Consider the following 110,508-nt stretch of genomic DNA (forward strand, 5'->3'; position numbering starts at 1 on the left):
GCGCTCGCGACGTCACCGGGGTCGGTCGCGCGGAGCGTCGCCGCGGGGACCGGCGGCGGCGCGTTCGTCGGCTACCTCCCCGGGGTCTCGGCCGGCGTCGCCGGCACGCTCGCGCTGGCCGCCCTCCCCAGAACCGACCCTGACGAATCGGCGCGGGCCTACGTCACCGCGACCAGCGCGGCCACGACGGCGACGACGGTGTTCGCGCTGTTCGCGCTCGCCGGGTTGGGGACGCCCAGAACGGGGGCGCTCGTCGCGCTCACCGAGGCGGAGCTCCCGACCGGACTCGGCCTCGCGGTGCCGGTGACGGTCGTCTCGGGGCTCTGTGGGGCGGCGTTGGTGCCGGTCGTCGGCGACCGGGCGCTCGGGGTCGTTGGGCGGCTCGACCAGCGCCGGCTCGTCACCGCCGTCTGCGCCCTCCTCGTCGTTCTCTCGTGGGCGTTCGCTGGCGTCGGCGGCGTCGCCGTCCTCGCGGTCGCCGGCGTCGTCGGTCACGTCCCCGTCCGATTCGGCTGTCGGCGCGTCCACCTGATGTGCGTTCTCATGGGGCCGCTGATACTCGGATGAGGCGTGTCCACGCGGGCCACGGATTTCCCCCGCGGGAACCCGGAAAGACAACGGTTAAAAGTCGCGCGCCGGTTTATGAGCGTATGAGCGAGTCCGAACAGCGACACGCGCACCAGTGTGTGTCCTGTGGCATCAACATCGCCGGCATGAGCGCGGCGACGTTCAAGTGCCCCGACTGTGGCCAGGAGATTTCGCGTTGTTCCAAGTGCCGCAAGCAGAGCAACCTCTACGAGTGCCCCGACTGCGGGTTCATGGGTCCATAATCATGGGAAAAGTAGCCGCCAAAATCAAGGTCATGCCGAACAGCCCCGAGCTGGACCTCGATAACCTCGAGGACGCGCTCGAAGACTCCCTGCCCGAGGGTGCGAAAATCAAGGGCTTCGAACGCGACGACGTCGCGTTCGGTCTCGTCGCCCTCCTGCCGACCGTCATCGTCCCCGACGACGCCGGTGGCACCGAGGCCGTCGAGGAAGCGTTCATCGAAGTCGAAGGCGTCGAGAGCGTCTCCGTCGAGAACGTCGGCCGTATCTGAACTGACGACCGACCTTTTTCGTAGGTTCGTCCCCGGAGCGGCCGCGCTCGCCCGCCGTCAGCGGCGCTCCATGAAGTAGACGCCGAGCACGACGCCGAACGTGAGCCCGAGCATCACGCCGATGGGCAGGGAGTTACCGATGACGCCCGCGATGCCGCCGAGCAGGAAGCCGATTGCCAGCCCGATTCCGAACTGCTCGGCGCTGTGGCTCGACCCCTCGTGGTCGTCGGAGTCGACCATCACGCGGTCGGTCGGTTCGGCGTAGCTCTGTCGCTGGGTGGACTCCGCGCTCAGGGAGAACGTCTCTTGGGACATACCTCATTATTCATCGTGCTGTTCAATAACCCTTACTCGCGTTCCCAGTTTCCGGCAACGACCGGTGTGTGAGGGCGCACGAGAGCGCATGAGGCCGAGCAGGCGCGGAGTTCGACGGCTCAGAACGCCGCGTCGAACGCCCGCTGGAGGTCGGCCTTCATGTCGTCGATGTGCTCGATGCCGACGGAGACGCGAATGAGGCCGTCGGTGAGTCCGGCTTCGAGCCGTTCCTCGCGGGGGATGGCCGCGTGGGTCATCGCCGCGGGCTGTTCGATGAGGCTCTCGACGCCGCCGAGACTCTCGGCGAGCGTGAACACCTCGGTCTCCTCGACGACGGTCGAGGCCTGTTCGAGCGAGCCGTCGAGTTCGAACGAGAGCATCCCGCCGAAGTCGTCCATCTGCTCGGCCGCGAGGTCGTGTTGCGGGTGGGAGTCGAGGCCGGGGTAGAACACCTCGGAAACCGCCTCGTGGTCGTCGAGCCACGCGGCGAGTTCGCGGGCGTTGTCGCAGTGGCGGTCCATCCGGACGGGGAGCGTCTTCGTCCCGCGGAGGACGAGAAAGCAGTCGAATGGCGAGGGCGTCGCGCCGACGGAGTTCTGGTAGAAGCCGATTTCCTCGTCTAACTCCGCGTCGTCGGTGACGAGTGCGCCGCCGACGACGTCGGAGTGGCCGCCGAGGTACTTCGTCAGCGAGTGCGAGACGATGTCCGCGCCGTGGTCGAGGGGGCGCTGGAGGTACGGCGTGGCGAAGGTGTTGTCGACGGCGCAGAGCGCGTCGACCTCGTGGGCGATGTCGGCGAGCGCGCCGATATCGTTGACGCGCATGAGGGGGTTCGTCGGCGTCTCGACCCACACGAGTTCGGTCTCCTCGCGGACGGCGTCGCGGACGGCGTCGTGGTCGGTGGTGTCGACGAAGTCGAACTCGAGGTCGTACTTCTCGTACACCTGCGTGAAGATGCGGTGGGTGCCGCCGTAGACGTCGTTGCCGGCGACGACGTGGTCGCCCGCTTCGAGGAGGTTGAGCACGGTGTTTATCGACCCCATCCCCGAGGCGAAGGCGCGGCCGTGCGAGCCGTGTTCGAGCGCCGCGAGGTTCGATTCGAGGTCGGTTCGCGTCGGGTTGCCCGTGCGGGAGTACTCGTAGCCGCGGTGGTCGCCCGGTCCGTCTTGGGCGTACGTCGAGTTCGCGTAGATGGGCGTCATGAGCGCGCCCGTCTCCTCGTCGGGCTCCTGTCCCGCGTGGATGGCGCGCGTCTCGATGCGCCGCTCGTCTTCGGACATACGAGAATCGCCGCGCCGACTCGGGTTAAGTCCGTCCCTCCCGCGCGACCACGCGGGAGACACACACGCGCGGTTCGTAACGTGCAATTTATAATGGCGACGCAAGTATTCGTTCTCACGACTATGCCGAGCTCCAACGGTCCGATGAAGGGGACGCGAGGAAAGCTCTCGAACAAGCCGCGCGAGCGCGGCACTTCGCCGCCGCAGCGCGCTATCGCGGAATTCGAGGAGGGCCAGAAGGTCCACCTCAACATCGACCCGAGCGTCCGCGAGGGTCGTTTCCACCCGCGCTTCAACGGTCTCACCGGTGAAGTCACCGGGAAGCAGGGCCGCGCGTTCAAGGTCCAGATTAACGACGGCGGCAAAGAGAAGACGGTCATCGTCCGTCCCGCTCACCTGCGCGCCCAGCAGTAAGCGATGACCATCTTCAAAGAAAAGCTCGACGAGGAGTATCTGACGACCTCCGAGGTCAAGGAACTGCTCGCCGAGGTTGAGGCGGAACGCGCCGCCGACGAAGAGCGCGAGATGCGCTACGAACTGGCCCGTGCGATAGAACACGTCAACCGGTTCGCCCACCTCGACCCCGAGGAGTCTCGCGAACTCGTCGAGGAGCTCGCCGAGCTCGAGAAGGTCGACGGTCCGACCGCCATCAAAATCGCGGACCTCCTCCCACAGTCGCGCGACGAACTCCGCGCGGTGTTCGCCCAACAGCGCTACGCGCTCTCGGGCGACGAACTCGACGAAATCCTCAACGTCGTCGCGAAGTACGTCTGACCGCGTGACAGCGCGGCCAACTATTTAAATATCGGCTCGCCGTAACTACTGGTATGACACGTACGGAGAGCGGTGACGCCGACGCCACGACCGAGTACGTCGTCGTACTCGACGTACTCCGCCACGGGCGTCAGGGAGACGACCGACGGCGCTTCGACGCGGCACCCATCGCGTACGCGCTCGGAGAGTCGGACTTCCGTCTCCTCGAGTTGACCCTCGTCGAAGACGCCGACGTGAGCATCGGCGACCGACTCGTCGTCTCGCCGGTCGCCGACCGCGAGCTGATTCAGTCCGTCGAAGAACTCTCGTACGGCGACCTCTCGAACACGGCGACGGCCGAAGTCGACTACGTCGTCGAGGACATCGTCGAGGCCGACGAACCGCGTTTCGTCGACTTCTACAACGACGCACAGCCCATCACTCTGCGGCTCCACCAGCTCAACTTGCTCCCCGGCATCGGCAAGAAGCTCCGCGACAAGATTCTCGAATCGCGGAAGCGACAGGGGCCGTTCGAGTCGTTCGAGGACCTCGAAGAACGCGTCTCCGGGCTCCACCGCCCGAGGGAGGTCATCGTCGAGCGCATCCTCGACGAACTCCGCGACAACGACGTGAAGTACAAGACGTTCGTCGGACGCGACGGGCAGTAGCGGAACGGGACTTTTACCCGCTCCCGCACGATACCTCTCCCAATGACGAGCGACGGTAGCGAACAGGTCCGCGGGACCGCCGCGCGCGACCCGGACGCACTCATCCGGCGGGCGGGCGCTCGCGGGAACCCGGACCACGACCAGCACTTCCTCGTCGACGACCGCGTCGTCGACCGAATCCCGACGTATCTCCCCGAGGAGGCCGACCGCTCGCACGTCCTCGAAATCGGCGGCGGGCCGGGCGTCCTCACGGACCGACTGCTCGGCGTCGCCGACCGCGTGACCGTCGTCGAACAGGACCGAACGTTCGCAGACCACCTGCGACGCGAGTTCGCCGACGAGGTCGAGTCGGGGCGGCTCACGGTCGTCGAGGGCGACGCGCTCGACGTCGACCTGCCCGAGTTCACGGCGTGCGTCTCGAACCTCCCGTACGGCATCTCCTCGGAGATTTCGTTCCGTCTGCTTCCCCGAGGCAAGCCGCTCGTGTTGATGTTCCAAAAGGAGTTCGGCGAGCGGATGGCCGCCGAGGCGGGCACCTCGGAGTACGGTCGCCTCTCGGTGAGCACCCAGCACTACGGCGACGTGGAGGTCTGCGAGCACGTCCCCCGCGAGGCGTTCGCCCCCAAGCCCGCGGTCCAGAGCGTCATCGTCCGCATCACGCCGCGCGAGCCGGACTACGAGGTCGACGACGAGGCGTTCTTCCTCGACTTCGTGAAGGCGCTTTTCACCCAGCGGCGCAAGACCATCAGAAACGGCATCCGCAACACGGCGCACATCTCCGGGCTGTCGGACCCCGAGGCCGTCGTCGAGGCCGCGGACGAAGACGTCCTCCGAAAGCGCGCCGGCAACATGGCTCCCGCGGAGTTCGCCGAACTCGCGCAACTCGCCGCGTCGGTCGGCCTGTAATCCATGACGCTCCCCGCATCCGCACTCGCCGCGGCGCTCCTCCGCCTCGCCTCGACGGAAACGCCCCTCCAGAGCGACGCCATCCTCGACATCGCGTCGCTGTTCCCGACGTTCGAACTCCGGGTCGTCGCGAGCGTCCTCGTGACCGTCGCCGTCGTCGCCGTCTGGCGACTCGGCGCGCGACTCCACGACAAGGAGGTCGAGGCCGTCTCGATGCCGGTGTGGCATCTCTCGGTGACGGTCCTCCGTCTCGTCGTCGTCGCCGGCGGCGGGGCGTTCGTCTTCGCGGTCTGGTCGCTGTCGGGCGACATCGGCACGATTTCGGCGCAGTACGACCTCAACAGACAGACGTTCGTCGGCATCGCGCTGTCGGCGGCGTTCGTCGTCGGCGCGTACGTCCTCACGAGCGTCCTCGGCCGGTTCATCGGCGAGATTGCGAGCACGCGCCCGGAGATTTCGGACCACCAGCGCGAGATCATCTACCGCATCGCGCAGGTGACGACCTACCTCGCGACGCTCGCGGTCATCCTCGGCATCTGGCGGGCCGACCTCGGCGGCTTCCTCGTCGGTGCTGGCTTCCTCGGCATCGTGGTCGGGATGGCCGCGAGACAGACGCTCGGCGCGCTCATCGCGGGCTTCGTCATCATGTTCTCCCGGCCGTTCGAAATCGGCGACTGGGTCGAGGTCGGCGACCACGAGGGCATCGTCACCGAGATCACGGTCGTGAACACGCGCATCCAGACGTTCGACGGCGAGTTCGTGATGATTCCGAACGACGTGGTGAGTTCGGAGAGCCTCGTCAACCGGAGCCGAAAGGGGCGGCTCCGCCTCGACATCGAGGTCGGCGTCGACTACGACACCGACGTCGACCGCGCCGCCGAGGTGGCACAGGCGGCCGTCGAAGACCTCGACGAGGTGCTTTCGGTGCCGAAGCCGCAGGTCGTCGCCAAGCGGTTCGGCGACTCGGCGGTCGTTCTCGGGGTGCGCCCGTGGATAGACCGCCCGAGCGCCCGCCGGTGGTGGCGCGCGCGGACGGCGACCATCTCGGCCGTCAGCGAGGCGTTCGACGAGGAGGGCATCACCATCCCGTTCCCCCAGCGCGCGCTGTCCGAGCGGAACCCCTCGGGGCCGATTCCGCTCACCGACCAGCCAGACGAGGTGAGTCCCGAAGCCGACGGCGGCGTCGAGAGCGGGGAGGGCGGCGATGGCGACGCCTCGTCCGGCTCCGGGGAGGCGGACCGATGACCGACCTCGCCGAGCGCCGCGGGATGAACACCTCGGTCTACCAGCCCGCGGAGGACTCGGGCCTGCTCGCGCAGGCCGCGGTGGGGCGCGTCTCGGGACGCGTCCTCGAAGTCGGCACCGGCTCGGGCTGGGTCGCAGAACAGCTCGCGACGAAGACCGACGCCGACGTGGTCGCCAGTGACCTCAATCCCCACGCCTGCCGGCAGGCCGCCGACCGCGCCGACGCCCTCCGGGCCGACGGCCACCGCGGCTTCGAGGTCGTCCGCGGGAGCCTCGTCGAACCGTTCCGCGACGACGCCTTCGACGCGGTGGCGTTCAACCCGCCGTACCTCCCCGAGGACCTCGAGGCCGCGCGCGACGACTGGATGGAAGTCGCCCTCACCGGCGGCGAGGACGGTCGCGAAATCATCGACCCCTTCCTCGACACCGTCGGGCGCGTCCTCAAACCCGGCGGCATCGTCTTCCTCCTCGTGAGTAGCTTCACCGGCTACGACGAGGTGCTCGCCCGCGCCGAGGCGAACGGCTTCGGCCACGAGGTCGTCGTGCAGGAGTCGTACCCCTACGAGACGCTCACGGTGCTCGCGTTGGGATAACCAATGCGCATATGTTGATACAGGAAATATTATACACCGTCATTTCTTAGCCAGGAGTGATGACTGAACTCGTCTCGACGACACCGGGACTGTATCCCCTCCCGGATTGGGCGAAACAGGAGCTTTCGGACCTCAAGGGCCACCAGAAACACGACCTCATCTCCGGTAACGAGGGCGCAGACATCGTGGGTGCGTACGACCGCGCCCGCGAGGAAGTCGTCTCCGAGCAGACCGACGCCGGCCTCGACCGCGTCGTCGAGGGGCAACTCCGCTGGGACGACATGCTCGCGCACCCGCTGACGGTCCACGAGAACGTCGAGACCGGCGGCATCGTCCGCTACTACGACAACAACAACTTCTACCGCGACCCGCAGGTCCGCGGCGAACTCACTTTCTCCGGCGACGTCGCGGCCGAGCTCGACGCCACCGCCGACCTCCTCGGCGACGAGTCGTTGCAGGCGGTCCTCCCCGGCCCGTACTCGCTTTCGGACCTCGCGACCGACGAGCACTACGGCGACGAGGCAGAGTTCCTCGACGCCGTCAGCGAGTTCCTCGCGGGCGAGGTCGACGCCTTCCCCGACCACGAGACGCTGTTCCTCCTCGAACCCTCGCTCGTGTTCTCGCCGCCGGGCGAGGACGTCGACGAGCGCGTCCCCGAGGCCATCTCGGCCGTCTCCGAGGCGACCGACGCCGACGTGGTCGTCCACACCTACTGGGGCGCGCTCGACGAGAAGGTCTACGCTCACCTCATGGACGCCGACGTCGACGCCATCGGCTTCGACTTCGTCGCCGGCGACCGCGACCAGACGCTCTACAACGTCAACGAGTACGGCACGAAAGACGACATCGCCCTGGGCCTCGTCGACGGCCAGAACACGCTGGTCGAAGACCCCGAGACGGTCCGCGAGCGCGTCGAGTGGACCCTCGACAACGTCCAGAGCCAGACGTTCGACACCGCCTACGTGACCTCCAACACCGAACTGTTCTACCTGCCGGAGAACCGCGCGACGGAGAAACTCGCCGCCCTCGCGGCCGCCACCGAGGACGAACTGGAGGTGGAAGCATGAGCCGCGACGCCGAGAACCGCGAGCAGTTCCGCCCCGAGAACCACGACAACGAGCACTTCCTGCTCACGACCGTCGTCGGTTCCTACCCGAAGCCCAAGTGGCTCAACCGCGCGAACGACCTCGCGGAGGACCCCGACTCCAAGTTCACTCAGGAGCACCTCCACGAGGCCCACGACGACGCCTGTCGCGTCATCACGAACGAACACGAGCGCTCCGGCCTCGACACCGTCGTCGACGGCGAGATGCGCCGCGAGGAGATGGTCGAGTACTTCGCCCACCGCATCCCCGGCTACGAGTTCAACGGCCCGGTGAAGGTGTGGGGCCACAACTACTTCGACAAGCCCTCCGTCGTCGGCGAGGTCGAGTACGACGAGCCGTGGCTGGTCGACGAGTTCGAGTTCACGAGCGACGTGGCTTCCAAGCCCGTCAAGGTGCCCATCACGGGCCCGTACACGCTTGCGAGCTGGTCGTTCAACGAGCACTACGACTCCGAGGCGGACCTCGCGTACGCGCTGGCCGACCTCGTCAACGAGGAGATCGAACAGCTCGTCGAGGCGGGCGCGACCTACATCCAGATCGACGAGCCCGCGCTGGCGACGACGCCGGACGACCACGCCATCGTCGGCGAGTGTCTCGAACGCATCGTCGCGGGCGTCCCCGACGAGGTCCGCATCGGCCTCCACGTCTGTTACGGCGACTACTCCCGCATCTACCCCGAACTCAACGACTACCCCATCGACGAGTTCGACGTGGAACTCTGCAACGGCGGCTACGAGCAGATAGACGTGTTCACCGACCCCGAGTTCGAGCCGGACCTCGCGCTCGGCGTCGTCGACGTTCACACCGCCGAAGTCGAGACCGTCGAGGAGATAAAGGAGAACATCAAGCAGGGCCTGAAGGTCGTTCCGCCGGAGAAGCTCACCGTCTCGCCCGACTGCGGCGTGAAGCTCCTCCCCCGCGAGGTCGCCTACCAGAAGATGGAGAACATGGTGCAGGCCGCCCGCGAGGTCGAAGCCGAACTCGACGCCGGCGAAATCGACCTCGACGCGCCCGTCCCGCAGGCCGACTGAGCGACTGACGCCGCGTTTCGTTCTTTTTCGTCCGTCTCGACCCGTGACCACAGAGCCGCGGGACCGCACCGCCTTCGGTCGCGTCTCGGTCGGTGGTGGTGACGCGACGACTTGAGGGCGTGACGACGTGACGACTCGCCGGCGCGACTCAGGCGCGCTCGGTCTCGAACGAGCGACCGAGTGCGGCATCGTCGTCGCCCCGGCGGTGGCCGGAGGCGTCGCCGCTTCCGACGCGCCAGCCGCCGTCAGAACTGCGCACCAGCGGAAGCTCCGCGCCGACGGCGTCCGAAATCTCCTCGGGGACCACGTCGCACGCCGCGGCGATGCGCTCGAACCGCGACCCGCCGGTCAGCGCCTCCGGAACCGGCACCCAGACCGCCGCGGTCCGGTCGTCGGGCGTCGCGAGCGCGAGGTCGAACCGCACGCCGTCCCGCCGGGAGAACCGAGCGAGGCCGCTCGCGCCGCGCCGCCGCTCGGGGACGACGTTCGTGACGACGCCGGAATCGACGTGGTCGAGCGCGCGCAGGCCGGCCACGCGGAGTTCCACGTCGCGGATGTCTGTTGGGCCGAGGACGACCGGCCGCACGAGCGTCGAGAGCGTCGCCGCCAGTCGCGCGGTCGTCCACGCCGCAATCGCGGTCGCGCCGAGCATCGCCGCCGCGCCGCCGACGAACACCACCGCGAGCGCGAGGACCACGAGTTCCACTTCGACCATGTGACACGATTCGCCGGGCGACAAGAAAACCGTTGTTCGCCGCGCGGTGGACGGTCAGGCCGCGGTGAGGGTCGTCGCCGAGCGTGGATGACCGATGGTAGAATCCCGCACACCGCCCCGACGAGAACGCCCTCTCGGCGGCTGGAGCGCGGACGAGAGGGGAGACGTGGCCGTCGCTCCTCTCGGAAGAAAGCGTGAGAACCGCGAGACGAGACTTACTCGTAGAGCCAGGTCTCGTCGACGCGCTCGTAGTCGACGAGTTCGTCCTCGTCGAAGAAGAGCGCGATTTCGCGCTCGTTCGCGCCCTCGTCCTCGTGGTCGGAGCCGTGGATGACGTTCCGGCCGAGGTCGAGACCGTAGTCGCCGCGGATGGTTCCGGGGGCGGACTCCGCGGGGTCCGTCTCGCCCATCATGCGGCGGACCTGTCGCGTCGCGTCCTGTCCTTCCCAGACCATCGCGAAGACGGGACCGGACGTGATGAACTCGACGAGACCCTCGAAGAAGGGCTTGCCCTCGTGCTCGCCGTAGTGGTCGTGGGCGAGCTCCTCGTCGATCTGCATGAACTTGCCGGCGACCATCTTGAGACCGCGGTCCTCGAAGCGGGAGACGATGTCTCCGATGAGGCCGCGCTGGACGCCGTCGGGCTTGACCATCACGAAGGTTCGCTCAGCGTCGGACATCAGTTGTCCTCCGACTTGCCGCTCGCGCGGCGGCCGGCCTCCGTCCACTCGAGGTCGCGGGCCTCGCGGCCGAGGAAGTAGTTCTTCTCGGCCTTCGAGTCCTTGAAGTGGAGGATGGTGCCGTCGGTCTTGACGTACATCGTGCCCGTGCCGGGCTCGATTTCGTCACCGCTGTAGTCGCACGTGCGCTTTTCGACCATTGTTACTGCCCTCCGATGGAGTCGGCGTCACGCTGGGTCTCGCGGAGCTGGAGGATGTCGCCCTCGCGGACGGGACCCAGCACGTTTCGCGTGATGATACGGCCCTGGTTGGAGCCTTCGCGGATGCGGCACTTGACCTGCATGGCCTCGCCGTGCATCCCAGTCTTTCCAACGACTTCGATGACTTCGGCAGGCGTCGAGTCGCTGGCTTGTTCGTCCGCGCTCATGGTCGGTTATCGAAGGTCCTCGACCTTAGTCGCGATGTCCTCGACATCGTCGGACGCGTCGCCGGCGTCGACGATGGCGGCCGCGGCACTGCCGACTTCGAGGCCGGCGGCGTGGCCGATGTCGTCCTGCGTCTCGACGAAGATGAACGGAATGCCCTTCTCGTCGGCGAGTTCGGGCAGATGCATGACGATCTCCTCGGGGGAGACGTCTTCCGCGATGAGGACGAGCTGGGCGTTGCCCCGCTCGATGGACTTGGTCGTTTCGTTGGTTCCTTTCTTCACGATACCAGTATCTCGGGCGACCTCGAGCGCCTCGACGGCGCTGTCAGCGAGGTCGGCCGGTACGTCGAAGTCTACGTAAACAGCCATTGTTGTTCACCTATATCCTGCTCGCGGGCTCGACTCCCTCGCCGGTATCACACCGGTCGGTCGGTCGCGACCGGTCAACGATTTCCCTACGGCGAGGAGGTTCATCAACCCCGGACAGGCTGTAACCATCCTTTGCTCCGGCCCCCATAAAAGCGCTTTCAAAATCGTAGCGCCGTGCGAAGCGTCCGCACGACCCGCGAATCGCCCGATTTCCCGCCGACCGAAGCGCCCCGAACCTCCGTGTCGGTTGCTCACACGACGCACCTCTGGCGGGGTGTGACGCCCCATCAAAACTGGCTCTGTACCGACCGGAGCACGGGGGGCGCTCGAACCCGACCGAAGGAAGTGAATAGCCGCGCCAGCGTATCGCCTCTATGACCGAACTCGGCGACGACCCCGACGTCGAGGCGCTCGCCGCCGCCCGCCGCGAGGAGGCGCTGGCGACGAACCAGCGACGCCTCATCGTCCTCGCCGGCGACCGGGACGCCGGCATCGACGCCGCCTTCGACGCGGTCCGCGGGGCCGACGTGCCCGACGACGAGGTGACGTTCGTCACCGCCCGCGAGGGCTTTCGCTTCCACCGCGTCGAACCGAAGCGCGCCTCGTCGCTCCTCGGGACGACCCGGTCGCTCGTCGTCCTCGACGCCCACGAGGACTTCTCGGCGAACGCGCTCGGCCGCGTCGCCGGCGCGGTCGACGGCGGCGGCCTGCTCGTTTTGCTCACCCCCGCTCTCGACGGCTGGCCGGCCCGCCGCGACTCGTTCGACGAGCGACTGGCCGTCCCGCCGTTTGCCGTCGGCGACGTGACGGGTCGCTTCCGCGGCCGACTCGTCTCGACGCTCCGGGACCACCCCGGCGTCGCCCTCGTGGACCTCGATTCGGGGACCGTCGAGCGCGACGGCGCGTACCGACAGGGAATCAGCTTCGACGCCGCCCCGCCGCGGGTGCCGAGAGAGGTGGACCGACGGTTCCCGCGGCGCGCCTACGAGGACTGCCTCACCGCCGACCAGTCCGAGGCGCTCGCCGCGCTCGAAGCCCTGACGGAACCGGGGACCGCCGTCGTCGTGGAGGCCGACCGCGGCCGCGGGAAATCGAGCGCGGCGGGCCTCGCCGCCGGGAGCCTCGCCGCCGAAGGTGCCGACGTGGTCGTGACCGCGCCCGGGAAGCGGAACGCCGCCGAGGTGTTCGCCCGCGCCGAGCGACTCCTCTCCGAACTCGGCGCGCTCCGAGGCGGCGGCGCAGACGACTTCGACATCGCGGCCGACCGCGGCGGGCGCGTCCGCTACGTCCCGCCGATAGAAGCCGGCGCGGCCGGGGCCGACGCCGACGCACTCGTCGTGGACGAGGCGGCCGCCCTGCCCGTCAGGCTCCTCGAATCGTTCCTCGCCGCGCCCGCGGTCGCCTTCTGTACGACCGTCCGCGGCTACGAGGGCGCGGGCCGCGGGTTCGCCGTCCGCTTCCGCGACCGCCTCGACGACGCGGCCCGCGAGGTGACCGACGCGCGCCTCGACGACCCGATTCGCTACGCCGCCGGCGACCCCGTCGAGTCGTGGACGTTCCGCGCGCTCCTCCTCGACGCCCGGCCGCCGGTCGACCAACTCGTCGCGGACGCGACGCCCGAGTCCGCCTCCTACCGGGCGCTTTCGCCCGACGACCTGCTGGCGGACGAGCACCTGCTCCGCGAGGCGTTCGGCCTGCTCGTCCTCGCGCACTACCGGACCGAGCCGGACGACCTCGCCCGCCTCCTCGACGCCCCGAACCTGACGCTCCGTGCGCTCACCCACGAGGGTCGGGTCGTCTCGGTCGCGCTCCTCGCCCGCGAGGGCGGCCTCGACGCCGACACCCGCCGGCACATGTACGACGGCGGGCGGGTCCGCGGGAACATGCTCCCCGACGTGTTCACGAGCCAACTCCGGGACGAGGCGGCGGGAATCCCCGTCGGTTACCGCGTGATGCGCATCGCCACCCACCACGCCGTCCGGTCGTCCGGCCTCGGCTCGCGGCTCCTCTCGGAGGTACGCGACGAGTTCGCTGACGAGGCGGACTACCTCGGCGTCGGCTTCGGCGCGACCCCCGACCTCCTCTCGTTTTGGCGCGACAACGGCTACGGCACGGTCCACCTCTCGACCACCAGAAACGACACCAGTGGCGAGTACTCCGCGCTCATGATGCGCCCGCTGTCGCCCGCCGGTCGCGACCTCCGCGACCGCCACGCGAGGTGGTTCCTCGGCCGCGTCGGCGACGTGCTCGGCGACGCCCTCTCGGACCTCGACGCCGACGTGGCGCGGGCCGCCCTCGCCGCCGTCGACACCGCCGCCGAACCGGACCTCTCCGAGTACGAGTGGCGCGTCGTCGTCGGCGCGTCGTACGGGCCGGGACTCTACACGACCGCCCCCGGCGCGTTCCGGCGACTCGGCCTCGCGCACCTCACGAATCCGGACCGGGCCTCGCTTGCGCCCCGGGAGGAGCGACTGCTGGTCCGGAAGGTCTTCCAGACGCACCCGTGGGACGCCGTCGCCGACGAACTCGACTTCCACTCGACCGCGGGGGCCATGCGCGCGCTCGGCGACGCCTACGAACCGCTCGTGGACGAGTACGGCACCGACGCGGCCCACGCCGAGCGCGAGCGGTTCCGGTGACGTCGCCCGTGGGAACGGCCGCGGCGATCGCCCGCTCGCCGACACACCGATAGTCGTCGGCGCCGACGCTCCCCGTATGGCCGAGTGTAGCGAACCCGACTGCGAGAACGTCGCGGCGGTCAGGCTCTACGTGCCGTGGGACGCCGACAGGAACGTCTGTACGGCCCACGCGAGGGCGCTCGTCCAGCGGGACGGCGTCGTCGCCGAGCCCCTCGACGGGGCCGCAGACGACTGGTCGTAAGCCGGTCGGGTGGTCGCGCGACCGGTCGCACGCGGGGCGGTCGCAGACCCACGCGTCGCTGGCGGGAGACGACGCGCAGAAAATCAGGGTCGGAGACGGAGCGAGTCCGCGCTCACCGGAGCGACACGGCCATCATCACTTCGTCGACGTAGTCGCCGTCTATCTTGTAGTGGCCGTCGCGGACGGCTTCGGTCTCCCAGCCGTGGCCTTCGAGGAACGCGATGGCCTCCTCGTTGGTCGCCGGGATGCTGTTGTAGAGCTTCTCGAAGCCGCGCTCGCGCGCCCAGTCGACGCCGCGGTCGAGGAGTCTACTCCCGACGCCGTTACCGCGGAACTCCGGTCGCGTGCCGACCGTCAGGACGGCGGTGTGGCTCAGCTTCTCCGCCTCGGGCAGGTCGAGGTGGACCCAGCCGGCGAGCTCGTCGCCGACGGTGGCGACGAACACCATCCGGGAGTTCACGTCGTTGTGCCGGAGGACGACCTCCTCGTGGTCGAGCAGGTCGGCGACCGTCTCGGCCTCGATGTACCGGCCCTCGTCCGCGACCTCGTGGATGGCGTCGACGAGGCTCTCCAAGTCGACGTTCTGGGCCATCCGAATCGTCACGTCGAGGTCGCCGAGTTCGACCGTCTCCGCCTCGCCGGGCGCGTACGCCACCTCGACGTGGTTGCCGACTTTTCGGATGTAGCCGTCGCGTCGCAGAACGGTCAGATGCGCCCCCAGCGCCGCCGGCTCGAAGTTGAGCGCCCGGCGTACCTCGTCCTCGCGGACGGTCCCGTTGCGCTCGATGTACTCGTAGATGTCTTTGCGGTCTTTGTGTCCGAAGTTGAGACTGTCAGTTACTTCCATGGTACACAATCACACTCATAATTTATAATTGTTGTTCGTGTTCGACTCGCCGACAGTCGGCTTCGCTGACGCCTGAAGCGGGACCGCGGGGCGCGGGCCGCCCTCAGCGCCGCTCGGGGACGCAGGTCAGGAGTTGGGCGGTGTCGACCACGTCGTGGGTCCGAAGCAGGACTTCGGCGGCCTCACGCACCGTGAAGTCCGCGTCGAGGTCGACGCCGTAGCACCGGGCGTACATGGCGAGCCAGTCGTTCATCGCCCGGTGGAGGAGTTCGAACTCCTCGCCGGTGAAGGAGACCAGTCGGTCGCCCGTCCGCGCGCTGACGTAGAGCGAGACCGCCGGGCCGACGCCGTCGCGGGCGCATTCGAGCGCGCGCCGGCCCGCGGCCGACGACGGCGGCGGGTCGAACGACTCCCGCGCTTCCCGCGCCTCGGCGGCGAGGGCTCTGGCGCGCTCACCGAACCGCACGTCTTCCGGGTGACGCTCCTCGGCCCCGCGGCCGTCGGCGACGGGGCGAGAGGCCGGGTCGGTCGCGTCGCCGCTCATCTTCGCACCCCCGTCACCCCCACTTGAACTCGACGCCCTTGTCGCCGCGCGGGTGGCTCCAGTCGGTGTCGGCGACGACGGCGCAGGTGCCGCACTCGACGCAGGGTTGGGTGTCGAGGCTGACGACGCGCTCCTCGGAGCCGTTGGTCCGGACGACCTCCTCGCGGTAACAGCCGCCGCCGAAGTCGACCGCCGAGACCGGACAGGCCGCCACCGCGGCCCCGCTCGCCTCGTAGGACTCGTCGCGGAGCGTGATGTGCGGGTTCCCGATGTCGGTGTCGTAGGTCAGCGCGCCGATACGGGCTTCGAGGTCCGGCGGCGTCACGGAGTTGGTCTCGCGCACCCGCGTCCCCAACTCCTCGGCGATGACCGTCGGGAGCGTCACGTAGGGCGTCCGCGTGTCCGGCATCAGCGCCGACAGCGTCGGGACGTTGTAGAGGCGCTCGAGCCGCCCGGAGAGCGCGCGGACGCCGGCGCGCCCGACCGCCGAGGTGAGCACCGAATCGACCACGCTGGTCACGCCGTCGTCCTCGGCGACGCCGCGGAGCAGTTCGTAGCCGCGTGGCCGGAGCTTCTTCATCACGCCCTCGCTCCGGAGTTTGCGGGCGTAGCGGGTCCCCGCCTTCTCCGGTTCGTTGCGCGATTTGGCCTGCGCGTACGACTCCGCGGCGAGCGCGCCGGCGGTGACGGCGTGGTTCATGCCCTTGATGATGGGACCCTGCGCCTGCATCTGGCCGGCCGCGTCGCCGACGAGGAGCAGGCGGCCGAAGTGCGGTTCGCGCAGTGCGACCTTCTTCGAGTCGGGCACGAGCTTCGCGCTGTACTCCAGTTCCGTGTAGTCGTCGCCGAGCCACTGCGCCAGAAGCGGGTGGGTCAAGAGCCCGTCCAGTAGCTCGTGTGGCTCCGCCTCCTCGGCGACGAGGCTGTCGAGGTGGAACACCGTCCCGAGCGACAGCGTGTCGCGGTTCGTGTAGAGGAAGCCGCCGCCGCGGACGCCCTCGAAGAGGTCGCCCGAGAACAGGTGGGCCGCGCCCTCGTCTTCCGCCACGTCGAACCGGTCGGCGATGGCGCCTTCCGGCATGTCGACGACGGCCTTGACGCCCTGGAACCACTCGTCTGGCTCGTCCCAGTCCATCAGGCCCGCGTCGCGGGCGAGTTCCGAGTTCACCCCGTCGGCGGCGACGATGATATCGGCCGTTATCGGGTCGAGTTCGTCGAGCGTGACGCCGACGATGCGGCCCTCCTCGCGGAGCAGGCCGTTGACGTGGACGCCCGTCAGGAGACCGCCGCCGGTCTCGCGGGTCCGCTCGTGGACGCGGTCTTCGAGCCACGAGTCCATCTTCCGCCGGAGGACCGAGTCGGACCACTCGGTGTCGTGTTCGTGGAGGTCCGTGAGGTCGAACGACTCCACCTTGTCGCCGGCGATGTTGTGGATGCGGTACTTCGTGATGGGCCGCTCGGCGGCCGCCTCGCGGAAGCCCGGAAAGAGGTCGTCGATGGTGTAGGGCGCGGACTCCTCGGCGTAGATGAGCCCGCCCGAGACGTTCTTCGACCCGGCCTCGACGCCGCGTTCGAGGACGAGCGTCTCGATGCCGTAGTTGGCGAACGTCGCGGCCGCCGCCGCGCCGCCGGGACCCGCCCCGACGACGAGCGCCTCGTAGTGCTCGTAGTCGCTCATCGCGACTCACCTCGGTCGTCCGCGGCCGCTCCAGCGCCATCGTCGGGTGCTCCGGCCGGCGGCGTCGATGCCGCGCGTCCCCCGTCGCTGGCGACCGCCGCCTCGAACCGGCCCTCCTTGAGCGCCGTCGTCAGCCTCGGCAACACCTCGAACAGGTCGCCCTCGATGAAGTAGTCCGAGAAGTCGCGGATGCGGGCGTCGGGGTCGGTGTTGACGGCGACGATGGTGTCCGACTCGTCCATGCCGACCTTGTGCTGGACCGCACCGGAGATGCCCGCCGCGACGTAGAGTTTCGGCGCGACGACCTGCCCCGTCTCGCCTATCTGTCTGTCCTCGTGGGTGTACTGCTCGACGTGGCCGTCGAAGTTGAACGACCCCGTGACGATGCCGCGGGTGACGCCGACCTCGGCGTCCTCGAACTGGTCGGCGAGGTCCAAGGCGAGTTCGATGCCCTTCGTCGGGTCGTCGCCGATGCCGCGGCCGACCGCGACGATGACCTCGTGGCCGGTCAGGTCGATGCCCTCGTCCAGTCGGTCGAAGTCGGTGACGGTGACGCGGAACCAGTCGTCGTCGAGCGGGGCGTCGTGTTCGACCACGAGCCCCTCGCGGTCTGGGTCCGGGTCGGGCACGTCGAAGCTCCCGGGGATGACCGACGCGCCCTGCGGGTGGAACTCCCGCGTCGGGTTGTCGATACAGAGAATCGTCGAGTACTCGAAGCCCGAGAAGTCCGGGCGCTTCATGTGCAGGACGCGCTGGAACTCCTTTTTCTCGCCGGCGACGCCGGTCTTGACCGGGTTCGAGATGACCTCTTCTGTGATGTACAGCCCCGAGCAGTCGCTGGCGAGGCCGGAGTCGAGTTCGGCCTGCACGAGCGCCGAGAGGTCCCGGCCGTTGTTCGTCGCCGGGAACAGCACGTACCGCGGCTTGTCGTAGTCGCGCCACGACTCGTCGCGGCCGTCCGTGACCTCGAAGTTCTGGTGGGTGGCCCCCACGCGGGCCATGTCGCAGAATATCTCGGTGTACGGCTTGTGCTGGAAGCGTTCGAGCCGGGCGTCCTCGCGGACGACGACCACGTCCGCGCCGTGGGCGATGACGTCCTCGACGTGTTTCGACACGTCGGAGCCGATGAGCACCGCGACGACCCGCTCGTCGGTCGTGTAGTCGTCGTTGTAGGTGTCCATCAGCTCGCGGGCCTTCCCGAGCATCTCCTTGGACACGTCCACGAGTTCGCCCGCCTGCGTCTCGCAGTAGACCCACATGTCGCGGTAGGTCCCCCCGTGGAGCGACCGGACGTGTCGCTTGTCGCGGGTCGGGTGGTCGAGGTCGGGGTGGCGCTCCTCTGGCGTCCGGTCGTCCACCTCGACTTCCGTGTCCTCCTCGTCACTTCCCTTCACCGAGTCGATGCGGTTGCTGATGAGTCGCTTCACCGGGTCGCGGTCCTCACCGGCCTCCTCGCGTTCGAGGAGCGCTTCGAGTTGCGAGACCTCCTCGACGCTCTGGAGGGTGTTCCCGATTTCTGCGGTACTCATCGACGCGAGGTCCAGTTCGCCCGCGTCCGCCGGCTCCTCGTCGTCCTCGGAGAACTTCTCGATGCGGCTCTCGATGAGCGCGACGGCCGGCGCGCGGTTCTGCCCGCGGTGTTCGGCCTGTAGAATCTCCTCTAGCTCGCCGAGGTCGTCGATGTCCTTGATGGCCGGGCCGAGCTCCGAAATCTCGTAGTCGCCGGGGTCGAAGTCGGTCACGCTCAGTCACCCCCAGCGGCCGCGGCGTCGCCGCCGTCGCCGTCGCCCACCGCCGACTGCATCGCGGTCAGCACGTCCTGCATGGCTCCCGTATCGTCCGGGTCGACCATCGTGGCCTCCCGCTCCGCCGGGGCCTTCGGAATCGGGTCGACCGACGAGACGATGGTCGGCGAGCCGTCGAGGCCGATGTAGTCCGGGTCGACGTTGATGTCGGCGTGGTCCCGCACCGTCAGGTGCTCCTCGTAGTTTTCGGCGCGTGCCTTCGTCTCCTCGCGTAAGTCCTTCAGCGTCAGGCGCTCGCCCGCCGTCCGATACGACGGCTCGAACTCGGGGTCCGCGACGACGAACGCCGGAAGCTCCGTCTCGACGGTCTCTATCTCCTCGATGTCGCCTTCGACCAGTCGCTTGGCGCGCAGGGTCCCCGCCTCCTCGTCGATGTCGAGGGAGACGACGTGGGTGACGAGCGGCATGTCGAGACACCAGTTCGTCTGCGGGCCGGTGTGGCCCGTCTCTCCGTCGGCGGTCTTGAACCCGGCGAACACCACGTCCGGCTCGCCGAGCGTCTCGATGCCCGCGCTGAGGGTGATGGCCGTCGCCCACGTGTCGGCGGCCGCCATCTCGCGGTCCGAGACGAGGTGGAGGTCGTCGGCGTACACCGTCTCCATCGCCTCCTGTAACACCTCCTTGTACCCCGGCGGCCCCATGCTCATCACGCTCACCCGTCCGCCGTGTCGAACCCGCGTCTGGAGCGCCGCCTCCAGCGCGAAGCGGTCGTTCGGATTCATCACCGTGGGCGTCTTCCCCCGTTCGAGGTGCCCGTCCTCGTCAAACGATACCTGGCCCTCCCGGAAGTCGGGAACGCCTTTGGTAAGTACCACCATGTGCATTGAGAACACTCTCCAGTTAATGCTAGCTCATATTCATAATAATCTTTTGTACTAGGTGGCCGGAACGTCTGCGCCGCTCGGCGGCGTCGCTGGCGGCGGCGTCACCCGCAAAAAATCGGGGTTTCTTCCCTCAGATGCGTCCCGCTCGCCCGGGGTCGACGTCGATGGCGTCGACCGGGCAGACGTCGACACAGAGCATGCAGTCGATACACTGGTCTTCGTGGGTCGGTTCGGCCTTGATGTCCGACTCGGGGTGGTCGGGCGTGTCGACCCACGTGAACACGTCCACGGGGCAGTCCTCCAGACACGCCCCGTCGGCGAGACAGATGTCGAAGTCCACCGCGACGTGCGTGCCGTGGATGCCGAGTTTCTCCGGCGGTTCGACCGGTCCCCAGACGGCCACGCCGTTTTCCTCTCCGACCTTCTCCCTGTTTGTCTCGAACTGCGGGTCGATAGCCATGACTCTTAGTGACATATTCCGGTAGAGGCAATAAACTATCCCCCGAACGGGCGCGAAACCGGGTCGCGCGGCGCGCGAATCGGTGGCCCGTTACACACACCGTTTCCCGCCGCAGTCTCGACGCGCCCACTCGGTGGGGTGAATAGCCCCCGGCCCGAACCACCCCGGTATGGACGTGTTCCTCTGGATTGCGCTCGCCCTCCTGGTCCTCGGCGTCGTCGGGAGCGTGCTCCCGCTTCTCCCCGGCGCGCTCCTGTCCGTGCTCGGTGTGGTCGTCTACTGGGTGGCGTCCGGCTTTTCGGACCCAGGTCCCATCGCGTTCGTCGGGCTGACCCTCGTCGGCCTCGTCGCGCTCGTCACCGACTACGCCGGCGGGATGGTCGCCGCGCGGTTCGGTGGCGCGTCGACCCGAACGTCGATTATCGCCGGCGTCGTCGGCTTCCTGCTCATGTTCCTCATCGGCCCGCTCGGCATCTTCGTCGGCGTCGCGGGCACGGTCTTCGCCCTCGAATACTTCGAACACCAAGACGCGGAAGAGAGCGGTCGGCGCGCCCTCGTCGCCACCGTCGGCGTCCTCGCCACCGCGGCGGTACAGGCGCTGTTGACGTTCTCGATGCTCGTCGGGTTCGTCCTGACCGTGGTGGTCTGAGCGCCGACCGGTTTCGCGTTCCCCCCGGTTCCCGCCGACTCACCGCTCGTCTCGACGCCGAATCAGCCCCGTCTCCGCGTCGGCGACGACCCGGGCGGGCGCGCCGTCGGCGTCCACCCGAAGCGGCATGACGTAGAGGTCGAACGTCCGGTCGGTCGGGAGCGCGTCCAACCCGCGGAGGTTCTCGACGACGAGGAGGCCCGCCCCGAGAATCGCGTGGTGGGCGGGCACGTCGTCGCCGCCGGTCGGGTCGGGGCTGAGCGCGTCGATACCGACAGACAGCCCCCGGTCCGCGCAGGCACGGGCTGTCTCCGGCGCGAGCGCCGGGTGGTCGGTCATGCGCTCGGTTCCCCACTCGTCGTCCCAGCCGGTCCGGAACACGAGGAAGTCCACACGCGGTTCGAGGTGTTCTGGAATCGCGTCCGGTCCGATTCGGCCGCGGGCCCCCGCGTCTCGGCAGTCGATGGCCCGAGCGGTGAACCGGAGGTCCTCGACCGGGAAGTCGTCGAGCGTCGCGCCGTCCGGCTCGGTGTGGGCGGGGGCATCGACGTGCGTGCCCGCGTGGGTTCCGAGTTCGAGCCGCGAGACGCGGTAGCCGTCGGCGTCGAAGTCGGCGTGCGACTCGACTGTGACTGGCGGGTCGCCGGGGTACGTCGGCATCCCCGTTTCGACGCGGCGGGTGAGGTCGAGGAGGGTCATACGACTCCTTAGGCGCGGGTGGGTAAAACGAGTGTTCGTGTCGAGAGCGACTGTCCGTCGCTCGGCTTACTTGTGCGCGAAGTAGACGACCGTCTCGTCGTCGCCGCGGTCGTCCACGCGGACGAAGCCGACGCGCTCGAACTGGACGAGTTCGTCCTCGGGCACGTCGCCGAAGTCGGGCTCAGCGACGCCCGTCACGTCGCCGTCCATGGTGCGCATGCGGACCGAGACGCCGTCGGTCGGGACCCAGTGAATCACGGCCACGTCGCCCTCGCGGACCACGTCGAGGTCGTCGCCGGTGGCGACGAGCGAGTCGCCCTCGCGGCGGACCGCGCCGAAGCCCTTCAGCCAGACGCGCTCGCCCTCGGCGGGCACGTCGCCCGATTCGAGGCGGACGCTGTCGCCGACGGGGATGTCGCGGGTGCCGCGCTCCTCGAAGCTCGGGTGAAGCGGCGGGTGGGCGCTGTCGGGGCCGCCCTCGACGGCGAACTCCTCTCCATCTCGGACGAGGAAGTAGCGGTCCGTCTCGTCGTCAACGAGGTCGCGGTTGTTCGCGTAGACGGTCGACATCGAGAGGTCGACGTTCGACGTGGAGGTGCCGAGGCCGACCATCGCGTCCACGATGGCCTGCCCGCGGATGCCGCGGCGACGGAGGCTCTTGATGGTCGGCACGCGCGGGTCGTCCCAGCCTTCGACCTCGCCCGCGTCGATGAGCTCCTTGATGCTCGACGTGGACATCTTCACGTCGTAGGCGTCGACCTGCACGTGGCCCCAGTGGACGACCTCGGGGTAGTCCCAGTCGAAGTAGTCGTAGACGAACTGCTGGCGCTTCGCGGAGTCCTGCAGGTCGATGCCGCGGATGATGTGGGTGACGCCCGTGAGGTGGTCGTCGACGCCGGACTGGAAGTCGAGCATCGGCCACGCGCGGTAGTCGGCCGCCTCCTCGCGGGGGTGCGGCGTGTCTATCATGCGGAAGGCGACCCAGTCGCGGAGCGCGGGGTTCTTGTGTTCGATGTCGGTCTTGACGCGGAGGACCATCTCGCCCGAGCTGTACTCGCCTGCGACCATGTCCTCGAACTCCTCGCGGGTCGTCTCGGAGTCCTTGTCGCGGTGCGGACACGGCTTCCCGTCGTTCTTCAGGTTCGAGAACGCCTCGCCCGAACACGAGCAGGTGTACGCGCCGCCCATCTCGATGAGTTCGCGGGCGTAGTCGTAGTACGTCTCCACACGGTCCGAGGCGCGAATCACGTCGTCGGGCTCGAACCCGAGGTAGTCGATGTCGTCGAGGATGGCGTCGTACGCGGTCAGGTCCGGCCGCTTCGTCTCCGGGTCGGTGTCGTCGAACCGGACGATAAAGGAGCCGTCGTACATCTCCTTGTACGTCCCGATGACCGCGGGCATGCGGGCGTGGCCGAGGTGCCACGGGCCGTTGGGGTTCGGCGCGGCGCGCATGCGGACCTCGTCGTAGTCCTCGGCGTTCGGAAGGTCGGGAAGGAGCGAGTCGTCCGCTTCCTCCTCGGCTTCCATCTCGGCGAGTTCCTCGGGCGCGAGCTCTTCGAGTCGCTCGCGCTTTTCGCCCGCCGACAGCCGATTGACCTCGGCGACGACGGGGCCGATGAGGCCCGGAATCTCGCCGCCGTGCTGTCGGAAGTCGGGGTTCTCGCCCATCAGCGGGCCCATAATCGCGCCCACGTCGGCGTCGCTGTCGTGTTTGACCGCGTTGAGAAGCGCGTGCTTCTCGGCCTCTCGCTCGATGCGCTCTCGAAGCTCGTCGTCCATTACCGTTCGCTTCCGCGGCGCGCCTAAAAACAGGCCCGGATTGCGGGGACGGGTCCTCGCGCGGGCAGGGGTACGTCATATGTTAGCACTTCGGAGTAGATATGAGTTACGGCGGGGCTCGGGGACCGAACGGGTCGAAGAGAAAACCGCACGGCCGGCGTCCGCGGTTCGCGGCGGGCGCGCCGCGCGCTCAGTAGCCGCGGGTGATGAGGTAGTCCGCGATGTCGCACAGCAGGTCGCGGGCCTCGTTGTCCGGGAGGACGTCGAGCCGCGACTTGGCCTGCTCGGTGAGGTCTTCGGCCATCTCGCGGGCGTAGTCGATGCTTCCCGCCTCGTTCAGTTCGGCGACAGCGGCTTCAACGGCGTCTTCGGTGAGTTCCTCGGCCGTCTCGGCGTCGACGAGGTCGTCCACGTCGATGCCCTGCTGGCGCGCGTGAAGCGAGATGATGGTCTCTTTGTTCTCCACGAGGTCCGAGCCGCGCTGTTTGCCGAGCTGGTCGGACGGCACGGTCAGGTCGAGCACGTCGTCCTGAATCTGGAACGCGCTCCCGGACTCGATGCCGTACTGGTAGAGCGCCTCGACGACCTCGTCGTCGGCGCCCATGATGACCGCCGGGACGGCGGCGGCGGTCCCGTAGAGAACCGCCGTCTTCAGCTCGACCATCTGGAGGTACTCGTCGGGGAGCACCTCGGTGCGGCGCTCGAACTCGATGTCGAGCGCCTGCCCCTCGCAGATCTGCGTGCAGGTGGTCGCGAGCCGGCGGACGGCTTCGAGGCCGTCGGCGGGGTCCGCGCCCGTCTTCGTCAGGAGTTCGAACGCCTTGGCGTACAGCGTGTCGCCGGCGAGGATGGCGGTCGAGGTGTCGTACTCCTTGTGGACCGCCGGAACGCCGCGACGGAGGTCGTCGTCGTCCATGATGTCGTCGTGGATGAGCGTGAACGACTGGATGACCTCGATGCTCACGGCGGCGACCAGCACGTCGATGGCGTCGCCCGCGAGCGTCGGGAACGCCCGGTAGTCCTCCGACATCGGTTCGACGTCCGCGAGGGACTCCGCGGTCAGGAGGGAGACGGTCGGCCGGAGGCGCTTGCCGCCGGCTTTCAGGAGGTACCGGGTGGCCTCGTAGAGCCGTTCGGGCTCGGCCATCGGCACGTCCTCGTCGAGCGCGTCGTTGACGAGCTCGCGTCGCTCGCGAATCGCCTCGAGCACCCGCTTTTCCGTCGCGTCGGGAGTCATCACTCCACCAGCTGGATCATGTTGCCGTTCCGCGTGACGTGGAGGTCGCGACCGAGGGCGTAGCCCTGACTCTCCGCGAGGTCCACGTACGGAGCGAAGCCTTTCAGGTTCTGGTGAGCCGGGATGACGTGCTGGGGCTGGAGCGCCTGCAACATCTCGTAGTGGCCCTCCTCGCGGAGGTGGCCCGAGACGTGAATCTCGTCGTAGATGCGCGCGCCCTGCATGCGCAGGAGGCGCTCGGACTGGTAGCGCTGGCCCTCGTTCGTCGGCTCCGGGATGACCCGCGCCGAGAAGATGACCTTGTCGCCGTCGTCGATCTCGTACGGCGTCTCGCCGCGGCCCATGCGGGTGAGCATCGCGCGCGGCTCGCCTTGGTGGCCCGTGACGATGGGCAGGTAGTTCTCCTTGCCCTCCTTCATGATTCGCTTGAAGGTGCGGTCGACGGACTTGCGGTGGCCGTACATCCCGAGGTCGTCGGGGAGGTCGACGAAGCCGAGGCGCTCGGCGGTGCCGGAGTACTTCTCCATCGAGCGGCCGAGGAGGACCGGCTGGCGGCCGATGTCCTTGGCGAACTCGACGAGCGAGGAGACCCGGGAGATGTGCGACGAGAACGTCGTCGCCACGATGCCGCCGTCGTAGTCCTCGACGGAGGTCATCACGTCTTTGAGGTGGCGGCGCGCGACGGACTCGGAGGGCGTGCGGCCCTTCCGGCCGGCGTTCGTACAGTCTTCGATGTACGCGAGCACGCCGTTGCCCTCCCGGCCGATCTCGCGGAAGCGCTTCATGTCGATGGGGTCTTCGAGGACCGGCGAGTGGTCCATGCGCTTGTCGAGACCGTAGACGATTGCGCCCTCGGGCGTGTGGATGACCGGGTTGATGGCGTCGATGATGGAGTGGGTGACGTGGACGAATTCGAGTTCGACCTGTCCGGAGTCACCGATGGACATCGTCGACCCGGCTTCCATCTTGACGAGGTCGTTGTTGACGTTGAACTTGTTCTCGCCTTCGATCTGCTGTTTCACCAGTTCGATGGTGAAGGGCGTGGCGACGACGGGGGCGTCGTAGCGGTGGGCGAGCTTGGAGATGGCCCCGATGTGGTCGAGGTGGCCGTGCGTGGGGACGATGGCCTGCACGTCTCCTTCGAGGTCGCTCATGACCCGGTCGTCCGGGATAGCGCCCATGTCGATGAGGTCGAGGCTGTGCATCTTTTCGGTCTCGACGTTGTCGTGGATGAGGACCTGCGACAGGTTGAGACCCATGTCGAAGACGACGACGTCGTCTCCGGCACGGACGGCCGTCATCTGACGGCCGACTTCTTCGTATCCGCCTATGGTTGCGATTTCGATTTCCATGGTTTGTGTCTCGATATTCCGAGCATCGAAAGCCACGATGTGGCGAAGGTGCTCACGGAAAGACGGGTGTCTGGGGGCCACCGGCCCCGGCGTCTTGCAGCTCGTCGGTCGAATGACCCCGCGTGCGAGACGGCCCGAATCGGTCGAACTGGGCGCGCCCGCACTTACCCGCGGGTTTCTGGTACTGAGTTCTACTCACGGGGGGACTAAAAACTACGTGGGTTCACCGCGTCCGTACGCTCGCACCCGTGCGAGTCCCTCGCGCGATTCGCGGTCACCCGTCTGTTCGACGACGATTTCGCCCCCGAACGACCGGGTTCGAAGCGATTTCGCACTGTCGGTCCGGCACATTTAAGACAACTACGAGACGGATTTGATGCATGAGCGGCCGACCCCTCGACGTCCTCGAAGCGTCACTCGACGAGCCGGTGACGGTTCTCCTCAAGGACGGAAACGCGTACTTCGGCGTCCTCGCTGGTTACGACCAGCACATGAACGTCGTACTCGAAGAAGCGCTGGACGAAGACACCGTGCCCGGGGATATCGAACTCGAGCAAGTCCAAGACACAACCATTATACGCGGCGATAACGTCGTCACCATCAAAGCATGACGGGTGCAGGAACCCCCAGCCAAGGAAAGAAGAACAAGACGACGCACGTCAAGTGCCGTCGCTGCGGCGAGAAGTCCTACCACGTGAAGAAGAAGGTCTGCTCGTCTTGCGGCTTCGGTAAGTCGAAGAAGCGTCGGAGCTACGCCTGGCAGTCGAAGTCCGGCGACAACTAACGACTCTCGACGGTCTCCGACCGTCTCTGTCTTCTCTCTCGCCGTCTGCGGCGAGAACGAACCCGCGTTCCTGACTCCCGGTTCGTCCTCGCGTCCGTGACACTCGCTAGCACCGAGTACGTGTCCTCGACACTCGCCGACTGCGTGCGCTCTTCCTCGCGTGTCGTCGCCGCCGCGGTCGCCTTCGTCACTGTCTCTCCGACGAGCGCTGTCGTCATCTCTGCGACTACCAGCGTCGCCGTGGCTGTCGTCATCGCGCTTCCCCGCGTCGTCGCCCGCAGTTCCGTCGCACGCTGAGATGTGCACTCATGTGCATACTTTCCGGTTTCGGAACCCGTCGTTACTGCATAAGGACGGGTTTTTTACCCCCTCGACTCTCTATCATCTTCCATGGTAACTGGGCGGGACGACTCCCACCACCACATCGGCGGACCGACCGAGAAGTGCGGTGTCGTCGGCGTCGCACTCGGCGGTCGAGACGCCGCACGGCCCCTCTACTACTCGCTGTACGCCCTCCAGCACCGGGGCCAAGAGTCGGCAGGCATCGTCACCCACGACGGGTTCCAACAGCACAGTCACGTCCAGATGGGTCTCGTCGGCGACGCGTTCGACGCCGACGACCTCGACGGCCTGAAGGGCGAGGCCGGCATCGGTCACGTCCGCTACCCCACCGCGGGCGACGTGTCGAAGTCGTGCGCCCAGCCGTTCGCCGTCTCCTTTAAGTCGGGGTCGCTCGGCCTCGCGCACAACGGCAACCTCGTCAACGCCGACGAACTCCGCGACGAACTGGAGAACTTCGGCCACGCCTTCACCTCCACGGGCGACACCGAGGTCATCGCCCACGACCTCGCGCGCAACCTCCTCGAAGAGGACCTCGTCCGCGCCGTCAAGCGGACCATGGAGCGCATCCACGGCTCGTACGCGCTCACCATCATGCACGACGAGACGGTCCTCGGCGTGCGTGACCCCGAAGGGAACCGTCCGCTCTGTATCGGGAAAGTCGACGACGGCTACGTGCTCGCCTCCGAGTCTGCCGCCATCGACACGCTCGACGGCGAGCTCGTCCGCGACGTGAAACCGGGCGAGCTCGTCGTCCTCGACCCCGACGGAAGCGGCTTCGACTCGTATCAACTGGTCGAACGCGACAACACGGCCCACTGCTTTTTCGAACACATCTACTTCGCCCGCCCGGACTCCGTGATGAACGACACCCTCGTCTACGAGGTCCGCCGCGGGCTCGGCCGGAAGCTCTGGGACGAAAACGGCGTCGACACCGACGTGGTCATGCCCGTGCCCGACTCGGGCCGCGCGTTCGCCTCCGGCTACGCCGAGGCCGCACAGGAGGACGACGCGACGGTCGAGTTCGCCGAGGGGCTGATGAAGAACCGCTACGTCGGCCGGACGTTCATCATGCCGACCCAAGACGAACGCGAGCGCGCCGTCCGCCTCAAGCTCAACCCCATCAAGAGCACCGTCGAGGGGAAGTCCGTGACGCTCATCGACGACAGCATCGTCCGCGGGACGACGTCGAACCAGCTCGTCCAACTGCTGTACGACGCCGGCGCGACCGAGGTCCACATGCGCATCGGCGCGCCGCCCATCGTCGCGCCCTGCTACATGGGCATCAACATGGCCACCCGCGAGGAACTCATCGCCTCGGACAAGTCCGTCGAGGAGGTCCGCGACACCATCGACGCCGACAGCCTCGGCTACCTCTCTATCGACGCCGTCGCCGAGGTGCTCGAAAAGTCCCGCGCCGACCTCTGTCTCGGCTGTGTCACCGGCGAGTACCCCTACGACATCGACGGCGAGGAGACCGACCGCGACGTGAGTCGCCCCGTCGTCGGTGCCGAAGCGCCGCTGAGCGACTGAGTTCCACTCGTCTCGTCCCCCCGACCTATCGCTCCGCCTGACAGTCACCGAGAGCCTCGATAGCATAATCAACGCGGCCTTTCTTTTCTCTCGCGCCCGTCGTTCGAACCGTACTCCGACTCGCCGAGGACCGGGTTGCGAGCGGAGTACGGAGTGCGAATCGACGGGGTGGTGTAACACCGCGGGAGGGCCCGCACATCCTGTCTCTGTGACCTGCCGGTCGCACCGCGTACTACCGCCCGTCCGCACCGGCCCTCGGGCCGCGCGCCCGCCGCGGGCGTCGGACGGGTACTCCCTTTGAACGGCCGAGCGGCGGTGCTCGCCGACTCCCGCCTCAGTAGACGACGTAAAGGAGGGCGTAGACGACGTTTCCGAGGACGAACGAGACGAGCCACAGCGAGGCGGCGACGCGGCCGAACCGGGCGTGCTCGGTGCCGAAGACCTCCGTTATCGGCCGCGTCAGCGCCAACAGCAGGACGTAGTAGACGACGGGAACGCAGACGACGGCGAGGAGGATGTGAATCGCCAGCGTCGGGAGGTAGACGAACTGGTAGACCGCGTCGGGGCCGGGGAACTCCGCGGTCCCCTGCACGACGACCTTGTAGAGATAGAGGACGAGGAACGTCGCAAAGAGGAGAAAGGAGGCGAGCATCATGCGCCGGTGGCGCTCGATTTCGCCGCGGCGGACGAACCGGACGCCGGCGAGGATGGTGACGATGGCGACGGTGCTGATGACCGCGTTGACGTGCGGAATCGCGTTCAGCGCGGCCGCCGGCGCGGTCGGAATCGCGGCGCGGGGAATCGCGCCGAGCGCCGCGCCGAAGACGAGCGCGAGCGACAGCACCGAGAGGAGAGCGGTCAGTCCGCGGACGTGGTCGCGTGCTCGGAACTCCATGGGCGTATTCCGGGGCCGCGAGGCCAAAATCGTTCTGTCGGCCGCCCGCGGCACGACGCCTGCAAACGCCCGACATTGCCGAGTCGAAAGGAAAGTCATTTAAATTACCGCGGGGTAACGGAGAGTGCAGTAAGACACAGCGAGCGTGGGTAGCCAAGCCAGGCCAACGGCGCAGCGTTGAGGGCGCTGTCCTGTAGAGGTCCGCCGGTTCAAATCCGGTCCCACGCATCGCAAGATGCAGGTGACGTCCCTACACGGACATCACCCACGCACAATCCTTCCACGAAACTACACCCCGAGAGGTGTGCCTCTCTGGATTTCTCTGAACTGCTTCCTGGTAGGAATATCTCTCCGAGCGACTCGCTATTCACCGACCAGCGACCGCATCGGCTCCGACTTCGGACACCCGCAGTCGCCCCCGTGCCGCGAGTTTAAAAGGGTCGAACGAGTAACACGGGGCATGGCCAAGTACTCGACGAACCGGGGCGGTGGCGGCGGTGACGGCGACAGCTGCGAACTCTGCGGCCGAAGCACCGCGAAGCTCCGGCGCGCGAACGTGGCCGGCGCGGACCTGTTGGTCTGTCCGGACTGCGCGCCGCACGGCGAGAACCGCCACGCCGACCGAAAGAGCGGGTCGAGTGACTCCTCCCGGGACGGTTCCTCGGGGAACCGAAAGAAGCGCGCCGCCCAGCGGACGGCGAAGATGTACGACAGCGCGAAGGGCGACTCCAAGCACTGGGAGGAGAAAGGGACGAACTACGAGAAAGACCGGCTTCCCTACCTCGTTTCCGGCTACGGCGGCGTCGTCGAATCCGCCCGGCAGGACGCCGGCCTCCAACTCGCCGAGCTCGCCGACGAACTCGACCTCGACGAGAAGCAACTGCTCGCCATCGAGCAGGGCCGCGCCACGCGGGCGAACGTCGGCGGGTCGGCCATCCGCGCGCTCGAAGAGCGCCTCGACGTGACCCTCGTCGACGAGTAGCACGATTTTTCTCGGTCGGGCGTCTCGACGCGCACATGTCCGACTCACTCGCACCCGAGTCGCCGACGGTCCGGGCGTTCGACGCGACGGTGACGCGCGTCGACGGTCGGTCGGTCACTCTCGACGAGACGTACTTCTACCCCGAAGGCGGCGGCCAGCCCGCGGACCGGGGCGTTCTCGGCGGCGTCGATATCGAACACGTCCGCACGGACGCCGACGGCGCGGTCGTCCACGACCTCGCGGCGGACCCCGATTTCGGCGTCGGCGACGAGGTGACGGGCGTCGTCGACGACGACCTCCGAACGTACTGCATGCGGGCCCACACCGCCAGTCACGTCCTCTACGGCGCGGGTCGCCGTATCTTCGACGACCTCGGCTACGGCGGCTTCGACATCTCCGCGGAGAAGGTCCGCGTCGACTTCGAGACCTCGACCGAGGTCGACGACGACGCGCTCGTCGAACTGGAGCGCCTCGTCAACCGGGCGGTGTGGGACAGCCGCGAGGTGTCGTGGGAGGAGATTCCCGTCGCGGAGGCCCGCGAGCGCGAGGAAATCGCGTTCAACGTCAAGACCGAGGAGGGGGTCTTCGCCGACGCTGACGAGGTCCGCGTCGTCTCCATCGACGGCTGGGACTGGGCGGCCTGCGGCGGAACGCACGTCTCGAACACCGTCGAAATAGGACCGGTCGAGGTGCTCGGTCGGTCGAACCCCGGCGAGGGACTCACCCGGGTCGAGTTCGCGGTCGGTCCGTCGGCCATCGACCGCCGCGCCGAGGTCCGAACGTCCGCCTACGAGGCCGCCCGAGCGCTCGGGACGAACCTCGGTGGGCTGGGGGAGTCGGCCGCCGGAACCGCGGCCGCCCGCGAGGAACTGGAGTCCGAACTCGCCGACCTGAAATCCGAAGTCCTGCGCGCTCGCCTCGCGGACTTCGAGACGGTCGAGTGCGACGGGCTGACGTGGAACGTCGGCGCGGTCTCCGGCTTCGACGCGAACGAGGTCGGCGAGGCCGCCAAGGAGGCCCGCGACGGAGCCGACGTAGACGTGTTCGTCGCCGTCGGCGAGTCCGACGCGCCGTTCGTCGTCGTCGCCAGCGCCGGCGACGCGGCCGCCGGGGACGTCGTCGCCGAGGTGACAGACGAGTTCGGCGGCGGTGGCGGCGGTGGGCCGACCTTCGCGCAGGGCGGCGGCCTCGGCGCGTCGGCCGACGAGGTGCTGGCGTACCTGCGCGACTGAATACGCCCGTAGAGCGGCCGGTCTGCGCCGTGCTGACGCCCGGCGGACGACCGGCGGTTCAATCATCTTTTTCAATGATGGTCCGTACTCATCACCATGGAAACCGTAGGGTCTGCCACGGGTCTGACCGACGAGCAACGGGCCATCCGCGACGTGGTCCACGAGTTCGCCGTCGAGGAGATTCGCCCGACCGCACGCGAGGCCGACGAGACGGAGACGTTCCCGGAGGACGTGTGGGACGGTCTCGCCGAACTCGACCTGACCGGGCTGACCGTCCCCGAGGAGTACGGCGGGTTCGGCGCGGACCGCGCCACCTACGCCGTCGTCAACGAGGAGGTCGCCTACGGCCAACTCGCCGTCGCCACGGCGCTTTCCGTGCACTGTCTCGCCACCGAGTGCATCGCTGAGTTCGCCACTGACGAGCAGAAAGAGACGTGGCTCCCCGAGATGGCCCGCGGCCGGCCGGTCGGCATGTTCGCCCTCTCCGAACCGGACGCCGGGTCGAACCCGGCGGAGATGTCGACAGTCGCCCGGCGTGAGGGTGACGAGTACGTCATCAACGGGAAAAAGCAGTGGATAACGAACGGCCAGCGCGGCGGCGTCTGCGTCCTCTTCGCCAAGACCGACCCCGACGACCCCTCGTCGGTCACGCAGTTCCTCGTCCCGGAGTCGGCCGGCTACGAGGTCGGCAAGAAAGAGGAGAAACTCGGTCTCCGCGCGTCCGACACGACGGCGCTCCGCTTCGACGACGTGCGCATCCCGGCCGAAAACCGGCTCACCGAGGAGGGCAAGGGCCTCTCTGCGGCCTTCCGAATCCTGACCGGCGGCCGCATCGGCATCGCCTCGCAGGCCGTGGGACTCGCGCAGGCCGCGCTCGACGACGCCATCGACTACGCGAACGAGCGCGAGCAGTTCGACAAGCCCATCTCGAAGATTCAGGCGATTCGCCACAAAATTGCCGACATGGGCACGCAGGTCCACGCCTCGCGGATGCTCGTCCGCGAGGCCGCCCGCGTCGCCGACGCCGGTGACGACCCGCGGACCGCGGCGTCTATCGCGAAGTACTTCGCCAGCGAGGCCGCGGTCGACGTGACCAACGAGGCCGTGCAGGTCCACGGCGGCTACGGCTACACGACCGACTTCGACGTGGAGCGTTACTACCGCGACTCGAAGATTACGACCATCTACGAGGGGACCAGCGAGATTCAAAAGGAAATCATCGCGCGGTCGCTCCTCGACTGAACCGACGGCCCGACCTGCTTTTTCACCTGTCGCTCACGGACTCCGAGCGACCGTCGGGAGCCCTCGCTCGCGGACCACGTCGACGGCGGCGACGCCCGCGAGGAGGACGCATCCGAGAAGCGTCACCCACGCGCCGGCCGCCGAGACGAACGTCTCGTCCCACAGCTGGATGAACCGCAGGACCGCGACGGTGCCGACGACGCCGACGACGAGTTCCGCGCGGCGGGAGCGCCGTCCGGCGAGCGCGGCGAGAGAAAGCACGACGACCGTCGGGAGGAGGACGATGCCGTGAACGAGTTCCAGCCCGTTTCCCATGCCGCCGTAGTAGACTGAGATGACCGGCCCCTCGTGGGCCGGGTCGACCTGTATCCACGGGAGGAAGACGCCGGCCGCGACGACGAGCGACGGGAGGACCGGCGCGAGGCGTTCGCGGAACGGGGATGCCATATCGGAGGCGACGCCGGGTTTCCGTATAGGCCTTCTCCCGAAGCGTCTTTTCCCCGCGGCGCCCTACTGCGGGCAATGACGCTCCCCGACCTCTCGGCGTTCGACGCGGTCGTCTACGACCTCGACGGGACGCTCGTCGACCTCCGCGTCGACTGGAACGACACCGCCCGCGACGCCGCGGCCGTCCTGCGAGACGCCGGCGTCGACGCCGACTCGATGGACCTCTGGAAGATGCTCGACGCGGCCGACGAGGCGGGCGTCCGCGACGAACTGGAGCGGGAAATCGCGGCGCACGAGCGCGAGGGTGCGTGGGTTTCCGACCGCCTCCCACTTGCGGACCTCCTCGCCGAGGACGGCGTTCCCTCCGGCGTCTGCTCGCTCAACGCCGAGGACGCCTGCCGGGTCGCGCTCGACGTGCACGACCTCGCGGCCCACGTCGACGCCGTCGTCGGCCGCGACACCGTGGCGATGCAGAAGCCCGACCCGGAGCCGTTGCTCACGACGCTCGAACGCATGGCGGTCGGCCCCGACTCGGCCGTGTTCGTCGGCGACTCGGCCCGCGACGAGGTGACGGCCGACCGCGCGGGCGTCGCGTTCAGATACGTCGACGGCGGTCCATCCGGCGTCTGAGCGGAGTGGCAGAACGAAACGGGGCGAACAGGCGGCACGGCCGCTCCGCCGGGCGGCGTGCCGCGCTCCCGCGTCTCGCCCGGCGGCGATGCTCAACGCACGGGGACGCTGGCCGCGGCATTCGAGATAAACCTCCGTTTCGGCGCGGGCGTTAAGCCCGCCGAGTCCTACGCTCACCCATGGGATTTCCGGTCTCGTACTACTGTCCGCACTGCGGCGCGGTCGTCGAACTCGAACGCGACGGCTACCTGGCCGACAAGTCGGTGACGCCGTACCCCCTCGAAGGCTGGGCGTACGCCGACCCGACCGACGACTTCGAAGACACCGAGGGCGTCCGGTTCGTCTGCGGCGAGGGCGAGCGTGAAGGTGAGGGCGAAGGAGAGAGCGATTCGCCCCTGTCGTGGACCGGCGACGTGGTCGACGCCGACGACGTGGAGCGCCCCGGATTGGCGTCGCCGTGCGGCCGCGAGTTCTACCTCTCGTTCGTCAGGTACGAAGACGGCCGCGAGGTCGAGGCGGTCCCCGAAAGGGACTACGTCGTCATCGGCGGGCGAGGGCCCTCTGGGCCGGCCGGACCCGGCGGCCCGAACGCGGGGCCGCGCGGTCCCGGCGGGTTCTGAACTTTCGGCGCGACTCGCGCACCCGTGCGCTCCGAGACGATGTCTTCGTGTCGTGCGAACGCGCGTCCCTCCGTATTCAATAGCTCACGCGTCGACTATCAACCATGGTTCCCATTCAGTCCTCCTTCGGCCTCGGCGACGTGCTGTTCTTCGTGCCGTTCGTCGCCCTCGCCGTCGTCGTCTTCGCGTTCGCCGCCGCGGTGGTCTACCTCGAACACAGAAAGGAGATGGCGCTCATCGAGAGCGGCCACTACGACGAGGTCGACCGCGACCCGCGGGCGTGGATTCTCGGCGGCGGCCTGCTCGTCCTCGCTATCGGCCTCGGGAGCGTCGTCTCGGCGCTCCTCTCGGGGGGCGCGGTCGGCGACGGCGCGACCGCGGTGTTCGTCGGCCTCGCGGCGCTCGCGTACTACTTCTACAAGCGCCGCGCGGTCGGGACGACCGTCGCCTGAGCCGCGGACACGGGTCAGGTCGGGCCGTGTCGGGTCGGCGACTCAGCCCTTGATGTTGCAGACGGGGAACGTCCGCGCGACCTTGTCGCCGATGCCCAGTTCGTCGGAGACGCGGACGACTTCGTCGACGTCCTTGTAGACGCCCGGCGCTTCTTCGGCGACCGTCGCGCCCGACTGGGCCTTCACGTATATCTTCTCCTGCTCGCGGAGTTCGTCTCGCACCGTCTCGCCCCAGTACTCCTGTTTCGCCTTGGTTCGGCTCATGAGCCGGCCCGCGCCGTGGGCCGTCGAGCCGAAGGTGAGGTCGAGCGACCGGTCGCCGCCGCGGAGGACGTAGCTCCCCGCGCCCATGCTCCCGGGGATGATGACCGGCTGGCCCACGTCGGCGTAGGCGGGCGGGAGTTCGGGTCGGCCCGCGGGGAACGCCCGCGTCGCGCCCTTCCGGTGGACGTAGAGTTCGCGCTCCTCGCCGTCGACTTCGTGGACCTCCTTCTTGGCGATGTTGTGGGCGACGTCGTACAACAGGCGCATCTCCATGTCGCGCCAGTCGCGGTCGAACACGTCGGCGAACACCTCGCGCGTGCGGTGCATGATGAGCTGTCGGTTCACCCACGCGAAGTTGATGGCGGCGCACATCGCGCCGTAGTACTCCTCTGCGAGTTCGGAGCCGGCGGGCGCGGCCGCGAGCTCCTTGTCCGGCAGGTCGTCGAGCAGGTCCTTGTGTTCCTTCTCGATGCGCCGGAGGTAGTCGGTGCAGGTCTGGTGGCCGAGCCCGCGCGAGCCGCAGTGGATGAGCACGACGATTTGGTCGGCTTCGAGGCCGAACGACTCGGCCACGTCGTCGCGGTAGATGTCGGTGACGCGCTGGACTTCGAGGAAGTGGTTTCCGGAGCCGAGACTGCCGATTTGGTTGCGGCCGCGGTCTTTCGCCTTCTGGGAGACGAACTCGGGGCGGGCGTCGTCGCGGAAGCCCTCGTCCTCGCAGTGGGCGAGGTCGTCGTCCGTGGCGTAGCCGGCGTCGACCGCCCAGCGCATCCCGCGGGCGAGGATGTCCTCGATGGTCTCGGCGTCGCCCTTGACGACGCCGCCGCCGCCGAGGCCAGAGGGGACGGCCTCGAACAGGGCGTCGACCAGTTCCTCCTCGTGGCCCCGGAGGTCCTCGTAGGTGAGGTTCGTCGTCATCATGCGCACGCCGCAGTTGATGTCGTAGCCGACCGCGCCGGGCGAGATACAGCCGTCCGTGGTGTCGGTCGCGCCGACGCCGCCGACGGGGAAGCCGTAGCCCTGGTGGCCGTCGGGCATACAGATGGCGTGGTTGGCGATGCCCGGCAGGTGGGTCGCGTTCCGGAGCTGTTCGAGCGTCTTGTCGTCGCCGATGTGGTCGAGCAACGCCTCGGAGGCCAGCACCCGCGCGGGGGCATTCATCTCGCCCTCCTGCGGAATCTCCCAGACGTGCTCGCGAACCCGTCGCAGTTCGATGTCGCCGAACTCGCGCGTTTCCATACGCGGACAATCGACGCGGCGACTCAATAGGATTCCGTCACGCCGCGAGCGCCCGCGGCGCGCCGCGCGGCCGTCGGCGACGACGACTCACACGTCGAAGACGACGTACGCCTCCCAGCCGGCGTCGGTCTCCGCCAGCCGCATCTCGGAGTAGGTGACGGCCTTCACGTCGCGGGCGTCCACGTCGGCGAACGGGACGCCCCGCGCGGACGCCTCGACGACCCACTCGTCGCCCTCCCGCCGGACGGTCGCCTCGTGGGCCGCGGGGAGGACGCCGCGCACGTCGCGCTCGTAGATGAGTTGGTCGAGGTAGTCGAACAACAGCGCCTCGCGGCCCTCCGCGCGGACGGAAAACGAAAAGCGGTCGCCCGTCTCGGCGGGGTCGTCGCACATCGCGGCGGTGAGCCCGTCGGCGACGGCGGCGAAGACGCCACCGAGGCTCTCGCCGTCGGCCTCGACGGCCACGTCGGCGGTGTGGTCGCGGAGCGTGAATCCCATAGCTGAGTGAGTGCGGCCGCCGACCCTCGTCCTTTCGGTCGCCGACGACTGTGCGTCCGGCGGCCGCTGACCCGCGCGCTTCGTGTCGGAAAGCTATCGAGTCGGCCGGCGGCGACTGCGTCCGGACGTCCGTACGGACGGTGGAGTTATATTCTCGCTCCGGTTACGACGGGATGTGAGCGTCAACGTGGAGATGCGGGTCGACGCCCCCGGCCAGCGCGAGTACGCCGAGGAGGCGTGGGACCTGAAAGAGCGGATTCGGGTCGAAGAAGGCCTCCTGAAACAGCGACGGGGCTTTTTCATGGACGCCTACCGCCGGTCGAACACGTATCTCCTCTACGAGAACGACGCGCTCGTCGCGTTCGCCTCCACGCGGCGCGACGGCTACATCCTCTTTCTCGCGGTCTCGCCCGACGCCCGCGGCGAGGGCTACGGCAAGCGCCTCGTCGCCGAGGTCGCGGACGAACACCCGGTCGTGACCTGTCACGCCCGGACGACGAACACGAACGCCCTCGACTTCTACGAGCGGATGGGCTTCGAGGTCCGCCGCCGCATCGACAACTACTACGAGGACGGCGGGGCCGCGTTCTACCTCCGACTGGGCGAGGAAGCCGGCCTCAGAGAGAAGCTTTCGGAGTTCCTCCGCCGGTAGTCGACCGACTGCGACCGTTCGACGCCGATTCGAGAGCGGCCGCGCCGGCCTTGCTCCCCTTGCGCGTATCCTTAATTTTTATTCACTTCCTAGTATATATGGGTGATATGTACATCGGAGTGCTCACCGTCCCGCTCGGAGACGAACCCCTCGACGACGCGCTCGACTATCTGTCGGGTATCGGCGTCGACGGCGTCGAACTCGGCGTCGGCGGCTGGCCCGGCGAGGACCACGTCGACCGAAGCGCCCTCGTCGCGGACGAGGACGCACAGGCCGCCCTCCTCGATTCGGTCGAGAGCCGAGACCTGCAAATCAGCGCGCTCGCCACGCACAACAACCCGCTCCACCCCGACGAGGAGACGGCCGCCGAGGCCGACACCGAACTCCGCGAGGCAATCGAACTCGCGGACGCCCTCGACGTGAACACCGTCACCTGTTTCTCGGGGCTCCCCGCCGGCGGGCCGAACGACGAGGTGCCGAACTGGATTACCGCGCCGTGGCCGACCGAGCACGCCGACGCCCACGACTACCAGTGGGAGGTCGCCGTCGACTACTGGTCCGACCTCGCCGCCTTCGCCGACGACCACGGCGTCGACATCGCCATCGAGATGCACCCGAACATGCTCGTCTACGAGCCGACGGGGATGCTGAAACTCCGCGAGGCGACGAACGAGCGCGTCGGCGCGAACTTCGACCCCTCGCACCTCTACTGGCAGGACATCTCCATCACCGACGCGATTCGGTTCCTCGGCGAGGAGGACGCCATCCACCACTTCCACGCGAAGGACACGAAGGTCTACGAGTCCGAGTCGCGCATCAAGGGCGTCCTCGACACGACCTCCTACGCGGACACCGCCGACCGCTCGTGGCTGTTCCGCTCTATCGGCTACGGCCACGACGAGGGCCACTGGAAGGACGTGGTCTCGACGCTCCGGATGGTCGGCTACGAGGGCGCGCTCTCCATCGAACACGAGGACGCGCTCACGTCGTCTAAGGAGGGCCTCGAAAAGGCCGTCGACGTGCTCTCGCGCGCCGTCTTCGAGACGCAACCCGGCGACGCCTACTGGGCGGAGTAATTCATGACTGACAAACTTTCCGTCGGCGTCCTCGGTTACCGCTTCAGGCCCACCTTTTTCCGGTTCGGGGCCGCGTCGCGACCCGCTCACCCCAAAAATATGGACCAAAAACTGCCGCGAGACTCGGCCTCCGGCCTCGCTCGCGGTACCGCATCGGGCACGGAGGTGGCGCAATGACTGAACCACTCACCGTCGGCGTCCTCGGTTACCGATTCATGGGGAAGGCGCACTCCAACGCGCTCGCCCGCCTGCCGATGTTCTTCCCCGACGCGCCCGACGTGGAGCGCTCGGTCATCGTCGGCCGCGACGAGGAGGCGCTTTCCGACGCCGCCGACCGCTTCGGCTTCGAATCGACGGCGACCGACTGGCGCGACGTGGTCGACGACGTGGACGTGTTCTACAACCTCGGGCCGAACCACCTCCACGCCGAGCCCTCTATCGCCGCGCTCGAAGCCGGTGCCAGCGTCTTCTGCGAGAAGCCGCTCGCGCCGACGCTCGACGAGGCCGAGGCGATGCGCGACGCCGCCCGCGCGGCCGACGGCGTCGCCGGCTGTGCGTTCAACTACCGGTTCGTGCCCGCAATCCGGTACGCGAAGGGACTCATCGAGGACGGCGAACTCGGCGATATTCGACACGTCCGCGGGCGCTACTTACAGGACTGGCTCGTCGACGCCGACGCGCCGTGGACGTGGCGCATGGACGAAGACGCCGCCGGCTCCGGCGCGCTCGGCGACCTCGGCGCGCACACGGTCGACCTCGTTCGGTTCCTCGTCGGCGACCGCGCCGGCGACATCGAACGCCTCTCGGGGCATCTCCAGACGTTCGTCGACGAGCGACCCGTCCCCGGCACGGACGAGTACAAGCCCGTCACCGTCGACGACGCCTACACCGCGCAGGCCGAGTTCGAAAACGGCGCGGTCGGGAGCTTCGAGGCGTCTCGATTCGCCGACGGCCACAAGAACGACCACACCATCGAGATTCACGGCTCCGAGGGAAGCCTGCAGTTCTCGCTCGAACGCCTCAACGAACTGGAGGTGAAAACCGGCGACGCCCGCGGCTACGAGACGGTGCTCGTCACCGACGAGACCGACCCCTACCTCGACCACTGGTGGCCGCCGGGCCACGTCCTCGGCTGGGAGCACACGTTCGTCCACGAGAACTACGAGTTCCTGTCGACGGTCGCCGAGGGCGGCGACTTCTCGCCGTCGTTCGAGGACGGCTACGAGGTCCAGAAAATCCTCGACGCCATCGAGCGCTCCGACGAGGCCGGCGAGTGGGTCAGCCTCGGCTGACGGGGCGGACGGAAGGAAATCGACCCGAACCGCGGGCGACCCGCCGCCCGCTCAGAACTCGATGACGCCCTCGTCGGTGATGACCTCGTCGATGAGGTCGACCGGCGTGGCGTCGTAGGCGGGGTTCTCCAGTTCGATGCCCTCGACGGGTTCGAGCATGACCTCGCTGGGCGAGCGAATCTCGTTTTCGAAGCGGAAGCCGCCGTCGACGACCTTCGCGCCCGAGCCGACGACCGTGACCGGCACGCCGACCTCGTTGGCGGCGGCGACGAGCGGGAACGTCCCGATGCGGTTGTAGAGCGTCTCTTCGACGATGCAGTCCATGCCGATGATGACGCGGTCGCACTTCGGGAGGAACATCCCCGACGCGCCGTCGACCATCAGGTGCGGCTCGACGTCGTCGATGGCGGCGAGTTCGCGCGCGAACTTCCGGCCGAGGAAGCGCGGGCGGGCCTCCGTCACGTAGGCGGTGAGTTCCGCCCCGTCGGCGACGGCGAGTTCGACGGCCTCCATGACCGTCGAGGAGTAGTCGTGGGTGAGGAACGTCTGGCCGTCCTCGATGGTCGCGGCCGCCTGTTGGGCGGCGCGGCGCTTGCCCGTCTCGACGTTCTCGACCACGCGGTCGATGGTCGACAGGGTGAGCTCCCGCGCCTCGTCGAGGTCGTCGACCTCGCCTTGGACGCTGTGAAGCACGTCCTGCAGGGCGTTGTACAACGACGCGTGCGACGGGTTCGCCCGCTTGAGCGCGCTGACGTTGCGTTCGAGGTCGCGTTCGAACTCCTCGACGGTCGCGTAGTCGCGCTCGGTCAGTTCCGCGAGCGCCCGCGTGGCCTTGACGGCGACGACCGAGGAGCTGTGCGTCTGCATCTCGCGAATCTCCTCGATGGTCTCGTCTATCATACGAGAACGTCGCCGTATCGTGTGAAAGAGTTTCCGGGAGCGGACGACGCCGCCGACACCGTCGCCGTTGCGGGCGCGGCCCCGCGGTCGGCCCGCGGGTCGGCCTCAGTCCTCCGCGTCGATGTCGGTGTCCAACTCGGCTTCGGGGGGCGTCCCGCCGTCGCCCGCGTTGGTCCGCTTTGCGTAGACGAACAGGGCGACGGCGGTGACGAACCAGATGACTGCGCCGACGCGGACCGCGAACTCGGCGCGCGCGCCCCACGTCTGGAGCCCGGCGTTAATCGAGAGGACCGCGACGATGGGCGAGCCGACGAGAATCGTCGTGACGAACGTCATCTGCATGACCCACCCGTAATCGACGCCGTCCGGATTCGAGCGCTCGACTGGTTGCACGGGTAGCAGTATCACGGCGACGGCTAATGCGTGCCGGTTCCCGCTCGCGGCGCGCGGGTCCGACGCCCCGACCGTCGGCGCTCAGCAGGCGGCGCTCGTCGAGGTGGGGTCGGTCGGAATCTCGTAGTCGACGAGGACGCTCGACGACCCGTCTTCGTGTTCGATGACGACCCGGTAGTGCTGGCCCGCCTCGCAGATGGGCCGGAGCGCGCTGTCGGAGCCGGCACCGTCGATGTGGGCGTACTCGCCCGCGGGACCGACCGTCTCGCCGCCGGTCCACACGTCCTCCCACGCGATGCGGTTGTTGGCGTCGTCGGCGACGAACACCCGACTGCCGTCTTCGATACTGCCGAACTCGTGGGTGATGTTGATGTACGCGCCGTTCGCGCCGTTGCCCGGGCCGTCGGGGTGGTAGGCGACGTCGAACGACACTTGCGGTTGCGGCTCGGAGAGCACGTCTTCGAACCCCATCACCATCACGCCGACCATCGCGGCGAGGAGGACGACGATGACGACGAGAAGCGAGACGCCGACGACCGGGGAGATGCCGCGGGACGAGCGGCGTCCGGAGGGTGACAAAGCGGGCATGCGTCGTTCGCACAGGCGCGTTCCTCTAAGTAAAGTGTTACTTCGACCGCAGGTCGGGGCGGCCCGCGCGGACGCCGCGGGCTGACGCGGGCCGGACGACCCGCGTTCGGCGACGCGCAAGGGTAACCTGATAACGCGGACGCGCGAACGGCACGCATGGTCACGGTACGGTCCATTCGGGCGAAGGCTGGTAGCGAGCCCATCACGATGCTCACGGCGTACGACGCGCCGACCGCGGGCGTCGTCGACGAGGCGGGCGTCGACGTCATCCTCGTCGGCGACAGCATGGGCAACACGGCGCTCGGTTACGACTCGACGCTCCCGGTGACCGTCGAGGACGTGGCGAGCCGGACCGCCGCGGTGGCGCGCGCGGCCGACGACGCCCTCGTCGTCGCCGACATGCCCTTCCTCTCGGTCGGCGTGGACGAGGCGTCGAGCGTCGAACACTGCGGCCGGATGCTCAAGGAGGCCGACGCCGACGCCGTCAAACTCGAATCCGGCCCGCACACGGTCGAGCTGACCGAACACCTCGTCCGGCTCGGCGTCCCCGTGATGGCCCACCTCGGGCTGACGCCCCAGCGCGTCAAGGAGGTCGGCTACGGCAGGCAGGGCACCGACCGCGACGACGCGCGGGAGATTCTCGACCTCGCGAAGGCCCACGCCGACGCGGGCGCGTTCTCGCTCGTCCTCGAACACGTCCCGGCGAACCTCGCGAAACAGGTCACGGCGGCCATCGACATCCCGACAATCGGCATCGGCGCGGGCCCCGACTGCGACGGGCAGGTGCTCGTCGTCGACGACGTGGTCGGCATGAGCGACCGCACCCCGCCCTTCGCGGCCCGGTTCGGCGACGTGAAATCGGAGATGGAGAAGGCGGTCGGCGCGTACAGAGAGGCCGTCGAGACCGGCGAGTTCCCGGCCGACGAACACAGCCACGTCGAAGACGACCTCGACGAACTGTACTGAGGAGGACCGTCACCGACACCCCCGCTCGCGCCCGGTTGCGGCGACCGGTGACGACCTACGCGACGCGGCGGTCGAGGAACGACTTCACGGCCTCGTTGAACGCCGCCGGCCGTTCGAGCATCGCCAGATGCGCGGCGTCCCCGACCGTTTCGAGTTCGCAGTCGGGCATCGTCTCCGCGAGGTACTCGTGGTACGACGGCGGCGTGAGGCGGTCGTACTCACCGACGAGCGCGAGCGTCGGAACCGAAATCTCGCCCACCTCGTCGCGCACGTCGAAGGTGTGACACGACAGGAAGTCGCGGCGGGTGACGGCCTGCCCGGCGTCGTACATCGCCGCTTTTGAGCCCTCGACGAGTCGCTCGTCGTCGGCGTGGAACAGTTTGTCCTCGCCGTGGAGGAAGGAGACGGCGCGGTCGAAGTCGTCGTCGAGCCAGTTCAGCAGGTCCGAGAGCACGGCGAGTTTCGCGCCCGTGCCCGCGAGGACCAGCGCGTCGAGGTCGAGGTCGCGTTCGAGCGCGAGCGTCAGGGCGACCGCGCCGCCGAGCGAGTTGCCGACGAGGACGCTCGCGTCCGTCGCCTCGGCCACGGCGACCACGTCGTCGACGTAGGCCGACAGCGCCTCGTAGCCGGCGTCGGCGTCCACGTCGTCGCTGTCGCCGTGGCCGCTCAGGTCGAGCGCGACCGTCGGGTAGTCGCTCGCGAGGCGGAACTGACCGCGCCAGACCCCGTGCGCGCCGCCGCTACCGTGCACACAGAGGACCGTCGGTCCCTCTCCCCCCGCGTCGCGGTATCGATAGGCTGTCTCCCGTCCGTGGTGGTCCACCGAAGCCGTCTCCATGCCTCGAAACTGGTCGCCGCGAGCCAATAAACCCCCACGCCGGCACCGAGTTTCGGGGACGGGGCGAAGCGGCCGACCGTGCGGCCCCCTGCCGAGGCCACTAGTTTGACGTTACTCCGCCGCGAACTGTACGGTGAGGCGTGGCGACTGTGAACCGCAATTCAACCGAAACGCGAGATATCGGTGTCGTCACCCGATTTGCTGGGAAAAGACTTATATACTTAAAACGCTAACTTTAGGTTAGACTTACAATGAGCATGCAACAGTTCGCCGGCGGGAACGAGCGGTTCATTCGCCGGTACGAATACGAAGACAGCTGGGTCATCGCGGCCGACGTGGGTCTCTCGGAAGACGAGATCGACGTGGACATCGTCGGGTCGACGGCCATCGTCGTGGCCGACACCGGCGACCGCGTGACCGAGACGGAGTTCGAACTCCCCGCCGGCGGCGACGCCGACGTGTCGGTTCGAAACGGCGTGCTCACCATCACCCTCACCAAGTAAATGAAACTCATCGTCAAACCCCTCAAGCAGAAGGACGCCGGCCGCGGGCTCGCCGCCATCGACCGAGCCGCGGCCGCGGAACTCGACCTCGAAGGCGGGGATTTCATCCGCATCGACGGTCCGAACGACGGGACCGCCATCGCCCGCGTCTGGCCCGGCTACCCCGAAGATCAGGGGACGGGCATCATCCGCATCGACGGCCGCCTCCGCCAGCAGGCCGGCGTCGGCATCGACGAGCGCGTCGACGTGGAGAAAGCGGACGTGAAGCCCGCAAAGCGCGTCACCATCGCGCTCCCGCAGAGCCTCCGCATCGGCGGCAACATCGGGACGTACATCCGCGACAAGCTCTCGGGCCAGCCGGTCGCGCAGGGCCAGAGCGTCCAGCTCCCGCTGGGCTTCGGCTTCATGAGCGCGTCGAACCAGTCGGTGCCCATCAAAATCGCGTCGACGGACCCCGACGGGACCGTCGTCGTCACCGACAACACCGAGTTCCAAGTGAGCCAGAAGCCCGCCGAGCAGATTACGGACGCCGCGCCGGGCGACGACGGCGGCCCCTCCGTCACCTACGAGGACATCGGCGGCCTCGACAAGGAGCTCGAACAGGTCCGGGAGATGATCGAACTCCCGATGCGACACCCCGAACTGTTCAAGCGCCTCGGCATCGAGCCGCCGAAAGGCGTCCTCCTGCACGGCCCGCCGGGCACGGGGAAGACCCTCATCGCGAAGGCCGTCGCCAACGAAATCGACGCCTCGTTCCACACCATCTCCGGCCCGGAGATCATGTCGAAGTACTACGGGGAGTCCGAAGAACAGCTCCGCGAAATCTTCGAGGAGGCCACGGAGAACTCGCCGGCCATCGTCTTCATCGACGAGATAGACTCCATCGCGCCCAAGCGGAGCGAGGCCGGCGGTGACGTGGAACGCCGCGTCGTCGCCCAACTGCTGTCGCTCATGGACGGACTCGACGAGCGCGGCGAGGTCGTCGTCATCGGCGCGACCAACCGCGTGGACGCCATCGACAACGCGCTCCGCCGCGGCGGCCGCTTCGACCGCGAAATCGAAATCGGCGTGCCGGACCGCGACGGCCGCAAGGAGATCATGCAGGTCCACACGCGGAACATGCCGCTGACCGACGACGTCGACCTCGACGAATACGCCGACAGCACCCACGGCTTCGTCGGGGCCGACCTCGAGTCGCTGGCCAAGGAGTCGGCGATGCACGCCCTGCGGCGCATCCGGCCACAGCTCGACCTCGACGCCGAGGAGATAGACGCCGAGGTGCTGGAGGGCCTCAAAGTCACGGAAGACGACTTCAAGCAGGCGCTCAAGAGCATCGAACCCTCGGCGCTCCGCGAGGTGTTCGTCGAGGTCCCCGACGTGACGTGGGAGGACGTGGGCGGACTCGAACCCACCAAAGAGCGCCTCCGCGAGACCATCCAGTGGCCCCTCGAATACCCCGAGGTGTTCCAGCAGATGGACATGGACGCCGCCAAGGGCGTCCTGATGTACGGCCCGCCGGGCACGGGGAAGACCCTGCTGGCGAAGGCCGTCGCCAACGAGGCGGAGTCGAACTTCATCTCCATCAAGGGCCCCGAACTCCTGAACAAGTTCGTCGGCGAGTCCGAGAAGGGCGTCCGCGAGGTGTTCAAGAAGGCCCGCGAGAACGCCCCGACGGTGGTGTTCTTCGACGAAATCGACTCCATCGCGACCGAGCGCGGCCGCGACTCGTCGAGTTCGGGCGTCACCGAGCGCGTCGTCTCCCAACTCCTCACCGAACTCGACGGTCTCGAAGCGCTCGAAGACGTGGTCGTCATCGCGACGACCAACCGGCCGGACCTCATCGACTCGGCGCTCCTGCGCCCCGGTCGCCTCGACCGCCACGTCCACGTGCCCGTGCCCGACGAGGAGGCCCGCCGCGCCATCCTCGACGTGCACACCCGCAACAAGCCGCTCGCGGACGACGTGAACCTCGACAAAATCGCGTCGAAGACCGACGGCTACGTCGGTGCCGACCTCGAAGCGCTCGCCCGCGAGGCGTCGATGAACGCCTCCCGCGAGTTCATCCGGAGCGTCGAGAAAGAGGACATCGGCGAGAGCGTCGGCAACGTCCGCGTGACGATGGAGCACTTCGAGGACGCCCTCGACGAAATCGGCGCGAGCGTCACCGACGACGTGCGCCGCCGCTACGAGGAAATCGAAGAGCGCTTCCAGAAGAGCGAGGTCGAACGCGACCGCGAGACGGAAGTCGGCCGCACCTTCCAGTAAGTCTCTCGGGGGCGTCGATCGGCCCGCGCGAACTCCCGCGCGGCCCGTACGACGCCACGGTTCCGACGATTTTTCGAACTCGACCCGTCGAGCGGCGGCGCTGTCGACGGCGAATCGGCCGCGGTCCCCGGCCAGTCCGTCGGTTAGTTCGCGGCGACTGTTCGAGCGCCGCCCGCCCGACAGGGCACCGCGACCGTCACGTTCATATCACTCCCGTCTGCTACGTAGTGGTACGCGGTTCTCGTGATACGAAATAATCAACGAGTTCTACGTTCATTTCATCGGAAATGCGGTGTGTCTCCCGTCGTTTGTAAAGAATGTACTCGGTCGGTAGTTGTCAGTTGGGCGCGAGGGGGCGAGGAGTGACCGGCCGACCGCTCAGCCGTCGAGGTCGGCGAGGATTTCGTCGGCGTGGCCGTCGGGCGAGACGCCCTCGTAGACCCGTTCGACGGTTCCGTCGGGGCCGACGAGGTAGGAGTTGCGGAAGACGCCGTCGAACGTCTTGCCGAACATGTTCTTTTCGCCGTAGGAGTCGTACGCCGAGGAGACGCTTCCGTCTTCGTCCGATAGGAGCGTGAACGGGAGGTCGTACTTCTCGGCGAACGAGTCGAGGTCCGAGACGGGGTCGTCGCTGATGCCGAGGACCGTCGCGTCGCGGTCTTCGAACTCGTCCCACGAGTCGCGGAAGCCGCAGGCCTCGGTGGTACAGCCCGGCGTGTCGGCGCGCGGGTAGAAGTAGACCACGACGTGCTCGCCGCGGAAGTCGGACAGCGAGACGAGGTCGCCGTGCTGGTCGGGCAGTTCGAAGTCGGGGGCGTCGTCGCCGGGTTCGAGCATAGCCACCAGTTCAGGCGGCGGGGAGAAGGGTCTTTCTCAGTCGAGTTTCTCGGCCGCGCCGCGCTCGACCAGCGGGTCGGCGTTGGCCGCCGGGAGCGTCACCACGTCCTCGGTGGCGAGGTCGTACTCGCGGTCGTCGACGCCGAGGATGGTCCCCACGTCGGCGGTGATGCGCACCGTCTCGCGCTCGTCGGCGAGGCCGGAAAGCGGGTCGTCCGCGGACGGCTCCACCGCGTCGGCGTCGCCCGCCGATGGGGCCGTGGTCTCCGAGTCGGGTTCGTCCGGCGGAATCGCGGGGTCGGAGTCCGTCGGATTGGAATCCACGGACTCGGAATCGGCGGAGACCGCGGCGGCCTCCGGGGCCGGTCGGTCGGCCCCCGTCTGCGTCGCCGACTGCGCGTCCGAGGCGTCGTCGCCGGTCCCGCCGCCCATCGCGTCAGCGAGCACGTCGCCCGCGGCCGAGTCGGCGGTGGCGGCCTCAGGGCCGTTGGCGTCGGCTCCGGTGCCAGCCGGCGCGGTCTCCGGGTCGGGTTCGTCCGGCGGAATCGCCGGGCCGGAATCGCCGGGCGCGTCCGGCTCCGCGGTCGTCACGTCGGTCGCCGACACGGCGTCGCGCGGGGAGTCGGCGGCCGACACGTCTTCGAGCGCGGACAGCACCGTCCCGCGGTTCTCCTCGATGCGGTCGACGAGGTCGTCGAACAGCCGCTTTTCCTCGCGGGTCAGCCCGTCCGTCTCGGAGGACATCCCCGCGGCCGCGAAGCTCGCGGCCTTGACGACCTTGCCGACGCGGCGCTCGTAGATGGAGGTGACGACCTCCTCTGCCGTCTCAATTTCGTCCGTGAGCCGCCGGATCTCCGGCGAGTAGTGGGTGCCGAGCTGTTCGGCCTTCTCCTCGCGTGTCGCCTTCTGCTCGGCGATGAACTCCGCGACGTCCTCGTAAAACGACTCGCGGAGGTGCTGTAAGCTGTCTTTCTGTCGCTCCGTCCGAAGCACGCTCCTGAGGTCGTCTACGTTCATTCTGTCACCTTCTCGGCTCGACCGCGAGTCATGAGAAACACGCCGAGGCTCTCGTCTACCGACTGCACGCCGGAGTCGAGTGTAAAGCTATCGCCGTCGAACTCGACCGCGCCGGGGTCGGTCACTCTCACGGCGATGTCGCGGCCGCGGAAGCGGTCCGGCACCGCGTCGGAAAGCGGGTCGAAGTCGTCGATATCGTCGCGGTCGAGCGGTTCGACGACGAGTCCCGACCCGCCGTGGAGGCTCTTGGGGAGACGAATCAGCCGCTTCGTGTCGGTCGTTACGGGTTCGTCTATCGGCGAGGTCTCGTCTTCGACGGTCTCGTGTGCGAGCGCCTCGACCAGCGTCCGGACGCCCGGGCCGCCGGCCTCGACGTTGCCCTCGCGGACGGCGTCGGGGTTGGTGCGGAACGCGCCGAGAATCGTCTTCGCGCGCCCGTCGCCGATGCCGTCGAGTTCCTTCAGCCGCGAGAGCGCGGCGTCTTCTTCCATCTCCAACAGCGCGTCCACGAACTCGAGGAGTCGCTCGTGGGTCCGCCGCCCCCACCCGCCTTCGGTCCGGAGGACGCGCTGGGTCGTCGTCCCGTGCTGTCGCGTCTCGATGAGCGCGTCGAAGTCGAGGTCGATGGCGCGGATGTAGTCGACCACCTCGCGGCGGGCCTCGCTGTCGAGGCCGCGGACCGACTCGTCGCGCACGTGGACGTGGTAGCCGCGGCCGCCGGAGAACACCGCCTGCATCTCTTCGAACGCGAAGTCGTCTTCGAGGAGGTCCAAGAGGTCCAACAGGGCTTCCTTCCCGGCGTCGAGCATGTCGGCGTAGCCCGTCGTCTCGGGGTCGACGCCGGGGAGGTGGTCCGCGTCGATGTCGAACACGAGGTCCGCCTCGCGCCAGCCTTTGTCGTCCATCGACCCCGCGCCGGGGTCCGCAAACCGGGCCGACGAGAAGTAGACGTGCCGGGGCGCGCTCCGGGCGAGGTAGTCCGAGAGGTCGCCGAGGTCGAGAAGCGACTGGTGGCGGTGCATCCGCGTGCCGCCGGCCGACCACGGGATGACGCCCCACTCGCGTTCGCCCGGGGCGGGCGGGAGCGGAACGTCGGTGCTCCGGTAGTAATCGCCGAAGCGACCTTCGAGGTACTCGCGAGTGCGCCCGTCCATACACCTCGGGTTCCGGAGGCGCGGGTAAAGCGATTACGTCTCCGCGCGTCCGTGGTCGTTTCTCTCACCGTCGTCGCGTGCGTATGCTTATCATTGTCGTTCGTGTATGAACCGGTATGACCGACATGGAGTACACCTATCTCGGCGACACCGGCCTCGAAGTCTCGCGGCTCTGTCTGGGCTGTATGAACTTCGGCTCCAGCGCGGAGTGGATGATGAACGACAGGCAGGCGAGCCTCGACCTCCTCGACAGCGCGCTCGACGCCGGCATCAACTTCCTCGACACGGCGAACGCCTACTCCCGCGGGGAGTCGGAGGAAATCGTCGGCGAGGCCATCGCCGAGCGCGACCGCGAGGAACTCGCCATCGCCACGAAGGTCTACTTCCCGATGGGCGACGGGCCGAACAAGTCCGGGCTCTCGCGCAAGCACATCATCGACCAGGCGCACGCGAGTCTCGACCGCCTCGGCACCGACTACATCGACCTCTACCAGATTCACCGCTGGGACGACGGCGTCCCAATCGAGGAGACGCTGTCGGCGCTCGACTACCTCGTCGAGGAGGGCCTCGTCAGGTACGTCGGCGCGTCCACGATGTCGTCGTACCAGTTCACGAGGGCGCTGTACACGGCCGACGTGGAGAACCTCGAACGCTTCGCCTGCATGCAACCGGAGTACAACGCGGTCGACCGCCACGAGGAGGCGAACCTGCTTCCGGTCTGCGAGGGCGAGGGCGTCGGCGTCATCCCGTGGTCGCCGCTCGCGGGCGGCTTCCTCACGGGCAAGTACGAGCGCGACGCCGAGGTACCCGCGGACACGCGCGCGAACTCGGACGAGTACACGTCGGGCCGCTTTACCGACGAGAACTGGGCCGTCCTCGACGCGATTCGGTCGCTCGCCGAGGAGAAAGACGCCACGCCCGCGCAGGTGTCGCTCGCGTGGCTCCTCCACAAGCCCGTCGTGGACGCGCCCATCATCGGGCCGCGTCGGCTCGACCACCTCGAAGAGAACGTCGGCGCGCTCGACGTCGACCTGAGCGACGACGACGTCGAGCGAATCGAGGCGCCGAAGTCGCCGACGTGGCCCGCGCCGGGAAAGGACTAAGCGCCCGGCGGCCTATTCTTCACAGACAATAGTTACAGACTCGGGGACGATTGAATTTCGGAGTCGGGTAATTAGTATCATGTAGTTTACTACAACAGCGGTAGTGGCCAGCACCAAAACTATAAATAATCACTAATTGTAGTGTACAAACTGTAATGGTTGATGCTGACTCACGCAAGGGCAAGCGTACTGGCGTCTCTCGACGCAGTTTTGTGAAGGCGGCCGGCGCATCGGGCGTCGCCGTCGGACTGGCCGGATGCATTAGCACCGGCGGCGGCGACGGTAACGGCGGCAACGGCGGCACGGACGCCGACACCGACACGCCGATTAACACCGAAGAGACCACCGACGAAATCACGCTTCAGTGGGCCGCCGACACCCGCGTCGCGGAGGCGGAGGCGGAAGTCGTGCAGGCGCTCCGGGACGCGGGCCTCCCGGAGAACATCGATATCGACATCCTCGCCGGTTCGCAGGTAACCGACAACAGGCAGGCGCAGTATCAGCAGTGGCTCTCCGGCGGTCGCTCGGAGCCGACACTGCTCATGATGGACAGCGGGTGGACGATTCCCTTCATCGCCCGCAACCAACTGCAGAACCTCTCGCAGTCGCTCCCCTCGGAGCTGACGTCGACCATCCAAGAGGAGTACTTCGAGGCCAGCGTCTCGACGGCGACGGGGCCGAACGGCGACCTCTACGGTCAGCCGCTGTTCCCCGACTTCCCGACGGTCCAGTACCGAAAGGACCTGCTCCGAAACGCGGGCTACACCGACGAGGACTTCTCGACGTGGGCGACCGAGTCGATGTCGTGGGAGGACTTCTCGCGCGTCACGAAGGAGGCGCTCGACGCCAACCCCGACATCGAGAACGGCTTTACGTTCCAGGCGAACGTCTACGAGGGCCTGTCGTGCTGTGACTTCAACGAGTTCATGACCTCGTACGGCGGCGCGTACTTCGGCGGCCGCGAGAACCTGTTCGGCCCCATCGGCGACCGCCCCATCACCGTCGAAGAGGAGCCGGTCATCAACGCGATTCGGATGGTTCGGACGCTCATCCACGGCGAGGACGACGAGTACGCCCTCGACGGCATCACGGGCGGCATCTCGCCCGAGGCGGTCCTCCAGTGGACCGAAGACCCGTCCCGACAGCCCTTCACGACGGGCAACGCGGTCATGCACCGGAACTGGCCGTACTCCATCGTCATCAACGGCGCGGAGCCGTCGGAGGAAAACGACCAGACCGGCTTCGGCGAGGACCTCGGCGTCATGCCGATTCCGTACGGCGTCACCGCCGACGAGGCCCAGTACGAGGGCACCGGCGGCCCCGTCGCCGCCCTCGGCGGCTGGCACATGACGATGAACCCGAACTCCTCGGACGAACAGAAGCAGGCCGCGGTGCAGGTGCTTCGGACGATGCAGACCGAGCAGTTCCAGCTCGACATGTTCCGCATCATCGGCTGGATTCCGCCGCGCCCGTCGCTGCTGGAATCCGACCAGGCCGCCGAGGTGCCCATCATCGGCCGCTACCTCGACGCCCTGAAGGTCGCCGGCGAGAACGCGATTCCGCGCCCGGTCACCGTCGTCTGGCCCCAGCAGTCCGGCCGCATCTCACAGGAGGTCAACGCCGCGTTCGCCCAGGAGAAATCCCCCGAACAGGCGATGTCCGACCTCGCATCACAGCTCGAACAGATCGAGCAGAACGCGTAGAGCAACGTCTTTACCGAGACGTAACTAACATACACGTTATCATTTGACATGGCTACCGAACAACAATCAGGGGAGACATTTTCCGACACCCGGAGGAGCGGTCCGTACGCCTCGGCCGTCAACTGGATGGAGTCGCTTTCCGAGACGCAGTTCGCGTACCTGCTTTTGACGCCCGCGCTCGTCCTCTTGGGGGTAATCGCCGTCTACCCGCTGGTCTCGACGTTCAGCATGTCGCTGTTCGCCGACCAGCTGACTGGGAGCGCGCGGCTCGGCGAGTTCGTCGGACTGCAGAACTACGTGGACCTGTTCACCGGCGCGCGCAACTACGCGCTCCCGTCGCAGTTCCTCCCGACGTTCTCCTCGGAGTTCCCCTTCGTCACGAACATCTACGCCAGCGCGCTCGCGGTGACGCTCATCTTCACCGTCTTCAGCGTGCTGTTCGAAACGCTCATCGGCTTCGGTCAGGCGCTCATCTTAGACCAGGACTTCCGCGGGCGGCGGTGGGTCCGCGTCGCCATCATCATCCCGTGGGCCGTTCCCATCGTCATTCAGGGGATGATATGGTACCTGATGTTCCAACCGAACATCGGCTTCCTCGTCGGGACGAGCCAGAATCCGGCGCTGTTGAACCAACTCGGTCTCATCGGCACGACGCCGCTTCGGAACACCGCCGACGCGCTGTTCCTCATCATCGTGGCCGACGTGTGGAAGACCTCGGCGTTCATGGCGCTTCTCATCCTCGCGGGGATGCAGAGCATCGACCGGTCTTTGTACGACGTGGCGAAGGTCGCCGGCGCGTCGCGCTGGCAACAGTTCAAGCTCATCACCTTCCCGCTCATCCTGCCGACGGTGCTCGTGGCGATGCTGTTCCGCACCATCGACGCGATGCGCGTCTACGGCATCATCCAGACGATGGCCGGCTGTCAGACGGTTCCGTCGCTGTCGTGTCTCGTCGTCACGACGTTCAACACGCCACTGTACGGGACGTCTGCGACCGTGGCGTTCGTCACCGCCGGTATCATCGCCGTCGTGGTCTCGGTGTACATCGTGAACTTCGCCAGTGAGGGTCTCTGAGATGTCCAACGAAACTCCGGGAGCCGGCCTCGGCTCCGACGACGAGATGGAACGCGGGCCGCTCGGCCGCTGGGTCGACTCGGCCATCAAGAACCCGGACAGAGTCTACCGCGCGATGTTCTACGTGGCGATGCTGTTCTTCCTCGTCACGACGCTGTTCCCGTTCTACTGGCTTCTCGTGCTCGCGCTCACGCCGAACAACCTCATCGCCAACATGGGGCTCGTGCCGAAGGGGTTCAACCCCGAGGTGTTCGTCGCGATGTTCGAGCGGGTGCCGTTCCACCTGTACATGTTCAACAGCTTCGTGCTGGGCATCACGACCACCGTGCTCGTGTTGCTCATCGCCAGCCTCGCGGGGTACGTCTTCGGCCGGCTCCGCTTCCCCGGCAAGGGCGTGCTGATGCTCGGCATCCTCGCCATCAGCTACTTCCCGCCGGCGGCGTTCCTCATCCCGCTTTTCGAGCTGTTCACCGGGAACACGGCGATTAGCATCGGGATGGTGACGATATCGACGCCGGACCTGTTCAACACGCCGGCACCGATGGTGTTCCCGTTCAGCGCGCTGTTCCTCCCGCTGTCGATATTCATCCTCACGACCTTCTACGGGCAGATTCCCGACGGGTTGGAGGACGCGGCGCGGGTGGAGGGGACGACCCGACTGGGCGCGCTGTTCCGCGTCATCGTGCCGCTTTCGGCACCCGGCGTGGCGACCGCGGGCGTCCTCACGTTCATCAGCGTCTACAACGAGTTCTTCTTCTCGTTCCTGATGAACAACGGCGAGGCCGACTCGTGGGCGCCCATCGTCGCGGGTATCCTGAAGTATCAGGGGCAGTTCGACACCCCGTACAACCTGATGGCCGCCGCCTCCATCGTGGGAGTCTTACCCGTGGCCATCCTTGTCATCATCGCACAGGAACGCATCGTGAGTGGACTGACCGCAGGAGCGCTGAAGGAGTAATCATGGGAGACGTAACACTCGAACACGTAAGCAAGCACTACGACGACGTAACGGCGGTCGACGACATGAACCTCGACATCGACGACGGAGAATTCATCTGTCTCGTCGGTCCGTCGGGGTGCGGAAAGTCGACGACCATGGAGATGATCGCGGGGCTCACCATCCCCTCGGAGGGGAAGGTGTTCATCGGCGACCGCGAGGTGACGAACCTCCCGCCGAAGGACCGCGGGGTGGCGATGGTGTTCCAGAACATCGCGCTGTTCCCCCACATGGACGTCTACGACAACATCTCCTTCGGGCTCCGCCTCCGCAACTACGACAAGGAGGAGATCGAGCGCCGCGTCGAGCGCGCCGCCGAAATCGTCCAGCTACAGGGGATGCTCGAACGCATGCCCGACGAGATGTCCGGCGGACAGCGACAACGCGTCGCCATCGCCCGCGCCATCGTCCGCAACCCCGGCGTCTTCCTGATGGACGAGCCGCTTGCGAACCTCGACGCGAAGCTCCGGGTCCACATGCGGACCGAACTCCAGCGCCTCCACAAGGAACTGGACACGACCATCATCTACGTCACCCACGACCAGGCGGAGGCGATGACGATGTCCGACCGCATCGCGGTCATCGACTCCGGCCAACTCCAGCAGATCGACCCGCCGCTTGTCTGTTACAACGAGCCGTCGAACCTGTTCGTCGCGGGCTTCATCGGCTCGCCCTCGATGAACTTCCTCGACGGCGAAGTCACCGACGACGGCTTCGTCTCGACCAACATCGACGTGGAGTTCGACCCCGCTGACCTCGGCGTCGAGCCGGGGGCGGACGTCACGATGGGCATCCGCCCCGAAGACGTGTACCTCGTCGGCGACGAGGCGCTCGTGTCGAACCCCAGCCGCCGCATCGATGCCGTCACGGACGTGCTCGAACCGATGGGCGACGAGATATTCGTCTACCTGAAGCTCTCGGAGACGACCGAGACGGACCTCGAAGACACGAGCGGCGTCGCCAACGACCAACTGCTGATGAGCGTCGCCCCCGACAGCGACATCGAGGAAGACGAGGACGTAACGGTCGTGCTCGACCGCTCGCGCGTCCACCTCTTCGACACGGAGACGGGCGAGGCCATCAGCCACGGCATCGAGACGCCCGTCCAGACGAGCGGCGCGCCCGGCACGGAAGCCGAAAGCGACGACTGACGCGGCCGTACCGCGGCCCGCGTCGGCTCGTCCTCCCTCGCAAACTCGCGGCTCGCACCGCCCGCACACCGCTTTCCGAACCAACCCACAGCACACACTCACACCAATGGTCAACGAACTCGGCCTGTTCTACCTCGGCGGGATGACCGTCCTGTTTTTCTTCTGGGCCTACGGCATCGTCTCGTTCCTGCTCGACCTGAAGAACAAGTTCATCCCGAAGGGCAAGCAGTACCTCCGCGGACGGCGTCGGCTCAAGGAAGAAAAGCGACGCGAAGAAGAGCGCAAGGAGCGAGAAGAACAGCTCTACTGAACGCCAACTCGACCCGTGTTCCTCGCCGCTCCCCGACGCTATTGCGCGCCACCCGCCACAGTGAGAACGCTTGCTAACCGGAGTCTCGCGGTCGATTCTGCCGAATCCACCCAAAGAACGTGAAACTTAACATCACCTGTAGTTAATCATCGAATCATGAGTACGGAATCATCGGTCCGAGTCGGCATCGTCGGCCTCGGAAACATCGGGCACCACCACGCAGACCGCCTCGTCGACCTCGGCGCGACCCTCGTCGGCGGCCTCGACATTCAGGCGGACGCCCGTCGTCGCTTCGCGGAGAAGTACGACGTGAACACCTACGAGGAGAAGACGGCGCTGTTCGAGAAGGTCGACGCGGTCGTCATCACCACGCCGAACCGCTTCCACGAGGAGTACGCCGTCGCCGCGCTCGACGCCGGCCTCGACGTCCTGCTCGAAAAGCCGCTGGCGCACTCGCTCGAATCGGCCGAGCGAATCGCCGAGGCGGCCGAATCGGCCGACGGCTTCTGCATGGTCGGCTTCAACAACCGCTTTGCCAACCCCGTCGAGGTCGTCCGCCACCACTACGAGGAGGGCCGCTTCGGCGACGTCACCCACGTCGAGGCCAACTACGTCCGCCGCCGCGGCATCCCCGGCCGCGGGTCGTGGTTCACCTCTAAGGAAATCGCGGGCGGCGGCTCGCTCATCGACATCGGCGTCCACGCCATCGACCTCGCGCTCTACTTCCTCGACTTCCCCGAGGTCGTCGAGGTCTCCGGCGTCACCCGCTCGGAGTTCGGCGACCGCGACGACTACACGTTCGTCGAGATGTGGGGCGAGGACGTGGGCCCGGAGGCCTTCGACGTGGACGACTCCGCGAGCGCCTTCATCCGCACCGACGAGGGCACGACCATCTCCCTCGAAGTCGCGTGGGCGACGAACCGCCCGACCAACGACGAGTTCTTCCTCCGCGGCACGGAGGGCGGCGTGCGCTTCGACCGCGCGAGCCACGACCTCCAGTTCTACGAGGACGGCGTCGGCGGCGGCAACCACCTCTCGACGACGGACGTGGAGACCCAGGACAACGACACCCACAAGACCGAACAGGAGGCGTTCCTCGCGGCCGTCGCCGAGGGCGAACACCCCGGCCGCAACACGGTCGAACAGGGCCTCGCCGTCCAGCGCGTCATCGACGCCATCTACCGCTCGTCGGAGACGGGCGAGGCGATTCGCCTCGATACGGCCGAGACAGAGACGCCGCCGGCGAACTGACCACCGCGAACGCACACCCCAAGCCCCACGTCTCACACCATGTCCGTCATCGACTCACTCAAGCGCCCGGAACACACCGGCGAGAACCGCTGTCTGCCGTGTACCGCCGTCAACGTCGCCATCGTCGTCGTCGTCGGTCTCGCGGTCAGCGTGCTCTCGCCGGTCGCCGGTCTCGCCGTCCTCGTCGGCGGCGCGCTCTCGGTGTACCTCCGGGGCTACGTCGTCCCCGGCACGCCCTCGTTCGCGCCGCGGTTGGTCGCGGCCGTCGGCCTCGCTGGCGTCTTCGACCACGGCGGCGAGGGGTCGGCTCCCGACCGGCGCTCGGAATCGCTCGACGCCGACGTCGACCCCGACGCGATGCTGTCGACGCTCCTGAACGCCGGGGTGCTCGTCGAGGAAGAAGACGGGCTGTTCCTCGCCGACGACGCCCGCGAGGAGTGGGAGTCGACGATGGCGACGCTCCGGAAGACCACGGACGAGGAACTCGCCGAGGCCGTCGCCAACGCGGTCCCGTTCGAGGCGGCGGTCGACGCCGAGTTCGGCGGCATCTCGCTCGACGGCCCCTCGATGTCCGTGTGGATTTCGCGGCCGCAGGCCATCGCCGACGTGGCGACGCTCTACACGGTCGTCGAGCGCGGAGTCGACCCGACGGTCGCGCTCGCCGCCACGGAGCCGATGCGGATGTTCGTCGAGGTCTGTCCGGACTGCGGCGGCCCGGTCGAGGAGACGACGACGCGAAACTGCTGTGGCGGCACCGCGGGGCTGTACGACTCGCCGGACCACGAGGTGCTCGGCTGTGCGGACTGCGGCGCGGTCGTCTACGAGTTCCCCGACGAGTAGCCGTCGCTGGCGGGGCACGGCCGAGCGGAAAGGACGAGCGCCGAAAAGACGAGCGCGGAAACTGACGACGCGGCCTCAGACGATTTCGTCGCGGTTCGGAACCTCGTCGCGGCCGAGCAGAATCTCCTGTCCCTCCACGTCTTCGAGCGCGGCGACCAGCCCGCCGACCTCGACGACGCCTTCTTCGGTATCGATGTGGAGCGACGCGACCTCTTCGGTGTCTTCGAACGCCGTCTCGATGACGCGCCCTTCGACCACGATGGGGTCGCCCGTCTCGATGTCGCGGCCGGAGACGGAGGCGTAGAAGTCGCCGTCTATCTCGCGGATGTCCTTGACGGCCCGGCGGATGGAGGCGTAGCGGCGGGGGAACGGCCGGCGCTTGCCGTTGGCGACGATGGTCTCGGCGGTGCTCCAGAGGACGGTCCCGAAGAAGCCGCTGACGAGGAAGCCGAGCGCGGAGCGGTTGAAGATGACGCCGTAGCGGTCGCGGTCGTCGCGGAGGGCGTCCTGCGTCGCGTAGATGGAGTACTCGCCGTCGGCGACCGCGAGGACGGGCGAGGTGATGCCGCGGCGGGCGCGGGCGATGGTCGCCACGTCGAGGTAGTTGAACTCGTCGGGGTCGGGCGCGCGGGAGGCGGGCGTGACGAGCAGGTCGATGCTGACGCCGCTGTCGATGGCCGCCGCGAGGTCGTCGCGGAAGCGACGGAGCAGGTCGGGCGTCAACGAGAGCACGAGTTCGTACTCGGCGGCCTCGATGATTTCCTCGATGTAGCGGAGGATGGTCGACCGCGACTTGACGAGCGAGACGGCCTCGGTGTCGCGGGCGGGGGCGGTGTAGCGCGCCTCCAGTTCCTCGATGAGCTCCTCAAGCGAGGTCTTGACGTTCGCGAAGGCGTCGTCGGGGTCGACGGCGACGATTTTCATCGGGCGCGACTCGCGGAGCTCGACGAGGCCGCGGTCAGACAGGCTCCGGACCGTGTCGTACACCCGCGGCTGGGGGATGCTGGTTCGGTCGGCGATTTCGCTCGCCGTCAACTGTCCGTGTTCGAGGACGGCCAGATACGCGTCTATCTCGTACTCGCCGAGGTTGAAGCGCTCACCGACTCGCTCCATGGTGAGCCGCAGTTCGTCAGCCATAGTCGTGACGTGTACGGCATCACCTAAATCATTTACTGAAATCCGAGTAGCACGAAATTCCGAAAACAAGTGGCACAACTGATAGCAGGGCGGCCGTCGAGCATCGCGGGACGGCGACCGAATCGCCCCTCACATGTACATCCGGTCTTCCGGGAGGTCGGCCTCGCTGTCGTGGAGTCGCTCTGCGAGTTCGGCGTAGTACTGCTGGACCTCGGCCGCAAAGGACTCCAGCGGGGAGGAGTCGACGCCGAGGTCGTACACGTCGTCGGCGGCGTCGACGAGGCGGATTGCCGCCTCCACGTCGGGGACCTGCGCGTGGACGGGCGTGACGTAGACGCCGACGCCGAGGGGCGAGCCGATGCCGCGCTCGACGAGCGCCGCGTTGGTGCCGTCGAAGAACCCCCGTCCCATCGGCGTGATGTCGCTGTCGGCGAGTCGCGCCTCGCGGTAGTCGTCGGTGGCGATGTAGAACACGCGGTGTTCGTCGGGGCCGTGGGCCATCGGAATCCCCGAGAGGACGGCGAGCTCCTCGACCTGATTTCGTTCGGTCCAGTCGAGGATGGCGTTTCCGAACTGCGTGCCGTGGACCGAGGGGACGAACAGCTCGCCGACGAGCACGGTCACGTCGAGGTCCTCGCGGGAGAACAGCCGCGTGTGGTGTCGGGGGCGACCGTCCTCGAAGGGCGTCACCGCCGGGAGCCCCTCAACGGTGAGGTGGCCGGTCTGTTCGAGGCCGAGGTGGTCGACGATGAAGTCGACGGCGGTGAGTCCGGCGAGTCCGAACGACGAGAAGCCGCAGAGGAGCGCTCGGCTCGGGGCGGTGTCGTGTGTAATCCGGAAGTCGGGACGGGTGGGCGTCGCGTTGGCCATACTAACACTGCGACGCCCCGACACTTAGCCGTTCACCGCGCGCGAATCCCGCAGTAACAACCCTTTTTTCGCCGCTCCCCGTTGCGGGTTCCATGCACGGAGTCGAGGGGGTCGCCGACGCGTCGGCCGCAGTAGGCGGGGCGCTGACCGCTGTGAGCCACCTCGCGGTCGCCCCGCTCCAGTCCACGGCGCTCACGCCGCCGACGTTCGTGCCGGAGTACCTCCTGTTCCCGGGGTGGCGAATCATCGTCGCGCTCGTCATCGCCGCCCTGTCGGTCGGGCTCTCGAAGTACGTCGTCCGCCTGCTCGGTCGGCCGGTCGCCCGGCAGTTCCGCCGTCAGAGCGTCGCCCAGACCGTGCTTCGAATCGTTCGCCTCGCCATCGTTCTCGTCGGCGTCGGCGTCGGGGCGAACGTCCTCGGCCTCGAACTCGGCGACATCGTCCTCTCGGTGACGGTGTTTTCGGCGGTGCTCGGTATCGTCCTCGCGCCCATCGTCGGGAGCATCATCAACGGGGTGTTCGTCCTCTCGGACCAGCCGTTCGAAATCGGCGACATGATAGAGCTCGACGACGGCACGAAGGGCTTCATCGACGAGATAACCCTGAGCTACACGAAGATATTCACCCTCGACAACACCTTTCTCGTGATGTCGAACTCGAACATCCGCGACCGCGACGTCATCAACTACTCCGCGGAGGACGAGCGGACCCGCCTGTCGCTCGACGTGCTCGTCACCTACGAGTCCGACATCGACGCCGCCCGCGACCTCGTCGAGCGCGCCGCCCGCGACTGCGATTCGGTGGTCGAAGGCGGCCCCGACATCCGCATCGGGAGCGCCCGCTACCCGGCGAAGCCGACCGCCTACATCAACTCCTACGCCGACAACGGCGTCCTCCTGCGGCTCCGCTACTGGGCGCTGAAACCGTACAAAATCGGCCGCATCCAGTCGGAGGTCCAGACGCGGCTCTGGACGCTCGTCGAGGAGTCCGAGGCGACCGTCGAGTTCGCCTACCCGCACACCCACCTCGTCTTCGACGAGACCAGCGGGAGCCTGCACGTCACCAGCGACGAGGCCGCGAACCGGCGTCACGCCACCGCGTCGCCGGCCCCGGGAGCGCCCGTCCAGTCGGTCTCTGACGGCGAAGGCGCTGAAGCCCCGGTCGATGCGACCGACGCGGCCGACGTGAGCAACGGGGGCGACCCGGCCGATACCCCGAGTTCGGCGGACGCGGAGCCAACAGACAACGATTCGACAGACGCCACCGGCGGCGACTGACCGGGAAGCCCCCGAGACGGTCGGCACTGGGGCGGCGTCGAAAACGGAAACCCGAACCCGAACCCGAGAGCCGAGCGTCGCCGGCTCAGTCGTCCGCGCGGACGGTGATGACCGTGCAGTCGAGCTTTTCGCGGAGGAACACGTCGATGTCGGGGTCGTCGAGGAACCGCCGGAGCATCCGCCGCCAGCGGCTCGCCTGTTTCGACCCGATGACGACGATGTCGGCCTCCTCGGCGGCGACCTCTTCGAGAATCGTCTCCTCGACGAGGAAGCCCCGGCGGACGACGTAGCGCGCGCGGACGAGCGGGCCGAACTCGGCTTCGACCGCCCGCTTGAGTTCGGTTCGCGTCACGCCGCGGTTCGACTGGTAGAGGTCGACGTGGAGGACCGTCAGTTCGGCGTCGCGCTCTCTCGCGACGCGGACGGCCTCGTCGAGCGTCGCCCGGGAGTGCTTCGAGAGGGGGTACCGAACCGGGACCACGACCCGTGTCATACTCCGAAGCCACTCGCCGGGCGTGCGTGAACCTTTCCCTCTCGGACGGGTTCGCCGGCGGCCGCGTCGTCGTTGCCCCCGTTTCTCCCTTCCCCTCGCCGCCTCAGTCGTCGGCGCGGCTGGCCGACCGGCGCTCGATGCGGCCCTCGACGGCGGCGTCGAACCCGACTTCGCGGGCGTACCGCGCCAGCGCGTCGTGTTGAATCTGGAACTCGCCGACGCGGTGGGCCTGCGTGATGGCCGGGAACTCCTGCGTGCTGTGGAGCAGGTAGTCGCTCGTGGCGACGGTGTAGCGCGCCTCCGGGTCGATCGGCTCGCCGCCGACGAACGCCCCGACGACCTCGTCGCGGTCGTCGTCCCAGACGATGCGCGCGCCGCTGACGTGGGCGTGCCACCAGTCGGGTTCGCCGAAGCCCATCTCGGCCCCGCGGGCGGCCCCGAACGCCGCGAGCAACTCCGTGCCGGTCACCTCGGCGACGACGAGGTGCTCCTCGAAGGGGACGAGGCTCACGAGGTCGGCGTGGCTCACGTCGGGGCCGACGGGCGGGCCGGAGCGGATGCCGCCGCTGTTCTGGAGTCCCACGTCCGCGCCGGTCGCCCAGCGGTAGGCGTCGGCGATGGCGTTGCCGACGCGGCACTCGCCGGCCGCGACGGTCTCCTCGGCGCGGTCCATCGGGCGGTCGATGCGGCAGAGCACCTCGTCGAGCCCGGCGGCGTCGACTCGCCCCTCCAGCGCCGCCACCAGTCCCTCGTCGGGTCGGTACTCGGCGGTCCGGTGGCGGACCGTCTCGATTCGGTCGGCGGCGACGCGGACCTCCCAGACGACGTGGCCGTTCGCGCCGGGGCGGACGATTGGCACGCCGTCGACCACGTCGTCGCGCTCGGCGTGGACGTGACCGCCGAGGACGAGGTCCACGTCGCACCGGGCGACGAGTTCGTCGTCGCCGCTCCCGAGGTGCGAGAGCGCCACGACGAGGTCCGCGCCGTCGGCCCTGAGCGCGTCGGCGGCGTCTGACGCGACCGCGTAGGGGTCGGCGAAGTCGAGGTCGGTCGCCTCGGGGTTGATAGAGCCGGTCGCGGGGTCGGTGACGCCGAAGAACCCGAGCGTCAGGCCGTCTATCTCGCGGGTCGTCCGCGGGACGCTTCCCTCGGCGGCGGCGAACCGACCGCCGCCCTCGCCGCGGACGTTGCTCGTGACCCACGTCGGCCGGCTCGCGGCGACGAGTTCCCGGGTCCGGGTGGCCCCGTAGTCGAAGTCGTGGTTGCCGAACGTCTCGAGGTCGGCGTCCACGGCGTCGTAGAAGTCGAGCGCCTGCCCGCCGCGCTCGACGAGAGAAAGGACGCCCGGCGCGGTGTTGTCGCCGGTGCCGACCACGAGGGTGTCGTCGCCGTCGAGGGCGCGGACACAGCCCGCGAGACGGCCGGCGCGCTCGGTGTCGTCGAAGACGTTCTCGATGTCGGAGTAGTGGAGGAGCCGAGGCATTCGCTTCTCGAATGTGGCGGTGCGGGCGGATAAGAAGCCGTCGGGACGGCCCGCGACGTCGACGCGGACCGAACCGAATCGGACCGAACCGAAACGGTTGCCGCGGTTACTCGCCGCCTTCTCCTTCGAGTTCGAACGCGACTTCGACCTCGGCTTGGTACTCCCGCGTCTCGACGGACGCGAGTTCGACGCCGAGCTCCTTTACTTCGACCCAGTGGACGCCCGCGAGCGTCTCCTCCGCGCGGTTAATCGCGTCGTCGACGGCGGCGTCGAAACTCTCTGCACTCCGACCGACGAGGGTGATTTTCTTGAACACCATCTCGTCGGACCCTTCGTCTTACTATCACAAATAATCGTCCCCGGCTCGGCGACTCGGCGACGGGGAGGTCGGGGCGGTTGGAGCGGTCGGGGCGGTCGGGGCGGTCGGAGCGACCCCCGACGCGCCGTCGCGGGACTCACTCGTCGGGGCGGTACGGGCGCGCGGTCTCGGCCCACGCCGCGACGAGCGTCCGCCCCCACGCCACGGCCGAGGGGTCGTAGCTCACGACCAGCGCCTCGGGGCCGCCCATGTGGTCGTAGACGACGAGCGTGACCGAGGCCGTCGTCGGGCGGTTCATCACCACGACGCCGAACTCCGGTTCGTCGTCGACCGCGGACACGCGGACGCCGGCGTCGACTATGGCGTCGAGGCCGTCGGGATAACGGTTCGAGAGCCAGTCGAGCGACTCCGCGGAGAGCACGAGTGTGGCGCCGTCCCCGAGCCGCATGAGCTGTTCGCGCGCCTCGGGCCAGCTACTGAACAGAAACGGGCCGTTGAAGCCGATGACCTCCGTCACCTCGCCGAGGTCGAAATCTATCGATACCCGCCGTTCCATCGACGTGAGGTCGCCCGTACAGACGACCGCGTCGCGGAACAGCGAGGGCGGCGGATTGACCGACTCGGGGAGGCGGTCGAGCACCGGTCCCGCGTCGAGCACGTTCGCCATGGCCCGGAGCGCCTCGTCGTGCGTCTCCAGCGCGACTCGCCCCGCCGTCGTGGCGGCGAACCCGCCGTCCGACCGTTCGACCAGACCGAGGTCGACGAGTCGCTCGACGGCGCGGTCGACGGTGGACCGAGAGACAGAGAGCGCGCGGACCAGTTCGGCTTTCGATAGCGGCTCCGACGAGAGCGCCTGAAGAATCTGACTGCGGCGACCGACCGCCTCGAACGCGTCGGCGGCGTCCTCGTCGTCTTCGTCCCCGTCGCCGACCCAACTCGACATCGGTATGAACGTCTCAGCCCGTGTACAAATGTATATCGGGACTCGGCGAGATTCGGCCACGGTCGGCTGATTGGGTCGGAGTGTCGTTCGCTCCCGTCGTGTCAGCGAGGTTCTCTTTCGAGCCGGCGCTCCAACGCGCCGACCACGTCGGAGAGGTGTGCGGTGCCCCAGACGGCGACGATGACGCCGCCGACGGCGTCGAACACGAGGTCGAGGAGCGTGTCGTCGAGGCCGTACTGCGTCAGCACCGACCCGGTGCCGGCGAGCGAGGCCGCCCCGGAGATGGCGAACTCGATGACCTCCCAGAAGACGCCGAACGCGAGGACGAAAAGCAGGATGAAGACGAACATGAACCGCGGCGGCAGGTAGATGTCCGCCGTGTGCTCGTCGACCGCGCGGACGGTCGCGTAGCCGGCCGCCGCGACGACCGACGACGACAGCGCGTGGGTGAGATGGTCCCACCACCAGACGCCCGAGTAGAAGCTCGTCTCCGACCCCGGAAAGCCGACCGTCCCGAGCGCGTGGAGGAACGCCGCCGAGGATATCCAGAGCGTCAGCCCGGCGTCCATCGGGATGCGGTAGTCGCGTTCCAGCATCGCCGGCAGGTACGTCACACCGAGGCCGACGAGCGCGTTGACGACGATACCGAAGTTCCCGCGGTCGAGGCCGATGAAGACGAGGCCGACGAGGACCACCTGCATCGCCCGCGAGAGCTGGGACTGCCGTCGCTCGTCGATGCGGAAGTACGAGCGAATCCTCACGGCGACTCACCACCTTCCGACGCGCGGGCGTCCCCGTCCGCCTCCGCCGCCTCCGACTCCTCGGCTATCTCCGCCACCTCCTCCGGGAGCCGCTCGCGCGAGCCGGCCCGGCGGCGGAAGTAGTACTCGAACAGCAACCCGGCGGCGAGACCGGCGACGGTGGCGGCGACGAAGTCCCACATCAGCCCGGTCTCGATGACCTCGTCGGGGCGGCCGTTCAACAGCAGGCGCGTCCCGAGGTAGAGGTCCGAGAGCCACTGGACGACCGCCCAGACGCCCGCGGCGGCCATCGTGGCGATGACGACGAAGAAGACGGCGAAGGAGTGGTTCATCCGGACCGGCGTGAACACGTCGAGTTCGACGGCGACGATGAGCGCGATGGCGGCCACCGCGAGGTACGTCGAGACGCGGCCGGTGAAGGTCACGCCGCCGATGGTCTGGCCCCGAACGAGGACGCGGGCGACGAGCGGGAGCGAGGCGAGCGCGACGACCTCCCACGGAAGCATCGCTCGCGGTTCGCGGAAGGCGACGGCCGGGACGACGGTGACCGCGGCGACGACGGCCGCGAACCCGCCCCAGACGAGGTCGCCGCCGGTGACGACGCTCCCGACGGCGACGGCGACGAGGAAGCCGACGAACAACCACGCGAGCGCCGCGTTGAGCCGTCTGCTCCGGACGAATCGCGCCAGCTCCGTCTCTGCGGCCTGCGACATGCTCGTCCGTTAGCGACGGGTTGAGAAAACGTTTGGGCGAAGACGCCCCGTTTCGATTACGTGTTCGTGCCGTGAACGACCTCGTAGTCGTTCCCACCACCGTTCGACACGCCGATGATTGCCCACTCGTATGGAAGGTCGATACCGCGAAGCCGCTCTCGAAGCGAGCCGATGTGGTCGTCCCACGTCACGAAACAGCGGAACCGATACGGTGTCTCGGTTCCGCCGTCAGCGAGCACCGGACGGCATTCGGTCGCTTCGCGCGAACTCAGTGCGGTCACGTGGACCGTACGCCACTTGCGTTCGGCCAGCATATCGGGTCCGTCCCCAGAGACGGAGTAGCCGAGCCGGCCGAATATCGACCGAGCCTCCTGAACAGGAGGCATCGAAGCCTGGGCCATGCACGTCTACGTACACCCGCACTCCTGATAAAGATTGTCACGGTATACCATACCAATAACTGGCTAGCGGCCGCGCCGGACGCTCGACTACTCGTGAGCGGCGTCCCACTCCTCGGGCTTGCGGACGTTCCCGCAGTTGTTGCACTCGATGCGGGCCATCGTGTCCATCGCGGTGTCGAACGAGTCGCAGTTCCCGCAGAGGTAGCCCCATCGGTTCTCGGCGTCCTCGGTCGAATAGACGACGTAGAACGGCCCCTTCGAGCCTCGCTCTGGCTCGTCGGTGGCGACGAAGACGGTCTTACCGCTCGATACGGTCTGGGTCTGAAGTTCGGCCATGCCACCGCTTCGCGCGGGGGCGGCTTAAGAAATTGGTCCCTACGTCCGGAACGACTCGCCGCACCCGCAACTGCTCTCGGCGTTCGGGTTGTTGACGTGGAAGCCCGCGCCCTGCAGGCCGCCCTCGAACTCGAGGGTGGAGCCGCCGATGTAGTTCATGCTCGCGGGGTCGACGAACACGCGGAGGCCGTGCTGTTCGACGACCGTGTCGTCGTCTTCCGGTTCGTTGTCGAAGCGCATCCCGTAGGACAGCCCGGCGCAACCGCCCTGCTGGACGAACAGCCGGAGTCCGGCCACGTCGGTGTCCATCGACTCTCCTTCGAGGAGGGAGACGGCCTCGTCCGCGGCCGCGGGCGTGACCGTCACCGCCACATCGCCGCCGCCACTCGCGGATTCCGTGCTCATACGCCCCACTATACTGTGGGAACGGATAACTGTGGCGCAGGCGGAACTTCGCGCGCCGCTCCGGTAGGGTGCGACTACCGGACGAAAAACGGGGGGAAACGACTCGAACCGGTCGTTTTCTCCCGACCCGCCTACTCGTCGAACCGCTCGCGGACGCTCTGGGCGTGGGCGTCGAGGCCCTCGGCCTCGGCGAGCGTCGTAATCGTCTCCGAGAGCTCCGACAGCCCCTCGCGGTCAAGGCGCTGGACCGTCGTCGAGCGAACGAAGTGGTCCACGGAGAGGCCGCCCTGTCGCTTCGCGCCGCCGCCGGTCGGGAGGACGTGGTTCGTCCCGGAGGCGTAGTCGCCGGCCGCGACGGGCGTGTACGGGCCGAGGAAGACGCTCCCCGCGGAGTCGATGCGGTCCAACAGCGCCTCGTCGTCGTCGGCCTGAATCGTCAGGTGCTCGGCGGCGTACTCCTCGGCGAACAGCACCGCCTCGGACATCGACCGCGCGAGGAGGACGCCAGACGCGTCGCCTTCGAGCGCGGCTTCGATGGTCTCCGTGCGCTCGCGCTCGCCCGCCTGTCGCTCGACCTCCGCCACGACGTCCGCGGCGAGGTCGGCGTCGTCGGTGACGGCGACGACCGAGGCGTTCGGGTCGTGTTCGGCCTGCGCGACGAGGTCGGCGGCGACGAACCGCGCCTCGGCGGTCTCGTCGGCGACGACGAGCACCTCGGAGGGGCCGGCGAGGAAGTCGATGTCCACGTCGCCGCGGACCTCGGCTTTCGCCGCCGTGACCCACTTGTTGCCCGGCCCGACGACCTTCTGGACGGCCTTCACCGTCTCCGTGCCGTAGGCGAGCGCGGCGATGCCCTGCGCGCCGCCGACCGAGTAGACCGCGTCCGCGCCAGCGACGTGCATCGCGGCGAGCGTGACGGGGTTCATCGGCTCCGCGGGCGGGGTGGCGACCGCGACGTGTTCGACGCCCGCGACCTTCGCGGGGATGACCCCCATGAGGACGCTAGACGGGTAGGCGGCGGTGCCGCCGGGGGCGTAGACGCCGACCCGGTCCAGCGGCCGGTAGCGACGACCCAGTTCGCGGGTGCCCGCGTCACCGAACTCCTCGCGCCAGTCCTCGGGGACTTGCTTTTCGTGGAACTCGCGGACGTTCGCCGCGGCGTCCTCGATGGCCTCGCGCACGTCGTCGTCGATCTCGTCGTAGGCGCGCTCGGCGGCGTCGGTCACGTCGATGTTGCCGACCTGGACGCCGTCGAACTCGTTTGAGAACTCCCGGACCGCCACGTCGCCCTCGCGGCGGACCCGCTCGACGATGTCGCGCACGTCGGACCGGACCTCCCCGACGCCGGCGTCCCGCTCGAAGAATGCGCGGCGGGCGTCGGTGCCGAGGTCGGCCAGCTCGCGAACCTCGATGTTCATACCCCGGCTTTGCGGCCGGCGCGAAAAGTCGTTGCGGAAGCGGTGGGGCGGCGGCCGGCGGCTGTTCGGTTCTCCGGACAGTCGCGGAGCCGCCCCGACGTCCGTCGTTTTCGCCCCGTCACCCGAGGAGCGTCGAGTACAGGAGCCAGCCGTTCAGGACCACGATAACGGCGATAACGATACCGAGGACGCCGGTCGTGGTCGCCCGGTTGCGGAAGTTCCCCATCAGCGACGCCTCGTGGGTGAACCAGAGGAGCGGAATCAGGACGAACGGCAGTTCGAAGCTCAGCGCGACCTGCGAGGCGACGAGCACCGACGTGGGGTCGAAGCCCGCGGCGACGATGAGGAGACTCGGCACGAGCGTGACCGACCGGCGGAGCCAGACGTTGACGTTGAGGTCCAGAAAGCCGTCCATGACGGTCTGGCCGGCCATCGTCGCCACGAGCGACGACGAGAGCCCGGCGGCGATGAGCGCGACGCCGAACGCGAGGCTCGCGTTCGCCCCGAAGACGCCGGTGAGGGTGACGTACGCCTCTTCGAGCGTCTCGATGCCCGTCCCCTGAAGCGCGGCGGCGGCGACGATGAGCATCGCGGCGTTCACGAACATCGCGCCGAAGAGCGCGACGACGGTGTCGAGACGCTCCAGCCGGAAGTGGCGGCGGTGGACGGCCTCGGTGTCGCCGTCGGACTCGATGAGTCGGTCGCGGCGGTCCTGGACGATATACGGGTGGAGGTAGACGCTGTGCGGCATCACGGTCGCGCCGAGGATGCCGATGGCGACGTACAGCGCCGAGGCGTTCGGCACGGTCGGGACGAGGCCGGACGCGACGGTCGACGCGGTCGGCCTCGCCAGCGCCATCTCGAAGACGAACGAGAGCGCGATGACGCCGACGAGCGCCATGATGGTGAGTTCGACCCAGCGGAACCCCCGTTTGTGGGCGGTCCGAACGCCGAGCAGGGCGAACGAGCTCACCGCCGCGAGGACGGCCCCGGCCCACAGCGGCAGTGAGAAGACGAGACTGAAGCCGATTGCGGCCCCGATGATTTCGGCCATGTCGGTGGCGACCATCGCCAGCTCCGCGGCGGCCCACAGGACCACGACGACGGGGCCGGAGAACCGCTCGCGGCAGAGCTGTGCCACGCCCTTCCCTGTGGCGATACCGAGCTTGGCCGCGAGCACCTGAATCCCCATCGCCATGACGCTGGCGAGGACGATGACCCACAGCAGGGCGGGGCCGAACTTCGCGCCGCCCGAGATGTTGGTCGCCCAGTTGCCGGGGTCCATGTAGGCGACGCTGATGATGAAGCCGGGACCGAGATACGAGAGCAGTTCGCGGAGCGAGGTGCGCATCTCTTACCGCCACCCCGATTGTTCACACATGCAAACGTCTGAGTTGTCCATGTCTAAATTATAGTTTCGCGTACTCAGTAAAACTGCTGTCGATTGTTTCACACGCGAACCAATGCCACGCCCTCAGTCGGAGGGTGCGACGGGCGACCCGGCGGTGACCGGAAAGCGTCGTCCGCGACCGGACAACGGGGAACGCCGGCGCTCGCCTCTCACGACGGGGTTAACGCGACTATGCCACGTGGCGCTGTTCCGTGTACGTCAACGTCCGGTCGTCGGTCTCGATGGTCGACTGGACCGTAATCCAGCCGTCCGCCTGCCGGACCGCGAACGCCTCCGAGTACGACAGTTCGACGCGCTTTGTCGTCGTGTACGACTCGCCGGCCGCGAGGTCGCCGACCGCCTGCGACCCGCGCCAGACCTCGTCGTCCGGGTCGGTGCCGTTGCCGACGAAGATGCGACTGTAGACGGTGACGCCGGAACTGCCTGTGTCCTGCTGGTTCGTAATCGTGCTCGTCACGTCGCGGCAGGTCTGGCCGCACTCCTCGATGTCGTCGACGACGACGCCGAACGGCGGCACCGATTCGGTCGCGGTCGCGGTCGCGTCGCCGCTGTCACTACTTCCGCCGTCGTTACTTCCGCTGTCGCTCCCGCCGCTGTCGCCGCCGTCGTCGGGCGGCGCGGTCGTCTGCGTGGGGAACGCTCCGTCGGAGTCGTCGGCGGAGGTTGTGTCGGCGAACGGTCCGACTCCGGTCAGGAACGCGGCCGAGATACCGGCCGTGAGGAGGACCAGAACTGTCGCGGCGACGAGGAGTGTGCGTCTCATATGAAGTGGAAATTCGGATTGGATGGGTGTCGTTTAACGCAGTTGTCGGCTATCTTCGGGTCACACTTAGTTACGCACCCGAAAAGCCGTCGGCGCGGTCGCTTAGCGAGTCCCCAAGCGAGCCGTCGAGCGCCCCGGTCAGGAAGTCACTAACGATGCGGTGGACGTCCAAGACGAACTCCGGAACCGGGTCCGGGAGCTCGCCCGGCGGCCCCTGCTGGCCGGCCTCTGACGCGGGGGACGATTCGCGTGCGTTCTCGGACGGTGCGGCGGCGGCGACGCCCGCGGTCGCGACGAGGACGGCGAGCGCGACGCCGACGAGGGTGAGTCTGCGTCGGTTCATCGTGAATCGCAGTCGCTCTTCGGGGGGCGAGGGTGATGAAAAGCGGACACCGTGGCGGGCGTTTTGCGTCGGTTTCGCCGAGTTTCGACGCGGTTTACGGCGAATTGCCGCCGGTTCGGTGCCGTTACTGGTTCAGCGCTTCGCGCATGGCGGCGAACCCGGCTTCGGGGTCCACGTCCGCGCCCTGCGCCTCCAGCGCCTCGCCGAGGGCCGTCAGGAGGAACGAGACGTTCTCCGGCCGCGCCGAGTGGCCCATACAGCCGATACGGAAGATGTCGCCCGCGAGCGCGCCGAGGCCGCCGGCGATTTCGAGGTCGTACTGTTCGAGCACGTAGTCGATTGCCTCGCCCGCGTCGACGCCGTCGGGGACGAGCACCGCGTTGAGGCTGGGGAGCCAGTAGCCGTCTTCGGGGTTGAGACCGAGGCCCATCGCCTCGACGCCGGCTTTCAGCGCGCCCGCGACCCGGCGGTGGCGCGCCCACCGCGCCTCGATGCCCTCTTCGGCGACCAGTCGGAGCGCCTCGCGGATGGCGTAGACGTTGGTGATGGGCGCGGTGTGGTGGTACGAGCGGTCGTCGCCCCAGTAGCCCTCCAACAGCGACAGGTCGAGGTACCACGAGCGGGTGGGTTCCTCCCGCGAGAGCACCTTGTCCATCGCGCGGTCGTTGAGCGTCAGCGGGCTCGCGCCCGGCGGGCACGACAGGCACTTCTGCGGGCCGGAGTAGGCCGCGTCGATGCCCCAGTCGTCGACTTCGAGTTCGACCCCGCCGAGCGAGGTGACGGTGTCGGCGACGACGAGCGCGTCGTGGTCGTGGGCGATGCTCGTCAGCTCGGGGACGCTCGGCTGTTTCACGCCCGTCGAGGTCTCGGCGTGGACGAACCCGAACACGTCCGGCTGGTACTCGTCGAAGGCGTCCTGTACGTCCGCGGGGTCGAGCGGCTCGCCCCACGGCGCGTCCACGTGGACGACCTCGCCGCCGGCGCGCTCGGCCATCGACTCCATGCGCCCGCCGAAGTAGCCGTTCGTCGGGACGAGCATCGTGTCACCCGGTTCGACGAGGTTGCCGATGGCCGCCTCCATCGACGCCGAGCCGGTCCCCGAGACCGGAATCGTCCACTTGTTGTCGGTGCGGAACGTGTAGCGCATGAGCTCCTGCACCTCGTTCATGATGTCGATAAACGACGGGTCGAGGTGGCCGACGAGCGGCGTGGACATCGCGCGGAGCACGCGCGGGTGGACGTCGCTCGGGCCGGGGCCCATCAGCGTGCGATTCGGCGGAGTGAGTTCGCCGACATCGGGTGCATCGGACATGGTCTGACTTGACGTGCCACGCAAACCGGCAAAAACGATGTGATTGCGGAACGTCGTGAAACGGGCCAGATATCGACCGGCCCCCCAGCACGCTCACCCCGACAGCGCCTGCGCGACCTTCTCTATCGGGTGCGGCGGTCGCCGCGCCGCCTCGTCCCTGTCTTCGAGTTGCGTCCGACACGACGCGCCGGGGGCGACCACCTCGTCGCCCGGACTGTCGTCGACCTGTTCGAACAGGATGTCTCCCATAGCCTTCGAGAGGTCGTAGTGTTCGGCTTCGTAGCCGAAACTCCCGGCCATGCCGCAACAGCTCGAATCGAGCGGGTCGACCTCGTAGCCGACCCGCCGGAGGACGCCCACCGCGTGGTGGTCCTTGTTCAGCGCCTTCTGGTTGCAGTGGCCGTGGTAGGTGAGCGAGCCGAACGCGCCGCCGTCGGCGACCGCCGAGGCGACAGGTCCGGCCGCGTCGTCGCCGTCGGCCGAGCGCCCGCGAATCGGGAGGGCCTCGTCCAGTCGGTGGGTGTCGAGGAACTCCATGACGCCGTAGGCGGCCGCGGCGACCGGGGCGACCGCGTCGTCCGGCAGGAGGTCGGCGTACTCGTCTTGGAACATCACCGCGTCCGAGGGCTCGACGAAGACGACGGACCAGCCGGTTTCGACCGACGGGCGGAGCGTCTCGACGTTGTGGCCCGCGCGCCGCCGCGCGAGGTCGAGGAAGCCGCCGGAGTAGGCGGCGCGACCGCTCGGCTCGACGCCCTCCGCGAGTCGGACGTGGACGCCGGCGGCCTCCAGCACGCGAACCGCCGCCTTCCCGATTTCGGGCGTGACGTAGTTCGTGTAGGTGTCGGGAAACAGGAGGACGCGGTGGTCGGCATCGCTCGCCGGCACGCGGGGCCGTCGCCCGTCCATCCACGATTCGAGCGTGTCGCGGGTGAAAGAGGGGAGCGACCGGTCGGGGGCGACGCCCGCGAGCCGCTCCATCGCGGCCCGCGCGCCCGGTAGCTCGGCCGCCCAGTTCGAGACGGGCGCGAGTGCGCTCCCGACGCCGGCCAGCCGGTCGATGTTGGCGAACAGGCGCTCGCGGAGCGACGCGCCTTCCTCGGCGTGGTGGGCGTGTTTCACCTCGGCTTTGAGCTTCGCCAAGTCGACGCCGGTCGGGCAGTCGTTCTGACAGCCCTTACAGCCGACGCAGAGGCCGAGGACCTCCTCTTGGAAGCGGTCGGAGTGAATCTCGTCCTCCGGGAGGTCGCCGCTGATGGCCGCGCGGAGCATGTTGGCCCGCCCGCGGGTCGTCTCGGCCTCGTCCTTCGAGGCGCGGTAGGTCGGACACATCGTCTCCGAGCCGGTCTGCCGGCAGGTCCCACAGCCGTTGCAGAGTTCGACGAGGTGCGAGAAGCCGCCCTCCCCGTCGAAGTCGAGCGTCGTCGCGGGCTCGATGGACTGGTAGGCCGCGCCGTACCGGAGGTTCTCGCGCATGTCCGCGCCGACGCCGCGGTCGCCGTCCGGGCCGAGGTCGTCGGGGCCGTCGCGGTAGACGACGTTGCCGGGGTTCATGCGCCAGTCGGGGTCGAACGCCGTCTTCAGTTCCTTGAACGCGCCCCAGAGTTCGGGACCGTACATCTTGGGGTTCCACTCGGTGCGGGCCATCCCGTCGCCGTGCTCGCCCGAGAAGGCTCCCCGGTGGTCCAACACGAGGTCGGTCACGTCGTCGGTGATGGCGCGCATCGTCTCGATGCCCGCGCCGTCTTTCAGGTTCAAAATGGGGCGGATGTGGAGCGTCCCCGCGCCGGCGTGGGCGAAGTACGCGGCCGACGTGCCGTGGTCCTCTAGCACGTCCTCGAACGACTGGACGTACTCCGCCAACTCCTCGGGCGGGACGCTCGCGTCCTCGATGAACGGGTAGGGCTTCGGGTCGCCCGGCAACGACATGAGAAGCGGTATCGCCGCCTTGCGGAGCTTCCAGAGGTCCGCCTGCGCCTCGGGCGTGTACGCCTCGATGGCTTCGAACGCGCCGCCGCCGTCGGTGGCGGCACCCGCCGCTGGCTCGTCACCCCCCACCGGTTCGTCACCCGCCGCCGACTCGGCGTCGCCGTCTCGCAGGAAGTGGTCGTTCGCTTCGCGAATCACCGCCTCGAAGTCGTCGTGCAGTTCGGAGTCGAACTCCAGCATCAGCGCCGCCGCCGTCCCGTCGGGAATCTCCTCGACGTACTGGGCGTACTCGCTGGACTCGGCGGCCATCCGCAACACCTCGTCGTCCATGAGTTCGACCGCGCTGGCGTCGAAGTCCAGCGCGTCGGGGACCGCCGCCATCGCCTCGACGAGGTCGTCGTAGGCGTAGAGGACGAGCGCCGTCTCCTCGGGAACCGTCACGAGAGACACCGTGGCCTCGACGACGACGCCGAGGGTGCCCTCCGCGCCGACGAACAGCTTCGAGAGGTTGACGACCGTCTCGCCGTCGTCGGTCTCGGAGACGACCTTGTGGAGGTTGTAGCCCGACACCGACCGCTTGAGGCTCGGATACCGCCGCTCGATTTCCTCCTCGTGGTCCTCGACGAGGCCGAGGACGGTCCGGTAGAGGGCGGCCTCGCGGTCGTCTTTTTCGACGATGTGGTTCCACTCGTCGCCCCCGACGACCACGTCGCGGGTGTGGACGACCGACCCGTCCGCGAGCACGACCCGCAACTCCTCGGTGTAGGCGTCGGTGATGCCGTAGCGGACCGAGTGCGCGCCCGTGGAGTTGTTGCCGATGCCGCCGCCGACCGTCGCGCGGTTCGACGAGGCGGGGTCCGGCGCGAACTTCAGGCCGTGCTCCGCGAGGCGGTCGTCGAGGTCGTCCTGCACCACGCCGGGTTGGACCCGCGCCCGCCGCGCGTCGGGGTCAACGCAGACGATGTCGTCCATGTACTTCGAGCAGTCGATGACGACACAGCCGGGACCGACGGTCTGTCCCGCCAGCGACGACCCCGCCCCGCGCGGGAGCACGGGCACGTCGTGTTCGGCGGCCGTCCGCACCGCGGCGCGCACGTCGTCCTCGTCGCGGGGGACGACCACGCCCGCCGGGCGCGCCCGGTAAATCGAGCCGTCGGTCGCGTACAGCACCTGCGCGTACTCGTCGAACCGCACCTCGCCGGAGACGACGTCCCGGAGGTCGGCGGCGAGGTCGGCGTGTTCGGCTACGTCGACCACGTCGTAGTCGCGCGACTCCTGAAATCGCTGGAAATCTCCCCGTCTCTCGCCGTTCGTTTCCGCCGTGATTCGCGTCGCCCGCGGAGGGCCGTCGCCAGACATTATCACATATAATCGTTCAGGATAGCAAAAACCTGTGTGTGACTCGCCACGTTTGCCCGAAGCGGTAGTCGTTCGCGGCGGGCCGGCTTCGTCGCACGGGGTCTGAGCGGGGGTTGTACGGGTTTTCACCCGGCTGAGACCTCGGCTACTGCGGCGGGTTCCGGGGGTAGTTCCCGACGCCGGTTCGGAGTTCGCCGTCGGCGACGACCCAGCCCTGTCGGTCCGCCGGGAGGTCGTAGGCGGCGACGTGGTCGACGTACTCGTTGTAGTTCCAGCCGCCGACCCACCACGAGTTCGCGCCGCGGAGTTCGACGCTCACCGAGACGTTCGTCGTCGCGGGGCCGTCGTACTGCACGAACAGCATCGACTCGTAGTCGTAACACCGGGTGTCGTCGCCCTCGCTCGGCCAGTCGCAGGGGACGAGCCGGGCGTTCTCGCGGGGTTCGAACAGCGGTTCGGTCCCCTCGGGCGCGAGCGTGTCGATGGACTGGTTCACCCGCACGTCGGCGGACAGGTCTATCGCGTCGTGTTCGACGCGGAGCGTGTCGGAGTCGTTCCGACTGTACTCGCTCGCCGGAATCCGCTCCCAGCGGACGAGTCGGTCGTTCTCGACGACGCTCCGGTAGTACGTCGGGTCGGCGGGAATCTCGTCGGCCCGGAGGCGGAGCATCGGACCGTACTCCGTCTCGGCCACGGCGTACCCCCAGCCCGCCGGAAGCAGGTACTCGCGGGACTCGACGGCGTCGCCGACGGCCGAGGAGCCGTCGCTGACGGGAAGCGGGACGAGGACCGTCACGTTCGAAACCGGTTCGTCCGCCGAGATGCGGACGCTGTAGTCGTACTGGCTCCCGTAGGAGTCGAGAAACGAGAGCCGGCCGAACGCCCAGATCCCGCCGGCCGCGACCGCGACCACGACGAGCGCGGCGACGACGACGATACCGAGTGTGCGGAAATTCACGGAAATCACCGGGCCGGCCCGCCCGCTCAGACCGCCGCCCCTCCCGCGGCGGTGCCCGCGGTCGAGTCCACGAAGTCCGCGAAGTCGGCGGCGAACGTCTCGACTTCGTCCCAGTCGGTGTACTCGTAGTCCCGCGAGGCGTCCGTGTCGCCGGTCGCGCCCTTGGCGATGCGCTTCATCACCATCCGGGTGAGAAAGCCGTACTCGGAGTACCGAAGCGCGCCCCCGAACGCGGCCATCCGCTCGGGGTGCCAGCCGCTTTCCTCGACGAACTCGTCGATGTACGTCGCGACCTCGGCGCGGGCGTCCTCGTCGTCGAGCGCCGACGACAGCGACACCTGGAAGAAGCCGTTGGGCCGCGCCTCGATGTCCTCGCGGTACTCGCGGACGAACGCGTACACCTGCTTCGAGTGCGCGCCCATGTGAATCGACGACCCGACGAGCACCGCGTCGGCGTCGGCGACCGCCTCGCCGGCGGCGTCGTCGGTGACCGACTCGGTCCGCACGTCGTACCCGTGGGCCGCCAGCGCCATCGCGATGCGCCCGGCTATCTTCTCCGTCTGTCCCTCTTTGCTCCCGTACGCGACGAGTATCGTTCCCATACAGTTCACCGCGTTCCTGTTAGCTCGCTCACACCATAACGGCAGTCGGCACCTCTCAGTCGTCGGGAATCCGGCCGGACGACGCTCGGAGGAGGAACTGTTTTGCCCGTCGCCGCATCACTCTTGAATACAACTCATGAATATCCCGATGGGAACCTATCTGGTCACGCAGTCGGACCGCTCCGCCGGGCGGTCGACGCCCGACGTGGTGCGGGCCGCCGTCGACGGCGGCGTCGACGTCGTTCAACTCCGGGAGAAGCACGCGAGCGCCCGCGACCGCTACGCGGTCGGCCGCGAGGTCCGCGCCGTGACGGCCGACGCGGGCGTCCCGCTCGTCGTCAACGACCGGGTCGACATCGCGGCCGCCATCGACGCCGACGGCGTCCACCTCGGCGACGACGACGTGCCCGTCTCGGTCGCGCGCGAGCAACTCGGCGACGACGCCATCGTCGGCCGGTCGGTCTCGACCGTCGCGGGGGCGAGAGCCGCCGCGGAGGCCGGCGCGGACTACCTCGGCGTCGGCGCGGTGTTCGCCACCGACACGAAAGACACCGACCCCGAGCAGTCCGAAATCGGGACCGAGCGCGTGTCTGCCATCGCGGACGCCGTCTCCATTCCGTTCGTCGGCATCGGCGGCGTCACGCCCGACAACGCCGCCGACGTGGTCGCCGCCGGGGCCGACGGCGTCGCGGTCGTCTCGGCCATCACCGCCGCGGACGACCCCGCCGACGCGACCCGCCACCTCGCCGATTCGGTCGCCGCCGGGAGGGACCGCCGATGAGCGGACACGACGACGCTGACGGCGCGGGTGGACCGGGCGGTTCGGACGACGCGCCCGGTACGGGCGGCGTGCCCGACGTGGCGCTGGACGAGGCGCTCGCCGCGGTCGCGGGCGAGCAACCGCTCATCAACTCGGTCACGAACGACGTGACGGTCAACGACGTGGCGAACGTCACGCTCTACTGGGGCGGCCTGCCGGTCATGTCCGACGACGAGCGCGAGGTCGGCGACATGGTCGGTATCGCCGACGGCTGTCTGCTCAACATGGGGACCGTGAGCGAGTCCGGCGAGGAGACGATGCTGACCGCCGGGCGGGCCGCCAACGAGCGCGGCGTGCCCCTCGTCGTCGACCCCGTCGGCGTCGGCGCGACCCCGACGAGAGACCGGGTCGCGGACCGCCTCGTCACCGACCTCGACGTGGACGTGCTCAACGGCAACTACGGGGAGATATCCGCGCTCGTCGGCGACGACGCCGAGGTCCGCGGGGTCGAGTCGGTCGGCGAGTACGCCGAAATCGCCGCGGCGGCCGTCGAGTGCGCCCGGAAGACCGGCGCGGTCGTCGTCGCCTCCGGCGAGACCGACATCGTCGCCACCGAGGAGACCGCCTTCGAGGTCGACGCCGGCCACTCGATGATGGGCGGGGTCGTCGGCACCGGCTGTATGCTCGGCGTGACCCTCGCGGTGTTCGCGGCCGCCGTGGACGACCCGCTCGACGCGGCGCTCGCCGGAACCGCGGCGTACGGGCTCGCGGGCGAACTCGCCGCCGAGGGCGCGTTCGGCGACTACCGCGGCCCGGCGAGCTACAAAATCGCCTTCCTCGACGCGGTCGCGGGGCTCGCGGACGCCTCGACGCCGGACATCGCCGACCGAATCGACCGCATCGAGGTGCAATAGATGCCGGGGACCCCGCCCGACCCGCGGACGCCGCCGTACGCCCTCACCATCGCCTCCAGCGACTCCGGCGGCGGCGCGGGCATCCAGGCCGACCTGAAGGCGATGACCCGACTCGGCGTCTACGGCGGGTCGGTCATCGTGGCCGCGACGGCCCAGAACACCCGCGGCGTCGAGGGGTCGCACGTCCTCCCCGCCGAGTCGATTCGCGCCCAGTTCGAGGCCGTCGCCGACGACTTCGACATCGCGGCCGTGAAACTCGGGATGCTGGCGACGGCCGAGGCCGTCGAGACGGTCGCCGACTGCCTCGCCGACTGCGACGCTCCGGTCGTCCTCGACCCCGTGATGGTCGCCACCTCCGGCGACAGACTGCTGGCCGAGGACGCCGTCGACGCCTACGACGCGCTGTTCGCGCGGGCGACGCTCGCCACGCCGAACGCCGACGAGGCCGAGGCGCTGACGGGCGTGTTCCCCGACTCACCGACGGCCGTCTCCGAGGCCGCCGACTGGTTCTTCGACCGCGGCGCTGACGCCGTGCTCCTGAAGGGCGGCCACGTCGCGCCCGACGGCGACACCGTGGTCGACACGCTCGTCACGCCGACCGAGACGACGACGTTCGTCAACCCCCGCATCGACGCGACGGCGACTCACGGCTCGGGCTGTACGCTTTCGAGCGCCGTCGCCGCTCGCCTCGCCCGCGGCGACGACCTCGCCGACGCGGTCCGGCACGGCATCGAATTCACGCGCGCGACCCTCGCCGAACCCGCCGACGTGGGCGAGGGCGCGGGGAGCGTGAACCACCTCGTCGGCGTCGGCGACGGCTGGACGCCCGACGAGTCGTAAGCGACGACCGGCGACCGGCGACGCGGCTCTCCGACGGCCGCCACGCCCCTTTTTCCGGCTACGTGTCGTATCGCGAACATGGTCGACACACCAGCATCGAACGCGCTCCGCGCCCGAATCGAGGCCGGCGGCGTCGCGCTCGGCGTCCTCGACAACACCTACAGCCCGACGCTCGTGGAGTTCTACGGCGAACTCGGTCTCGACTTCGTCTGGCTCGACCTCGAACACGGCGGCCCCAGCCCGCTCGACTCGGGCGCGATGGAGGACCTCCTCCGCGCGGCGGAACGAACCGGCATCGAGCCGCTGGTTCGGCTCCCGACGGCGGACCCCGAGTTCGTCCGGAAGGCCCTCGACCTCGGCGTCAGGAACGTCTTCCTCCCGCGCGTGGAGTCGGCCGACGAGGTCCGCGCGGCGGTTCGGTCGGCCCGCTTCACCTACGGCGACGGCCCCGGCGACCGCGGCCTCGCGTCGCCCCGCGCCCGCCGGTGGGGCCTCGCCGACGACTACGTCGCGGCCGAGGACCGCGAGACGCTCGTCGGCGTGACCGTCGAGACCGCCGAGTCGCTCGCGGACCTCGACGCGATTCTCGACGTGCCCGAACTGGGCTTCGTCTTCATCGGGCCGTTCGACCTCTCGGTGGCGCTCGGCCACCCCGGCGAGATAGACCACCCCGACGTGCGGGACGCGGTCGAGCGCATCCGCTCGGCCGCCGTCGATGCGGGCGTCCCCGTCGGCGGCCTCGGCTTCGGCATGGACGACGCGAATCAGAAGGCGGAACACGGCTATCAGCTCATCAATCTCGGCAGTACCACCGGCGCGCTCAAGGGCGTCGTCGACGGCTGGCTCGACGACGCGGCGGTCGACCGCGAAGCGTAGCGCCCGCGCCTACTCTGTCGCGTCCGCCCCCGAGTCGGACAGCCGCATCGCCACGCTGTACATCTCGCCCGCGGACTCCGATTCGACCGCGTCGGCGACGCGCTCGACCTCGGCCGCGAGCCACCCGCCCATCGGGTCGGGAACCTCGGCCGCCAGCGACCTCGCCAGCGACGCGTGCGCCTCGACGTGGCCTTCGGACCACGGCACCGGGTCCAGTAGGGTCAGTTCGCGGTCGAAGCGCCAGTCGTACCCCGAAAACAGCGCCCCGAGCGCGTCGCCCGGATAGAACGTCAGCGCGGGTCGCCCGCGGGCCAACTGGCTCGCCGCGTTTTCGAGCGCGAACAGCTCCCGAATCGCGGCGTCGTCGGGGAGCGGTTCGTAGTCGTCGACGACGAGGTGACAGCCGGGCGCGGCGACCCGCGTTAGCTCCCGTGCGACGGCGGCGAGCGACTCGGGACCGATGAGGTTGAACAGCCCGTGGGCGGTGACGATACCGACCGAGTCGTCGGCGAGCGGGAGGCTCCGAACGTCGGCCTGAAGCACCGCGGTCCGCGCTCGGTCCGCCGGCTCGGGTGCCACCCGGTCGCGGACGAGGGCGGCGTGTTCCGGGTCGTTCGTGACGGCGTAGACCCGTTTCGCGCCCGCGTCGAGGAGTCCGGCGGTGGCGTTGCCGGTCCCCGCGCCGGCCTCCAGACAGACCGCGTCGCGGACCGGCCGGTCGTCGAGGGCGGCCGTGACGGTCGTTGGAACGTCCATTGGCGGCGGGTGGAATCGAGGCGGGAGTCGTCTCGCCTCGCTAGTGGTGGAGTTGCTCGGGCACGGGGCTCTCGTCGTGGCGGAGGCGCTCGATGAGCGACCGCTGGGCCGTCTCGTCCATGCCGTTGTACCGCGTCGCGGCGTCGAGGACCATCGCCACGAGCTTCGGGTCGCCCGGCGTGACGACGCTCGTGAGGCCCTGGGCGGCCGCGAAGTCGAACCGCTCGGCGATTTCGTCCGGGGCGTCGACCGGCTCGTACCAGTTGGCGAACGGCCGGTCCGCCTCGGGGAGGTCGTCGGTGTCGGGCCACGGGCCGCGAGCGAACGCCTTGATGCCGAGCGTCCCGATACCCGCCTTCTCGGCCGCCTCGAAGACGCCCGCGTAGTCGTGTTCGTCGTCGCCCTTGCCGACGACGACGGGGTTCAGCGGGAACATCAGCGTTTCGAGGTCGTCGATGCGGTCGATGGCGTCGCGGATGAGCCCCGGATTCCCGTGGCTCGTCAGCCCGATGTGGCCGATTTTCCCCTCGTCTTTCGCCTCGCGGAAGGCCGCGAGCGCGCCGTCGTCGGCCGTGATTTCGTCCAGTTCGGACTCGTATTCGAGGCCGTGGACCTGATAGAGGTCGATGTAGTCGACGCCGAGGCGGTCAAAGGAGCGGTCGAGCTTCCGCTTCGCGCCCTCGTAGCCCCGCTCTTGGGTCTTACAGCCGAGGAAGATGTCCTCGCGGTGCTGGCGGAGCTTCGGGCCCAGTTTGAGCTCCGCGTCGCCGTAGGTCGGGGCCACGTCGAAGTGGTTGACGCCCTTCGAGAGGACGTGTTCGACCATCTGGTTCGCGCCCTCCTGTTCGAGCCAGTTGAGCGCGATAGCGCCGAACGTTGCGATGGTACTCTCGTGGCCGGTGTCGCCGAGTGCGCGGGTCTGCATACGTCGAACGTCATCGCCGACGGGCAAAAACGTGTGTCTCGCCGACTCGACTGCCGGGTCCGTGCGAGCGGCGACGACGCCGCCGCGACCCGGTAACACTCGCGTCAGCGGATACTCAAGTCCTTGCGGCCCGTAAGACCGTCCATGGCAGACATCACGCCCACACCCGGCATCCACCACGTCACCTGCATCGCGGGCGACCCCCAGCAGAACCTCGACTTCTGGGTCGAGACGCTCGGACTCCGGCTCGCCAAGCGCTCCATCAATCAGGACGACCCCAGCACGTACCACTTCTTCTTCACGGACGCGGAGGGGACGCCCGGCACGAGCATGACGTTCTTCCCGTGGGAGAGCCTCTCGCGCGGGAAGGTCGGCACCGGGCAGGTCTCGCGGACCGCGTTCCGCGTGCCAGAGGGGAGCCTCGACTACTGGGAGGACCGGTTCGACGAGTACGGCGTCGACTACGACGACCGCGTCGAGCGGTTCGGCGAGACGGTCCTCCCCTTCAGCGACCCCGACGGCCTCCCGGTCGAACTGGTCGAAGTGGAGATTCCCGACGACGACCCGACCGTCCCGTGGACCGAGTTCGTCCCCGAAGACGTCGCGATTCGCGGCTTCCACTCCGTGACGCTCTGGCTGGCCGACCCTCAGCCCTCCGAAGACCTGCTCGAAACGATGGGCTTCGAGCGCGTCGGCACCGAGAAAGCGCAGGGCGACACCCCCGGCGACGAGCGGACGCGGTTCGCCGCGACCGGCACCGTCGGGAAGTACGTGGACGTGTTGCCGACAATCGAGAGCAGTCGGCAGGGCCTCGGCACGGTCCACCACGTCGCCTTCCAGACGCCGACCGACGAGGACCAAGAGGCGATGCGGAAGGCCGTCCAGTCGAAGGGCCTGCGCCCGACGGCCCAGATCAACCGCCACTGGTTCCGGTCGGTCTACTTCCGCGAGTTCGGCGGCGTGCTGTTCGAACTCGCCACGAGCGACCCGGGCTACACCGCCGACGAACCCCTCGACGACCTCGGCGGCCGCCTCGTCCTCCCCGGCGAGTTCGAAGGTCGGCGCGAGCAGATAGAGGCCGGCCTGACCGACGTGACGGTCCCGCGGGCCGAGTCGGCCGAAGCCGACGACTGAGCCCCGACCCCGAGTTTGTCCGGCACCGCTCCCGCCCGTCGGACGCGCTTTTTGCCCCGTGTTAACACCCCGTGAGCGACTGCGACGAGTGTCGCAATCACAAGTACCATCATCGCCCGCGACGCAGTGGTCCGTATTCAGGTGGATGACGTGACGGAAAAACGCGAATACACGGACGACTATCAGGACAAGACGCTGTACATCCCCGGTCCGACCGAGGTGCGCGAGGACGTCATCGCGGAGATGTGCCAGCCGATGTTCGGCCACCGGATGGACCGCATGACCGACCTCTATACGACCATCGTCGAGGACACGAAGGAGTTCCTCGGCACGGACAACGACGTGATGATTCTCACGGGGTCGGGCACCGAAATCTGGGAGTCCTCGACGCTCAACCTCGTCGACGAGAACATCCTCGTGCCGACCTGCGGGAGCTTCAGCGAGCGCCACGCGAACGTCGCAGAGCGCCTCGGCAAGAACGTCGACCGCATCGAGTACGAGTGGGGACAGGCCATCAAGCCCGAGGACATCCGCGAGGCGCTGGAGTCCAGCGACAAGCAGTACGACGTGGTCGCCACCGTGATGAACGAGAGTTCGACCGGCGTCCGCAACCCCATCGAGGAGATCGGCGACGTGGTCGCCGAGTACCCCGACACCTACTTCGTCGTCGACGCGGTGTCCGCCCTCGGCGGCGACTACGTCGACATCGACGAGCACAACATCGACGTCATCTTCGCCTCGTCGCAGAAGGCGTTCGCCATGCCGCCGGGGCTCGCCATCTGCACCGTCAGCGAGGACGCCTACGAGCGCGAACTGTCGAAGGACTCGGCGTCGTGGTACGGCGGCTTCCAGCGCGCCCTCGACTACTACGACCGCAAGGGCCAGACCCACTCCACGCCCGCGATTCCCATCATGCTCGCGTACCGAAAGCAGATGAAGTACATGCTCGAAGAGGGCCACGAGGGGCGCGACCAGCGCCACCGCGAGATGGCCGAGTACACCCGCGACTGGGCCTACGAGCACTTCGACATGTTCCCCGAGGAGGGCTACGAGTCCCAGACGGTCGCCTGCATCGAGAACACGCAGGGCATCGACGTCGCCGCCACTATCGAGGAGGTCAACGAGAAGTACGACATGGCGTTCTCGAACGGCTACGGCTCCGCGCTCGGCGAGAAGACGTTCCGCATCGGCCACATGGGCGAACACGACGTGGAGTCCATCAAGGCGCTGACCGACGCCATCGAAGACGTCGCGGACCTGTAGGGAAGCCCCGCCGCAGATGCCGCATCTCCAGTTCGACCTCGACTTCGAGGTCACGGCGCGCGAGGCGGACCAGTTCGCGACCGAGATGGCCGAGTTGTACGCCGAGCGAATGGACGCCGACACCGACTACGCCGCCGTCACCGTCCGCGAGGTCGAGGCGATTCACCTCGGTCGGGCGACCGGAGACGAGACCGTCGTGCTACAGGCCGACATCCGGGCGGGCCGGTCGACAGAGCAGAAGCGCGACCTCGCCCTCGCGGTCATCGAGGCCGTCGCCGAGCGGTTCGGCGTGCCGGAGTCGAACCAGAAGGTCGTCTTCACCGAACACGAGGGGAGCCAGATGATGGGCTACGACCGCGTCGGCGACGACTGGTCCGAGTCGGCCTGACCGGGGGCGGTCCGGAGTTCGACCGCGAAGACGGAACCGCAGGGGTCGTTGTCCTCGACCCACACGTCGCCGCCGTACTTCTCGACCAGCGACTGCACGAGGTACAGTCCGAGGCCGGTCCCACGGCTCTCCAGTCCCTTTTCGTCCTTGGCGAAAATCGACTCTTTCCGCTCGTCGGGCACGCCGCGCCCGTCGTCGGCAATTCGGACCACGACGCGGCCGTCGCCCTCGTGTCCCGTGACGGAGACGGCGAGGCCCGGTTCGCTTTTGTCCGTGTGCTGGACGGCGTTCGTCAGGAGGTTCCGGAAGACGGACCCGAGCATGTCGTCGGCGAGCACCGCGACCGCCGGCAACTCGGCGTCGACCGTCACGCTCGCGTTGGGTGCCATCTCTCGGAGCGACGCGAGTTCGGCTCTCAGCACGGGAGCCAGCCGGACCGGTTCGGTCTCGACGCCCCGCGTGCTCATCATCTCGGCCATGTCTCTGGCCGTCTTCGTCAGTTCGACCGCGTGGTTCGCCCGCTTCCGCACGATTTCGACGTATTCCCGGGCCTCGTCGTCGGAGACGCGCTCGGCGAGCAGTTCCGCGTAGGCGGTCACCAACTGCAGGTCGTTGCGAACGTCGTGGCGGACGACCTGATTCAACACCGCGAGTTCGTCGCGTTGCGTTTCGAGGAGGCGGTTCTGTTCGTGGAGTTCCGCCTCGTACCACTTCCGCGTCGTGATGTCGCGGGCGACGCTCAGGATGGCCGACTCCCCGCGGTAGGTCACGAGGCTCGAACTGATTTCGACGGGGAACTCTCGCCCCGATTTCGTCCGGTGGACCGTCTCGAACACCTGCGTGCCGTCGGCCGGCATCCGGGAGATGAGCCCCGAAATCTCGTCGTCGCTGAGTCCCGCGTCGATGTCGTGCGGCGTCATCGAGAGGAGTTCGTCCCGCGGGTAGCCGAACAGCCCCACCGCGGTCTCGTTCACGGTGAGGATGCGGTCGTCGGTGCCGAGGACCCAGACGGTGTCGTTCATGCCGTCGATGAGCTCTTGGTACTCCTCGCGGGCGCGCTTCAGTTGCCGCTCTCGCTTTCGGTGGTCGGTGATGTCCCGCGAGACGGCGACAACGCCCACGACCTCGCCCGCTACCCGAAACGGCGCGAAGCGGTAGCTCAGCGTCCGCGACTCGCCGTCCGGGGTGACGAGGTCGGCCTCGCCTTCGAGCGAGTCTATCTCGCCGTCGACGAGTCGCTGATACGGGTCGTCCGGGGAGTCCCTTCGAACCGCCTCGACGAGCGGGCTTCGCTCGCCTTCGAGTTCGGCCGGCGTCGTCTGGTAGACGTCGGCGAGGTACCCGCTGACGAGTCGGAACCGACCGTCGCGGTCGTACAGGCACGCGCCCTCTCGTATCTGCTCGAAGACCTCCTCGTAGACGAGCGACGGGTCGAACTCCCCCCGAGCGGGCGGTGCGACCACCCGCCCGACCCGGGCGGCCAGCTCGTCGTACCCCTCGCGGCCCCGCACCCGGACGTAGTCGGTGACGCCGGCGTCGAGGGCGTCGCTCGCCGTCAGCCCCCGCCTCCCGTCGGCGACGACGAAAAACGGCAGGTCGAGAGCGCGTCGCCGAACCGCGGCGAGGAAGTCGAGCGTGCCCATCTCCCCCGCGTCGGTCGACGCGACGACACAGTCGAAGCCGGAGTCGGAGTCGGAATCAGCACCGGAACCGGAGTCGGCACCGGAGTCGGAACCGAAGCCGGCGTCAGCGCCTTCTAGCCGTTCCAACGCCGCGGTGGCGGTCCGAACCCCCTCGACGTCGACCCGTGCCGCGCGCCGACGGACGGCCTCGACGACCGCCGCCGCGACGCTCGAATCGGCGACGACGAGGAGCCTAATCGAACCATCACCATCGTTCATCATATAAACCGCTCACGTCGGTCGGATATAAGGACCCGTGCCGACTCCCACGATTCGAGATGATTACCCGGTTGTAACACCCAGTAGCAACACTTTTGTGACGACCGCCGAGACCACGACGCCATGAGCGAACCCAGACTCGACGTATCGGCGGTGGCGGACGGCGACTGGCGGGGGTACCTCTCGGAGATGGGGCCCTCGTGGGTCGCGGGCGCGGTCGCGGCGGGGCCGGCGACGATGGCGACCGTGCTCACGGCCGGGGCGACGTTCGGTTACGCGATGCTGTGGGTCGTCGTGCTCTCGGCGGTGCTCGGGGCGTCGGCGCAGTACCTCTCGATGCGGCTCGGACTGCTTACGGAGGACGGCATCGTCTCGGTCGTGGAACGCGAGCTGGGCGACGGCTGGGCGTGGGTGCTCGTCGCCGACGCGGTGCTGGCCGCGGGGCTGGCTCAGTTGGTCATCATGCAGGGCCTTGCGAACGTGAGCGCGACGATAACCGGCGTCGACGCCCGCGTCTGGGGCGTCGCGTGGGCGGTCGTCCTCGCCGCCGGCCTCGCCGGGCGCGGCTACCGCTTCGTCGAACTCCTCGCGAAGGGGCTCGTCGCGGCCGTCGTCGCCGCGTTCCTCGCGTCGCTGGTTTTGGTCCCCATCGACCCGGCGGCCGCGGCCGGCGGGCTCGTCCCGCGAATCCCCGCCGGCGTCGACGGCGCGCTCGTCGCGGCCGGCATCCTCGGCGGCGCGGTCCACATCACGCTCATCACGATGCACTCGTACACGATGCGCGCCCGCGGCTGGACCACCCGCGACTACGGGCTGGCGACGTTCGACGTGGGCGCGTCGATGCTCGTCGCCTTCGGCGTCTACAGCCTCGCCATCTTCCTCGTCGCCGCGGGCGTCCTCCACGGTCCCGAGGTGGCCGCGGGCGACCTCACGGCGGTGGCGGCCGCGCAGGCGCTCGGCCCGATTGCTGGCGCGAACGCGCGGTGGCTGTTCCTCCTCGGGCTCCTCGGCGCGGCCGTCTCCACGCTCGGCGGCAACACCGTCGTCCCGCCGTACCTCGTCGCCGACAAACTCGGCTGGGGGACGGACCTCTCGGACGACCGATACCGCGCGCTCCTCGCGGGGGTGGCGCTGTTCTCCGGCGTCGGCGCGTTTCTCGGCGGGGCCTTTTTCCCGCTTCTCGTGTTGGTGCTGGCGTTCGGCCTCGTCGGCACGCCGTTCGCAATCACCGTCGTGCTCGTCTTGCTCAACGGCGACGCGGTCTCGGAGCCGAACTCGACGCTGGCGAACCTCGACGGCGTCGTCCTGTTCGGGGTCACGACGGTCCTCGCCGCGAACTTCGTCCGCTCGCGGGCGCTTTCGGACCTCGGCGACCCGCTTTCGGTCTTCGTCGTCGTCTTCGCCGCGGCGATGGGGGCGGCGACGCTCGGCCTGCTCGGCAAGTTCGTCCGCGAGGCGGTCGCGCGACCGACCGCGGCCTGACTGGCGGTCGTCGCGGCCCTACTCGCCGTAGCGGCCCGACGCCCGGTCGTACTTGGAGACCATCGCGACGACGGCGGTCCCGAGTCCGCCCGTCGCGGCCCAGAACTGCCACGGGAGCGACCCCGAAGACCCGCCGCTCGGGACGTAGGGGTACGACAGCGACCCCGCCTCGACGATGTCCGCCGACCCGGGCATGAGACCGGACCCCGGCTCGTTCGGAATCGCGCCCTCCTCGGCCGGGCCGCCGGGCTCGCCGCAGACGACCCGACCGACCATCCCGAGTTGCTTGTGCGGGCTACAGAAGTAGTCGTAGGTCCCCTCGACTTCGAAGGTGTACGAGAAGCTGGTTTCGGCCTCCTCCAAGAGGCCGCTGTCGAAACCGGACGCGTCCGCCGGGATGCGCTGTTCGGCCTGATTCGACTCGGCGTAGGCCGTCGCGGAGTGGCCGCCGCTTTCGAGGACCCACTCGACGGTGTCGCCGGGGTCGACGTGCAGTCCGATTGGGTCGAAATAGTACTCTCCGTCTTCTGTCACCATCTGGATAGTATGGGTGGTCGAACCGCCGCCGGACGCGCCGCCACCGGCGTCTGTGTCCCCGTCGGAACCGACGGTCGAGTTCCCGCTCGACGCCCCGGTGACACCCGTCGACGCCCCGAGAATGGCGATTCCACCCGCGATATTTTTCATGAACGTTCGTCTGTTCATAATGGTGTTTGAGTTCGTATTACCGCTGATACTGCCTACTACCTGACCGTTCGTATACTATCTTGTAGTTCTGTTGGTTCTCGAACATCCCGAAACAGAAAGAAAGATAACCGCTCGTCTGAACGCTTACGTGGCATCGTCGCTCCCGCGAATCCACGGTCGACCCACAGTCGTGGGAGCGTCAATCCGGCAGTAACGATTAGGTAAACCTATTGGTATATTCATGAAATTCGTGGTGAATCCGACCCGACGTTCGGCGGTGAGAACCGATGCGGCGTGAAACCGCAGTCATCCTGCTCCTCATCGCGGTCGTGCTACTCCCGATGTGGTACGTCGCGCTGACGAGCGGGACCGAGGGCGGCGGTATCGGCGTCGGCACCGGTGCAGAGCCGGTCGCCGTCAACACCTCGTCCGACCTCCAGCCCGCCAGCGGCTACCTCCCCGGCCCGGTCGAAGTCGGCGTCAATCAGGCCGGCGTCGTCGCGTGGGTCGCGCTCCTCGGGATGGTCGGCGTGATGGTCGGGACGAAGCGGTTCCTCGACCGCATCAGCCACCTCGGCGACTCCGTCGTCGCCGACGGCGGCCGCGCGACCGTCTCCGTCCCGCCGTACATGGAGACGGAGTCCCGGCGCATCCTCGACTACGTCCCGGCCGTGTCGTCGCGGACCGGACTGCTCGTCGTGGCGCTCCTCTCGTGGGTGGACGTGTCGTTCGCCGCCCTCCTCACGCTGGAGGGGCTCGGCCCGGCGCGGACGCAGTTCCTCGGCACCTACGCCGGGATGCTGTTCCTCTCGCTCGCGCTGACCGTCCTCGCGTACACGGCGTACTTCGTCCCGAGCATCACCGTCGCAGAGACCAGAGACCACTGACCATCCGCACAGATATGAGCAAACGGACCACCGACACCGACACCGACACTGAGGCCGACACCGACACAGACGCTCCGGACATCCCGCAGAGCGACGACGAACTGACGCGGCGAAACATGGCGAAGCTCCTCGCCGGCATCGGCGGCGCGGCCGCCATCGGAAGCTTCGGCGTCGACTACGCCGCGGGACTCCCCGGCAGTCTCGACACCGGGAGCGAGACGCTCTACGTCGAGGGCACGCGGCTCGTCGACAGGGACGGAAACCCCCTGACCGCCGCCGACGCGCTCTCGACCGCCGAGTTCGACAAGATGGACGTCTTCCCGGAGAAGGAAGGCGGCGGCGCGCTCGTCACCAAGCGCGCGACCACGCTCCTGCTTCGCTTCCCCGAAGACGAGTACGAAGCGCCCACGAACATCGAGGGGACGGCCAAGGGCTACGTTGCCTACTCGAAGGTCTGCACCCACGAGGGCTGTCTCGTCGCGGGCGAACAGGGCTCCGAGCTCCGGTGTCCCTGTCACGGAAGTCTCTACGACCCCACGAAGGGCGCGTCCGTGACCGGCGGCCCGGCCTCGCGGGCGCTCCCGCAACTTCCCCTCGGCATCGCCGACGACGAGGACGGGACGCTCCTCCTCGCGACGGGACCGTTCGAGGGACCAATCGGGACGGAGGAGTGAGATGACGAGGACAGCACCGGACGACGGCTCCGGCGACGACCGACCGGACGCTCGGCCGGACGGCGGCGAGGCGGACGCAGACCTGCCGGGGACCGACCTGACGGTCCGAACCCACGAGGCCTACCCGAGAAACGCCCTGTTCGACTGGCTGGACCAGCGGCTCGAACTCGACCACACGCTCCTCGGCAAGGCGTTCCCGGAGGACGACTACGGCTCGTTCCTCCTCGGCGAAATCGCGCTTTTCACCTTCGTCATCCTCGGCCTGACGGGGACGTTCCTCGGCCTCCTGTACAACCCGGCGGTCAACAGCGTCACCTACGAGGGCAACGCGCTCCAGTACGCCGACACGGAGGTGCCCGCGGCGTTCGCGAGCGTCCTGCACATCACCTACGACACCACCTTCGGGATGTTCGCGCGCATGATGCACCACTGGGCGGCGTACCTCTTCATCGCCGCCATCGCCCTGCACATGTTCCGCGTCTTCTTCACGGGCGCGTACCGCAACCCCCACGAGCCGAACTGGTTCATCGGGAGCACGCTCCTGCTTTTCGCTCTCGTGGAGGGCTTTTTCGGCTACGCGCTCCCCTACGACAACTTCAGCAAGACCGCGACGACAATCGGCTTCCAGATGACCGGCACGATTCCGGGCGTCGGGTCGTTCCTGCAGTCGCTCGTCTTCGGCGGGGCGTTCCCGGCCGGGGCCGACCAGGTCATCCCGCGGATGTTCTTCCTCCACGTGTTTCTCATCCCGGCCGCGCTGGTCGGCGCAATCGCCCTTCACATGGCCGTGTTGATGCGGCAGAAACACACCGAACACGCGCCGAGCTCCCGCGGTGAGGGTCGCCCCGACGACGATGACGACAGTGTCGTCGTCGGAATGCCGCTTTTCCCCCAGCAGTTCCTCGTCTCGACCATCGTCTTCCTCCTGACGGCCGCGACCGTCGCCTTCCTCGCCGGCTTCTTCCCGGTCCAGCGCATCGCCGCCATCGGCCCGGCGACGCCCACGTCGACGCCCTCGCACGTCGGCCCGGACTGGTTCTTCATGTGGGTGTTCGGCTCGCTGAAGATGATGCCCTCGTGGCTCGGCGAGTGGGGCCGGTTCGCCGGCGGCGTCGTCGTCCCCTCGCTCATCATCGGCGTGATGATGATTTGGCCGCTCCTCGACAACCCCGAACACCCGGTCCACTTCACCGCCGACCCGCTCGACCGACCGCTCCAGACGGCCCTCGGCGTCGCGGCCGTCATGCTCATCATCGTCCTCTCTATCGACGGCATGCGGGCCACCGTCGCCGCCGTGTTGGGCGTCTCCGACGCCGTCCTCTACCCGTGGCTCGCCGCGCTGACCGTCGGGATGCCAATTTTCGACTTCGCCGTCGTCTACTGGCTCCTCAAACGCCGTAAACGCCGCAAGAGCCGGACCGGAACCGCCGGCTGACCGCACAGACCCGCGACCCACCGAACCCGACTTCGACTATGAACGTTCCACTCTCGCCCCGCGCGTTCCGCCTCGTCGACGGCGGCTCGAAACTCGTCGGCCTCGTGGCGATAGCCGCCGCGCTCAACGGGGCCGCGGCCCCCCACTCGCTCGCCGTCGGACTCGCCGGCTTCGTCGTCGGCGTCGGGACCGCGTTCCTCTCGCCCCGCGAGGCCCCGTCCGACGCCGACCGCGGAGACGACTCCGCCTTCGCCTCCGCGACCGACACCGACGCCGACGACGGCCTCCCCCGACGGCCGCTCACGAGTCTCGCAACGCGCCTGTGGCGCAGTCGGCTGGCCCGGCTGGGCGGCGCGCTCTGGCTCTCGGCGTTCGGCGTCGCGGCCGCCGGCGTCGCCCTTCGAGCCGCCGGCTCGTACCGCCTCGCGGCGACGCTGTTCGGGGCCTCCGGCCCCCTCGGACTGGTCGGCATCCTCGGCATCGCCGCCGGCGGTGGGTGGCTCGCGCTCGCCTCGCGTCGGGAGTGACCGCGGCGGCGTGTCCGACAGTCACTCGCGGACCGCGGGCGAATCACGCGACTTATTTTCGACCTCGACAAGCGACAGAGACGCGACAGTGCCCTCAGATACATCCGACGGCGGCGGTTCCGGTGATGATGTCCCAACCGATAGCGACATCCTCGACGACGCTCTCGACGACGCCGACCTCGACGACGATATCCCCGCCGACGAGCGCGACGCGCTGTTGACCATCGGTCACGGCGCGGTCGTCGGCTCGGGCGGACAGTCGCTCCAGCGCGCCCTGACGACGGCGACCGAGTACGTTCTCGCACAGGGGTTCGGTCCGGTCGTCTACGGCGTCTACGCGTTCGCGTGGCGAATCGCCCAACTGCTGTTCCGCCTCGTCAACTTCGGGTCGGTCGGGACGCTCCAGCGGTACCTCTCGGCGTACGACGACGACCCCGCTCGGCAGGGGCGAGTGGTGGGGCTGGCGTATCTGACGACGCTCGTCGTCGGCCTCGGACTCGCCAGCGGGCTGGTGCTCACGAGCGGGTGGCTCAACGACGCGACGGTGTCACACCCCGCCTTCCCGCCGACGATACACCTGTTCGCGGCGCTCGTCGTCCTCGTCGGACTGGTGCGGATTCACGCCGGCGTCCTCAGGGCGGTGCAGTCGGCCCGCGGCGAGGTGCTTTTCAACCGCGTCCTCCGCCCGGCGGTCAAACTGGTCGGTGCCGTGGCCGCGATGGCGCTCGGGTACTCGCTGGTCGGCGTCGCCGCCGCGTTCGTCGTCGGCATGGCCGGCCTCGTGGTGCTGGGCGCCCCGATGGTCGTCTCGGCGAGCGGCATCCGCCCGTCCGTCGGCGGCCTGCGCTCCGAGGCCCGGCGGTTCTACAACCACTCGGCCCCCATCGCGCTGAGCAGTCTCGGCAAGGTGTTTCAGAACCGCATCGACGTGATGCTCGTGGGGTTCCTCCTGACCGCGAAGGCGGCGGGCGTCTACAACGTGGTGCTCGTGTTGGTGTCTCTGGCGTGGATTCCGCTCCTCTCGTTTAACATGCTCCTGCCGCCGGTCGCGTCGGGGCTCTACGCCGACGACGAGATGGAGACGCTCAACGCGGTGTACACGGCGGTGACGCGGCTCATCGTCACCTGCGTCGTTCCGATTCTCGCCGTGCTCGCGGTGTACGGGCGGGCGGTTCTCGCCGTGTTCGGCCCGAACTTCACGGCGGGCTACGTCCCGCTCGTCGTCTACCTCGGCGGCGTCTTAGTCGGGAGCGCCGTCGGCGCGACGGGGTGGCTCCTCATGATGACCGACCACCAGTACGCCCGGATGGCGCTCGACTGGCTCTTGGCCGTCCTGAACACGCTCCTCACGTTCGCGTTCGTCCGGGCGTTCGGCCTCGCCGGCGCGGCGCTCGGCACGGCCGTCGCCATCGCCGTCCAGAACTCGGTGCAGGTCGTGCTCCTGCGTCGCTTCGAGGGGCTATGGCCCTTCGACGCAACGTTTCTCAAGCCCCTCGGCGCGGGCGTCGTCGCCGCCGGCGTCATGCTCCTCGTCCGCGAGACGCTGGCCGGGGGCGGCCCCGGCGGCGTCGTCGCCGCCGCCGGCGCGACGCTGGGCGCGGTGACGTACGTCGTCGCGCTCGTCGCACTCGGCGTCAACGACCGCGACAGACTCGTGGTGACGGCATTGGCCGCACGGTATCGTCGGGCGGTACTCGCGGCCCTCGGCGAGCGGCGTCCCGGGACGTTCGAGGACCGATAGCGGTCCTGCGACTGCGCCTTCGAGGTCCTCACACTCGCAGGGCGAACTATTCAGCAGGCGCATCAAAGCCTTCTCCACCGAGGCGACCGGTTCGTAGCTGGACTAGATTCCTATAAAAATTCAATAAAATAATCAGTCTCAGCGCTCGTAAAGCCGTTTATGTCGTTAGTTGGTGTCTTACAACCAAGAGGTTGAATAGGTCAGAGAGCATAGTTAACAAGACTCATGGTTGGGGGGAGGACGCTGTACAAACTGGGGGTGCTCGCTCTGATACTGTTTCTCGCGGCCGGGACTGTCTCGTCGCAAAACGCGACGACGGGTCCGCGGTTGGAAGCCTCTGCGAGGGTTTCACAGAGCGTCGTCGAAGCGGGGGACACGGTTCGAATCAGCTTCAGTGTCGAAAACGTCGGGGACTCGGACGAGTCCACCGCGTTTTATCTCTTGTTTCCCGAGTCGAACGGGGGGTTCCCGGATGAATGGGAGATGGTCGACCGATTCGACGACGGTGGGTCGTGGACCGGACCGGGCGCGTGGTTTCACAAGGTACACTGGGATTGGTCTGGCCTGGATGCCGGCGAGTCGGTCGACCCGTGGATGGAGTTCACGGTTCCACCGAGCGCAAGCGGTGTCTACACGATAACGTGGGAGCTCGACTACTCGGGTGGCGGCGGGACGAAGACCGTCCAAATCGACGTCAGAGAACCCAACACGAAGCCGTCACCGGAGTTCTCTATCAGCCCACAAGACCCGAAGGCCACACAACCGATTACGTTCAACGGGTCCGCGTCGTCAGACCGTGGCGGTCGCATCGTCCGATACCGCTGGGACCTGGACGACGACTCGGAGTTCGAGTCTTCGGGACCGGTGGCCCGACACTCGTTCGACGCCCCCGGTCGATACACAGTTCGTCTCAACGTCGTCGACGACCGCGGGGCGGACGCGACCCTCTCTCAGCAGGTCGTGGTACGAGAGAACGAAAACCCCACCGTGACGATGCCGTCTCTCTCGACGATACGTGAGAGCCAGCGTGTTCAAATCGCTCTCGAAACCGTCGAGGACCCCGACGGCATCCGGTCGATAGAGTGGGACATCGACGGTGACGGGAGCGTCGACCGAACGGGCGAAGCGGTGTTTCTCAGTTATGACACGCCGGGGACGTACACCGTCTCAGTCACCGCGACGGACGCGTTCGGTGCCACGACGACGAGGAGCCGAGAAATCGTCGTCGTTGCGAACGAACCGCCGACCGCCGAGTTCGAACCGAACGAAACGCGGGCGAAGGAACTCGACCCCATACGGTTCGACGCGAGCGCGACGACCGACGACGGCCGCATCGACGCCTATCGGTGGGACCTGAACTCCGACGGCGAGATAGACGCGGAGGGTGAATCGGTCACGCACGCGTTCGAGACGCCCGGGACGGTCACGGTCACGCTTCAGGTGGTCGACGACCTGGGGGAGACTGACTCGGCGCGGCGAGAGATTCGCATCGAACCGAACCCGACGCCAACGCCGCGGTACGACCAGTCACCGGCGAAGGTCGCGGTCGGGATGACGGTCACGCTGGACGCCTCCTCGTCGACCGACGACGGCTCTATCGAGCGCTACAGCTGGGACCTCGACGGCGATGGCGAGCCTGAGATGACCGGTCGGACGGTGACGACCCGTTTCAACCGCACCGGCAGGTTCCCCATCTCGCTGTCGGTGACCGACGACAAGGGGGCGACGGCGACCCACGAGGGAACCATCACCGTGCGGAGCCTGCCGCGAGCCGATGCCGAGGTCAGCCGGACCAGCGCGACTGTCGGCGATGAGCTGTTCTTCGACGGGCGGAGTTCGACCCACGAAGACGGCTCTATCGCCGAGTATCACTGGGATTTCGACGGCGACGGCTCGTTCGAAGCGACGGGCGCGACGACCAGACGCTCGTTCGAGGAACCGGGGACGCACGTCGTCCGACTGCAGGTCGTCGGCCCCGAGGGGTTCACCGACGAAGACACGGTGAGCATCTCCGTCACCCCGAGACCACTGTGTGGACAGAACTGCCGGATTGGACTCGTCACCGCGGTCGCGGTGGTGGCTGGTCTGTTCGTCCTCTGGAGAGTTGTCGAGCACTTCGGGTTCTGGTCCCGGCGAGGGTGAACCGTGCAGTCAGCGTTCCATCGTCTCGTCGCGGCCGCCTCGACAGAGGTCGTCGTGGGGCTGGCCGACAACTGGCTCAACGTCGTCATCGTGGGCGACGTGGTGTTCTTTGTCGGCTGTCTCGGCGCTGTGCTGTGGCTGACCTCCAGTCAGCAGACCTCGGCAGTTGAGACGGCCGTTCTCTTCGTTGCTCTCGGCGTGGCCGGAGCGGTCCTCATAATCGAGGTTCCGGTCGTCCGTGAAGCGGTGAGCGCGGTCGCGTTCGTCTTCGCCCTCGCGCTCCCCATCGGAATCGCGGTCAGTACCGTCGACCGGCTGATGAAGAGCGATATCAGGTCATGAGCGGGCTCCGAACCGTCCCCCTGATGGAGACCGCGCCGGCACAGATCGGCTACTTCTTCGACATCTATCCCCGCATCGCGGGACCGGTGATACTCGGGGCGGGTATCGTCGCTCTCATCTGGTGGTACGTGTACGACGTCGAACTCGCGCGCCGCCGGTGGAGACCGGGATACGGACAGCGATTACTCCTGGCGACGCTTCTCGTCACAGGTGGGTTCGTGGCGGGCGTGGGGTTCTTGGCTCGAGGCGAAATCGTCTGGCTCTACGCCGCGCTCGTGTTCGTTATCGGCCGCGTGCTTCAGGGGGCCGTCTTCGTCCAGTTCCTCCGGAAGCTCGGAGTTATCCTGGGGCGCGTCGTCGACGCGGTCTCCGGTGGGGGCGGTGGCGACGGTACCTCAGTCGTCCGTCGCTTCGTCGTGAGCCGGCTCCGACGGTGGGCGTACTTCGGTATCCTCACCCTCGTCGCGTTCGGTAGCGCCGCGGTCGCCTTACTGGGCGGGGTGGTCACCGATGCCCCGACGTTCGAAACGGTCGCGCTCACGTGGACGGTGTTTCTCGCGATATCGACCCTCGGCACGCTACTGTGGGACCTCCGGTACGCGGCCCCCGACATCCAACGTCTCCCCCTGTTCGGACTCCTCCTCTGTATCGCCGGGACGGAGGTCTACGTCTTTGACCTCCCGCCGCAGGTCCGGTCGTTCGCGGCCCCGTACGTCACCGAGTACGCGCCCGTTGTACAGTTCCTCCAACCGATGGACTGGGTACTGCTCGCCGTCGGTCAGGTGGCACTCCTCGTCGGAGTCGCGTTCTCCACTGCCGTGCTCTTCTTCGGCCCCACGGACTCCGATGACGAACGGGAGACCGACGTGGCCCGTCCGGACGCGAAGTAGACTACACGTCACTGGTACAGCAGTACACTAATTCCAGAACATGCCTGTGAGTATCGACGACTTCGAGTCGGGGAACCTCCCACAGGGACCATCGGTCCCCGAGCAGGTGGTTACGTATCTGTACGCGCACCGCGACCAGGCGTTCACCCGGTCTGAGATTGCCAGTGCCATCGACGAGAACCCAAACGCAGTCGGAACCGCCCTCTCGCGGCTGAAGGCACGTAATCTGGTTCGGCACCGGGGAGAGTACTGGGCAATCACCCCCGACGAAAGCCGCCTCGCTGACGCATACGACCTCCACGTCGCAAGTGAGCGATTGGACGAGAACGATGGCGGCATCGACGCCGACGAGTGGGACTCGACGGCCCCGGATACCCCGCATCCGAGCGAACGGGACGTGAGTGAGGACGAGTCCTAGATGCAACCGGAGCGCGGCGACGTCGTACGGAGTTCGGATCCGTTCAAAATCGGGACTGGTAGACAGCGTCCGTGGCTAATCGTCGACAACGAGACGCACCCCTTCGACGGCGAACAGTACATCGCAGTCGCCATCTCGACGAAAGCGTACGACGACTCGCTTGCGCTCTCAGCCGACGTCTGGGAGACTGGCGGTGTCCCTCGGGCACCGTACGTCTCCCCATGGGCTGTACACTCTCCACGAAGTGAGGATTTCGTCGCCTGGCAAGGCCGCGTGACGGATGCGTTCGTCGAACAGGTCGTAGCCAAACTGGAGACGTATCTCCGCGGAGATAGGATGTCGCCCAGAACACTAACGGCCGGTCTCATCCCGAGGCGGCGTGCCGCGTCGACCGGGAAACCCTCGTGCCGGGCGGTCCGTCTTTCGGGCGCGGACGTTCCGAAGTACGCCGGCGTCAGCCGGCCAGTAGCTGTTGCGCACCCGGGTTCGCCGTGCTGTCATCGCTCCCGAAGCGGGAACACTCGGCCGGGGACTTGAGGTACGCACTCGCCTCTAGCGCGCCGGGGGTGAAACGAGTTCCGACCGGCGGGTGTCGTCGCCGGCGAAGAAGACGGCCCGAAGTCGGACGACCTGCCCGTCGACGCGGACGTAGTAGCGGCGGTCTTCCGACTTGTCGACCGACGGGAGCGCGTCGAGGTCCTCGCGGAGGGCGTCGTAGTCGCTCAGGCAGTCCGAGACGCTCGACTCGCGGGGGTGGCCCTCGGCGGCCGCCTCGACCACCTTCAGCACCCACGGGCTGTTTGCGACCCGCGGGTCGTCCACGTCGACGACGGTCGCCCCGTCGGGGGCCGACCCGACCAGTTCTCCCCGGAGCATGATTTCGGCCGACGAACACCCTCGAAGCGACGAGCAGCCCGCGAGCCCGCCGGTCAGCCCGACGCCGACGGCCGCGGCTCCGCGGCGGAGCAGTCGACGGCGAGAGGGGCGGCCGGCCATCGACTGACAGAGATTCGGAGAAACTGATAAGTCTTCCGTCGGCTACAGCGCGTACTCGTCTTCGCGCAGTTGGACGTACTTGCCCTTGTGGTACTTCATTTTCGTCCGCTGGTACCGCGTGGCGAGTTTGGCGGCGCTGAACCCCGCGCTGAGCTTCGAGGCGCCGAACGCCTTGTAGCCCTCGTCCTTTTCGAGGAGCTTCCGGGCCGCCTTGAACGTCTTGTCCCACTGGTCGGGGCCGTAGTCGTGGACGATTTCGGCCATGGCGACGTTGCGGAGAATCTCGTCGCCGATGGCGTCCTTCCAGCGGTCGTTGTAGTCGCTCAGGTCGCCCTCGGCGGCGAGTTCGCCGGCGATGGCTCCCGTCCGGACGGCGACGTGGTCGCCGCCCTCGTGGAAGGCGGAGGTCGCGCCCATCGCGCCGCCGGTGACGGCGATGCCGGCCGACGCGGGCGAGTCGATGGGGCGCGTCGAGGAGATGGCGTACGTCTCGGTTCCCTTCGTCTTTCCGCGGTCCTCGACGAGCGGGAAGTCCTCGTCGACGTCGTACTCGTCGCCGTACTCCTGTTCGAGGAGGCGGCGGACGTACTCGCGGCCCTGCGGGATGCGCTCGTCGTCCTCGCGGAGGAGCGTGTACGCATCGCGGTCGTCGACCTCGTCGATGTCGAGGCCGATGGGCATCGTGAGACCGACCCGGCAGACGTTGTTGTCGTTCGGGAACACCCACGGGTACGCCGTGTGGCCGGGCATGTAGCCCCACCAGAACTTAATCGCGCCGTCGACCTCGTCGAACAGTTCCGGGGGGAACTCGCGGTGTTCCTGATAGGCGATGTGGTTCGCCTCGGTGGACGACAGGCGGTCCGTGATGGGGAACGGAAGCAGGTCGTCGAGCACCTTGTTCGTGACCGTCCGCTGGGGGCCGTCGGCGAGGACGACGAAGTCAGCGCCCACGTCCTCGCCGTTGGCGAGGCGGACGACGTGGCGGGGGTCGTCGCCGGTCGCGTCGAGGTCGGTCCCCACGTCGCGGACCGAGGCCTTCACGCGGTACTCCGCGCCGGCGTCTTCAGCGCGACCGCGGAGCCAGTCGTCGAACTTCGCGCGGTGGAAGGTGTAGCCGAACTCGTCGTACGAGGAGTCGATACCGGTACTGCGGAGCGTCAGCGACTCGTTCGGCCCGATGAACTCCGCGCGGTCGAGGATGTCGAGCACGACGTCGTCGGGGAACTCGTCGGGGTGGATGCCCATGATGTCCACCCAGTAGTCGAGGATACCGGCCGCGTCCGTCGAATCGGGGCCGAGGCCCGGTCTGTCTGCTCGGGGGACGCCCTTTTCGAGGACCAGAGCGGAGGCCCCGGCCGAGGCCGCGGCGTGTGCCGCCGACGTGCCGGCCGGACCGCCGCCGATGATGGCGACATCTACGCGTTCCATACCGCTACAGCACTTCGCTCGGCTATTAAACCCCCTGAAGCGCCGCGGCGTCCGACGGTTTCGAGACCGCGCGTCCGAACGCCGCTCGGCCCGTTTTTCAGCGGCGTGGCGCGACCGTGATATCGACGCGCCGCCGCTCGGCACCCTCCCCGGGGCCGACGGTCCCGCGAGCGACGCGACTCCCCGGAGTCGACAGTCCTGCGGCCGACCTGACGCGGAATTTTCGCGACCGATTCCGAGATTCGATAATTCATCTATCGTCAGATTGCGGCTACTGCGCTCGATTTTCTCCGATGATTCCAACTGAATACCGAAGTTGATAACCGGGGACGGAGGTTTATAGCGGAGACCGCGGTAGCTCCGAGTCAATGACCGCAGACGAGCCGGACGAGCCGAGAGAGCCCGTCGTGTTCCGCGACGAGACGGGCGACCTCGTGTTCGTCGACGGCGGCCCCGCCCCACAGGGCTATGCGCCCGTTGCGTGGAAACTCGGCGAAGACGGCTCCCGGTTCGTCGTCGACTCGACGGTCGATGCAGTCGCCGTCACGCGGACGATTTCGAAACGCCGCCCGCGGCGGCGCGAGCCCATCGAGTGAGCGGCCCGCCGCGTCCGAATCGGACAGATTCATCACCGCCTTCGAGAATCATCGAGCATGTCCGACCCAGACATCGCGGTGCTTCGGCAGAAGATACACGGCCTGTCTGCCGAGGCGTACGCCGAAACGCTCCGCGAGCGCCTCCCCGACCGCGAGGTCGCCCTCGCGACGACGCCCGCCGAGGAGCGCGACCTCCTCTCGCGCGTCCAAGTCGCGACCGGCTTCGACGTGAGCGAAGACGACCTCGAAGCCGCCGAGAACCTCGACCTGTTCGCCTGCGTGTTCGCCGGCACGGGCCACCTCCCCATCGAGGCGTTCGAGGCCCGCGACGTGGCCGTCACCAACGCCTCCGGCGTCCACGGCCCGAACATCGCCGAGCAGGTCCTCGGGAGTCTCCTCTACTTCGCCCGCCGCTTCCACGTCGCGGAGCGACAGAAAGGCGCCGGCGTCTGGCAGTCGTACCCGACGGTCGAACTGCAGGACTCGACGGTCGCCGTCGTCGGTCTCGGCGCGCTCGGGGAGGCCGTCGTCGACCGACTCGACCCGTTCGGCGTCGAGACCGTCGGCGTGCGCTACTCGCCGGAGAAGGGCGGCCCGACCGACGAGGTCGTCGGCTTCGACGACGAGCAGGGCCTCCACGACGCCTTCGCCCGCGCCGACTACGTCGTCATCGCGTGCCCGCTGACCGACGCCACCCGCGGCCTCGTCGACGCCGACGCGTTCGCGTCGATGGCCCCCGACACCGTCCTCGTCAACGTCGGCCGCGGTCCCGTGGTCGACACCGACGCGCTCGTCTCCCAACTCCGGAGCAACGGCATCCGCGGGGCGGCACTCGACGTGACCGACCCCGAACCGCTCCCCGCGGACCACCCGCTTTGGGACTTCGAGAACGTCCTCATCACGCCCCACAACGCCGGCCACACCCCGAAGTACTGGGAGCGCATGGCCGACATCATCGCCGAGAACCTCGACAAACTGGACGCCGGCGACGACGACCTGCGGAACCGCGTGGTCTGAGTCGAGCGGAATCGGCGGCCCCGGGGTGCGGAGTCGGTGACGCCGCGACTCTGACCGATGACCCCCGACCGGGCTCCGCACCGAAACTGTCAATTCGGTGGCCACTGTCGGTAGCCCCGTGCAGTTCGCATCGTGGCGGTGGAACCGAATTATCGCCTTCTTCGGCGGCGCTGGACTCCTCGTTTTGGTCCCGTGGTCCGGGCTCTCGCCCGCCCTCCCGGAGTGGGCGGTGGACGTGTTTCTGTCCGTCCCGTTCGGCTTGTGCGTCTACGGATTCACCGAACAGCCGCGAAAAGTGATTCTGCTGATTCCGGTCGGAACCGCGCTCGGAATCGGGACACTCGCCCTGTACCGGGCGTCCGGATTCGGCCTGTTTTGACGGCGGACGACGGCGTCCGCGTCGCGGGAGACGCCGCGGCGACTCGCGCTTATTCGTCGCGCGTGAGCGCCGGGTTCGTCACCGCGCCGTTCGCGGCCGAGCCGAAGTCGCGGGCGTACTTCGCCAGCACGCCGGAGGTGTACGCCGGCGGCTTGGGTTCCCAGTCTTCCTTTCGCGCGTCGAGTTCCTCGTCCGTGAGGTCCACGGAGAGTTCGCGGTTCGGGATGTCGACGGTCACCTCGTCGCCGTCTTCGAGGAGGCCGATGGGGCCGCCCTCGGTCGCCTCGGGGGCGACGTGGCCGACCATCGGGCCGCGCGTCGCGCCGGAGAACCGACCGTCGGTGAGAAGCGCCACGTCGTCCTCGTGGCCCTGTCCGACGACGGCGGCGGTGACGCCGAGCATCTCGCGCATGCCGGGGCCGCCGCGGGGACCCTCGTTGCGGATGGCGATGACGTCGCCCTCCTCGATGTGGCCCTCCTGCACGTAGCGCATCGCGTCCTCCTCGTTTTCGAAGACCCGGGCGGGGCCGGTGTGGTGGAAGGCGTCGTCGCCAGTCACCTTCAGCACCGCGCCGTCGGGCGCGAGGTTGCCCGTGAGAATCTTGATTGCGCCCTCCTCCTGATACGGCTCGTCGACCGTGTAGAGGAAGTCCGCTTCGAGCTCGTCGTCGTCCGGGAGGTCGAGGTGGTCGAGCTCCTCGGCGATGGTGCGGCCGGTGACGGTCATCGCGTCGCCGTGGAACAGGCCGGCCTCGACGAGGCGGCGGATGACGACCGGGATGCCGCCGATTTCGTGGAGGTCGTTCATGACGCGGGTGCCGCCGGGCTGGAGGTTGGCGATTTTCGGCGTGCGCCGGGAAATCTCGTCGAACTCCTCGATGTCGAGGTCGACGCCGGCCTCGGCGGCCAGCGCGAGCAGGTGGAGCACGGCGTTTGTCGACCCGCCGGTGGCGACCTGCAGGGTGATGGCGTTCTCGAAGGACTCCTTCGTGAGGATGTCGGAGGGGCGGCGGTCGTTTTCGACGCAGTCGAGGACGACCTCGCCGGCGCGGCGGGCGTTCTCGTAGCGCTCGTCGGACTCGGCCGGCGCGGAGGCCGACCCGAGGGGGGCCATCCCGAGCGCCTCGGAGATGGAGGCCATCGTGTTGGCGGTGAACATCCCGCCGCAGGAGCCCGCGCCGGGGCAGGCGTGGCGTTCGAGGTCGTCGAGTTCGTCGGCGCTCATGTCGCCTTCGGCGTAGGTGCCGACGCCCTCGAAGACGTTCTGGACGGTCACCTCGCGGCCCTCGTGCTGGCCGGGCATGATGGAGCCGCCGTAGAGGAAGACGGAGGGAAGGTCCGTTCGGATGGCGGCCATCATCATGCCGGGGAGGTTCTTGTCACAGCCGGCGACGGTGACGAGCGCGTCCATGCGCTCGCCGAAGGAGACGAGTTCGACGGAGTCGGCGATGACCTCGCGGGAGATGAGCGAGGCCTTCATGCCTTCTGTCCCCATCGAGATGGCGTCGGAGATGGTGACGGTCCCGAACTCGATGGGCATCCCGCCCGCGGCGTCGATGCCCTCGATGGCGGCGTCGGCGACGTCGTCGAGGTGGACGTTACACGGGGTGATGTCGGCGGCGGGGTTCGGCACGCCGACCATCGGCGACGAGAAGTCCTCGTCGTCGAAGCCCATGGCGCGGAACATCGCACGGTGCGGGGCCTTGTCGGGACCCTCCGTGACCTCCGTGCTTCGGAGGCTCGGGTCCTTACCGCTGGAGAACACGTCGTCGGCGTCCTCCTCGCGAGGGGACTGCTGGCTCATACCTCTTCGGAGCGCGTGCGCGAACTTAAATGGCCGCGACTGGGCAGACGTTGCAGTCGGATTCGCCCGCCGACCCTCGGTTTTTGGGGCGTACTTACTCCGCGTCGCGCCGCGCCAGCCCGGTGAGATGCGGCGCTTCCGGGACGATTATCTCCGCGGTGCCGAGCCGGGCGGCGTTCTCGCTCCCGGGCAGACAGAACGTCGGCATCCCGTCGACGACGCCCGCGGTCGCGCGGGTGCCGACGACCTTGGTGCCGATGTCGTCGTACGAGAGCCGCCGGAACAGTTCGCCGAAGCCGGGCAACGTCTTCCCGAACAACTGCGCCGTCGCCTCGACGGTCTGGTCGTCGGGCGTGACGCCCGTCCCGCCGGTCGTGACCGTCACGTCGACGTCGCCGCGGTCGGCCATCCGCGCGACCGCGGTCTGAATCTCGTCGTAGTCGTCGTCGACGACCCGCCGGACCGACACCGAGTGACCCGCCTCGCGGAACAGTTCGGCTATCGCGTCGCCCGCGGGGTCGTCGTCGATATCGCGGGTGGACGAAACCGTCAGCACCGCCGCTTGGAGGTCGTCGACGTCGTGGTGGTGATGGTCGTGACCGTGGTCGTCGCGGTGATGGCTGTGGTCGTCGTCGCCGTCCCCCTCGCCGTGGTGATGGTCGTGGTCGCTCACGGCCGCGGCTTCGTCGTCCGGCGATAAAATTCCCGCGTCGCCCCGGCGGTCGTCGGTTCGCGGCGGCCGGTCGGACGGCTCACCGGCGACCGTCGTGGCTCACCCGTCGTCTGGAACGCCGTCGAGCGAGTCGAGCGTCAGGCGTTCCGCGTTCTCGCGGAGGGCTTCGAACTGCTCTGTGGCCCACTCGACGGCGGCTTCGGTGTCGTTGCGGGCGACCCCGCCGACGCCGGTGTCGGTGTAGACGACGATTCCCGCCTCCGATTCCGTCACCCAGAGGCCGAAGCGGAACGGGACCTCCGCGCGATAGAGCGTCACCGAGTCGTGTCGGAGCTGGTCGAGGATGACCGCGTGAGAGTCCGGGGCGGCGGCGAGTCGGTCGAACAGCTCGTCGGCGATAATCATCTCGACGACCGTCCCGCCCTCGGTGGCGGTCTCGTAGAAGGGCCGAAGCTGACCGACGAGCGCGACCGGGGCGACGCCGTAGACGCGCTCCGCGCTCTCGACGCTCGAAAACAGCTCCCGAATCGCGCTGTCCGGGATGTCCGGCGTCGACGTGTGAACCGACGCGCCCGCCAAGAACGCCGGGTCGAGCGGCGCGTCGGTCGGGAGCATCGAAAGGAGGTCCTGCGCCGCCTTGACGCCGCGGAGCGAGTCGAGGCACTCGTCGTACGCGCCGAGCGCGCACCGACCGACGCAGGTCAGCCGATACAGGCCGTCGGCGCGCTCGACGAGGCCGGCGTCGAGCAGGTCGCGGACGACGCGGTCGACCGTCGAACGCGAGGCGTCGAGGTCATCGGCGAGTCCGCGCTTGTCTCGCGGTCGCTCCGCGAGCGCCCGGACGAACGACGACCGCCTCACGAGGAGGCGCGAAAGCTGTGCTGAAGTCTCGTCTCGAATCACGTACCTGATATTCCTTCCAACGAGTCGGACGCCTGTCGACCGCCCCTGTACGGGCCGCCGGTAGATGTCGGCGACCGTGACTGTCGGGCTCGACTGTGTTGGGAACCCTGTGTCGTATATATCTTCGCACCGATATGATTTGAATCCACGAGGTTCGTCAGCTGTCGAACAAGAGGAAAGACGATTGGCGTAAACCCACACTTTAGTTCCTGCCCATCCTCGGTCGGGTCGAGATGAAAGCGGTCCAATTCACGGAACACGGCGACCGAGACGTCCTCGAATACGGCGACTTCCCGGACCCGGAAGTCGGTCCCGACGAGGTCCTCGTCGACGTGAAGGCGGCCTCGCTCAACCACCTCGACATCTGGACGCGGCGGGGGCTCCCGGGCGTCGAGTTGGAGATGCCGCACATCCCCGGAAGCGACATGGCCGGCGTCGTCACCGAGGTCGGCGAGCGCGTGAGCCGGTTCGAGGCGGGCGACCGCGTGGCGCTCATCGCGGGCGTCGCCGGCGGCGGCGACGAGTTCTCCCGGAAGGGCGACCCGACGCTCGCGCCGGACTTCCACATCATCGGCGAGCACGTCCGCGGCGTCCACGCCGAGTTCGCGGCGATTCCCGAGGAGAACCTCGTGCCCGTCCCCGAGGGCGTGCCGTGGGAGGTCGCCGGCTCCGCGTCGCTCGTCTTCCAGACCGCGTGGCGGATGCTCGTCGACCGCGGCGAACTCCGCCCCGGCGAGAAGGCGCTCGTCCTCGGCGCGTCCGGCGGCGTCGGCCACGCGGCCGTCCAAATCGCCGACTACGCGGGCGCTGAAGTGTACGCCACCGCCTCCACCGACGAGAAACTGGAGTACGCCAAGGAGTGCGGCGCGGACCACGTCATCAACTACGAGGAAGACGACTTCTCGAAGGAGATTCGCAGACTGACCGACGGCCGCGGCGTCGACATGGTCGTCGACCACATCGGCGAGGCGACCTACAAGCAGTCGCTCAAGAGCCTCGTCAAGGGCGGCCGCGTCGTCACCTGCGGGGCGACCACCGGCCCCGACCCGGGCGCGGGCCTCAACTACATCTTCTGGAACCAGCTCTCGGTCATCGGCTCGACGATGGCGACGCCCGGCGAGGCCGACGAGGTGCTCGACCTCGTCTGGGACGGCACCTTCGAACCCCGCATCCGCGAGACGCTCCCGATGAGCGAAATCGACCGCGCGCACGAGCTCATCGAGGAGCGACAGGGCTTTGGCAAGGTGGTCGTAATCCCCGATAGTGAGCTCTGACACCACGGCTCGGGACGGCGCGACCGCCGAGTCAGACACCTACGTCCACCGGCCGGACGGCCCCGCGGTCGGCGGCGACGGCTCGGAGCCGGAAGCGACCGGCTTCGGGAGCCGTGGCTGGGTGCTCGTCGGCGTCGTCGCGCTCTGTTTCCTCGTCGTCCCCGGCGCGGTGTACCTCGTGCCGTCGCTCCCGGCGATGGCCGGCCTGCCGTACCTCGCGGCCATGCTGGCCCTGCCGATGCTCCCGGCGCTCGCGCTCGGCCTCGTCGCCGTCTGGTCGATGACCGCGGCGACCCGCGGCGACGACTGAACCGTCCGTAACCGAACTTCGACCCGCCGAGACCGCTCCCTCGAAGCGAGCGAGACGCCCGCCCGTTTTCACGACCGATTCTCTCGCGCCCGAGCCGCGCTCTCGTCTGCCGGTCTCGACTCCCGTCCCCGGTTCTCGACGGTGGAATTGCGTGTCGATATAAATGGTTCCGACAAGGCTTATCTCCGTTCGTGGTTGACATTCACACGCACAGATGTTCGAACGCTTCTCCAGCAGTTACTTCCTCGGCCGGTTGTACGTCGAGCCGTACGACGGGACCGAGGCGGCGATTCACCGAACGGAACACGAGCGACTCAACGAGTGCGTCTACACGGACGGTAGCGGCGTCGAGCGAGTCGACTACCCGCTCGTGATGAAACTCGACACGGCCCATTTCCCGGTCGTCGGCGACGACGGCGTCCCCTCGGGGACGCTCGCGCTCCCCCGAGACGCCGTCGACTCCGACGCGCTTCCGGACGACCGGCCGGTGCTTCTCGCCGACGCCCCGCGGGCCGCCGAGTTGCTCCGGTACGCCGGCTACGACCCGGACGACCTCGCGCCCGGCGGACCCGGCGGCTCCGGCCCCGACCGACCCGACGACAGGCTGGCCTGAGTCGCGCCGCCGTCGCGCGGGCGGAACGCCCGCCAATCGCCTCGTCCCCGCTCGCCGCGCCTCGCGTCCGAACGCTCAAGTGGTCGGCCCGCACGCGTCCGTGTATGCTGGACGAGTTGTTGGGTCGAGCCGAACTCAAAGCGCGCATCGCCGAGTTGGAAGACGAACGCGACGCGTTAGCCGGGCGTCTGGAGGGCGAGTCCGAGCGCCGGGCGGAGGCGGCCCGCGCGCGGCAGGAAGCCGAGAAGGAGGTCAACCGCCTCGAAGACCGCATCACCGAACTCGAAGACCGCGTCGAGCGCCTCTCGGGCGACGACGACTCCCTCGAGTTCCGCGGGACCGAGGACCTCCGCGGCGACCGCCTCCGCGAGGTGCTGTCCCGCCTCGATTCGTTTTCGACCGACGCGGAGGGCGCGCTCACCGCCGCCGTCTCCGACGACCGCTCGCTCCCCGCGGCCGCCGAGTCCGCCTTCGGCGACCGCGCCCCGCTCGTCCGCCGGGCCGCGCCCTGCGTCGCGCTCACCGACGACGCCGGACTGGTGAGCGTCGCGCTCTCGCCGCCGCGCCAACCCGACGACTTCGACCGCTGGAGCGACGGCTTCGACCTCGACCCGGCGTGGCTCCACCCGACCGAGACCACGGTGGTCGCGCTCGTCCGCGGCGACCTGTTCGCCCTCGGTCGCTACGAGGACGGCGACCTCGAATTCGTCGAGGGCTTCGAGAGCGACGTGAAGTCCGCCCACTCGAAAGGCGGGTTCTCGCAGGCGCGCTTCGAGCGCATCCGCGAGGGCCAAATCGACGACCACCTCGACCGCTGTCACGAGGCGCTCGACGAGTTCCTCGACGGCGACGCCGACGCAGGCTCGGGCGCGGAAACAGCCGGCGACGACGCCGACCTCGTCGTCCTCGGCGAGCGAACCGTCCTCGGCGAGTTCCGCGACCGCGCCGCGCTCACCGCCACCGTGGACGCCAGCGGCGACCCCGAGGCGGCGCTCGCCGAGGCGTCCAGAGAGTTCTGGACCACGCGGCTCTATCGGCTCTGAGCCGCCGGCGACGCCGCGGATGCGTTCCCGAGACGCCCCGGAGAGTCGCAGACGACTCGGCGGCGCGACCCGGCAGTCGCCGCCGAATCGTCCCACCTTTTAGGGTGGCACGTAGTGGCATCCAGTATGACCGACCCACAGCGAGTCGTCGTCCTCGCACACGAGAAGTTCCCCGACCGCGCGAAGACCGCCACGGGCGTCCTGAAGTACGCCGACTACGACGTGGTGGCCGTCCTCGACCGCGACAACCCCGGCACCTCCGCCGCCGACCACCGCCGCGACCTCCCCGACGTGCCCGTCGTCGCGTCGATGGCCGACGCGCCCGACGCCGACGCCCTCCTCGTCGGCATCTCGCCCATCGGCGGCGCGTTCGACGAGACGTGGCGCGACGACGTTCGCACCGCCCTCGAACGCGGCTGTGACCTCATCTCCGGGCTCCACTACTTCCTCGCCGAAGACGAGGAGTTCGCCCGCCTCGCCGACGAACACGGCTGTGACATCAACGACGTTCGCAAGCCCCGCGACGATCTCGGCGTCGCGCAGGGGAAGTCCGCCGACGTGGACGCCGAAGTCGTCCTCACGGTCGGCACCGACTGCTCGGTCGGCAAGATGACCGCGACGCTCGAACTCGTCGAGGCCGCCCGCGAGCGCGGCATCGACGCGGGCTTCATCCCGACCGGCCAGACCGGCATCATGATCGCCGGCTGGGGCAACCCGGTCGACCGCGTCGTGAGCGACTTCACCGCCGGCGCGGTCGAGGAGATGATTCTGGAGAAGGGCGACGAACACGACGTGCTGTTCGTCGAGGGTCAAGGGAGCATCGTCCACCCGGCGTACTCCGCGGTCACCTGCGGCATCCTCCACGGCGCGATGGCCGACAAGCTCGTGCTCTGTCACGAGGCCACCCGCGAGGCGATTCACGGCTACGAGGAGTTCGCGCTCCCCGACCTCTCGGAGTACGTCTCGCTGTACGAGAACCTCGCCGACCCGGTCCACGAGGCCGACGTGGTCGCCGGGATGCTCAACACCTCCCACGTCGACGACGACGTGGAGGCGGCCGAGGCCGTCGACGCCTTCGCGGACGAACTCGGCGTCCCCGCGGTCGACCCCGTCCGCTTCGGCTCGGCCGACCTCATCGACGAGGTGTTCTAGATGCTCACGACCGAGTTCGAGCGCGTCTCGATGCCGCTCGCGGAGCCGTTCGGCATCGCCCGCGGCGTCCAGACCGACGCCGAGAACGTCGTCGTCC

The 110,508-nt window shown here is 68.2% G+C and carries 122 protein-coding genes and 1 tRNA gene (1 of these 123 only partly in view); 66 read left to right on the plus strand and 57 right to left on the minus strand.

The genetic code is table 11. From position 1 onward, the window contains the following. The 3 genes from C441_RS11125 to C441_RS11135 form a co-directional block, all read left to right on the plus strand. A partial coding sequence (locus tag C441_RS11125; protein ID WP_007275168.1) for a tripartite tricarboxylate transporter permease occupies positions 1-567 on the plus strand: 567 nt, incomplete at its 5' end. Positions 568-650: 83 nt separating this feature from the next. Further along, on the plus strand, positions 651-830 hold the full coding sequence (locus C441_RS11130) for an HVO_2753 family zinc finger protein (protein WP_004042997.1): 180 nt from the start codon (positions 651-653) through the stop codon (positions 828-830). Positions 831-832: 2 nt separating this feature from the next. After that, complete coding sequence (locus tag C441_RS11135; RefSeq protein WP_004969379.1) at positions 833-1,099, plus strand: elongation factor 1-beta; 267 nt, start codon at positions 833-835, stop codon at positions 1,097-1,099. Positions 1,100-1,156: 57 nt separating this feature from the next. Here the strand turns inward: C441_RS11135 and C441_RS11140 are convergent, their stop codons facing one another. Both C441_RS11140 and C441_RS11145 read right to left on the minus strand, forming a co-directional pair. Then, positions 1,157-1,414, minus strand: a complete 258-nt coding sequence (locus C441_RS11140; protein ID WP_004969380.1) for a hypothetical protein — start codon at positions 1,412-1,414, stop codon at positions 1,157-1,159. A 119-nt stretch (positions 1,415-1,533) separates the two neighbouring features. After that, positions 1,534-2,694 (minus strand): cystathionine gamma-synthase, encoded by a 1,161-nt coding sequence (locus C441_RS11145; protein ID WP_007275169.1) that lies wholly within the window; start codon positions 2,692-2,694, stop codon positions 1,534-1,536. Between the two features lie 123 nt (positions 2,695-2,817). Here C441_RS11145 and C441_RS11150 point away from each other — a divergent pair, with 123 nt between their 5' ends. From C441_RS11150 to C441_RS11185, 8 genes are read left to right on the plus strand one after another with little or no spacing between them, the layout of a single operon-like run. Further along, positions 2,818-3,108: a 50S ribosomal protein L21e gene (locus C441_RS11150; RefSeq protein WP_004061361.1), complete on the plus strand. Its 291-nt coding sequence runs from the start codon at positions 2,818-2,820 to the stop codon at positions 3,106-3,108. Between the two features lie 3 nt (positions 3,109-3,111). Further along, a complete protein-coding gene (locus tag C441_RS11155) occupies positions 3,112-3,468 on the plus strand; it encodes an RNA polymerase Rpb4 family protein (RefSeq protein ID WP_004042989.1) in 357 nt (118 codons plus the stop codon). A gap of 53 nt (positions 3,469-3,521) precedes the next feature. Continuing rightward, positions 3,522-4,115, plus strand: a complete 594-nt coding sequence (locus C441_RS11160) for a DUF655 domain-containing protein (protein WP_007275170.1) — start codon at positions 3,522-3,524, stop codon at positions 4,113-4,115. Between the two features lie 42 nt (positions 4,116-4,157). Next, positions 4,158-5,021 (plus strand): 16S ribosomal RNA methyltransferase A, encoded by an 864-nt coding sequence (locus tag C441_RS11165; RefSeq protein WP_007275171.1) that lies wholly within the window; start codon positions 4,158-4,160, stop codon positions 5,019-5,021. 3 nt (positions 5,022-5,024) lie between these two features. Next, entirely contained in the window at positions 5,025-6,266 is a 1,242-nt protein-coding gene (locus C441_RS11170; RefSeq protein ID WP_007275172.1) for a mechanosensitive ion channel family protein, read from the plus strand. Then, entirely contained in the window at positions 6,263-6,859 is a 597-nt protein-coding gene (locus C441_RS11175; protein WP_007275173.1) for a HemK2/MTQ2 family protein methyltransferase, read from the plus strand. Before C441_RS11170 ends, C441_RS11175 begins: the two co-directional genes overlap by 4 nt. Positions 6,860-6,918: 59 nt before the next feature. Continuing rightward, complete coding sequence (locus C441_RS11180) at positions 6,919-7,926, plus strand: vitamin-B12 independent methionine synthase (protein ID WP_007275174.1); 1,008 nt, start codon at positions 6,919-6,921, stop codon at positions 7,924-7,926. Next, the gene (locus C441_RS11185; RefSeq protein WP_007275175.1) at positions 7,923-8,996 is read left to right on the plus strand and encodes a methionine synthase; all 1,074 of its coding nucleotides are present in this window, start codon (positions 7,923-7,925) and stop codon (positions 8,994-8,996) included. Before C441_RS11180 ends, C441_RS11185 begins: the two co-directional genes overlap by 4 nt. A gap of 148 nt (positions 8,997-9,144) precedes the next feature. Here the strand turns inward: C441_RS11185 and C441_RS11190 are convergent, their stop codons facing one another. The 5 genes from C441_RS11190 to rpl7ae form a co-directional block, all read right to left on the minus strand. After that, complete coding sequence (locus C441_RS11190; protein ID WP_007275176.1) at positions 9,145-9,711, minus strand: hypothetical protein; 567 nt, start codon at positions 9,709-9,711, stop codon at positions 9,145-9,147. Between the two features lie 215 nt (positions 9,712-9,926). Next, positions 9,927-10,391 carry a nucleoside-diphosphate kinase gene (gene ndk / locus C441_RS11195; RefSeq protein WP_007275177.1) on the minus strand — a complete coding sequence of 155 codons (465 nt, stop codon included), beginning with the start codon at positions 10,389-10,391 and terminating at the stop codon, positions 9,927-9,929. After that, positions 10,391-10,591 carry a 50S ribosomal protein L24e gene (locus tag C441_RS11200; RefSeq protein WP_004969391.1) on the minus strand — a complete coding sequence of 67 codons (201 nt, stop codon included), beginning with the start codon at positions 10,589-10,591 and terminating at the stop codon, positions 10,391-10,393. Before C441_RS11200 ends, ndk begins: the two co-directional genes overlap by 1 nt. A 2-nt stretch (positions 10,592-10,593) precedes the next feature. Beyond that, positions 10,594-10,818 carry a 30S ribosomal protein S28e gene (locus tag C441_RS11205; protein WP_004042966.1) on the minus strand — a complete coding sequence of 75 codons (225 nt, stop codon included), beginning with the start codon at positions 10,816-10,818 and terminating at the stop codon, positions 10,594-10,596. A gap of 6 nt (positions 10,819-10,824) precedes the next feature. Beyond that, on the minus strand, positions 10,825-11,187 hold the full coding sequence (gene rpl7ae, locus C441_RS11210) for a 50S ribosomal protein L7Ae (protein WP_004042964.1): 363 nt from the start codon (positions 11,185-11,187) through the stop codon (positions 10,825-10,827). 374 nt (positions 11,188-11,561) lie between these two features. On the opposite strand from rpl7ae, the gene tmcA reads away from it, so the two are divergent. Together tmcA and C441_RS19940 are read left to right on the plus strand one after the other, a co-directional pair. Continuing rightward, complete coding sequence (gene tmcA / locus C441_RS11215; protein ID WP_007275178.1) at positions 11,562-13,826, plus strand: tRNA(Met) cytidine acetyltransferase TmcA; 2,265 nt, start codon at positions 11,562-11,564, stop codon at positions 13,824-13,826. A gap of 76 nt (positions 13,827-13,902) precedes the next feature. Beyond that, positions 13,903-14,067: a hypothetical protein gene (locus C441_RS19940; protein WP_007275179.1), complete on the plus strand. Its 165-nt coding sequence runs from the start codon at positions 13,903-13,905 to the stop codon at positions 14,065-14,067. A gap of 112 nt (positions 14,068-14,179) precedes the next feature. Here C441_RS19940 and C441_RS11220 read toward each other — a convergent pair whose 3' ends face one another. The 6 genes from C441_RS11220 to C441_RS11245 form a co-directional block, all read right to left on the minus strand. Continuing rightward, positions 14,180-14,914: a GNAT family N-acetyltransferase gene (locus C441_RS11220; RefSeq protein ID WP_004969394.1), complete on the minus strand. Its 735-nt coding sequence runs from the start codon at positions 14,912-14,914 to the stop codon at positions 14,180-14,182. Between the two features lie 103 nt (positions 14,915-15,017). Beyond that, complete coding sequence (locus tag C441_RS11225) at positions 15,018-15,458, minus strand: hypothetical protein (RefSeq protein ID WP_007275180.1); 441 nt, start codon at positions 15,456-15,458, stop codon at positions 15,018-15,020. Between the two features lie 13 nt (positions 15,459-15,471). Further along, complete coding sequence (locus C441_RS11230) at positions 15,472-17,136, minus strand: FAD-dependent monooxygenase (RefSeq protein WP_007275181.1); 1,665 nt, start codon at positions 17,134-17,136, stop codon at positions 15,472-15,474. Next, on the minus strand, positions 17,133-18,878 hold the full coding sequence (locus C441_RS11235) for an electron transfer flavoprotein subunit alpha/FixB family protein (protein ID WP_007275182.1): 1,746 nt from the start codon (positions 18,876-18,878) through the stop codon (positions 17,133-17,135). The genes C441_RS11230 and C441_RS11235 overlap by 4 nt, the downstream gene beginning before the upstream one ends. A 2-nt stretch (positions 18,879-18,880) precedes the next feature. Beyond that, positions 18,881-19,765 (minus strand): electron transfer flavoprotein subunit beta/FixA family protein, encoded by an 885-nt coding sequence (locus C441_RS11240; RefSeq protein ID WP_049920554.1) that lies wholly within the window; start codon positions 19,763-19,765, stop codon positions 18,881-18,883. 130 nt (positions 19,766-19,895) lie between these two features. Next, positions 19,896-20,225 (minus strand): 4Fe-4S dicluster domain-containing protein, encoded by a 330-nt coding sequence (locus tag C441_RS11245; RefSeq protein ID WP_007275184.1) that lies wholly within the window; start codon positions 20,223-20,225, stop codon positions 19,896-19,898. 169 nt (positions 20,226-20,394) lie between these two features. On the opposite strand from C441_RS11245, the gene C441_RS11250 reads away from it, so the two are divergent. After that, positions 20,395-20,874, plus strand: a complete 480-nt coding sequence (locus C441_RS11250) for a DUF456 domain-containing protein (RefSeq protein WP_007275185.1) — start codon at positions 20,395-20,397, stop codon at positions 20,872-20,874. A 39-nt stretch (positions 20,875-20,913) separates the two neighbouring features. Here C441_RS11250 and C441_RS11255 read toward each other — a convergent pair whose 3' ends face one another. From C441_RS11255 to C441_RS11270, 4 genes are all read right to left on the minus strand, one after another. Then, the gene (locus C441_RS11255) at positions 20,914-21,573 is read right to left on the minus strand and encodes a cyclase family protein (protein WP_007275186.1); all 660 of its coding nucleotides are present in this window, start codon (positions 21,571-21,573) and stop codon (positions 20,914-20,916) included. A gap of 66 nt (positions 21,574-21,639) precedes the next feature. After that, positions 21,640-23,352, minus strand: a complete 1,713-nt coding sequence (locus C441_RS11260; protein ID WP_007275187.1) for a glutamate--tRNA ligase — start codon at positions 23,350-23,352, stop codon at positions 21,640-21,642. Positions 23,353-23,542: 190 nt separating this feature from the next. Then, positions 23,543-24,589 carry a geranylfarnesyl diphosphate synthase gene (gene idsA3, locus C441_RS11265; protein ID WP_004969403.1) on the minus strand — a complete coding sequence of 349 codons (1,047 nt, stop codon included), beginning with the start codon at positions 24,587-24,589 and terminating at the stop codon, positions 23,543-23,545. Then, entirely contained in the window at positions 24,589-25,941 is a 1,353-nt protein-coding gene (locus tag C441_RS11270; RefSeq protein WP_004061394.1) for a ribonuclease J, read from the minus strand. The genes idsA3 and C441_RS11270 overlap by 1 nt, the downstream gene beginning before the upstream one ends. A gap of 380 nt (positions 25,942-26,321) precedes the next feature. On the opposite strand from C441_RS11270, the gene C441_RS11275 reads away from it, so the two are divergent. Continuing rightward, positions 26,322-26,552: an LSM domain-containing protein gene (locus tag C441_RS11275; RefSeq protein WP_004042938.1), complete on the plus strand. Its 231-nt coding sequence runs from the start codon at positions 26,322-26,324 to the stop codon at positions 26,550-26,552. Beyond that, on the plus strand, positions 26,549-26,725 hold the full coding sequence (locus C441_RS19045; RefSeq protein ID WP_004042936.1) for a 50S ribosomal protein L37e: 177 nt from the start codon (positions 26,549-26,551) through the stop codon (positions 26,723-26,725). Before C441_RS11275 ends, C441_RS19045 begins: the two co-directional genes overlap by 4 nt. On the opposite strand, the gene C441_RS19715 is transcribed toward C441_RS19045, so the two are convergent. Next, the gene (locus C441_RS19715) at positions 26,722-26,979 is read right to left on the minus strand and encodes a hypothetical protein (RefSeq protein WP_161618820.1); all 258 of its coding nucleotides are present in this window, start codon (positions 26,977-26,979) and stop codon (positions 26,722-26,724) included. The two genes, C441_RS19045 and C441_RS19715, sit on opposite strands and share 4 nt — an antisense overlap. A 136-nt stretch (positions 26,980-27,115) precedes the next feature. Here C441_RS19715 and purF point away from each other — a divergent pair, with 136 nt between their 5' ends. Further along, complete coding sequence (purF, locus tag C441_RS11285; RefSeq protein WP_007275189.1) at positions 27,116-28,597, plus strand: amidophosphoribosyltransferase; 1,482 nt, start codon at positions 27,116-27,118, stop codon at positions 28,595-28,597. Positions 28,598-28,931: 334 nt separating this feature from the next. Here purF and C441_RS11290 read toward each other — a convergent pair whose 3' ends face one another. Continuing rightward, on the minus strand, positions 28,932-29,492 hold the full coding sequence (locus C441_RS11290; RefSeq protein WP_007275190.1) for a DUF420 domain-containing protein: 561 nt from the start codon (positions 29,490-29,492) through the stop codon (positions 28,932-28,934). Between the two features lie 143 nt (positions 29,493-29,635). Here C441_RS11290 and C441_RS11295 point away from each other — a divergent pair. From C441_RS11295 to C441_RS11310, 4 genes are all read left to right on the plus strand, one after another. Beyond that, positions 29,636-29,720: transfer RNA gene (locus C441_RS11295), tRNA-Leu, on the plus strand. A gap of 232 nt (positions 29,721-29,952) precedes the next feature. Then, entirely contained in the window at positions 29,953-30,474 is a 522-nt protein-coding gene (locus tag C441_RS11300; RefSeq protein WP_007275191.1) for a helix-turn-helix domain-containing protein, read from the plus strand. Positions 30,475-30,509: 35 nt separating this feature from the next. Further along, entirely contained in the window at positions 30,510-31,706 is a 1,197-nt protein-coding gene (locus C441_RS11305) for an alanyl-tRNA editing protein (RefSeq protein ID WP_007275192.1), read from the plus strand. Between the two features lie 96 nt (positions 31,707-31,802). Beyond that, positions 31,803-32,948 (plus strand): acyl-CoA dehydrogenase family protein, encoded by a 1,146-nt coding sequence (locus C441_RS11310; protein WP_049920555.1) that lies wholly within the window; start codon positions 31,803-31,805, stop codon positions 32,946-32,948. A 33-nt stretch (positions 32,949-32,981) separates the two neighbouring features. On the opposite strand, the gene C441_RS11315 is transcribed toward C441_RS11310, so the two are convergent. Further along, positions 32,982-33,395 carry a hypothetical protein gene (locus tag C441_RS11315; RefSeq protein ID WP_007275194.1) on the minus strand — a complete coding sequence of 138 codons (414 nt, stop codon included), beginning with the start codon at positions 33,393-33,395 and terminating at the stop codon, positions 32,982-32,984. 75 nt (positions 33,396-33,470) lie between these two features. Between C441_RS11315 and C441_RS11320 the strand changes: the two genes are divergently transcribed. The 3 genes from C441_RS11320 (at position 33,471) to C441_RS11330 (ending at position 35,097) form a co-directional block, all read left to right on the plus strand. After that, entirely contained in the window at positions 33,471-34,025 is a 555-nt protein-coding gene (locus tag C441_RS11320; protein WP_007275195.1) for an HAD family hydrolase, read from the plus strand. A gap of 179 nt (positions 34,026-34,204) precedes the next feature. Beyond that, positions 34,205-34,645, plus strand: a complete 441-nt coding sequence (locus tag C441_RS11325; RefSeq protein ID WP_007275196.1) for a hypothetical protein — start codon at positions 34,205-34,207, stop codon at positions 34,643-34,645. Between the two features lie 104 nt (positions 34,646-34,749). Further along, on the plus strand, positions 34,750-35,097 hold the full coding sequence (locus C441_RS11330; protein ID WP_007275197.1) for a hypothetical protein: 348 nt from the start codon (positions 34,750-34,752) through the stop codon (positions 35,095-35,097). Between the two features lie 42 nt (positions 35,098-35,139). Here C441_RS11330 and C441_RS11335 read toward each other — a convergent pair whose 3' ends face one another. Together C441_RS11335 and C441_RS11340 are read right to left on the minus strand one after the other, a co-directional pair. Then, the gene (locus C441_RS11335) at positions 35,140-36,600 is read right to left on the minus strand and encodes an RtcB family protein (RefSeq protein ID WP_007275198.1); all 1,461 of its coding nucleotides are present in this window, start codon (positions 36,598-36,600) and stop codon (positions 35,140-35,142) included. A gap of 87 nt (positions 36,601-36,687) precedes the next feature. Further along, entirely contained in the window at positions 36,688-37,098 is a 411-nt protein-coding gene (locus C441_RS11340) for an archease (RefSeq protein ID WP_007275199.1), read from the minus strand. Positions 37,099-37,273: 175 nt separating this feature from the next. Between C441_RS11340 and C441_RS11345 the strand changes: the two genes are divergently transcribed. From C441_RS11345 to C441_RS11355, 3 genes are all read left to right on the plus strand, one after another. Beyond that, the gene (locus tag C441_RS11345; protein WP_007275200.1) at positions 37,274-37,750 is read left to right on the plus strand and encodes a GNAT family N-acetyltransferase; all 477 of its coding nucleotides are present in this window, start codon (positions 37,274-37,276) and stop codon (positions 37,748-37,750) included. 107 nt (positions 37,751-37,857) lie between these two features. Continuing rightward, complete coding sequence (locus tag C441_RS11350) at positions 37,858-38,826, plus strand: sugar phosphate isomerase/epimerase family protein (RefSeq protein WP_007275201.1); 969 nt, start codon at positions 37,858-37,860, stop codon at positions 38,824-38,826. A 173-nt stretch (positions 38,827-38,999) separates the two neighbouring features. Then, positions 39,000-40,118 carry a Gfo/Idh/MocA family protein gene (locus tag C441_RS11355; RefSeq protein ID WP_007275202.1) on the plus strand — a complete coding sequence of 373 codons (1,119 nt, stop codon included), beginning with the start codon at positions 39,000-39,002 and terminating at the stop codon, positions 40,116-40,118. Between the two features lie 51 nt (positions 40,119-40,169). Here C441_RS11355 and C441_RS11360 read toward each other — a convergent pair whose 3' ends face one another. The 3 genes from C441_RS11360 to C441_RS11370 form a co-directional block, all read right to left on the minus strand. Further along, positions 40,170-41,018, minus strand: coding sequence for a translation initiation factor eIF-2B (locus C441_RS11360; RefSeq protein WP_007275203.1), 849 nt, complete (start codon positions 41,016-41,018; stop codon positions 40,170-40,172). Between the two features lie 105 nt (positions 41,019-41,123). Further along, positions 41,124-41,360: a DUF5822 domain-containing protein gene (locus tag C441_RS11365; protein WP_049920556.1), complete on the minus strand. Its 237-nt coding sequence runs from the start codon at positions 41,358-41,360 to the stop codon at positions 41,124-41,126. Positions 41,361-41,492: 132 nt separating this feature from the next. Beyond that, positions 41,493-41,999 (minus strand): type IV pilin, encoded by a 507-nt coding sequence (locus C441_RS11370; protein WP_007275205.1) that lies wholly within the window; start codon positions 41,997-41,999, stop codon positions 41,493-41,495. Positions 42,000-42,155: 156 nt separating this feature from the next. Between C441_RS11370 and panB the strand changes: the two genes are divergently transcribed. Continuing rightward, positions 42,156-42,965: a 3-methyl-2-oxobutanoate hydroxymethyltransferase gene (gene panB, locus C441_RS11375; protein WP_007275206.1), complete on the plus strand. Its 810-nt coding sequence runs from the start codon at positions 42,156-42,158 to the stop codon at positions 42,963-42,965. Between the two features lie 55 nt (positions 42,966-43,020). Here the strand turns inward: panB and C441_RS11380 are convergent, their stop codons facing one another. Beyond that, on the minus strand, positions 43,021-43,803 hold the full coding sequence (locus tag C441_RS11380; RefSeq protein ID WP_049920557.1) for an alpha/beta fold hydrolase: 783 nt from the start codon (positions 43,801-43,803) through the stop codon (positions 43,021-43,023). Positions 43,804-44,054: 251 nt separating this feature from the next. On the opposite strand from C441_RS11380, the gene C441_RS11385 reads away from it, so the two are divergent. Both C441_RS11385 and C441_RS11390 read left to right on the plus strand, forming a co-directional pair. After that, complete coding sequence (locus C441_RS11385) at positions 44,055-44,306, plus strand: Hsp20/alpha crystallin family protein (RefSeq protein WP_049917966.1); 252 nt, start codon at positions 44,055-44,057, stop codon at positions 44,304-44,306. After that, the gene (locus tag C441_RS11390) at positions 44,307-46,571 is read left to right on the plus strand and encodes a CDC48 family AAA ATPase (protein WP_007275208.1); all 2,265 of its coding nucleotides are present in this window, start codon (positions 44,307-44,309) and stop codon (positions 46,569-46,571) included. Positions 46,572-46,949: 378 nt separating this feature from the next. On the opposite strand, the gene bcp is transcribed toward C441_RS11390, so the two are convergent. The 3 genes from bcp to priS are packed head-to-tail and all read right to left on the minus strand — an operon-like array spanning position 46,950 to position 49,579. Next, positions 46,950-47,408, minus strand: coding sequence for a thioredoxin-dependent thiol peroxidase (bcp, locus tag C441_RS11395; RefSeq protein ID WP_007275209.1), 459 nt, complete (start codon positions 47,406-47,408; stop codon positions 46,950-46,952). Positions 47,409-47,444: 36 nt separating this feature from the next. Then, positions 47,445-48,425 (minus strand): DNA replication complex subunit Gins51, encoded by a 981-nt coding sequence (locus C441_RS11400; protein ID WP_007275210.1) that lies wholly within the window; start codon positions 48,423-48,425, stop codon positions 47,445-47,447. After that, positions 48,422-49,579 (minus strand): DNA primase small subunit PriS, encoded by a 1,158-nt coding sequence (gene priS, locus C441_RS11405; protein ID WP_007275211.1) that lies wholly within the window; start codon positions 49,577-49,579, stop codon positions 48,422-48,424. The genes C441_RS11400 and priS overlap by 4 nt, the downstream gene beginning before the upstream one ends. 116 nt (positions 49,580-49,695) lie before the next feature. Here priS and C441_RS11410 point away from each other — a divergent pair, with 116 nt between their 5' ends. The 8 genes from C441_RS11410 (at position 49,696) to C441_RS11445 (ending at position 58,008) form a co-directional block, all read left to right on the plus strand. Continuing rightward, positions 49,696-50,682, plus strand: a complete 987-nt coding sequence (locus C441_RS11410) for an aldo/keto reductase (RefSeq protein WP_007275212.1) — start codon at positions 49,696-49,698, stop codon at positions 50,680-50,682. Positions 50,683-50,837: 155 nt separating this feature from the next. Next, positions 50,838-52,385 (plus strand): substrate-binding domain-containing protein, encoded by a 1,548-nt coding sequence (locus C441_RS11415; protein ID WP_152420724.1) that lies wholly within the window; start codon positions 50,838-50,840, stop codon positions 52,383-52,385. A 126-nt stretch (positions 52,386-52,511) separates the two neighbouring features. Then, positions 52,512-53,459 (plus strand): carbohydrate ABC transporter permease, encoded by a 948-nt coding sequence (locus C441_RS11420; RefSeq protein WP_004969434.1) that lies wholly within the window; start codon positions 52,512-52,514, stop codon positions 53,457-53,459. Between the two features lies 1 nt (position 53,460). After that, on the plus strand, positions 53,461-54,417 hold the full coding sequence (locus tag C441_RS11425) for a carbohydrate ABC transporter permease (RefSeq protein WP_007275214.1): 957 nt from the start codon (positions 53,461-53,463) through the stop codon (positions 54,415-54,417). A 2-nt stretch (positions 54,418-54,419) separates the two neighbouring features. After that, a complete protein-coding gene (locus tag C441_RS11430; protein WP_007275215.1) occupies positions 54,420-55,607 on the plus strand; it encodes an ABC transporter ATP-binding protein in 1,188 nt (395 codons plus the stop codon). Between the two features lie 106 nt (positions 55,608-55,713). Then, entirely contained in the window at positions 55,714-55,917 is a 204-nt protein-coding gene (locus C441_RS11435) for a hypothetical protein (RefSeq protein WP_004042869.1), read from the plus strand. 156 nt (positions 55,918-56,073) lie between these two features. Further along, positions 56,074-57,168 (plus strand): Gfo/Idh/MocA family protein, encoded by a 1,095-nt coding sequence (locus tag C441_RS11440; protein WP_007275216.1) that lies wholly within the window; start codon positions 56,074-56,076, stop codon positions 57,166-57,168. Between the two features lie 39 nt (positions 57,169-57,207). Next, complete coding sequence (locus tag C441_RS11445) at positions 57,208-58,008, plus strand: hypothetical protein (RefSeq protein ID WP_007275217.1); 801 nt, start codon at positions 57,208-57,210, stop codon at positions 58,006-58,008. A gap of 75 nt (positions 58,009-58,083) precedes the next feature. Here the strand turns inward: C441_RS11445 and trmB are convergent, their stop codons facing one another. Together trmB and C441_RS11455 are read right to left on the minus strand one after the other, a co-directional pair. Further along, positions 58,084-59,145, minus strand: coding sequence for an HTH-type sugar sensing transcriptional regulator TrmB (gene trmB, locus C441_RS11450; RefSeq protein WP_007275218.1), 1,062 nt, complete (start codon positions 59,143-59,145; stop codon positions 58,084-58,086). A gap of 129 nt (positions 59,146-59,274) precedes the next feature. Next, complete coding sequence (locus C441_RS11455; RefSeq protein WP_007275219.1) at positions 59,275-60,015, minus strand: proteasome assembly chaperone family protein; 741 nt, start codon at positions 60,013-60,015, stop codon at positions 59,275-59,277. A gap of 92 nt (positions 60,016-60,107) precedes the next feature. On the opposite strand from C441_RS11455, the gene C441_RS11460 reads away from it, so the two are divergent. Further along, the gene (locus C441_RS11460) at positions 60,108-61,292 is read left to right on the plus strand and encodes a mechanosensitive ion channel family protein (protein WP_007275220.1); all 1,185 of its coding nucleotides are present in this window, start codon (positions 60,108-60,110) and stop codon (positions 61,290-61,292) included. A gap of 85 nt (positions 61,293-61,377) precedes the next feature. Here C441_RS11460 and C441_RS11465 read toward each other — a convergent pair whose 3' ends face one another. The 17 genes from C441_RS11465 to C441_RS11545 all read right to left on the minus strand — a co-directional run bounded on the left by C441_RS11465 (position 61,378) and on the right by C441_RS11545 (position 77,241). Then, positions 61,378-61,785, minus strand: coding sequence for a universal stress protein (locus tag C441_RS11465; protein WP_004969444.1), 408 nt, complete (start codon positions 61,783-61,785; stop codon positions 61,378-61,380). A 103-nt stretch (positions 61,786-61,888) separates the two neighbouring features. Continuing rightward, positions 61,889-63,268 (minus strand): bifunctional metallophosphatase/5'-nucleotidase, encoded by a 1,380-nt coding sequence (locus C441_RS11470; protein ID WP_007275221.1) that lies wholly within the window; start codon positions 63,266-63,268, stop codon positions 61,889-61,891. Positions 63,269-63,374: 106 nt separating this feature from the next. After that, the gene (locus tag C441_RS11475; protein WP_007275222.1) at positions 63,375-63,587 is read right to left on the minus strand and encodes a dodecin; all 213 of its coding nucleotides are present in this window, start codon (positions 63,585-63,587) and stop codon (positions 63,375-63,377) included. A gap of 136 nt (positions 63,588-63,723) precedes the next feature. Then, a complete protein-coding gene (locus tag C441_RS11480; protein ID WP_007275223.1) occupies positions 63,724-64,530 on the minus strand; it encodes a helix-turn-helix transcriptional regulator in 807 nt (268 codons plus the stop codon). A gap of 101 nt (positions 64,531-64,631) precedes the next feature. Then, positions 64,632-65,291, minus strand: coding sequence for a hypothetical protein (locus C441_RS11485; protein ID WP_007275224.1), 660 nt, complete (start codon positions 65,289-65,291; stop codon positions 64,632-64,634). Next, a complete protein-coding gene (locus C441_RS11490; RefSeq protein ID WP_007275225.1) occupies positions 65,288-66,004 on the minus strand; it encodes a hypothetical protein in 717 nt (238 codons plus the stop codon). The genes C441_RS11485 and C441_RS11490 overlap by 4 nt, the downstream gene beginning before the upstream one ends. Positions 66,005-66,060: 56 nt before the next feature. Next, complete coding sequence (locus C441_RS11495; RefSeq protein ID WP_049920558.1) at positions 66,061-66,405, minus strand: DUF7116 family protein; 345 nt, start codon at positions 66,403-66,405, stop codon at positions 66,061-66,063. Between the two features lie 87 nt (positions 66,406-66,492). Beyond that, positions 66,493-66,741, minus strand: a complete 249-nt coding sequence (locus C441_RS11500; RefSeq protein WP_004042840.1) for a DUF5816 domain-containing protein — start codon at positions 66,739-66,741, stop codon at positions 66,493-66,495. 39 nt (positions 66,742-66,780) lie between these two features. Then, complete coding sequence (locus tag C441_RS11505) at positions 66,781-67,146, minus strand: HesB/IscA family protein (RefSeq protein WP_007275227.1); 366 nt, start codon at positions 67,144-67,146, stop codon at positions 66,781-66,783. A gap of 131 nt (positions 67,147-67,277) precedes the next feature. Then, entirely contained in the window at positions 67,278-68,558 is a 1,281-nt protein-coding gene (gene hisD, locus C441_RS11510) for a histidinol dehydrogenase (protein WP_188423252.1), read from the minus strand. A 124-nt stretch (positions 68,559-68,682) separates the two neighbouring features. Further along, the gene (locus tag C441_RS11515) at positions 68,683-69,915 is read right to left on the minus strand and encodes an Nramp family divalent metal transporter (RefSeq protein WP_007275229.1); all 1,233 of its coding nucleotides are present in this window, start codon (positions 69,913-69,915) and stop codon (positions 68,683-68,685) included. A gap of 229 nt (positions 69,916-70,144) precedes the next feature. Continuing rightward, positions 70,145-70,738 (minus strand): hypothetical protein, encoded by a 594-nt coding sequence (locus tag C441_RS11520; RefSeq protein ID WP_007275230.1) that lies wholly within the window; start codon positions 70,736-70,738, stop codon positions 70,145-70,147. 70 nt (positions 70,739-70,808) lie between these two features. After that, a complete protein-coding gene (locus C441_RS11525; RefSeq protein ID WP_007275231.1) occupies positions 70,809-71,081 on the minus strand; it encodes a hypothetical protein in 273 nt (90 codons plus the stop codon). A gap of 124 nt (positions 71,082-71,205) precedes the next feature. Next, complete coding sequence (locus tag C441_RS11530; protein WP_007275232.1) at positions 71,206-72,342, minus strand: pyridoxal-phosphate-dependent aminotransferase family protein; 1,137 nt, start codon at positions 72,340-72,342, stop codon at positions 71,206-71,208. 144 nt (positions 72,343-72,486) lie between these two features. Next, complete coding sequence (locus tag C441_RS11535; RefSeq protein WP_007275233.1) at positions 72,487-75,681, minus strand: FAD-binding and (Fe-S)-binding domain-containing protein; 3,195 nt, start codon at positions 75,679-75,681, stop codon at positions 72,487-72,489. Between the two features lie 145 nt (positions 75,682-75,826). After that, positions 75,827-76,639, minus strand: coding sequence for a hypothetical protein (locus C441_RS11540; protein ID WP_152420725.1), 813 nt, complete (start codon positions 76,637-76,639; stop codon positions 75,827-75,829). Between the two features lie 26 nt (positions 76,640-76,665). Then, positions 76,666-77,241: a flavodoxin domain-containing protein gene (locus tag C441_RS11545; protein ID WP_007275235.1), complete on the minus strand. Its 576-nt coding sequence runs from the start codon at positions 77,239-77,241 to the stop codon at positions 76,666-76,668. Positions 77,242-77,389: 148 nt separating this feature from the next. Here C441_RS11545 and thiE point away from each other — a divergent pair, with 148 nt between their 5' ends. The 4 genes from thiE (at position 77,390) to C441_RS11565 (ending at position 80,631) form a co-directional block, all read left to right on the plus strand. Then, positions 77,390-78,022, plus strand: a complete 633-nt coding sequence (gene thiE, locus C441_RS11550; RefSeq protein WP_007275236.1) for a thiamine phosphate synthase — start codon at positions 77,390-77,392, stop codon at positions 78,020-78,022. Next, a complete protein-coding gene (gene thiM / locus C441_RS11555; RefSeq protein ID WP_007275237.1) occupies positions 78,019-78,915 on the plus strand; it encodes a hydroxyethylthiazole kinase in 897 nt (298 codons plus the stop codon). Before thiE ends, thiM begins: the two co-directional genes overlap by 4 nt. Beyond that, complete coding sequence (thiD, locus tag C441_RS11560; protein ID WP_007275238.1) at positions 78,916-79,755, plus strand: bifunctional hydroxymethylpyrimidine kinase/phosphomethylpyrimidine kinase; 840 nt, start codon at positions 78,916-78,918, stop codon at positions 79,753-79,755. A 78-nt stretch (positions 79,756-79,833) separates the two neighbouring features. Continuing rightward, on the plus strand, positions 79,834-80,631 hold the full coding sequence (locus C441_RS11565; RefSeq protein WP_007275239.1) for an HpcH/HpaI aldolase family protein: 798 nt from the start codon (positions 79,834-79,836) through the stop codon (positions 80,629-80,631). Positions 80,632-80,640: 9 nt separating this feature from the next. Here C441_RS11565 and C441_RS11570 read toward each other — a convergent pair whose 3' ends face one another. Together C441_RS11570 and C441_RS11575 are read right to left on the minus strand one after the other, a co-directional pair. Next, positions 80,641-81,387, minus strand: coding sequence for a class I SAM-dependent methyltransferase (locus C441_RS11570; RefSeq protein ID WP_007275240.1), 747 nt, complete (start codon positions 81,385-81,387; stop codon positions 80,641-80,643). 40 nt (positions 81,388-81,427) lie between these two features. Next, positions 81,428-82,312: an aldo/keto reductase gene (locus C441_RS11575; protein WP_007275241.1), complete on the minus strand. Its 885-nt coding sequence runs from the start codon at positions 82,310-82,312 to the stop codon at positions 81,428-81,430. 144 nt (positions 82,313-82,456) lie between these two features. Here C441_RS11575 and C441_RS11580 point away from each other — a divergent pair, with 144 nt between their 5' ends. From C441_RS11580 to C441_RS11590, 3 genes are all read left to right on the plus strand, one after another. Further along, entirely contained in the window at positions 82,457-83,446 is a 990-nt protein-coding gene (locus C441_RS11580; protein WP_007275242.1) for a VOC family protein, read from the plus strand. Positions 83,447-83,596: 150 nt separating this feature from the next. Continuing rightward, positions 83,597-84,709, plus strand: a complete 1,113-nt coding sequence (locus C441_RS11585; protein ID WP_007275243.1) for a pyridoxal-phosphate-dependent aminotransferase family protein — start codon at positions 83,597-83,599, stop codon at positions 84,707-84,709. Between the two features lie 16 nt (positions 84,710-84,725). Then, positions 84,726-85,097, plus strand: coding sequence for a tautomerase family protein (locus tag C441_RS11590; RefSeq protein ID WP_007275244.1), 372 nt, complete (start codon positions 84,726-84,728; stop codon positions 85,095-85,097). Here C441_RS11590 and C441_RS11595 read toward each other — a convergent pair. Then, positions 85,058-86,998 carry a PAS domain-containing sensor histidine kinase gene (locus tag C441_RS11595; RefSeq protein ID WP_239640828.1) on the minus strand — a complete coding sequence of 647 codons (1,941 nt, stop codon included), beginning with the start codon at positions 86,996-86,998 and terminating at the stop codon, positions 85,058-85,060. The two genes, C441_RS11590 and C441_RS11595, sit on opposite strands and share 40 nt — an antisense overlap. 123 nt (positions 86,999-87,121) lie before the next feature. Here C441_RS11595 and C441_RS11600 point away from each other — a divergent pair, with 123 nt between their 5' ends. After that, entirely contained in the window at positions 87,122-88,480 is a 1,359-nt protein-coding gene (locus tag C441_RS11600; RefSeq protein WP_007275246.1) for an NRAMP family divalent metal transporter, read from the plus strand. A gap of 18 nt (positions 88,481-88,498) precedes the next feature. On the opposite strand, the gene C441_RS11605 is transcribed toward C441_RS11600, so the two are convergent. Beyond that, positions 88,499-89,185 (minus strand): plastocyanin/azurin family copper-binding protein, encoded by a 687-nt coding sequence (locus C441_RS11605; RefSeq protein WP_007275247.1) that lies wholly within the window; start codon positions 89,183-89,185, stop codon positions 88,499-88,501. A gap of 269 nt (positions 89,186-89,454) precedes the next feature. Between C441_RS11605 and C441_RS11610 the strand changes: the two genes are divergently transcribed. The 10 genes from C441_RS11610 (at position 89,455) to C441_RS20290 (ending at position 98,760) form a co-directional block, all read left to right on the plus strand. Further along, positions 89,455-90,054: a hypothetical protein gene (locus tag C441_RS11610; protein ID WP_007275248.1), complete on the plus strand. Its 600-nt coding sequence runs from the start codon at positions 89,455-89,457 to the stop codon at positions 90,052-90,054. A gap of 14 nt (positions 90,055-90,068) precedes the next feature. Further along, on the plus strand, positions 90,069-90,728 hold the full coding sequence (locus C441_RS11615) for a QcrA and Rieske domain-containing protein (protein ID WP_007275249.1): 660 nt from the start codon (positions 90,069-90,071) through the stop codon (positions 90,726-90,728). Position 90,729: 1 nt separating this feature from the next. Then, complete coding sequence (locus C441_RS11620; RefSeq protein WP_007275250.1) at positions 90,730-92,163, plus strand: cytochrome b; 1,434 nt, start codon at positions 90,730-90,732, stop codon at positions 92,161-92,163. A gap of 38 nt (positions 92,164-92,201) precedes the next feature. After that, a complete protein-coding gene (locus C441_RS11625) occupies positions 92,202-92,690 on the plus strand; it encodes a hypothetical protein (protein ID WP_007275251.1) in 489 nt (162 codons plus the stop codon). Between the two features lie 88 nt (positions 92,691-92,778). Beyond that, entirely contained in the window at positions 92,779-94,431 is a 1,653-nt protein-coding gene (locus C441_RS11630; protein WP_007275252.1) for a lipopolysaccharide biosynthesis protein, read from the plus strand. 483 nt (positions 94,432-94,914) lie between these two features. After that, positions 94,915-96,573, plus strand: a complete 1,659-nt coding sequence (locus C441_RS11635) for a PKD domain-containing protein (protein ID WP_239640829.1) — start codon at positions 94,915-94,917, stop codon at positions 96,571-96,573. Between the two features lie 54 nt (positions 96,574-96,627). Next, positions 96,628-96,915, plus strand: coding sequence for a hypothetical protein (locus tag C441_RS11640; protein WP_004969486.1), 288 nt, complete (start codon positions 96,628-96,630; stop codon positions 96,913-96,915). Continuing rightward, the gene (locus C441_RS11645; protein ID WP_239640830.1) at positions 96,912-97,805 is read left to right on the plus strand and encodes a hypothetical protein; all 894 of its coding nucleotides are present in this window, start codon (positions 96,912-96,914) and stop codon (positions 97,803-97,805) included. Before C441_RS11640 ends, C441_RS11645 begins: the two co-directional genes overlap by 4 nt. Positions 97,806-97,845: 40 nt before the next feature. After that, positions 97,846-98,223, plus strand: a complete 378-nt coding sequence (locus C441_RS11650; protein WP_007275256.1) for a hypothetical protein — start codon at positions 97,846-97,848, stop codon at positions 98,221-98,223. Then, complete coding sequence (locus tag C441_RS20290) at positions 98,224-98,760, plus strand: hypothetical protein (protein WP_239640831.1); 537 nt, start codon at positions 98,224-98,226, stop codon at positions 98,758-98,760. 15 nt (positions 98,761-98,775) lie between these two features. Here the strand turns inward: C441_RS20290 and C441_RS11655 are convergent, their stop codons facing one another. Both C441_RS11655 and C441_RS11660 read right to left on the minus strand, forming a co-directional pair. Beyond that, on the minus strand, positions 98,776-99,219 hold the full coding sequence (locus tag C441_RS11655; protein WP_007275257.1) for a hypothetical protein: 444 nt from the start codon (positions 99,217-99,219) through the stop codon (positions 98,776-98,778). A gap of 42 nt (positions 99,220-99,261) precedes the next feature. Then, positions 99,262-100,647: an NAD(P)/FAD-dependent oxidoreductase gene (locus C441_RS11660; RefSeq protein WP_007275258.1), complete on the minus strand. Its 1,386-nt coding sequence runs from the start codon at positions 100,645-100,647 to the stop codon at positions 99,262-99,264. A gap of 368 nt (positions 100,648-101,015) precedes the next feature. Between C441_RS11660 and C441_RS11665 the strand changes: the two genes are divergently transcribed. The 3 genes from C441_RS11665 to C441_RS11675 all read left to right on the plus strand — a co-directional run bounded on the left by C441_RS11665 (position 101,016) and on the right by C441_RS11675 (position 102,639). Beyond that, positions 101,016-101,243, plus strand: a complete 228-nt coding sequence (locus C441_RS11665) for a hypothetical protein (RefSeq protein ID WP_007275259.1) — start codon at positions 101,016-101,018, stop codon at positions 101,241-101,243. A gap of 57 nt (positions 101,244-101,300) precedes the next feature. Next, on the plus strand, positions 101,301-102,260 hold the full coding sequence (locus C441_RS11670) for a D-2-hydroxyacid dehydrogenase (RefSeq protein WP_007275260.1): 960 nt from the start codon (positions 101,301-101,303) through the stop codon (positions 102,258-102,260). A 118-nt stretch (positions 102,261-102,378) separates the two neighbouring features. Continuing rightward, a complete protein-coding gene (locus C441_RS11675) occupies positions 102,379-102,639 on the plus strand; it encodes a hypothetical protein (protein ID WP_007275261.1) in 261 nt (86 codons plus the stop codon). Positions 102,640-102,688: 49 nt separating this feature from the next. On the opposite strand, the gene ilvD is transcribed toward C441_RS11675, so the two are convergent. The 3 genes from ilvD to C441_RS11690 form a co-directional block, all read right to left on the minus strand. Then, a complete protein-coding gene (gene ilvD, locus C441_RS11680; protein ID WP_007275262.1) occupies positions 102,689-104,443 on the minus strand; it encodes a dihydroxy-acid dehydratase in 1,755 nt (584 codons plus the stop codon). A gap of 94 nt (positions 104,444-104,537) precedes the next feature. Further along, a complete protein-coding gene (locus tag C441_RS11685; protein ID WP_049920561.1) occupies positions 104,538-105,116 on the minus strand; it encodes a MogA/MoaB family molybdenum cofactor biosynthesis protein in 579 nt (192 codons plus the stop codon). 99 nt (positions 105,117-105,215) lie between these two features. Continuing rightward, positions 105,216-106,019 carry a helix-turn-helix transcriptional regulator gene (locus C441_RS11690; protein ID WP_007275264.1) on the minus strand — a complete coding sequence of 268 codons (804 nt, stop codon included), beginning with the start codon at positions 106,017-106,019 and terminating at the stop codon, positions 105,216-105,218. Between the two features lie 233 nt (positions 106,020-106,252). On the opposite strand from C441_RS11690, the gene C441_RS11695 reads away from it, so the two are divergent. The 6 genes from C441_RS11695 to C441_RS11720 all read left to right on the plus strand — a co-directional run. After that, entirely contained in the window at positions 106,253-107,293 is a 1,041-nt protein-coding gene (locus C441_RS11695; protein ID WP_007275265.1) for a zinc-binding dehydrogenase, read from the plus strand. Continuing rightward, complete coding sequence (locus C441_RS11700; protein ID WP_007275266.1) at positions 107,283-107,603, plus strand: hypothetical protein; 321 nt, start codon at positions 107,283-107,285, stop codon at positions 107,601-107,603. Before C441_RS11695 ends, C441_RS11700 begins: the two co-directional genes overlap by 11 nt. A gap of 214 nt (positions 107,604-107,817) precedes the next feature. Further along, positions 107,818-108,216, plus strand: a complete 399-nt coding sequence (locus C441_RS11705) for a DUF5802 family protein (RefSeq protein ID WP_007275267.1) — start codon at positions 107,818-107,820, stop codon at positions 108,214-108,216. A gap of 104 nt (positions 108,217-108,320) precedes the next feature. Then, positions 108,321-109,259 carry a Vms1/Ankzf1 family peptidyl-tRNA hydrolase gene (locus C441_RS11710; protein WP_007275268.1) on the plus strand — a complete coding sequence of 313 codons (939 nt, stop codon included), beginning with the start codon at positions 108,321-108,323 and terminating at the stop codon, positions 109,257-109,259. A 126-nt stretch (positions 109,260-109,385) separates the two neighbouring features. After that, positions 109,386-110,411, plus strand: coding sequence for a DUF1611 domain-containing protein (locus tag C441_RS11715; protein ID WP_007275269.1), 1,026 nt, complete (start codon positions 109,386-109,388; stop codon positions 110,409-110,411). Further along, positions 110,412-110,508, plus strand: partial view of a dipeptide epimerase gene (locus C441_RS11720; RefSeq protein WP_007275270.1) — the beginning only. Its footprint extends 941 nt past the window's final position; only the first 97 of its 1,038 coding nucleotides appear in the window; its start codon is at positions 110,412-110,414; its stop codon lies off the right edge, out of view.

Source organism: Haloferax sulfurifontis ATCC BAA-897, from assembly GCF_000337835.1.
Taxonomy (GTDB): domain Archaea; phylum Halobacteriota; class Halobacteria; order Halobacteriales; family Haloferacaceae; genus Haloferax; species Haloferax denitrificans.

Coding starts and splice junctions, on each gene's coding strand:
- C441_RS11130 (WP_004042997.1), top strand. CDS start 651: ATGAGCGAGTCCGAACAGCGACACGCGCACCAGTGTGTGTCCTGTGGC.
- C441_RS11135 (WP_004969379.1), top strand. CDS start 833: ATGGGAAAAGTAGCCGCCAAAATCAAGGTCATGCCGAACAGCCCCGAG.
- C441_RS11140 (WP_004969380.1), bottom strand. CDS start 1,414: ATGTCCCAAGAGACGTTCTCCCTGAGCGCGGAGTCCACCCAGCGACAG.
- C441_RS11145 (WP_007275169.1), bottom strand. CDS start 2,694: ATGTCCGAAGACGAGCGGCGCATCGAGACGCGCGCCATCCACGCGGGA.
- C441_RS11150 (WP_004061361.1), top strand. CDS start 2,818: ATGCCGAGCTCCAACGGTCCGATGAAGGGGACGCGAGGAAAGCTCTCG.
- C441_RS11155 (WP_004042989.1), top strand. CDS start 3,112: ATGACCATCTTCAAAGAAAAGCTCGACGAGGAGTATCTGACGACCTCC.
- C441_RS11160 (WP_007275170.1), top strand. CDS start 3,522: ATGACACGTACGGAGAGCGGTGACGCCGACGCCACGACCGAGTACGTC.
- C441_RS11165 (WP_007275171.1), top strand. CDS start 4,158: ATGACGAGCGACGGTAGCGAACAGGTCCGCGGGACCGCCGCGCGCGAC.
- C441_RS11170 (WP_007275172.1), top strand. CDS start 5,025: ATGACGCTCCCCGCATCCGCACTCGCCGCGGCGCTCCTCCGCCTCGCC.
- C441_RS11175 (WP_007275173.1), top strand. CDS start 6,263: ATGACCGACCTCGCCGAGCGCCGCGGGATGAACACCTCGGTCTACCAG.
- C441_RS11180 (WP_007275174.1), top strand. CDS start 6,919: ATGACTGAACTCGTCTCGACGACACCGGGACTGTATCCCCTCCCGGAT.
- C441_RS11185 (WP_007275175.1), top strand. CDS start 7,923: ATGAGCCGCGACGCCGAGAACCGCGAGCAGTTCCGCCCCGAGAACCAC.
- C441_RS11190 (WP_007275176.1), bottom strand. CDS start 9,711: ATGGTCGAAGTGGAACTCGTGGTCCTCGCGCTCGCGGTGGTGTTCGTC.
- ndk (WP_007275177.1), bottom strand. CDS start 10,391: ATGTCCGACGCTGAGCGAACCTTCGTGATGGTCAAGCCCGACGGCGTC.
- C441_RS11200 (WP_004969391.1), bottom strand. CDS start 10,591: ATGGTCGAAAAGCGCACGTGCGACTACAGCGGTGACGAAATCGAGCCC.
- C441_RS11205 (WP_004042966.1), bottom strand. CDS start 10,818: ATGAGCGCGGACGAACAAGCCAGCGACTCGACGCCTGCCGAAGTCATC.
- rpl7ae (WP_004042964.1), bottom strand. CDS start 11,187: ATGGCTGTTTACGTAGACTTCGACGTACCGGCCGACCTCGCTGACAGC.
- tmcA (WP_007275178.1), top strand. CDS start 11,562: ATGACCGAACTCGGCGACGACCCCGACGTCGAGGCGCTCGCCGCCGCC.
- C441_RS19940 (WP_007275179.1), top strand. CDS start 13,903: ATGGCCGAGTGTAGCGAACCCGACTGCGAGAACGTCGCGGCGGTCAGG.
- C441_RS11220 (WP_004969394.1), bottom strand. CDS start 14,914: ATGGAAGTAACTGACAGTCTCAACTTCGGACACAAAGACCGCAAAGAC.
- C441_RS11225 (WP_007275180.1), bottom strand. CDS start 15,458: ATGAGCGGCGACGCGACCGACCCGGCCTCTCGCCCCGTCGCCGACGGC.
- C441_RS11230 (WP_007275181.1), bottom strand. CDS start 17,136: ATGAGCGACTACGAGCACTACGAGGCGCTCGTCGTCGGGGCGGGTCCC.
- C441_RS11240 (WP_049920554.1), bottom strand. CDS start 19,765: ATGCACATGGTGGTACTTACCAAAGGCGTTCCCGACTTCCGGGAGGGC.
- C441_RS11245 (WP_007275184.1), bottom strand. CDS start 20,225: ATGGCTATCGACCCGCAGTTCGAGACAAACAGGGAGAAGGTCGGAGAG.
- C441_RS11250 (WP_007275185.1), top strand. CDS start 20,395: ATGGACGTGTTCCTCTGGATTGCGCTCGCCCTCCTGGTCCTCGGCGTC.
- C441_RS11255 (WP_007275186.1), bottom strand. CDS start 21,573: ATGACCCTCCTCGACCTCACCCGCCGCGTCGAAACGGGGATGCCGACG.
- C441_RS11260 (WP_007275187.1), bottom strand. CDS start 23,352: ATGGACGACGAGCTTCGAGAGCGCATCGAGCGAGAGGCCGAGAAGCAC.
- idsA3 (WP_004969403.1), bottom strand. CDS start 24,589: ATGACTCCCGACGCGACGGAAAAGCGGGTGCTCGAGGCGATTCGCGAG.
- C441_RS11270 (WP_004061394.1), bottom strand. CDS start 25,941: ATGGAAATCGAAATCGCAACCATAGGCGGATACGAAGAAGTCGGCCGT.
- C441_RS11275 (WP_004042938.1), top strand. CDS start 26,322: ATGAGCGGCCGACCCCTCGACGTCCTCGAAGCGTCACTCGACGAGCCG.
- C441_RS19045 (WP_004042936.1), top strand. CDS start 26,549: ATGACGGGTGCAGGAACCCCCAGCCAAGGAAAGAAGAACAAGACGACG.
- C441_RS19715 (WP_161618820.1), bottom strand. CDS start 26,979: ATGACGACAGCCACGGCGACGCTGGTAGTCGCAGAGATGACGACAGCG.
- purF (WP_007275189.1), top strand. CDS start 27,116: ATGGTAACTGGGCGGGACGACTCCCACCACCACATCGGCGGACCGACC.
- C441_RS11290 (WP_007275190.1), bottom strand. CDS start 29,492: ATGGAGTTCCGAGCACGCGACCACGTCCGCGGACTGACCGCTCTCCTC.
- C441_RS11300 (WP_007275191.1), top strand. CDS start 29,953: ATGGCCAAGTACTCGACGAACCGGGGCGGTGGCGGCGGTGACGGCGAC.
- C441_RS11305 (WP_007275192.1), top strand. CDS start 30,510: ATGTCCGACTCACTCGCACCCGAGTCGCCGACGGTCCGGGCGTTCGAC.
- C441_RS11310 (WP_049920555.1), top strand. CDS start 31,803: ATGGAAACCGTAGGGTCTGCCACGGGTCTGACCGACGAGCAACGGGCC.
- C441_RS11315 (WP_007275194.1), bottom strand. CDS start 33,395: ATGGCATCCCCGTTCCGCGAACGCCTCGCGCCGGTCCTCCCGTCGCTC.
- C441_RS11320 (WP_007275195.1), top strand. CDS start 33,471: ATGACGCTCCCCGACCTCTCGGCGTTCGACGCGGTCGTCTACGACCTC.
- C441_RS11325 (WP_007275196.1), top strand. CDS start 34,205: ATGGGATTTCCGGTCTCGTACTACTGTCCGCACTGCGGCGCGGTCGTC.
- C441_RS11330 (WP_007275197.1), top strand. CDS start 34,750: ATGGTTCCCATTCAGTCCTCCTTCGGCCTCGGCGACGTGCTGTTCTTC.
- C441_RS11335 (WP_007275198.1), bottom strand. CDS start 36,600: ATGGAAACGCGCGAGTTCGGCGACATCGAACTGCGACGGGTTCGCGAG.
- C441_RS11340 (WP_007275199.1), bottom strand. CDS start 37,098: ATGGGATTCACGCTCCGCGACCACACCGCCGACGTGGCCGTCGAGGCC.
- C441_RS11350 (WP_007275201.1), top strand. CDS start 37,858: ATGTACATCGGAGTGCTCACCGTCCCGCTCGGAGACGAACCCCTCGAC.
- C441_RS11355 (WP_007275202.1), top strand. CDS start 39,000: ATGACTGAACCACTCACCGTCGGCGTCCTCGGTTACCGATTCATGGGG.
- C441_RS11360 (WP_007275203.1), bottom strand. CDS start 41,018: ATGATAGACGAGACCATCGAGGAGATTCGCGAGATGCAGACGCACAGC.
- C441_RS11365 (WP_049920556.1), bottom strand. CDS start 41,360: ATGCAGATGACGTTCGTCACGACGATTCTCGTCGGCTCGCCCATCGTC.
- C441_RS11370 (WP_007275205.1), bottom strand. CDS start 41,999: ATGCCCGCTTTGTCACCCTCCGGACGCCGCTCGTCCCGCGGCATCTCC.
- panB (WP_007275206.1), top strand. CDS start 42,156: ATGGTCACGGTACGGTCCATTCGGGCGAAGGCTGGTAGCGAGCCCATC.
- C441_RS11380 (WP_049920557.1), bottom strand. CDS start 43,803: ATGGAGACGGCTTCGGTGGACCACCACGGACGGGAGACAGCCTATCGA.
- C441_RS11385 (WP_049917966.1), top strand. CDS start 44,055: ATGAGCATGCAACAGTTCGCCGGCGGGAACGAGCGGTTCATTCGCCGG.
- C441_RS11390 (WP_007275208.1), top strand. CDS start 44,307: ATGAAACTCATCGTCAAACCCCTCAAGCAGAAGGACGCCGGCCGCGGG.
- bcp (WP_007275209.1), bottom strand. CDS start 47,408: ATGCTCGAACCCGGCGACGACGCCCCCGACTTCGAACTGCCCGACCAG.
- C441_RS11400 (WP_007275210.1), bottom strand. CDS start 48,425: ATGAACGTAGACGACCTCAGGAGCGTGCTTCGGACGGAGCGACAGAAA.
- priS (WP_007275211.1), bottom strand. CDS start 49,579: ATGGACGGGCGCACTCGCGAGTACCTCGAAGGTCGCTTCGGCGATTAC.
- C441_RS11410 (WP_007275212.1), top strand. CDS start 49,696: ATGACCGACATGGAGTACACCTATCTCGGCGACACCGGCCTCGAAGTC.
- C441_RS11415 (WP_152420724.1), top strand. CDS start 50,838: ATGGTTGATGCTGACTCACGCAAGGGCAAGCGTACTGGCGTCTCTCGA.
- C441_RS11420 (WP_004969434.1), top strand. CDS start 52,512: ATGGAGTCGCTTTCCGAGACGCAGTTCGCGTACCTGCTTTTGACGCCC.
- C441_RS11425 (WP_007275214.1), top strand. CDS start 53,461: ATGTCCAACGAAACTCCGGGAGCCGGCCTCGGCTCCGACGACGAGATG.
- C441_RS11430 (WP_007275215.1), top strand. CDS start 54,420: ATGGGAGACGTAACACTCGAACACGTAAGCAAGCACTACGACGACGTA.
- C441_RS11435 (WP_004042869.1), top strand. CDS start 55,714: ATGGTCAACGAACTCGGCCTGTTCTACCTCGGCGGGATGACCGTCCTG.
- C441_RS11440 (WP_007275216.1), top strand. CDS start 56,074: ATGAGTACGGAATCATCGGTCCGAGTCGGCATCGTCGGCCTCGGAAAC.
- C441_RS11445 (WP_007275217.1), top strand. CDS start 57,208: ATGTCCGTCATCGACTCACTCAAGCGCCCGGAACACACCGGCGAGAAC.
- trmB (WP_007275218.1), bottom strand. CDS start 59,145: ATGGCTGACGAACTGCGGCTCACCATGGAGCGAGTCGGTGAGCGCTTC.
- C441_RS11455 (WP_007275219.1), bottom strand. CDS start 60,015: ATGGCCAACGCGACGCCCACCCGTCCCGACTTCCGGATTACACACGAC.
- C441_RS11460 (WP_007275220.1), top strand. CDS start 60,108: ATGCACGGAGTCGAGGGGGTCGCCGACGCGTCGGCCGCAGTAGGCGGG.
- C441_RS11465 (WP_004969444.1), bottom strand. CDS start 61,785: ATGACACGGGTCGTGGTCCCGGTTCGGTACCCCCTCTCGAAGCACTCC.
- C441_RS11470 (WP_007275221.1), bottom strand. CDS start 63,268: ATGCCTCGGCTCCTCCACTACTCCGACATCGAGAACGTCTTCGACGAC.
- C441_RS11475 (WP_007275222.1), bottom strand. CDS start 63,587: ATGGTGTTCAAGAAAATCACCCTCGTCGGTCGGAGTGCAGAGAGTTTC.
- C441_RS11480 (WP_007275223.1), bottom strand. CDS start 64,530: ATGTCGAGTTGGGTCGGCGACGGGGACGAAGACGACGAGGACGCCGCC.
- C441_RS11490 (WP_007275225.1), bottom strand. CDS start 66,004: ATGTCGCAGGCCGCAGAGACGGAGCTGGCGCGATTCGTCCGGAGCAGA.
- C441_RS11495 (WP_049920558.1), bottom strand. CDS start 66,405: ATGGCCCAGGCTTCGATGCCTCCTGTTCAGGAGGCTCGGTCGATATTC.
- C441_RS11500 (WP_004042840.1), bottom strand. CDS start 66,741: ATGGCCGAACTTCAGACCCAGACCGTATCGAGCGGTAAGACCGTCTTC.
- C441_RS11505 (WP_007275227.1), bottom strand. CDS start 67,146: ATGAGCACGGAATCCGCGAGTGGCGGCGGCGATGTGGCGGTGACGGTC.
- C441_RS11515 (WP_007275229.1), bottom strand. CDS start 69,915: ATGCGCACCTCGCTCCGCGAACTGCTCTCGTATCTCGGTCCCGGCTTC.
- C441_RS11520 (WP_007275230.1), bottom strand. CDS start 70,738: ATGAGACGCACACTCCTCGTCGCCGCGACAGTTCTGGTCCTCCTCACG.
- C441_RS11525 (WP_007275231.1), bottom strand. CDS start 71,081: ATGAACCGACGCAGACTCACCCTCGTCGGCGTCGCGCTCGCCGTCCTC.
- C441_RS11530 (WP_007275232.1), bottom strand. CDS start 72,342: ATGGGCCCCGGCCCGAGCGACGTCCACCCGCGCGTGCTCCGCGCGATG.
- C441_RS11535 (WP_007275233.1), bottom strand. CDS start 75,681: ATGTCTGGCGACGGCCCTCCGCGGGCGACGCGAATCACGGCGGAAACG.
- C441_RS11545 (WP_007275235.1), bottom strand. CDS start 77,241: ATGGGAACGATACTCGTCGCGTACGGGAGCAAAGAGGGACAGACGGAG.
- thiE (WP_007275236.1), top strand. CDS start 77,390: ATGGGAACCTATCTGGTCACGCAGTCGGACCGCTCCGCCGGGCGGTCG.
- thiM (WP_007275237.1), top strand. CDS start 78,019: ATGAGCGGACACGACGACGCTGACGGCGCGGGTGGACCGGGCGGTTCG.
- thiD (WP_007275238.1), top strand. CDS start 78,916: ATGCCGGGGACCCCGCCCGACCCGCGGACGCCGCCGTACGCCCTCACC.
- C441_RS11565 (WP_007275239.1), top strand. CDS start 79,834: ATGGTCGACACACCAGCATCGAACGCGCTCCGCGCCCGAATCGAGGCC.
- C441_RS11570 (WP_007275240.1), bottom strand. CDS start 81,387: ATGGACGTTCCAACGACCGTCACGGCCGCCCTCGACGACCGGCCGGTC.
- C441_RS11575 (WP_007275241.1), bottom strand. CDS start 82,312: ATGCAGACCCGCGCACTCGGCGACACCGGCCACGAGAGTACCATCGCA.
- C441_RS11580 (WP_007275242.1), top strand. CDS start 82,457: ATGGCAGACATCACGCCCACACCCGGCATCCACCACGTCACCTGCATC.
- C441_RS11590 (WP_007275244.1), top strand. CDS start 84,726: ATGCCGCATCTCCAGTTCGACCTCGACTTCGAGGTCACGGCGCGCGAG.
- C441_RS11595 (WP_239640828.1), bottom strand. CDS start 86,998: ATGAACGATGGTGATGGTTCGATTAGGCTCCTCGTCGTCGCCGATTCG.
- C441_RS11600 (WP_007275246.1), top strand. CDS start 87,122: ATGAGCGAACCCAGACTCGACGTATCGGCGGTGGCGGACGGCGACTGG.
- C441_RS11605 (WP_007275247.1), bottom strand. CDS start 89,185: ATGAACAGACGAACGTTCATGAAAAATATCGCGGGTGGAATCGCCATT.
- C441_RS11610 (WP_007275248.1), top strand. CDS start 89,455: ATGCGGCGTGAAACCGCAGTCATCCTGCTCCTCATCGCGGTCGTGCTA.
- C441_RS11615 (WP_007275249.1), top strand. CDS start 90,069: ATGAGCAAACGGACCACCGACACCGACACCGACACTGAGGCCGACACC.
- C441_RS11620 (WP_007275250.1), top strand. CDS start 90,730: ATGACGAGGACAGCACCGGACGACGGCTCCGGCGACGACCGACCGGAC.
- C441_RS11625 (WP_007275251.1), top strand. CDS start 92,202: ATGAACGTTCCACTCTCGCCCCGCGCGTTCCGCCTCGTCGACGGCGGC.
- C441_RS11635 (WP_239640829.1), top strand. CDS start 94,915: ATGGTCGACCGATTCGACGACGGTGGGTCGTGGACCGGACCGGGCGCG.
- C441_RS11645 (WP_239640830.1), top strand. CDS start 96,912: ATGAGCGGGCTCCGAACCGTCCCCCTGATGGAGACCGCGCCGGCACAG.
- C441_RS11650 (WP_007275256.1), top strand. CDS start 97,846: ATGCCTGTGAGTATCGACGACTTCGAGTCGGGGAACCTCCCACAGGGA.
- C441_RS20290 (WP_239640831.1), top strand. CDS start 98,224: ATGCAACCGGAGCGCGGCGACGTCGTACGGAGTTCGGATCCGTTCAAA.
- C441_RS11655 (WP_007275257.1), bottom strand. CDS start 99,219: ATGGCCGGCCGCCCCTCTCGCCGTCGACTGCTCCGCCGCGGAGCCGCG.
- C441_RS11660 (WP_007275258.1), bottom strand. CDS start 100,647: ATGGAACGCGTAGATGTCGCCATCATCGGCGGCGGTCCGGCCGGCACG.
- C441_RS11665 (WP_007275259.1), top strand. CDS start 101,016: ATGACCGCAGACGAGCCGGACGAGCCGAGAGAGCCCGTCGTGTTCCGC.
- C441_RS11670 (WP_007275260.1), top strand. CDS start 101,301: ATGTCCGACCCAGACATCGCGGTGCTTCGGCAGAAGATACACGGCCTG.
- ilvD (WP_007275262.1), bottom strand. CDS start 104,443: ATGAGCCAGCAGTCCCCTCGCGAGGAGGACGCCGACGACGTGTTCTCC.
- C441_RS11695 (WP_007275265.1), top strand. CDS start 106,253: ATGAAAGCGGTCCAATTCACGGAACACGGCGACCGAGACGTCCTCGAA.
- C441_RS11705 (WP_007275267.1), top strand. CDS start 107,818: ATGTTCGAACGCTTCTCCAGCAGTTACTTCCTCGGCCGGTTGTACGTC.
- C441_RS11710 (WP_007275268.1), top strand. CDS start 108,321: ATGCTGGACGAGTTGTTGGGTCGAGCCGAACTCAAAGCGCGCATCGCC.
- C441_RS11715 (WP_007275269.1), top strand. CDS start 109,386: ATGACCGACCCACAGCGAGTCGTCGTCCTCGCACACGAGAAGTTCCCC.